The organism is Biformimicrobium ophioploci (assembly GCF_030270605.1).
Classification (GTDB): domain Bacteria; phylum Pseudomonadota; class Gammaproteobacteria; order Pseudomonadales; family Cellvibrionaceae; genus Biformimicrobium; species Biformimicrobium ophioploci.
Genome location: NZ_BSYJ01000001.1, coordinates 517,451 through 632,793 on the forward strand (window position 1 = coordinate 517,451; position 115,343 = coordinate 632,793).

Consider the following 115,343-nt stretch of genomic DNA (forward strand, 5'->3'; position numbering starts at 1 on the left):
AATGGCCGAGTCTAACAAGTCCGTGAACAATACCCAACCGGGCGCAGTTTAAAGTGGGCGCCTGAAAAAGATCCACAAACAACAGAGACCAGGTGATCCATGGCAGCACAAGTACTCAGCGAACGCGACCTGGCATTTATGCTATACGAACTGTTCGACGCAGAGTCCCTGACGGCCCGCCAGCGCTATGCGGACCACAGCCGCGAAACCTTCGACGCCGCCATCGCAACCGGCAAGGCCGTTGCGTTAAAGCACTTCCTGCCAATCCGCCAGAAGGTCGACACCAATGAGCCGACCTTTGACGGCGAAAAAGTGCACCTGCTGCCGGAGATCAAGCCGGCCCTGGAGGCCGTGGTGGAGGCAGGCCTGGCGGCGCCGTCTACTGATTATGAAACCGGCGGCATGCAGCTGCCGTTGATCGTCACCAATGCCGCACAGGCCCACCTGTCGGCAGTCGCCAGCACCACGCTGGGCTACATCTCCCTGACCCATGCCAATGCCAACCTGATCGAGGCGCACGGCTCTGACGAGCAGATCGATACCTGGGTGCGCCCCATGCGAGAGGGGCGCTTTATGGGCACCATGGCGATGACCGAGCCCGGTGCCGGCTCGGGACTCGCCGACCTCACCACCACTGCAGCGCGAGAAAGCGATGGCAGCTACCGACTGAGCGGCAACAAGATTTTCATTTCCGGTGGTGACCACGAACTCAGCGAAAATATTGTGCATCTGGTACTCGCCCGCGTGAAAGGTGCGCCCAAGGGCGTAAAGGGTATCTCCCTGTTTATCGTGCCCAAGTTTCTGCTCAATGAAGACGGCACTATAGGCGAGCGCAACGATGTGGCGCTGGCGGGCCTGTTCCACAAGATGGGCGGCCGCGGCCACACCTCCACCGCACTCAGTTTTGGCGAAAAGGGGGGTGCCACGGCCTACCTGGTGGGCGAGGAGAACAAGGGCCTGATGTATATGTTCCACATGATGAACGAGGCGCGCATCATGGTTGGCACTGGAGCAGCGCTCACTGCTCTGACCGGTTACCAGTACGCCCTCGACTACGCTCGCGAGCGTCCCCAGGGCCGGCTGCTCGCCAACAAGGATCCCGAGTCTCCACCCATCCCGATCATCGAGCACGCAGACGTGCGGCGCATGCTCCTCGCGCAGAAAGCCTATGCTGAAGGCGCTTACGCCTTGTGCCTGTACGGCAGTCAGCTTGCCGATGACGAGAAAACGGCGGAGACCAAAGAGGCGCGCACAAAAGCGCACACGCTACTGGACTTCCTCACGCCCATTATCAAGACCTGGCCCTCGGAATACGGCCCGCAGGCCAACAACCTGGCCATCCAGGTCATGGGTGGGCACGGCTATATCAACGAACATCCGGTGGAAATGTTCTACCGCGACAATCGTCTGAATCCGATCCACGAAGGCACCACAGGGATCCAGTCGCTCGACCTACTCGGGCGCAAGGTGCCGATGAACAACTTCGCGGGTTACCGTGCAATGCTTGCCGAGATGCACGGCACTGTCGAACAGGCAAAAGGCAGCGAGCTGAGCCTGTTCGCGGAACAGCTGCAAGCCGCACTCAGTGAGTTGCAGGAAACCACCAATATTGTTCTGGCGGCCACGGCAGAGAAAGACCTGGATCTGGTGTTCTCTAACTCGGTCAGTTACCTGGAGATGTTCGGGCACATCGTGATCGCCTGGATCTGGTTGCGCCAGGGCATGGCAGCTGATGCGGGACTACAGGCTAATCCACACAAACAGGATGAACAGTTTTATCGCGGCAAGCTGCAGGCAATGCAGTACTTCTTCCACTCCGAGCTGCCGAAAATTTATCACTGGTCAAAACTGGTACGCGATATCGACAGTACAAGCTTTGAGATGAAGCCGGACTGGTTCTGATAGCAGATACATAAAATAATAATCAGGAAACACAATGACTACTGCCACCAGAGAATCACTGCCGAAATTCGTCGGTACCGAGATGAAAACCACAGACTGGCTAACCATAGGCCAGCAGCAGATTGATCTTTTTGCGGAGGCGACACGGGATCACCAATTTATTCATGTCGATCCGGAGAGCGCAGCGAAAACCCCATTCGGCTCTACCATCGCGCATGGCTTTCTGTCGCTTTCGATGCTGTCCTATTTCGCGGAAACCTTCGGAATTGCTGTCGAAGGCGCTTACATGGGGATTAACTATGGTTTCGACAAGGTGCGTTTTATCGCACCAGTAAAGGTCAATAGTCGCATTCGGGCGCATGCGAGGCTTGCCAGTTGCGAAGAAAAAACCCCAGGCCAGTTCATGTTGAAATTTGATGTGACGATAGAAATCGAGGGAGAGGAAAAGCCCGCCCTAAAAGCCGAGTGGCTGACCATGCAGATGGTTGCCTGAGTAATTAACTCCGGACAAAAATTTAAAACGCAATAAGTAATAGTGAGAGTATCGATGAGTGTACGTTTTGACGGCCAGGTGGCCATCGTAACCGGCGCGGGCAACGGGCTTGGAAAATCACACGCACTGGAGCTGGCCGCACGAGGCGCAAAAGTTGTGGTCAATGACCTCGGCGGAGCGCGTGACGGTAGTGGCGCATCTTCTGAGGCTGCACAGGCAGTGGTCCGTGAGATCGAGTCAAACGGTGGCGAAGCGATTGCCCACGGGGCAAACGTCGCTAACTACGCTGAAGTCGAGGATATGGTGCAGCAGGCCATGAACAAGTGGGGCCGCGTCGATATCCTGATCAACAACGCTGGCATTCTGCGTGACAAGACCTTTGCCAAGATGGAACTGGCCGACTTCCAGCTGGTGATGGATGTGCATGTCATGGGCTCCGTGAATTGCACCAAGGCGGTGTGGGAAATCATGCGTGCCCAAAACTATGGCCGGATTGTCATGACCACATCGTCGAGCGGTATGTATGGCAACTTCGGTCAGTCCAACTATGGCGCTGCGAAAATGGCCGTGCTCGGGCTGATGAACACCCTGGTTTTGGAAGGGGCCAAGTACGACATCCGTGTGAATGCGCTTGCCCCAACCGCCGGCACTCGCATGACCGAGGACTTAATGCCGCCAGAAGTACTGGCCATGCTGACGCCGGAATCGGTAACTGCGGGCGCACTGACCTTGTGTCAGAAAGACGCACCCAACCGTTTCATTCTCTGTGCCGGCGCGGGTGGGTACGCGAGCACTCGCCTGTTCGAGACCGCGGGTACCTTCATCTCCACCGAAGAGCAGAGCCCGGAGGCTGTGATCGCGAGCTGGGACAAGATTTGCGATCAGTCTGGCCAGGCAGAACTGGCTTCAGGCGCCGGGCAAACCGAAAAGTTCCTGACTATGGCCATGACTAACGCCCAGCCAGCCTGATATCGGCAACGTAAATTCAAATCGCTGCACTCCGGGGTAGTGACCCGTGGTGCGGATATAAGAGAGCACAGAACGAATGAAAGAAGCTGTCATTGTTTCCGCCGCGCGCACCCCGATTGGTCGCGCCTATCGTGGGGCGTTCAACAATATCGAGAGTCCCTCTCTTGCAGCCCACGCCGTCAAGGCCGCGGTAGAGCGCGCTGGTATCGAGGCGAGCGAAGTGGACGACTGTATTTTTGGTACCGCTCTGCAGCAGGGTTGTCAGGGCACAAACCTGGCCCGCCAGGTTGCGCTTGCGGCAGGCCTGCCGGTGAGCGTCAGTGGCATGACCATTGATCGCCAGTGTGCGTCGGGGTTGATGTCAATCGCCACGGCTGCCAAGCAGGTTATCGTGGATGGTGCGCCGGTTGTGGTCGCAGGCGGCTGTGAGTCCATCAGTCTGGTGCAAAACGAACATATGAATCTGCATCGTGCTGCAGACCCGGCTGTCATGGCGGCAGCGCCTGCTATTTATATGCCGATGCTGGATACCGCGGAAGTCGTGGCAAAGCGCTATAACATATCCCGGGAAGTGCAGGACGAATACGCGCTTGAGTCACAGCGCCGTACCGCAGCCGCACAGGCAGCCGGTAAGTTCGACGCGGAGATCGTGCCGGTTACCGCCACCAAGCTGGTTGCCAACAAGGAGACTGGAGAAGTCAGTGAGCAACAGGTGACCCTGGAGAAGGATGAAGGCAACCGCCCGCAAACCACGCTCGAAGGCCTCGGTGGCCTGAATGCGGTACGCGAAAATGGCGTGATCACCGCTGGCAATGCCTCGCAACTTTCAGATGGCGCGGCCGCGGTGGTTATGATGGACAGCCAGCTCGCGGAACAGCGCGGCCTGGAGCCGCTGGGTATTTACCGGGGTATGGCAGTGGCAGGTTGCGAGCCGGATGAAATGGGCATCGGCCCGGTGTTTGCCATTCCAAAACTGCTCAAGCGCACTGGTCTCAAGATGGACGATATTGGCCTGTGGGAATTGAATGAGGCCTTTGCCGTGCAAGTGCTCTACTGCCGGGACCAGCTCGGTATCCCTGCAGACAGGCTCAATGTGAATGGCGGAGCTATTTCCATCGGTCACCCCTACGGTATGAGCGGCAATCGAATGGCCATGCATGCACTCATTGAAGGCAAGCGCCGCGGTGTCAAATATGTGGTCGTGACCATGTGCGTGGGCGGCGGCATGGGTGCAGCGGCCCTGTTCGAAGTCTTGTAGAAGTCATGGCGGGCACGCAATCGTTGCGTCGCCCGCCTTTGTAGCAGGTTTTATGTGAGCCTGCTCAGGCGCTGGTACGGGCCACCGCTGTGTGACCCATATCGCTGTCTGCGGACATCTGTACCGTCTCCGGGGCAGCATTATCTGTCACCGTCGTTCCGGCCTGCAGGCTGCGCACCAGCGAGATTGCCATCAACACGCAGATCACCAGGATGGGCAGCGCTACCACCAGCAATACCGTCTGCAGGCTGGTAAGCCCGCCAACAAATAGCAGGGTGATGGGCAGAACGCCCAGCATCAATGCCCAGCTAATGCGATGCCAGCGCGCCGGATTCTCGCCGATGGGCAGCTCGCGTGTGGCGCTGCCGGCCAGTGCCAGGGCGGCGGAGTCGTAGGTGGTTGCGGAGAACAGGATACTGACCAGCGAGAAAAGCGCGATCACCAGCGCGGCCAGTGGCAGCTGGTCGAGAACCGCAACAATGACGTCCTTGCCACCGCCCTGCCCCAGAATTGCAACCACATCCACATTGCCCTGCAGGAAGTGGTACAGCGACAGGTTGCCCAGCACGATATAAAACAGTGAGCATCCGAGGCTTCCGAACACCAGCATGCCGACGATGACCTGTCGCAGGGTGCGGCCGCGGGATATCCGTGTCACGAACAGGCCGACGAACGGCGCAAATGCGATCCACCAGGCCCAATAGAACATGGTCCAGTCCTCGACAAAGCCGCTGTCGGCGAAGGGCTCGGTCCAGGTACTCATGGCGACAAAATTCTGCATTACGTTGCCGAGTGCATTAATCCCGGACTTGATGAGAAATGCTGTGGGGCCGGCGATCAGGATAAACAGCAGCAGGCCGATGGCCAGGCGCACGCTCAGGCCACTGAGCTTGCGGAAGCCGCGTTCCAGCCCGAAAAATACACTGGCCACGAAGATGGCGATGCTCAGTACCACAACTGCGGCGTCCAGCCCGAACCCCTGCTCGATACCGGTAAGCCGCGATATGCCGGCCGAGATCATTGGTGTGGAGAAGCCCAGGGAAGAGCCGGCCCCGCCAAGCAGTGCCAGCATGAACATCAGGTCTATGCCACGCGCAGCTATGCCGCCGGGTTTGTGACCGAGGAACGCATGCATGCCAGTACTGAAACGCAGTAGCGGGACTTTTTTCACATAGTAGGGATAGGCAATGGCGACCGCGGGCAGGCAGTAAAAGGCCCAGGCACTGGGCCCCCAGTGGAAGATGCCGTAGGACGAAGCCCAGCGCAGGGCTGCGGCCGAGCCGGGCTCTGCGCCCATCGGCGGTTGCTCGTAGTAATAGGCCCACTCGATTGCCGCCCAGTACATCAGGCCGGCACCAATACCGGCACAGAACAGCATGCCGACCCAGGTGAAGTTGCTGTAGTCGGGCACGTCGCTGGCATCGCCGAGTTTGACCTTTCCATAGCGACCGAATGCGAGCCAGCCGAGAAAGACCAGTACCGCATTGGCAGCGAGGATGTAGAGTTGGCCCAGTTCCCGGGTAATCCACTGGTGCAGCGCCTTCAGTGCAGCGCCACCGGTTTCCGGTGATAGCACCAGTGGTATGCACACTAGAAAAATTATGCCTGCCGCGAACGCAAATGCAGGTTTATCAACACTGTGTTTTTTCATCGCTGTTACGTTTTCTGTTTATTGTTTTTTATTTAACTGTGGAGGTTATGCTGCGCCATTCGCACAGGCCGTCAGGGTCCCAGTTCCCGGTTCGCGGCACTGCGCTCAAAAGCATGGCTTTGCCACCGGAGGAAAGCTGTGGCCAGTGCGGCAGACCTTCGCCGTTGGGGTTCCCCGTTTTGGCGAAATTTGTCCAGTAGCGCAGTATCAGTTGCGTCATATCGCGATCGGCCCTGGTATTGGGTAGCCACGCATCATGGCTGTCGAACACATAGGGCAGCTCGGCACCGTGGTACACCCCAATTGGATTATTTGCCATGGTGCCACGCAACTGGTCGAAACGGTACAGATAGGCGGGCATGTCGCTGTAGCGCTGCGCAAGGTGGGCGACCTCCGCGCTGCTACAGTCCTGCCAGGTCGCATCCTGCAATTCCGCCATGCGTCGGCGGGCCGGCTGTGCCGGGGCGAACTCGCCGTCCTTTGGCTGGGGGCCGCTGAAGTACTGCTGCCACCAATTGCTGATGTCGATATCGGATACGGTTTCGTCCACATACATCAGGCTCTCGTCCCGGTTGAAACCGACCATTAGTGCCTCGCCGTTGAGGGGCTTTGTATAGGCCTTCTGGGGGATATGTGCCAGCACCTGGCCATCGCGCACCGGATAGAACTCACGCTTTTCTTCAGGGGCTTCTTTACCCAGGTAGGTCTGCTGCGCCTGCGCCAGTATCTGCGCCCCCGGTAGTGCACGCATTTCGGAAATGCTGGCCGCACCGAGGTCGCGCTGGAACTCTTCACCGTATGCTTCCTCAATAGTGAGGTCACCGTGCTGGTAAAGATCGAAGGCACCACTCTGGCGGATCGCGTAGCGGAACAGGTCGCGCGCCTGTGGCGACGTCATCAGGTAGCCGATGGCCGCGCCACCGGCGGATTCACCAAATACCGTAACCTGTTCGGGATTACCGCCAAACGCTGCAATATAGCGCTGCACCCACTGCAGCGCGGCGATCTGGTCCAGCAGGCCGTAGTTGCCTGGGCCTCCCTCCGGGTCTTCACCACGCAGTTGCGGGTGCGCGAAAAACCCGAACACACCGAGGCGGTAATTGATGGATACCACCACGACATCATGAGCGGCCAGTTCAGAGCCATGGTAGTTCGGCTCGTGGGACCATCCGCCGAGGTTGTTGCCGCCGTGGATAAACACCATGACGGGCAGGTTTTGCGCGCCCTCAGGCGCCCACACGTTCAGGAACAGACAGTCCTCACTGACAGCACCGGGTGTGGGGGCAAGGGCGGGATCGCCGCCGAAGTTGCGTATCACATCGGCATACCAGTCGGTGTTGTAACTGGTCTGCATGCAGGCTGCACCGAATCGGGACGCATCGATTTGCCCCGCTGCGGGCTCCAGCAGCTGCGGTGCGCGCCAGCGGCGCGGACCGGTTGGAGGGACTGCATAGCGGATGCCGCGGTAGCTGGCGATACGCTGCCCCTCGCGGTTGTTTTCCCAAAGACCGGTCCAGAGGGACTCGGTCAACGTCGCTTGCGGAGGGGCCTTCCCCGCAACTGGCTCACAGAGGCCCGGTAGCGTGACCAGGCCCAGAGCCAGAGCGGGAATCAGCGTATGCAGCAGTTTCTTGTTACCGCGACTCATTCCACCGCAACAACGACACAACCGCGTACGGTGCCACCCTCGATGATCTCGTGGGCTTCTGCCATTTTCTCTAACGGCAGCACATCGGCGACGCGATGCTGCAGCTTGCCCTGCTCCAGTGCCGCGGTGATATCGCGGATGGCGTCCTGCTTGGCCTGCTCCGGCATGGCGTACACGATCACCATGCGCACGGTGATGTCCATAAACATCATGCGGTAGAACGGCAATTGCGGGGACATGTCCTGGCTGGAAGAGTAGGTGGCGATGGTGCCGCCAATACGCAGGCAGTCGAGCACCTGCGGCAGGTTCTTGCCGAATTCCACTTCCACCACGCGGTCCACGGGCTTGCCGTCGTTTGCCTCGAGTATGGCAGCTGCCCAGTTTTCGTCGCGGTGATTGACAACGGCATCCGCCCCGAGGGCGAGACAGGTATCGCGGTCAGTGCTGTTGCTGGCGGTGGTGATCACCTTCGCGCCGGCTTGCTTCGCCCACTGGATTGCATAGAACCCAACGCGGCCGGCACCGCCGGTGATCAGGATGGTCGAGCCTTTGACATCGCCATCGGCAAACACGCAGCGGTGCGCAGTCATTACCGGAATACCGAGGCAGGCACCGATTTCAAAAGAGGTATTTTCCGGCAGCGGCACTGCCAGCTTTTCATCCAGCGCCACATACTCCGCCGCCGTACCCAGGCGCCGGCCGTACTGCGCCTGGTATACCCATACGCGTTCGCCGATACGGCTGGTATCCCCGCCGGGACCCACCGCCTCAATGATACCGGCACCATCGGAGTGCGGGATCACCAGGCCGTTGTCGAGCAGGTCGGGGAAAGAGCCCGCACGTTTTTTAACATCGGATGGATTCACGCCGGTGGCCTTCAGGCGCACCAGCACCTCGCCAGCCCCGGGTTCCGGTACCGGCTGATCGCCCAGCACCAGGGTGTCACGGGCGGTTCCGAATTGTTCAAACCATACAGCTTTCATTGGCTTCCTCTTTGTTTGTACGTATATCGCAGGAAAGGGATTCAGTGTGCCCATCAATGGCAATCGATTGCCCGGAAACCGCCGCGCCCGCGGGCGATGCCAGAAACAGCACCATCTGCGCGATGTCATCGGCGGAGACGAACAAACGCATGGAGCTCTGGCGTTCGTACACGTCGCGTACCGCTGCGGTTGGTACGCCGCGCTCGACGGCTTCGCGCTCGATCACGCCGTCAATACGCGGTCCCTTTACACTGCCGGGGCAGAGCGCATTGACGCGGATATTGTGCGGACCCAATTCCATGGCCCAGGTCTTGGTGAGCCCGATCAGGGCCCACTTCGACGCGGTGTAGGGCGAGCGGTATGGGAAACCGAACAGGCCGGCGTTGGACGAGATATTGATGATGGCGCCGCTGCCGGTGCGCTTCATCATGGGCACTGCATATTTTGTGCAGTAAAACTGCCCGTTCAGGTCCACCGCCACAGTGCGGTCCCAGGCGTCCGGCTCTATATCTTCCACCAGCGCAGTGGGACCGGCGATACCGGCATTGTTGACCAGCAGATCGAGGCGGCCGAATTCCCGCTCCAGCTGGCGGTACATACCTTCAACCGCCGCGGCGTCAGCTACATCGACCACGGCGCCGGAGGCTGTGGCGTTTTCACCGAGAAAATCCACAACCGCTGCCCGGTCCACGTCGCACACAAAGACCCTCGCTCCGGCAGCCAGCAGCGTCTCGGCAATACAGCGTCCGATACCGCTGGCACCTGCAGTGACCAGTGCGGCCTTGCCGTTCAATGGCCCGGCAGGCAACTTGTTGGCCAGGTTCATAACTTTCTCCCAGGTCTCACGCCCAACTCAGAAGCGACGGCGGAAAGAAACACCCAGCGTACGTGGACGCGAAGTAGTGATGCTGGAGTCATAGCCAGCCGTAAAGCGCGTTAGTTGCGGGCGCTCGTCGGTCAGGTTGTTGATGAACAAATCCAGTCCCCATTGCTCCTCATCGATACCCGCGCGCAGGTTGACGTTGGTGTAGCTGTCCTGGGTCTGGCGACGATCCACCGGGCTGTCGCCCTTGAATACGTAGAGGTCGTTGTAGGACTCACCCACGTAGGCGTAGGTCAGTTGCGCGAAGGCATCGCGATCGGCAATGCTGAAGTTGTGACGCGAACTGAGGTTGTATTTGAGCTCGGGTACATTCGGCAATGATGTGCCATTCGGCGCAGAGTTGCTGCCTACCACGAAGTCCTCGTTCACTTCCGCATTGTTGACGGCAAAGCCGCCGCTGAGGAGCCAGCTGTCGGTTACCGCGTAGGTGATGTCGGACTCCATGCCCAGGATCTCAGACTGGCCCACGTTCAGGGTCACGCCCACCGGCAGGCCATAGGACGAGTCATAACGGGTGAACTGCGTATCCTCCCAGTCCATCCGGTAGATGGCACCATTGAAACGCAGTGCCCCGTCGGCCAGCGTTGTCTTCCAGCCGAACTCGTAATTGTCGAGGAAGTCCGGGCGGTACTGCACCGGCACCAGGTCGTTGTTGGCCCGGTTGACGCCGCCAAGACGATAGCCTTGCGAGTAGGTCGCGTAGATCATGATGTCTTCGGAAACCTGGTAAGTGACATTGGCCTTGAGGGTCTTGTCACTGTCTTCCACGCGGCTGTTGACGATGGCATCCGGTGTATAGGGAGATTGCGTGCCGTAACCGGAGATGCCTGACAGTTTACTTTCGGCGCGGAAGAAACGAGCACCCACAGCGACGGTCAGGTCCTCGCTCAGGTCATAGCTCAGCTCACCGAAGACAGCGCTCTGGTCATCTTCGCGCTCCTGGTCAGTGAGGTAGAACAGGTTGGGTTCGTCCATGGTCTGGAAGCCGGCACCCTGTGCCATGCCATCCATTTCCCATTCCTGGCGATAGTCGTGCGAGGCGCTCTCGGTGAACGCACCCACGACATACTGCAGAGGGCCATCGAGCTGCGATTGCAGGCGCAGTTCGTGGGTCTGGCGCTGGTAGCGGTTGTCGTCGTTGTAGTAGATTGCCAGACTCGAGCAGGGCTGCTCTACCGCCTGGCCGCCGGTGTAGTAACAGGCGTAGGCCGGTACCCAGTAGGCGTTGGCGTAGTTGGCATAATCCGCATAGGCGGTGTAGTCGGACGCGTACTCCACATCGCGGTCCAGCATGGAGCCGGAATACACCAGGCTGGCAGCGCCGAGGTCGCCCTCCACGTTTACACCGTACTGGGTAAACTGGTCGTCGCTGCTGTCCGGGAAGTAGCGCTGCACTTCCAGGTCGCCCACTTCACCGTTGGGGTTCTCGGGATCGTGGAACCAGGTACCACTGGTCTCCTGGCGCTGGGTCAGCACGCTGGCGGTCGCGGTCCAGCGATCATTCAGGTCGATCTTCAGGGCAGCCCGCGCACCGCGATTGTCCAGCTTGTTAAAGTTTTCCTCGACCAGACCCGCATTGTCCTCGGTCACCTGCGTCACCGGCGAGTAACTGCTCTCGCTCGCGAGGCCGTAGGTGCGGGTACCCGGGATGTTATCGATGTAACCGCCCTCGCTCTTGTCCCAGGCCACCAGGCGCACTGCGGCGCGCTCGCTGATCGGTGCGTTCACATAACCCTCGAGCACATGGCTCGGGTCGCCATCGCGGGTGGTGGAGGCCTCGACGTCCACGGCGGCGGAAAATGCTTCGGTATCGGGCTTGTTGGTGATGATGCGCAGGGTGCCGGACTGGGCACTAGCGCCGTAGAGGGTGCCCTGCGGGCCGGCCAGTGCCTCCACGCGGGCGATATCGTAGATGTGCAGGTCGAGATTGCGACCGATCGCTGTTACCGGCTGCTCGTCCAGGTAGATGGCCACGCTTGGCTGCGAGCCGGAGGCATTGCCGTCACCACCGTCGGCGGCACCGCGCATATACACCTGTGACAGGCCCGGGCCGGCGCTCTGGTACGACAGGCTTGGCAGCAGTAACGCATAGTCATCAAAGCCCGAGACGCCCTGCTGCTCCAGGCGCTGCTCACCCAGTGCCTGGATGCTGACCGGCACATCCTGCAGGCTCTCATCGCGCTTGCGCGCAGTTACGGTCACTTCTTCCAGTGAGCGGCCAGCACCATCCTGGGCAACGGCGGGCAGCGCCACCATGCTGCTGAGCCCGATTACGGAGCCCAGTGCGAGTGCCGGAGCGCGGTACTGGCGGGTGTGTTGACGGATAAAGCCGGCGAGCGGCTTGCGGAGCAGGTCGGGTGTACCGGCCCGGTAATTCTTCGTTCGAGTCATCGCTGATTCCCCTATTAGTGTTTTTATACTTCCGGGATTGAGAAAAACTACTACTCAAGAGCTCAGAATCACGCCAAGACGGGGCCCTGACAAGCGAAGGTTCTTTGTCGGCTGGTGAATTTTATTCATCTCAGGTGCCGCCCTTCTTCCCCGCTTCAGGAGAAACGCTGGAGGGTTTCCCCGAGCGCAGCGCGCAGGTCGTCCAGGTAGGGGGAGTAGGGTTCCCATGCAGCGAGGCCGTCGCGATTGATTGGCCGGCGCACCTGCTCGGAGCTCGCCGTGCGTACCGAGCGCCGGGTCTTGTGAAAGTCCAGGCAAGCTGGCTCAAATGGCAGCCCGCAGAAATCCAGGATGCGGCGCACCTGCGGCTCCAGGTCCGCTACCACTTCTTCATACTGCACTGTGAGTACCTTACCGGGCAGCGCCGCGTGCCAGTGATCCATCAGGCGCAGGTAATCGCGGTAATAGCGGCCAATATTTTCGAGACCGTAAGTAAACGACTGGCCAACGGCGAACAGCTGCTTGAAGCCACTGAAACAGCAGGCCATGGGGTGGCGCCGCGCGTCGATGATTTTTGCATTGGGCAGGATCAGTTTGATCAACCCGATATGGGCAAAATTATTCGGCATCTTGTCGATAAAGTGAGGGGCGTTGCCGCGCTGTACCCGGGTGCGCGCCAGGTACTCCTCGCCCAGCGCGATGCGCTCCTCTGCATTGAGGTCGGCGAGCACTGCCGGATAGCGGGATTCGTCATCGCGCTTGCGTTGCCCCGACAGGCGCCGCACCAGCGCGAGGATATCAGGCAGTTCCTTGGTGCCGTCCACCTGCGAGTGGGACGCGAGGATCTGTTCCAGCAGGGTCGAGCCCGCGCGCGGCAGACCGACGATAAAGACCGGCGCCGGGTCTTCGCAACCGCCCTCGCCCTGCGCGGCAAAGAGCTCTGCGGTGCAGGTCTGGATCAGTCGGTCGGTGTAACGGCTGGTTTCCTCCGCACTGTAACCCTCCTGAACCGCCTTGAGCGCATTACCTTGTTCGTAGTGGGCAAAAGACTGCGCGTAATCGCCGGCGTCTTCCTCGCCCTTGGCGAGCGCAAACAGTAACTGCACGCGCTGCTCTTCCGTAAGGTCGGCCTCTTGCAGCTGTGTGCGCATCTGCGCGAGCTCGTCAGTGCCGAAGCGGTAGGTCTTGAGGTTTGCGAGGCTCCACCAGGCTTCACCGTTTTGTGGCTCGCAATCGATGGCGGCGCGGTAGGAGCCGATAGCGGCCTCCTGCTCACCGATGGTCTTCTGCGCATGACCTCGGCTGACCAGCAGGGCCGGCTGCCGCGGCTGCTCGGTCAGCATGTGATCGTATACCTCGATCGCCTCCGGGTAGCGGCCGAGCTTGGCCAGTACCGCCGCCTTCAGCACCTGTACCGCCGGAATCGGGCGCGGTGCCTGCTCGAGTTTCTCCACCTCGGCGAGAGCCGCCTCACCCTTTTCGCGGCGGTTGAGGATGCCGGCGTATTGCAGGCGGGCGAAGTCGAAGTCCGGTGCCAGCTCCAGGCAGCGCGCCAGCAGGTTTTCCACATCCGCCAGCGCGCCAGCCCTGGAGCCGATTTCCGCCAGTAGGCGAATGGCATTGACGTCGGTGGGGTGTTGATAGAGGTAGTCACGGCATGCAGCTTCGGCCTGGGCAATACGGCCTTTTTCAAACAAGGCAAAGGCGCTGGCGAGATCGCCACCGGCAACAGACTGGCGCAGGTGCTGGGTGCGGGCATTGGCCGCGCGGTCGTGTTGCTCGCGAGCCGTGTAGTATTCAGCGAGCGCCAGCCAGCTCTCGGAAAGTCCGGGCTGCAGCGCCACCGCGCGCTCTAGTGCTTTAATCGCCGCGCCGTGATCTCCAAGGCGAGCCTCACACAAGCCGAGTTCGTGCCACGCCGAGGCGAAGTCCTTTGCGTGCTCAAGGAGTTGTGTCAGCGCACTATGCGCACCGCTCACATCGCCCTGCAGGCGCTGACAGATGGCAATCACCAGCTGCGCATTCACCTCGCCGGGAACGCTGTCGAGGATTTCAGTAGCCTGCGCGCGCGCCAGGTCAGGGCGCTGCTGGTTCAGCAGCAGGTAGGCCTGCTTGATGGCCTCGACCAGGCTGCCGGTTTGGGTAGCGGACATTGACGGGATCCCTCAAAACGCTTATCGCCTGCACGGTACACGGCAGGAAGCCAGCGCATATCGGCAGCGAAATTATTTTTGTTTTCGAATGCAGTGTGTCGGAGTGTGGCAGAAGCTGTCAACGCGGGATCCGCGAATCAGTCACCACCGAGAAGGTAGCGATTCTCCGGCAGGCCGCGGCAATTGGTGTCCAGCACAAACAGGCTGCCGGCTTCGGGCTGGGCGGCGTACTGCTCCGGTGACAGGTCACAGCGGGCGGAGGTCACGAACAGGGTACGGAGGTCATTACCGCCAAAAGCGACACAGGTCAGCTGGCTCGCGGGCAGTTCGATGTGCCCCAGCTTTTCGCCGGTCGGGCTGTACCGGACAACCCGGCCACTGCCCCACTGGGCGTTCCAGACGCATCCCTCTGCGTCGACAGTGGAGCCGTCAGGATGGACGCCCGGGGGCGTCCGGGCGAACACCCGCTGGTTACTCCAGTTACCACTATGCGGGTCGACATCGAAAGCCCAGATGGTTTCTTCGGGGGAATCGGCGAAGTAGGCGGTCAGGCCATCGGGTGACCAGCACAGGCTGTTACTGATACGGATACCGTTTCGCTTTACTGAAACCTCTCCGGATTGATCGAGCCGGTACAGGCTGCCGTGGCCCTCGGGCCTGTCGCTGCGGTTTCCGGCATTCTCGATCATTGAGCCAACCCAGAAATGCCCACTGTGATCGACCCGCCCGTCATTGAGGCGCAATTCGCGGGTGTCCGGAAGGGGAAACAGGCTCTCCTGATTCCCACTGCCGGGCGCGTACAGGCTGATACCATTGTCAAAAGCCGCCACCAGTACACCCGGACGTGAGGTCAGCGCAAACGAAGCCAGACGACGATCCAGGTCATGGTGGCTTAAAGTGCCGCTGGCCGGGTCATAGCGGTACAGGCGGCGGCCAAGGATATCCGTCCATAGCGCCTGCCTGACCCGGTCGTCCCAGAGTACGCATTCACCGAGCTCATTTTCTACGGGCAGTGTTGCGCGCAGTGATGCCTGCAAGGCGCTCACACCCGGCCCCCGTCGATGATCAGCGACTGGCCGCTGATAGCGCGCGAGGCCTGTGATGCGAGGAACAGCGCTGACTCGGCCACATCCTCGCCCTGGATCGCGAACTTGAGATTCTGCTCATCGATGCACTCCTGCAGTGCTTCTTCTGTGACCCAAAGCCGCTGCTGACGCTCTGTCATGACCCAACCGGGCACCAGCGCATTGACCCGGATATTGTCTGGCCCCAGCTCGCGGGCCAGGCTGCGGGTCATGCCGATGATGGCAGACTTGGATGTGACGTAGGCCGGGTAGCCGGAAAGCGCGAGGTTGGCCGAATTGGACCCTACGTTGATAACCGCACCGCCGCCCGCCGCCGCCATGTCCGGTGCGACTGCCTGTATGGCAAAAAACTGGGGGCGCAGGTTGGTGTTGATGGCGTCATCGAAAGCCTCCGGGCTGAGGCTTTCAAGGTTGTGGCGGGTGTCCCGCGCTGCATTATTGAGAAGCACATGAATCGGCCCGGCATCTGCAACGGCCTGGTCAAGTGCGTCGCGCAGTTGGGTCAGGTTGCGGATATCGCAGCGGTAGAAGCGCGGCCGGATACCGGTGTGCTCCTCTACATCATCGCAAAGCAGCTGTGCGGGCTCCGGCCTGGTCGACAGGAACGATACCCGAGCACCTTGCAGCGCAAAGGCTGCTGTAAAGTAGGCGCCGATACCGGAGCCACCACCGGTAATAAATACGTGGCGGCCCTCAAGATCCGGGTAACGGGTAATACCGGCAAGCCGCCCCGAGGCGAATACCCGATCACAGTCGACACTCATGTTGCTTCCTTCTGGCAAAATCTGGTTGGGCAGCCCACATTATCACATTTGTATGATAAATGAATGTGGGGTGCCCGGGTCGATCAGTATTCGCTCATACGGACATCGTCGAACTCCACGGTGCCGCCCGCGGATTTCAGGGTGATATAGGTTTTCCAGGTGCCATCCGGAGCAGTAAATGTGGCCACGTACTCGCGCCAGGTACCGTCAACAGAAAAGCTTTGCGTCTGTGCATTACCACGGCCATACAGCGCCTGCTCCTCGAAGTCGGCGATGATCTGGGCTGTCGGCTCGGTGCCGGTGCCGCGAATCATGGCGCGCACCACATAGGCCTGTCCGCCACTGGTAGCGCCGGGTTGGAAATCGCCGGTAGCGTCAGTGCCCTGGTGAACGCGATCCCCCACCGGCAGGCGAATATAGTAATTGCCGTCGGCGGCGCCGGCCGGGTCGTATATGCGCTCGACACCATCGTCTACATAGCGCCAGCCAAACGCTTCGAAGCCGGTCCTGGCAGCGTATTCAAAGCTTCCGTTGGCGACGTTGAAATTGCGCCCGAAGCCATCGAAAATTTCTGCCGGTTGCACGATGGAAAAACCCAGGCCAAGGCCGGCGATATGCTCTGCCAGCAGGCGTGCCTGGCCGGCATGTTCCACCATCGAGCCATGCCATTGCTCCCATATCCACGGGTACAGGAACACGGAAAGGTTACCGCCGATTTCGTTGACCAGCTCATGGGAATAATTGGCCGGCTCGCCCAGGTCCCAGCCATAGGCGTTGTACAGCACGATATGCGGGGTATCGCCATAGACATTGCGCAGTTCGCTGACCACCAGCCTGAAGCGGTCTATCACCTTATTTTTTTGCCGTTTGCCCTTGATTGCGCTGATGTCATTTGCCCCGGCATTGACCACAATCACATGCGGGTTGAATCCGCTGCGGTAGCTGGAGTCCTGGTTATACCAGTCTGGTGAATAGATAAAATTCTTCACGGTGTTGTCGCCCGCACCGGCGAGTGTTGCACCTCCGGCAGCTTCGAGGTGCATCTCGGCCCCGAGCATACGCGTTACTGTGGCGGGGTAGGCATAGTAAGTACCCGATTCTGACGATAGCGGATCGCTGCCCTGCTGGTCTTTTTCACTGTAAAGCGAGGTGCCGTCCATGTTCGAATCGCCAAAATATTCGATGCGCAGTGCCGGCCTTGGGGGCAGGTTCTGCACAACGCCGTCGGCGATGTCGAAGCCGTAAAACACGCTGTTGGAGCCGTAGAATGTTTCTTTCATCAGAACCAGGTGGTGGGACTGGTTGGCAGGCAGGCCGGAAGCCAGTGTCACTGTGGCGCGCTCAGACTCCAGCCGGATGAGCTGCTCGGAGGGTACGCCGTTAAGTATCACGCGGAAATATTCGTGGCTATTGCCCGGGTGCAGGTCCGCGCTGATGCTGGTGCCCTTGAACTGGATTTCGATGGTTGAGCCCTGCCAGCCGATCCAGGGTTCGAGTGGGTTATCGAAGTTCCAGCGACCGGTATAGCGGATCGCGCTGTCGTCCGGAGAAACGGTAATGGCGGATGCGGGCGTGGCCACAACCATGAATAACAGGGTCGCCAGAAGGCTCCCCGTGCGGAGAAAATTTTTCATCGCTTTTTCCTGTTAGATTTATTTTTGGCCAGGAAACTTCCGACAATGATGGGCAACAGCTCAGAACCCGACTGGCACTGCTAACCCTGGCGGCTAAGAGTATCGATAGGTCACGGCTACCGTTTCAAATGAGATTTACTGGGGTTCAGTTGAAAAAAATCGGTCTCTTGCAGGTCGGAACCCGGACAGAGGTATTTACCAGAGCTCGGTGAGGCCAGTCGCGCGGACTTCGTTGCGTCGCTCGGGCGGGAGGTAGTCGAAGATAAATGTGATCCGGTCCTCATTGCCGCGGTTCATGACGCTGTGCTGTAGCTGGTTGTTCAGTTCATAGATCTTGCCCACCTCGAAACGATGGGGCTGGCCGCCAATATTGAACCGTACACGCGAATTGGAGGTGATCGGGATATGGATCCGGTGGGCATGGCGGAACGAGGGGTGTGCATCAATATGGGGTTTGATGATTCCACCGGGGGCCAGCTTCGCTGCCATTGCACGCAGTACGATACCGCCCGGGCTATAGTGCCGCTCGATCACTTCACGCATGAGCGGCAGAGCCGCTTGACTCAACCGGTCCCAGCCATCCTCGCGGTATATTTCGGCTTCCGGCCATTGATTGCAGCTGATGAAAAGCATGACCAGTGATTGGGTCTGGTAATGCACATCGAAAGTCGACTGTCGCAGTCGGTTGGCATCCCATTCAGACTGCGTGGCTGCGCTGATGCTTTCATGCAGCGCGTTAACTTCACGCTGCTCCAGAACCCTGAACGGAGCATCAAATTCCATATCTTCCTTACCTGCGAGCAGTAGCCTGCCCCTTACTATCCCAGATTCAGCGTCCATGACAGGTGAGATTTGCTCACCGCGGGTGCAATTTTTGTCATGGGTAATTCCAATGGCTGAATTATATGATAAATGAGCGAATCACGGGGGCAGCAGTCATGACCGTGGGCGCCCAAAAACAATAATGCACCCGAGGAGACAGGATATGAAACTCCGGGCAGTTCCCGCCGCACGCAGGCCTCTGGCCGCGGCCATCAGCCTTGCCATGGCGTCTTCGCTGACCTCAATGGCAGCGCTCGCGCAGGAAGAAATTGCGAGCGATGAGCAAGAGAGCAACAACGCACTTGAAGAAATTACGGTTACCGCCACCAAGCGCGAAATGGATATGCAGGACCTGCCGCAGAGCATCCAGGCATTTACCACTGATCAAATAGAAAAGATGGGCTTCGACAACATGCAGGATTACCTAAAGGCAATCCCCAGCATGTCGACGGTGGCCGAAACCCCGGGACGCAACGAAGTCGTGTTCCGCGGAATCAGTACCGGCACGGGTGAGTGGCGAACCGACTCTTCCGCCGCGGTGTATCTCGATGAGATCCCCATGACATCGCCCACCCAGCAGGTAGACCCGCGCATGGTGGACATCCAGCGCGTTGAAGCGCTGCCGGGCCCCCAGGGAACCCTGTTTGGGTCCAGCTCCCAGTCGGGTGCACTGCGTATCATTACCAACAAGCCCGACCACAGTGGTACTTACGGCTCCATCAAGGCGGACGCGAGCAGTGTCAAGCACGGAGAGACCGGGCACACGGTTGAGGGCTGGTTTAACCTGCCGCTGGTGGCGGACACCCTGAGTGTGCGAATGGTGGCCTACGACACCAAGTCGGCGGGCTATATCGACAATGTCGAAGGCTCCAACATCTTCACGGATACGCGCAATACCGATGTCGTCGAAGAGGACTTCAATGACTGGTATCAGAGCGGTGCGCGTATCAGTGCGCTCTGGAGCATCAATGAGTCCTGGGATGCAGAGCTGATGATCATGCAGCAGTCCCAGCGCTCGACCGGTGACTGGAAATCTGACCCGGCTGAGGGTGACCTGGAAATCGTGCGCTTCTTCAAGGACGAACGCACGGATGACTGGTGGGCGGCAGGTGTGACCCTGAAAGGCGACCTTGGCTTTGCCGAGCTGACCATGACCAGCTCTTTCCTGGACCGCGAGGTGTACTATGAATTCGACAACAATATTGATGCGCAGATCCGCGCCCGCCGTGTGCAGGATGGGGAATTCGGCTATTACAGCACCTGGTACGACACCGCCTTCCACGATGAGCAACGCGTAAACGACCAGACCGGCAAGCGCGTTTCCCAGGAGATTCGCCTCGCCTCCATCGGCGATGGCCGCCTGCAGTGGATGGCCGGCGCCTTCTACGAGGAAACCGATGATTTCTGGGACTGGTACTGGCGCGTGGACGATTACACCTCCACCCCCTCCTGGCAATACGTCAATTACTGGTATGACGTGCCGGAAACCAATGACTACTACGGTGAGGTCTACAACGCCAAGACGACCCAGACTGCCGTGTTCGGTGAAATGAGCTATGACCTGACGGAAAAGCTGGTCGCGGGCGTCGGTGTGCGCTGGTTCGAATATGATCGCGACCGCACCGAGCAAAAATTCTGGCCTCGGGGTTATTACCTGCCGCTGGATATTTTCCAGGGCGTCGACAGCGATACCGTCTACAAGCTGAGCCTCAACTACCATATCGACGATTCGCGCATGGTCTATGCGACCTATAGCGAAGGCTTCCGCCTGGGCGGCTCCAACTCCCAGATCCGTCGCGAGAGTGTGCTGCCGGAAAATTATGGCCCGGACAAGCTGCTGAACCATGAAATCGGCCTGAAGAGCCAGTGGCTGGATAATTCACTCCAGTTCAACCTCTCCGCCTATCTCATGAAGTGGGAGGATATGCAGCGCAATATCGGCGACCCCTACTTCTGGGATGTCAGCGGCCATGTAAATGCCGGTGATGCGGAAGCGAAGGGCCTCGAAGCCACCATGACCTACCAGGTTACCGAGCATTTCAAGCTGGAGGGCTCCTATGCCCGCAGCAGTTCCGAGATTCTCGACGATTTCATGCTGAGTGATGCGGCACCCGATCTGGACCCGTCGCAGGACTGGCTCATTGCATCAAAGGGGCAGGGCCTGGCGCTGGCACCACCGAGCAAGTGGTGGCTGGGTGCGGAATACAACAAGTCAGACCTGTTTGGTGATATTGGCGGCTGGATCCGTTACGACCACAGCTGGACGGAGGCCATGAACCACGATTGGTGGAACGCCCAGTGGGGAAGGCCATTGATCAAGGATCGCCAGGAGGCCTCCCTGAGTGCCGGTTTGTGGAAGGAAAGCAGCTGGACTGTGTCGCTTAGCGTCAGGAACCTCTGGGACGACCGCAATGCGGGCTGGATTGATAGTGGCTATGACTGGCGGTTTGGCAACAACGGCACCTGGTCCGATGTGGGCCGCTACGTGAACATGCCCAGTTACAACCGCCCGCGGGAGGTTGTGCTGTCTTTCCAGAAAGACTTCAGCTTTCAATAGATGATATAGCTCCATCATCGCGTGGAAGGTCGCCAGCCCTCGCGAAGCGGCCCTCACCACGTCATTTTTGGCCGGCACAATTGTGCCGGCCTTTTTTCACCTGATATTCACCGGAAAGATAAAAGTTACTGGAGAGCGAGAACTTCCCATGCGACGCCTGAGCCAAATCCTGCTCCCGCTGATACTTGTAGCCTGCACCGGTGAACAGCTGCCGGGGCAGGCATCGACCCAGCCACACTGGAATAACCTGGAGGTGATCCGCGAAGGCGTCATGCCACCCCGGGCCCACTTCGAGGTTTATCCGGATGCAGGGCTGGCGCTGGCGCAGGGGGAGAATCCCCGCAAGCTTTCGTTGAACGGGCAGTGGCGGTTTCGGTACAGCGCCTCGCCCATGCAGCGCCCTGCGGGTTTCGAGCAAGCACAATTTGATGACTCCGGCTGGGACAGCATCCCTGTGCCATCCAACTGGGAACGACACGGCTATGGCTATCCGATCTATGTCAATATCCCCTACCCGTTTGCCGTAGACCTGCCGTATGTGCCCACGGCGGACAACCCCGTGGGCAGTTACCGACGTAGTTTTGAGCTGCCGGAACAATGGCAAGGGCACAATATTTTCCTGCATATCGGCGCAGCGTCATCCGCCTATTATGTGTGGGTCAATGGTGAGTACGCCGCCTATAGTGAAGGCTCAAAAACACCCTCAGAAATCGATGTCACCCGCTGGCTGAAACCGGGCCGAAATACGGTCGCCATACAGGTGTTTCGCTGGAGCAGCGGCTCCTATCTGGAAGACCAGGACTTCTGGTCACTGTCGGGGATTACCCGCGACGTCCATTTGAGTGCGCGACCGGCGACCCATATCCGTGACTTTGCACTGAGTACGGATCTGTCCGGGGACAGTCGGACCGGGCTGTTGGGGCTCGAAGTTGAACTGGCCGGCGACACACAAGTCCCTGTAACGCTGGATGTGCGCCTGCTCGATGGCGAGACGGAAATACTGCGCCGGCAAGCCGCGGGCGGAGCTGGCACTCCGCGAGTGGCGCTGCCAGCCAGTGAGGTGCCCCAAATACGGCCCTGGACCGCAGAGACGCCTGAGCTCTATACCCTCCTGGTTTCCCTGAAAGACCAGGAGGGGAGCGAACTGGAGGCCTTTCGGCACAGGCTCGGGTTCCGCAATATCGAAATCCGCAATGGTGTGTTCCGTATCAATGGTCAGCCCGTGAAGCTCAAGGGCGTGAACCTGCATGAGCACCATCACGTCACCGGTCATGTCATCAGTGAGGAGACCATGCGCGAGGATATTCGCATGATGAAAGCCGCCAATATGAATGCGGTGCGAACCTCCCACTACCCGTTTCCGGAACGTTTTTATGAGTTGACTGACGAATATGGCCTCTATGTCGTGGATGAGGCCAATGTAGAAACCCACGGTTTTGGGTACGAGCCAGATAAGACCCTGGCGGGCAGGCCGGAATGGCGTCCACACCACCTCGATCGTGTGCAGCGCATGTATGAGCGTGACAAGAACTTCACCTCTGTGGTGATCTGGTCCCTCGGTAATGAAGCGGGCGATGGCGACAATATCGGTGCCGGTTATCACTGGCTGAAGCAGGCGGATTCCAGTCGTCCGGTCCAATACGAGACAGAAGGGAAGCCTGAGGACGTGGGCGAGCGCCACTCGGACTTCCACTCAAGCATGTACTGGCGCTACTGGGAGCTGGAAAAATACGCCCAGGAGCACGGCGACCGCCCTTTCCTGCTCATCGAATATGCCCACGCCATGGGTAATAGCGCGGGTAACCTGGCCGAATACTGGCAGGTGATACGGGAGCACGACAACCTGTCCGGGGGATTCATCTGGGACTGGGTCGACCAGGGGCTGCTCGAGCGTGACCCTGAGGGCCGTGATTACTGGACCTATGGCGGCGATTACGGGCCAGAGGATGTCCCCAGCGACGGTAATTTCAATATGAATGGCCTGCTGTTTTCTGACCGCAGTCCGCAGCCGGCCTACTGGGAGGTCAAGCGGGCCTACCAGCCTCTGCGCTGGGAGCCAGTGGACCTGAACCGCGGGCTGCTAATACTGCACAATGAGTTCGATTTCCTCGATACCAGCGGGCTGGACCTGCACTGGGCTTTGCTGCGCAATGGCGAGCGAGTGGCCGGGGGCACCTTGCCGGAAGGCGAAATCATCCGCGCAGGCGACAGCCGCTTGCTGGAGTTGCGGCTCCCCAGGCGGGAGCGGGGCCAGGAGTACCATCTCAACCTGTGGGCGACAGAACGCCACGGCACAGTTCTGTTGGCCGGTGGGCACGAGCTGGCGCGTAGCCAGTTTGCGCTGCCCGGAACAATTGTCGATACCGGTACGCGGCAGGATTCTATCGAGGCCAGAGTGTCAGAGTCAGCGCACGCGATCACGCTACGAGCAGGCGAGGTTGAGGCTGTCTTCAGTCGTGCCAGTGGCCTACTGGAACAGTTCGGCCAAGCGGGCAGTCCTCTGCTGCTTAGCCCGTTGAAGCCGGAGTTCTGGCGCGCGCCTACCGACAACGACCGTGGCAATGGCATGCCTGCGTGGGCTGCGGCATGGCGCAACCCGGCGACGGAGCTGGTCGCTCTGGAATACCGTGCCGGGACGCCTGCAGGCGCTGTGCAAGCCCATTACCGCTTCAGCGATAAGGACGGACGTCACCTGGGTGACTGGCGGGCGCAATACAGGCTGCATGGTGATGGTACGCTGGAGGTTGATAACCGGGTGTGGCGCAACCCGGGCACGCCGCCCTGGCCGCGCCTCGGTATGCACACCACCTTGCCTGTCGATTATTCCGGGCTGCGCTGGTTCGGGCGTGGCCCTCTGGAAAACTATGCCGATCGAAAACTTGCCGCGGATGTCGGGATATACCAGAGTACTGTTGCCAAGCAGTATGTGCCCTACGGAAGGCCACAGGAGAACGGCTACAAGACCGATACCCGCTGGATAAGCCTGCAAAATGGCATGGGGGCCGGACTGCGGGTCCTGGGTGGTCCGCTGCTGGGCTTCTCTGCGCAACACAATCTGTGGCAGGATTTTGTGCACGGCAATGCCAGCGAAGTGGTGCAGGCGCAAAGGGGCAATGTACATGTGAATGCGATTGTGCCGCGCCAGCTTGTCTCCCTTCATATAGACCATGCCCAGATGGGTGTGGGGGGGGACAATTCCTGGGGCGCACAACCATTGCGCCGCTATACCCTGTCCGGCGATGATTACCAATACCGCTTTGCGATGAAGGTGGATCAGGCGCGCCAATGAGTGACTGCTGGCAAGACGCATAAGAAGGAGACCGGCGTGACCGTATTGATTGCAACCTCTGTAGTACGTGGCAGCCAGCAGGGGGATAGCCACGGCGGCATCTACCTGGTTGACCTGCAGAAGCAGCAGGCCCGGCAGATGCTCGACTGGAACACGGCGGATATCGACTGGCAGGGCCGTGGCTGGGACCGTGGCCTCCGTGGCATCGCCTTTGCCGGCGAACGAATATTTATTGCTGCCAGTGACGAACTCTACGCATTTACACCGGACTTCCGCAAGATAGGTTCCTGGCGCAGTCCGTACCTCAAGCACTGCCACGAAATTTGCCTGTGGCAGGATCATATTTTTCTTACCTCTACCGGTTACGACAGTATCCTGGGTTTCAACCTGAACTCAGAGAAGTTCGACTGGGCGTTGGCGCTGGATACCGATGGCATGCGTTATCGTGCCGCTACTTATGATCCCGCCGGGGATGACGGCCCGATGATGCTGAACAAGCTGCACATCAACAGCATCCATTGCAACAAGGATGGCATGTACATCGCCGGACTGAAGACCGAGGGGCTGCTGCACTTCAACGGCCGTGCCGTGAACATGAGTGCGACCCTGCCCGCGGGCACTCACAATGCGCGCCCTTTCCAGGACGGCGTGCTATTCAATGATACCCGCTCGGACGTGGTGCGTTTTGCCAGTCGCGACCACAACCGGGACCGTTTCTTCCCGGTACCAAAGCACAACAGCGAGGAGTTGGTGGGGCTGGGTCTAGACCAGAGTGGTGTTGCAAGGGTGGGTTTCGGCCGCGGACTGTGCGTGCTAGACGACCATCTGATCGCCGCCGGATCATCCCCTTCGACCATCGCCGTGCACGACCTTGATAGCGGAGAAACCGCACTCAGCGTACGCCTGTCAAATGATGTGCGCAACGCAATTCATGGGCTGGAGGTCTGGCCCTTCTAGCCCGCGAGCGCCTTTACCTGTGTGGGCAGTGCGTCGAGGATGTCGGAAAGGTCTTCCTCCCACATCCCGAGGTGCGCGCGATAGTTTTTCCAGAGCCCCAGCGCGCTGCGGTAGATTGGCTGGCGCACCTGTTCAGAGCTTGCTGTCCTGACAGCGCGCTGGTTTTCGTAGAAGCGCAGGCATTGCGGCTCGTATTCCAGCCCACAGTACGCCAGTATCTTCCGCACCTGCCCTTCAAAATCATCCATATGGCCTTCGTAGTGCACGTCGAGGATTTCCCCGGGAAACAGGCGATGCCAGTGCGCCATGATACCGGTATAGCCACGGTAGTAATCCGCGAGCTCCAGCATGTCGTAAGTAAAGTTCTGGCCCTTGGCAAATAGCTGCTTGTAGGCGCCAAGACAGCTATCCAGCGGGTAGCGCCGTGTATTGATGATCTTTGCCCGGGGAAACATGAGCTTGATCCAGCCAATGTAGGCAAAGTTGTTTGGCATCTTGTCGATAAAGTAGGGTTTGCCAAGCGTGCGAAGATGTTTGACTTCCGCAAGGTATTTTCTTGCAAATGATTCGAAGTCACGGCTGTTGAAGTTCTCCACCGTTTTTGGAAAGGCGGCACCATCACGCCGGTACCTGGCCGTTGCCTGTGCCAGCGTGGCGATATTCGGTAACTCTTCCGTGCCCTCGACCTGTGAATGACTGGCAAGAATCTGTTCGATCAGCGTCGAGCCAGAGCGTGGCAGACCCACGATAAAAATGGGATCCTCCCGCGACGAGCCTTCGCCGCGATGGCGCTCGACAAAATCCGGCGAAAACTGCTCGCGAATGTCATCGAGCATCAGTTGGTGCTCAACCGGGTCGTAATCGACCAGGCCACGCTGCAACTGGTTGCCCTTGTGATAGTGTGACCAGGCCCGATCAAAATCCTGCAAGTCCTCAAAAGCCTTGCCCAGTGCAAAGTTGAAGTGCACGCGGGCAGAGTCACTGAGTGTGTCCAACTGCAGCTGGCCGAGCATCGCCCGTACCTCAGCATCGGTGAAACGGAAAACCTTAAGGTTCGCCATGCTCCAGTAGACTTCACCAAGCGCGGGATTGTAATGAATGGCCTGGCGGTAGGCCGCCAGCGATTCCTGTTGTCGCCCCAGGGTCTTCAGCAGGTGCCCGCGGGACATGTGTACCCCGGCACTTTGAGGGTTTAACGCGGCCGCCTGGTCATAGTTGGAGAGCCCCCGCTCTATATCACCGCTGCGGGTGCGGGCGTGCCCGAGTGAGGACCACGCCAGCGCGTCCCCCGAATCCTGGGCGACGATATTTTCAAAAACCTCCGCGGCGGCTTCCCACTGCTGGCGCTCTAATAATAACGCGCCGAGATTCTGCAGCGCCGGCAGAAAATCCGGCGCGCGCTGTATCGCGTTACGCAATAGCGCTTCGGCATCGAGCAGATTCTTACCCGCATCCTGCAGAACCAGTGCCAGGTAGCGCATGGCATCGATGTTTTCGGGGGACTTGCGCAGTACGGCGCGCAGTGCTGTCTCAGCATCACCGAGCTTGCCTTCCCGCCACAGGCGTACGCCTTCCGCGACCTCACCGGCTACCGGGTCCTTTTCCAGGAACTTCCTGAATGCGGTTTCTGCCTCACTGTCCCGTCCGAGCAGGTGCAATGCTTTGGCGCGCTTCTGGTGGGTACGCGGGTTATTGGAGTCAAGGGATATTGCTTGGTCGAAGGCGGCAATAGCCTGATCATATCGTGCGCTCTGCGCGTACAGGCTGCCGAGTTCGTCGTGCAGCGATGGCAAATCCGGGGCCAGCTTCAGGCCTCGGTGCAGTAAAGCCTCGGCCTCGGCCAACCGCTCCTGCAGAATCAGGCTGTGGGCTAGCAGTTGAAGGTGGGGGAGGTTTCCGGGCTGCTCCTGCAGTAGTGCGCGACAAATCCGCTCAGCTTCTTTCGGGCGCTTTTGCTTTAGAGCCTGAGCGGCGTCAGCAAAACTGGCGCGTGCCGTATCGAGAGTGTGTAACTGGTTCATATCTTTCAACCCTCACTGGCGTGCCCGGTATGGATAATACATAGTTTGCCTTGTACTGGCCTCCCGGAATCGGATCACCACAGCAGTCTCAAGGCTATGTCGAAAATATTGACATGCGTGAAGTCGCGCTGGCAAACTCAATGCGGCCTGAAATAAATGATAATAATTCAATCATGGCGATGATATGGCCAAGAAAATCCCACCCTTGAATGCGCTGCGCAGCTTCGAGGCAGCCGCGCGACACTGCTCGTTTCGCGATGCTGCTGATGAGCTGTGTGTATCCCATTCCGCGATCAGCCACCAGGTCAAGCTGCTCGAGCGCTACCTGGGGCTTGAACTGTTTCTTCGCAAGGCACGCTCTGTGGAGCTTACCCGCAGTGGAAAGCTGTATTATCCGATCCTGCGTGAGGCATTTGAGAAGATTTCCGAAGGAACCGAATCTCTGCTGGCACCGAGGCGTCCCAAGGTACTTACCCTGCAGCTATACAGCACCTTTGCCATTCGCTGGATGATCCCGCGCCTCTCCGATTTTCAGCGCGCGCACCCGGATGTGAGCGTTCGCCTGACCATGTCACAGATTGATGTGGACTTTGATCATGGGGAAGTCGATGCGTGTATTCGTGTCGGGCGCTCTGGTGGCAAGAACCTGGATCATCTGCTGCTGTTCTCAAACCAGCTGTTTCCGGTTTGCAGTCCGCGTACCCTCGAGCAGCACAGGCTGGAAAAGCCCGAGGATCTGGCGCAGGCCCCGATACTGCAGGTGTATCCGTCGGAAGAGGACTGGCCGGCATGGCTTGAAGGCAGCGGTGTGCAGGGGGTTCAGCCAACCGCAGGCCTGCAGTTTGACAGCTATGACCATGCGCTGAGCGCTGCCATGCAGGGCGTTGGGGTAGCGCTCGCGATGCAGCCCTTTGTGTCACGGGAACTGTCGTCCGGCTTGCTCGTTGAGCCCTTCCCCGCGCACCGCGTGGACAACCCGAATCGTTGGTATTTTGTGACTCGTAAGGACAAGGCGCAGCAGCCGAAAATACAGAAATTCCGTGACTGGCTGCAGTCGGCCATAGAGGCCGATCCCGATATCGCCTGCTGATTCAGCGCGGCTCAGCGGCCGCTGGCCGGCATCGCGTCTTCGATCAGCTGCAGAGCTTCATCTATTAACCCGTGCATCAGTTTACGTGCCTGCTGGACTTTGCCGCGTTTGATCGCAGAGTACACACGGGCGTGCGCCGAGGTATCGGCTGTATTGACGCCCTTGAAGCGGTTTGTGTGGCGGATACTGACCCGTAATGCGGTGGCGCTGAACGGCTGGAGCTGAATAAAAAAACGGTTGCCGCTGGCCCGGAGGATTGCGCCATGAAACGCGATATCGGACTCCAGGGGGTCATCCTGGCCCAGTTCCGCCGCCTGCATCCGCTCCAGTGCCCGGCCGATATCCGCAACATCTTCTGATTCAGATCGTGCCGCTGCGAGTGCAGCGGCTTCGGGCTCAATTGCTGCACGCATCTGTACGAAATCGCGTAATACCTCAAGCCCCGGCTTGCTGCTCAGGATCCAGTCGAGCACATCCGTATCGAACAGGTTCCAGTCGCTCTCCGGCATGATGCGGATACCCTGGCGCGGGCGCGAAGAGAGGATCCCCTTGGCGGTCAACATCTTCACTGCCTCCCGGGTCGCGCTGCGACTGACACTGAACTGCTCTGACAGCTCTGCTTCGGAGGGAAATGGGACGTTCATGAACCGGCCTTGCAGGATCGCGTTGCCCAGATCGTGTGCCAGTTGATGGGTGAGGTTACGCCCTGCGGCCTTGCTCATAGTATTGCCATATTTATCCTACTAACGTGATTTTACCTGCCTGTCGAGACTGCGCCAATCAGTTATGCCGATCAGGCGGAGGAAGCATGCCTTGCCATAAACAATATTCGTATTTATCATACAAATAAATAATGCAGGCAAGGACGTATGTCGAGTAAAGGGAAAAAGCGCCGCAGCCAGTTGAGCTACGGCAAACTGGACAAGGACGGCTTTATCCATCGGTCCTGGATGAAAGCGCAGGGCTATCCCGATCACTGCTTTGACGGGCGCCCGGTGATTGGTATCTGTAACACCTGGTCCGAAATAACGCCCTGTAACTCCGGTCTGCGCGAGCTTGCGGATTACGTCAAGCGCGGCATCTGGGAGGCCGGTGGCCTGCCCCTGGAGTTCCCTGTTACGAGCCTCGGCGAAACGCAGATGCGACCAACGGCCATGCTGTTTCGAAACCTGCTGTCCATGGATGTGGAAGAGTCCATTCGGGGCAACCCGATTGACGGTGTAGTACTCCTGGGTGGTTGCGACAAGACGACACCGGGGCAGCTAATGGGGGCGGCCAGCGTAAACCTGCCTACCCTGGTGGTCTCCTCCGGGCCGATGCTCAATGGCAAGTTTCGCGGCCGTGACATCGGCTCCGGCACAGATGTGTGGAAGTTCTCGGAGGATGTACGGGCCGGGCGTATGTCCATGGATGACTTCATAGCAGCAGAGAGCGGTATGTCGCGCTCCCGCGGCGTCTGCATGACCATGGGCACCGCTTCCACGGTTTCCAATCTGGTCGAGGCTCTGGGGCTGTGCCTGCCCTATAACGGTTCGATTCCTGCGGTCGACGCACGCCGGCAGGCGTTGGCGCACCTGAGTGGCCGGGAAATTGTGCGCATGGTGGAAAAGGACATCCGTATCCGCGACATCATCACGCGCGAGGCGCTCGTCAATGCAATCAAGGTCAACGCTGCCCTTGGCGGGTCGACCAATACGGTCATGCACCTGCTGGCACTTGCCGGCCGGCTCGAGCTGCCGCTTTCACTGGAAGACTTCGACGAGTTCAGCCGGGAGGTGCCGTTGCTGGTGGACCTGATGCCGTCCGGCCGTTTCCTGATGGAAGATTATCACTACGCCGGTGGACTTCCGGCGGTCATGAAGAAAATGGCACCACACCTGGCTCTCGAGGCAAAAACCGTGAGCGGCGAAACGCTGGGATCGCGGCTGGAGTCCGCCGAGTGTTACAACGACGAGGTGATTCGTGACCTCGATAACCCGGTGCAGGAAAATTCCGGCATCTGGGTATTGCGGGGCAACCTGTGCCCGCAGGGGGCCATCATAAAACCGAATGCGGCCTCCCCCGAGCTGCTAAAGCATCGCGGTCGCGCCGTCGTATTCGAGTCCATAGAGGATTACCACGCGCGCATCGATGATCCCGATCTCGATGTGGACGAAAGCTGTGTGCTGGTATTGAAAGGTTGTGGGCCCAAAGGCTACCCCGGTATGCCGGAAGTGGGGAACATGGCATTACCGCGCAAGCTGCTCGAACGGGGTGTACGCGACATGTTACGCATCAGTGATGCGCGAATGAGCGGCACTGCATTCGGAACGGTGATCCTGCACGTGGCACCGGAAGCTGAGGCAGGAGGCCCGCTGGCGATCGTACAGAACGGTGATGAAATCGCTTTTGATGGCGAGGCACGCAGTCTCGAACTTTTGGTTGGTGAGGAAGAGATACAGCGGCGACTGAACAGCTGGCGCCAGCAACATCCGGCCTCACCCTACCAAAGGGGCTACGCCAGGCTTTATGTGGAGACGGTATTGCAGGCGGACCGCGGTGCTGACCTCGATTTTCTCGTCGGCGGTTCCGGCGATGAAGTCAGCCGGGAGTCACATTGATGGGGAGTGCAGGTCCCGGGCAGCGGACGCATGTCGGACAGCCATCAAGGGCCGCCCTGCTGGCCGTAGATTGGGGGACCAGCAGTTTTCGAATGCTGGCTCTCTCAGCTTCCGGCGAGGTCATCGCAAGTTTTACATCAGATGCCGGCGCGTCGACCCTGGCTGCGACCGACTTTGCGGATTACCTGCAGCAGATTCTCGATCGGGAGTTTGCAGACTGCGCGAGCCTCCCAATCGTCATGTGCGGCATGATTGGTTCCAGTATCGGCTGGAGGGAGGTCCCGTACATGGAATGTCCCCTGGGTCCGGCCGAATTGGCGAGCGACATGGCGACACTGATGCACAATGGCCGCCCAATGCGGGTTGTGCCAGGGCTGCGGTGCGTCAACCCGCGCGGCGAGCCCGGCTTCCTGCGCGGTGAAGAAACACAGATCGCGGGCTGGCTGCAAAAAGCGGATGGCTACGCCGGTAACGAGGCTACGCTCTGCCTGCCGGGTACGCATACCAAGTGGGCGCGTATCCATGAGGGCCGGATCGAGGGGTTTTCTACTGCTGTTACGGGTGAAATGTTCAGTTGCCTGATTAACCAGAGCATTCTGGTGCAGGGGCCTCAGGTAGCGGATCAGGAGGCATTTACACGCGGCGTGCACAGCAGCGAACAGGGCGTGGCCATGCAGCTTTTTTCCACCCGCGCGCTGGTGCTCGCCGGAGAGCTCGCACCGGAAAACAGCCAGAGTTATCTCTCGGGCCTGTTGATTGGGGCTGAAATCCGGGAGGCCCGCAGAATAGTGGGGGAACCTGTACACGTTATTGCCAGCTCAACCCTGTGCGCGTTGTACCAATCTGCGCTGCGAACCCTGGACATTCCTTGTGAATGCCACGATGGCGCGGAGCTGGCCGCCGCAGGCTTCGCCTATCTGCACGAGCTCGCGACACAGCCAGAGGAGGCAGTACCATGAACGGCATAGTGAGCGGGGTACCGGAAGAAAACGTACCGTTGATCGCCATCCTGCGTGGCATCACGCCCGATGAGGTCATTGCGGTGGCGGCCGCGCTGGTGGATTCTGGCTGGCGCTATATCGAGGTGCCCATGAACTCGCCGGATGCCCTCGAGAGCATACGCAGGTTGGCGGCGGAATTTGGCAGCGGGTGCACTGTTGGTGCCGGTACCGTAACCGATATAAACCAGGCCCGTGCCGTGCAGGCGGCCGACGGGCGTCTACTTGTCTCCCCGAATACTGATACCGAGGTCATTCGCTACGGTATCGAGATGGGGATGGAAGTATTTCCGGGTGTGTTTTCGCCCACCGAAGCCTTTCAGGCTATCGCCGCAGGTGCGAAAACCCTGAAGCTTTTTCCTGCTGCAGATCTGGGGCCAGGCTATGTGAAAAACCTGGTTGCAGTGCTTCCCAGTGAGGTGAAAATCTTTGCCGTAGGTGGTGTCACATTGCACAACATGGCTGCATTCTGGCAAGCGGGTATCGCGGGCTTCGGAATCGGTGGTGACCTATACCGGCCGGGATACCAACCTGCCCGGGTAAGCGAAAACGCGCGAGCATTTATGGCGCAGATGCAACAAATTTCCACGATATAAAAATAATGAAGGGTGTTTGATATGGCGATGACAACAGCAGATATAGTGGTATTTGCGTGTTACTGCGTATCCCTGATCGCGGTGGCCTGGTGGGTCTCCAGGGAAAAGGCAGGGCACGAAAAAAACAGCTCGGATTATTTCCTTGCGAGTAATGCCCTGCCCTGGTGGGCAATCGGGTCATCGATCATTGCCGCCAATATCTCTGCCGAACAGATTATCGGTATGTCTGGGTCCGGTTACGCAATCGGGCTCGCCATCGCTTCCTATGAATGGATGGCAGCGATCACCCTGATTGTCGTAGGCAAATTTTTTCTGCCGATTTTCATCGAGAAAAAAATCTACACCATGCCCCAGTTTCTGGAGCAGCGCTTCGATGGCCGGGTGCAGATAGTTATGGCGTTTTTCTGGCTGGCAGTTTACACATTCGTCAACCTCACAGCGGTACTGTACCTGGGTGCGCTCGCCATCAAGACCATTACCGGAATCGAGATGCTGCACGGAATGATATTCCTTGCGGTGTTCTCCGTTGCCTATTCTCTCTACGGCGGCCTCAAAGCCGTTGCGTTGACTGATATCATTCAGGTCATACTGCTGGTCTTCGGGGGTCTGCTGGTCAGCTACCTGGCGCTGGACAGGCTGTCAGATGGCGCAGGGGTAATTGCGGGTTTCAACACGCTGCTGGAGCGGACCCCGGAAAGCTTCGACATGATCCTGTCTTCCGATCATGAGGATTACGTCAGCCTGCCCGGTATTTCGGTTTTGATCGGTGGCATGTGGGTGATGAATATCTCTTACTTCGGTTTCAACCAGTACATCACCCAGCGTACCCTCGCTGCAAAGAACCTGCGCGAGGCGCAAAAGGGTATTGTGTTTGCCGCGTTTCTAAAGTTGCTCATGCCGCTGATCGTGGTGCTGCCAGGTATCGCAGCGCTGGTGCTGGTGCCTGGCCTTGACCGCCCGGACCAGGCCTACCCGGAAATGATGAAGCTGGTTCCTGCAGGTTTGCTGGGCCTCACCTTTGCCGCGCTGGTTGCGGCCATTGCCTCTTCGCTTGCCTCGATGGCAAATAGTATTTCGACGATTTTTACCCTCGATATTTACCGCAAGCTGGTAGCGCAGTCCCCATCTGAGCAGCAGCTGGTTGTGGTGGGGCGGATCGCGGCCGCAACGGCACTTGTGGTTGCGATGATTATTGCAGAGCCTTTGCTCGGAAAGTTGGAGCAGGCATTCCAGTACATTCAGGAATTCACAGGTTTCTTCACTCCCGGTGTGGTGGCGATTTTCATTCTGGGTTTCTTTTACAAGAAGGCTAATGCGAATTCCGCACTCGTGGCCGGTATAGGATCTGTTGTGTTGTCACTACTGGCCAGGCTGTTCTGGCCGGAACTGCCCTTTATGGACAGGGTGGGCCTGGTCTTCCTCGCTTGCCTCGGACTCGGTGTTCTGGTGGCGGGCAAGGACAATGATGCCAAGGCCATTGACCTGAATGGTATCGACTTCTCCACCAGTCGCGGCGCCAATACTTCGGCGCTCAGCATCAGCCTGATTCTCGCTGCACTCTATGTGGCCTGGTGGTAGAACCGGCCACGGCCCCGGGCAGGGTACTTTCCTCGCCCGGGCACGTGCCCCTTTTCGAGGAGACCTGTTTTGAAACATATTCTGATTGGCATTTTTCTCGCGGCCAGTGCTCTGCCTGCCTGTCTTGCAGCGCAGCTACCGGACTGGGGCAACCCGGAAGTTTTCCGTGTCAATAAGCAACCGGCGCGGAGTTTCTTTCATCCGGCACTGTCACCGGGTGACGCCTTCAGCGATACCCCCCTGAGTACACAGAACCACCTTTCACTCAATGGGGACTGGAAGTTCCAGTGGGTGGAGAGTCCTGATGCGCGTCCAGAGGGGTTCGAGCTCCCCGGTTACAACGATAGTGAGTGGGGCACCATTGCGGTTCCGGCCAACTGGGAAATCAACGGTTTCGGCATTCCCTATTACCACTCGCATGCATGTTTTCAGCCCGATGCCGTGCCGCCGGAACTGCCAGCCAGTTACAACCCGGTTGGCTCTTACCGGCAGAAGTTCACCCTGCCAGAAGCGTGGGACGGCAAACGGGTATTCATTCATTTTGGTGCAGTGAAATCTGCTTTCTATTTATGGGTCAACGGGGAAAAAGTTGGTTACTCACAGGACTCCAAGACCGCGGCCGAGTTCGACCTGACGCCGTTCCTGCGCAGCGGAGAAAACCTGCTGGCGCTGCAGGTGTTCCGTTATTCGGATGGCTCCTATTTCGAGTGCCAGGACATGTGGCGCATGAGCGGGATCGAACGGGACGTGTTTCTCTATGCGACACCGCAAGTACACCTCCAGGATTTTCACGCGCGCACAGACCTGGTGAATGGATATCGCGATGGTGTAATCGACTTCAATGCACAGGTCGTAAACACGCAGGATAACCCGGCGCGAAACTACCGGCTGCGGTTGTCCTTGACTGATGCCGACGACAAGGTAGTAGCGGTGCAGACCCTCGAGGTCCCGCCCATAAAGCCGGGCCAGCAAGACCAGGTGGCTACGCGTATCGAGGTGCCCGCTGCAAACCTGTGGAGTGCGGAGCAACCGTACCTTTACAGTCTCCAGCTTGCCCTTGAGTCTGCTGACGGCGAGGCGGTGGAATATATCGGGCACAGGCTCGGCATCCGTTCTACCGAGTACCGCGACGGGCAGATACTGATCAACGGCCAACCCGTTCTGTTCAAGGGCGTCAACCGGCACGAGCATGATCCGGTAACCGGGCATGTCATCTCGCGCGCGTCGATGGAACGCGATGCGCGTCTGATGAAGGAATTCAATATCAATGCGGTGCGTCTCGCGCACTACCCCAATGATCCCTACTGGTACCGCCTGGCTGATGAATATGGGTTCTACCTGATGGATGAGGCCAATATCGAGTCTCATGGTATTGGTGCAGCAAATCAGGGCTCGTCGTATGACCCGTCAATTCATCCGGTCAATAAACCCGAGTGGCGCGCAGCGTACATCGACCGTATCTCCAGTATGTATGAGCGCTCGAAAAACAGCACTTCTGTGGTCATCCGGTCCCTGGGGAATGAGTCCGGGGATGGCCCGAATCTCGAGGCTGCCTACGACTGGTTGAAGCAACGCGATCCCGCGCCCGTCATGTCCGAGCAGGCCCAGCTACGCCGACACACGGATGCCTACGGGCAGATGTATGCGAGCCTCGACCAGGTCATACGGTATGCACGCACGGGCTTCGACGAGCGCCCGGCGATACTGATCGAATATGAACACGCGATGGGCAACTCGCTGGGCAACTTCCAGGAATACTGGGATGCGTTCGAGAAATATGACGCGCTTCAGGGGGGCTTTATCTGGGACTGGGTGGACCAGACTTTTTTACGGGAATCCCCGGGCGGGCAGTCCTATTTTGCCTATGGCGGTGACCTGGAGCCCCCGGCCGTGGCGCACTCGGACAGCTTCTGCGCGAATGGCCTCGTGCAGGCGGATCGCACACCTTACCCCTATTTATGGGAAGTAAAATCGGGTCACCAGAATATTGGCTTCCGGGCACTGGATCTTGAGGCAGGTACGCTGGAAATTACCAACAAACATTTTTTCCGCAGCCTTTCCGGTTGGACGCTGGACTGGCAGTTACTGGAAGATGGTGTGCCGGTGGAAGATGGGGATGGAATCGCCCTGAGCGCTGCTGCGCAGGCTACCCAGAAAGTATCGCTGCCAGTGGAGTACGCGCGCCAACCAGGCCGTGAATATTTTCTGAACCTCACCGTGCGCACCGATGGCGGCGAGCCCCTGCTCACGGCAGGTCATATTGTTGCTACTTCGCAACTGGCCTATCCATCACTTGAAATTGGCGAAATGCCGCGGCAACAGCGCCAGGGCAGTCTGCGTGTGCGTGAAAGTGACACACGAATTGAGCTGTCCAATCGCGACGTCTCGATTATTTTCGATAAGCAGTCCGGGTTCCTGCAGGAGCTGGCATACGGCGGCTCGCAGATACTGGCTGCAGCTGCGCGACCGGAGTTCTGGCGTGCGCCTATCGACAACGACATGGAGGCGCGCGATTACGGCAAGAGCCTCGCAACCTGGCAGTTCGTGGGGCGCAATGCACAGCTCACCGATATTCGAATATCCGAGCGCGGTGAAGGTCATGTGACCATCGCTACCGAGCACTGGCTCGGTGAGGTAAAGAGCCGTTACCGGACTCTGTACAAGGTCCACGGTGATGGCCGTATCGCCGTCGAGGTGAATTTCATTGCCGCACCGCACCAGCAGCAACCGCAACTGCCCCGGCTCGGTAACCTGTTTACCCTGAAACCGGAGTTTGCCGAGGTTTCCTGGTACGGCCGCGGCCCCCATGAAAACTATGCGGACCGCAAGACCTCGGCCCTGGTCGGCCGTTATTCCGCCAGTGTTGCCGATCTGTTCGTACCCTACGTGCGGCCGCAGGAAAATGGTTATCGGACAGATGTACGCGAGGTCAGTTTCACGAATGGTGCCGGTGCAGGGCTGCGTTTTCGCGGCGCTCCGCTGCTGGGTTTTGGTGCGAGCTATTACGATACGGACCAGTTCGATGCATCCCGGGCGGAAGTGAAAAAACGTAACCTGCATCCACACGAGCTCGTTGTCCGTGACAGCATTTTTGTCAATATCGACCTGGCACAGCGGGGTGTGGGCGGCACTGACTCCTGGGGCGCACCGCCTCTATTCGAGTACACATTGCCCTATCTGGACTACCGATATCGTTTCGAGATCCTGCCAGCGGACCTGTCCATGGAAGTTACTGCGAAATAGCGGGGGCGAGCGTATCAGTACACCAATAATCGGATTGCGTAGTGCCGGTAACGCCGGGGTTCCGGCGGCCAGCATAAAGCGGCTTTTCGCTTTTTTGCTGCTGTGGGCGCTGTCCTGCGCGGCCCACGCAGAGCTGGCGCTGAAAAGCCAGATGGTGCCCATGCGTGACGGTATCCATCTTTCTACCGATGTGTATTTCCATGGTGCGCTCAATGAGCCGCGCCCGACAATCCTGATTCGTACGGTTTATAACAAGCGCGGTACTTTCGGCTGGAATCCGGTCTGGAAAATTCTGGTCGAGCAGGGTTACGCGGTGGTGATTCAGGATATTCGCGGGCGCTACGAATCGGAGGGGGTTTATACCGTCGCGCGTGGCAGGCGGGAGGATGGGGTCGACACGCTGGACTGGATTGTTGCGCAGCCCTGGTCCAATGGCCGCGTGGGGTTGAGTGGCTGCTCCTACCTCGGCGAGGCTCAGGTTGTCCTGCAGGCCACCCATCACCCAGCGCTCGTCGTGGGTCAGCCGCAATCCCCGGCGTCCGGCTACTACAGGCCTGGACGTGCCTGGCAGTCCTTTAGTGGCGGTGCTTTTGAATTGGGCCAGACCGCCGGCTGGTTTGCGAACGATGGCACAAAATATTTTTACGGCCCGCCACTGAGCGGTGCCGCCCGGTCTGAATGGTTCCAGTCCGACCATGCAGACGGGTACCAGGCAAAACCAAAACAGGATTTCCAGCGCTACCTCGGCAACATCGCTTCGCTGCCGGTAATGACGCTATTATCGCGCAGCGGCATTTCCCCGACGGACTTTGAAGACTGGCGCGAAAGCGAACCGGATGGGGACTATTTCCGGTCCATGGATCTCGTGCAGGCGGGCGACAGCACTGCGGTCCCGAACCTGTTCTTTGACACCTGGTATGACTATGGCGCCCGGGAAACCCTGATGATGGCGAATCAGTTCAGGCGCAATGCGACCACTTCCGGGGCACGCAATCACCAGTTCGTGGTCATCGGGCCGGGCACACACTGCAACTACCCGGAGCAGGAGAGCGAGTTGAGCGCGGGTGATCGGCCACTGGCAAACACGAGTCGCGACTATGTGCAGATGCAGCTCGATTGGTATGACTACTGGCTCAGGGGAAATACAGATCGACCGGTTAAACGGCCTTTCCTGACTTATTACGTGCTGGGCGCGGACCAGTGGCGCACAGCAGACGCATGGCCGATACCGGGTACGCAGCGCACTCGCTGGTACCTGTCGTCCCCGCAGCCAGCCAATAGCCTGAGAGGTGGAGGGCGACTCCAGACGGTGAAACCACCCGAGCAGGGCAGCGACCAGTTTACCTACGACCCAGCACACCCGGTGCCATCTCTCGGGGGCCATACCTGCTGTACCGGCTCCAGTACCGAGGCTGGCGGTTACGACCAGAGTGCCATTGAGATGCGGGATGACGTGCTGGTTTACAGCAGCCCGCCGCTCGAAGAGGGTATGGAGGTGACCGGCCTTATTCACGCCCGGCTGTTCGTCAGTTCATCGGCAAGGGATACAGATTTCACCGTAAAGCTGGTGGATGTCTATCCCGATGGCAGGGCATTCAATGTGCAGGAAGGTGTTCAGAGGATGCGTTACCGGAACTCGCTGCGCAGCCAGGAATTCATGGTGCCAGGCACCGTGTATGCCATCGATGTGGACCTCAACGCGACCAGTAATTATTTTGCCAAAGGCCATCGTATCCGGGTCGAAATCAGTAGCTCCAACTTCCCGCGCATTGAGCGAAACCTCAATACCGGCCGCTCCAATGCCACCACGTCTGAGTTTGTGACGGCAGAAAATACGGTCTGGTTCGGCGCCGAGCGGGCGTCTTACGTGGAGTTGCCGGTGGTTCCGCGTGAAGGGGCGGGCAAGGAACGTAGTGCGCCCTGAGACATCATTCGATATTTTGCACCTGCTCTCTCATCTGCTCGATCAGTACTTTGAGTTCCACCGCCGCCTGGGTGGTATCGGTGACGATGGATTTGGATGACAGGGTATTGGCTTCGCGGTTGAATTCCTGCATCAGGAAGTCGAGGCGTCGGCCTATGGCGCCGCCACCGGCAAGTACACGGCGGGCTTCGGCCACATGTGCCTCGAGCCGATCCAGCTCCTCATCCACATCGGCCTTCTGCGCAAGGATGACCATCTCCTGCTCGAGGCGGTCGCTGTCCAGTTCGGCCTGCAGCTCCTCCAGCCGCGTGCGCAGCTTGTCTTTTTGTGCCTGCAGGATCTCCGGCAACAGTTCGCGTACCGCCGCAACCTGGTCGACGATGCCGTCCAGGCGCTGCTCGATGAATTTGCGCAGTTCTGCGCCCTCGCGCTGGCGGTTGGCCACCAGCTGAGTCAATGCTTCCTGCAGGGCGGCGACAATGGCATCGCCCAGCGCATCGGTATCGGTCTCCGGTTCGGCCATGACCCCGGGCCAGCGCAGTAGCTCGAGCGGGTCCAGCGGTGCGGCGGTATCCGTCAGGGCGGCGACATGCTCCGCCTTTTCGATCAGGGCGCGCACCAGGGATTCGTCGATCTCTATGCCAGTGGCTTCGAGGCCGGAGTTTCTCAGGGACAGGGTCAGTTCCAGCTTGCCGCGCGAAAGGGCCTTGCGCAGCGCCTCGCGCAGGCGTGGCTCGAACTGGCGCGCCGCTTCGGGCAGGCGGAAATGCGGTTCCAGGTAGCGATGGTTGACCGAGCGCAGCTCCCAGGTGGCGACGCCGCCCCTGTATTCCGCTTCGGCGCGGCCAAAGGCGGTCATGCTGCATACGGTTTTCTGGCCCATGGTTACTTCCTGTCGTCAGTCTCTGTGCAATGCGGCGGATCATAGCATAGGGGAGTAGCCTCGCCGCGGGTATAATGCCCGCGCAATTTACCTGATGGACAACAGATTTATGAGCAGACCCAGTGGCCGCACGCCGGAGCAGTTGCGCGACATCCGCATCACCCGAAACTTCACCCGCCATGCGGAGGGCTCCGTACTGGTGGAGTTCGGTCATACGAAGGTGCTGTGCAATGCCAGTGTGGCTACGGATGTGCCGAGATTCCTGCGCGGCAGTGGCAAGGGCTGGGTTACGGCGGAATACGGCATGCTGCCCCGTTCCACCGGTTCGCGCATGGACCGCGAGGCCGCGCGCGGCAAGCAGGGTGGCCGTACCGTGGAGATCCAGCGCCTGATCGGCCGCTCGCTGCGCGCCGCGGTGGAACTCAGGGCCCTGGGCGAGCACCAGATCACCATCGACTGCGATGTGTTGCAGGCCGATGGCGGCACCCGTACCGCGTCGATCACCGGCGCCTGCGTTGCACTGGTAGACGCCCTGCGCTTTATGCAGCGCGAGAAGCTCATCAGTACCGACCCGCTGCTGCGCATGATTGCCGCGGTATCGGTGGGCATGTACCGGGGCAAGGCGGTGCTGGATCTGGACTACCCGGAGGATTCCGCCGCCGATACCGACCTGAACCTGGTGCTGGCGGAAGACGGCGGCATTATCGAGCTGCAGGGCACTGCGGAGGGTGAGCCGTTCAGCGAGGCCGAGTTCGCGCAGATGTTTGCCCTCGGCAAGGCGGGGATTGCCGAGCTGGTGGCGCTGCAGAGATCGGCGCTGGCTGAGTAGCGGGATTAATGGGGTCAGAGCCTTCGGCTCTGACCCCTTAAATCAAACAGACCATTGGGGCCAGAGCCTATGGCTCTGACCCCTGTCATCTAAAGCTCTGACCCCTACCATCCTCTCCATTTCTCCTGTCGATAAAAATCTTTTGTTTGCGCCAGGCGCAGGCTTGCACCTAAATAGCGCCTCTTTTCCGCGGCTGGCCGTCCCTGTCAGCAATACTCGCGATAACTTTTCTCTTTTGCCGCACCTGTTGACGGGGTTTTGCCATGAAAATTGCGATTTTGTCGCGCAATAAAAATCTCTATTCCACTCGCCGTCTGGTAGAGGCCTGCGAGGATCGCGGGCATGACAGTCAGGTAGTCGATGCGCTGCGTTGTTACATGAATATCAACTCGCAGTCCCCGGAGATCCACGCCGACGGTGAGTTGGTTGGGGGCTTCGATGCGGTCATTCCCCGGATTGGCGCGTCGATCACTTTTTACGGTTGTAGCGTATTGCGCCAGTTTGAAATGATGGGGGTGTACCCGCTCAACGAATCTGTCGCGATCAGCCGCTCACGTGATAAGTTGCGCTCGCTGCAACTGCTCTCCCGCAAGGGTATCGGCCTGCCTGTCACCGGGTTTGCGAATAAGCCGAAGGATATAAAGGACCTGATCGAGATGGTTGGCGGTGCGCCGCTGGTGATCAAGCTGCTGGAAGGTACCCAGGGCATCGGTGTGGTGCTGGCGGAAACCCGCAAGGCGGCGGAGAGCGTCCTCGAGGCATTTATGGGGCTGCACACCAATATCCTGGTGCAGGAGTTCATTAAGGAGGCGGACGGCGCCGATATCCGCTGTTTTGTGATTGGCGAAAAAGTAGTGGCAGCCATGATGCGCAAGGCACCAGAGGGGGAATTCCGCTCCAACCTGCATCGCGGTGGTAGCGCCAGCCTCATCAAAATCAGCCCGGAAGAGCGCAAGACCGCCGTGGCTGCCGCACATGCGATGGGCCTCAATGTGGCAGGTGTGGACCTGCTGCGTTCCTCGCGCGGTCCGCTGGTGATGGAAGTGAATTCATCACCTGGGCTGGAAGGTATTGAAACTGCGACAGGGAAGGATATCGCTGGCATGATAATCGAGTTCATAGAAAAAAATGCGCGCCCCCACCGGACGCGCACCCGAGGCAAAGGCTAATAAGTGACAAAGAAAAATAGTGTGGCGCCGTTCAGTATCGCCGGGCACAACGTGTGGCCGGGGGAGCGGCTCGCGTTCGATCTGGAAGTCGCGCAACTGTATACACATGCGCCACTGAGTATTCCCGTTGAGGTTTTGCACGGGCGAAAGCCCGGTCCGGTGTTGCTGGTGAACGCCGCGATCCACGGTGATGAGCTCAATGGAGTAGAAGTTGTGAGGCAGCTGCTGGCGAGGCTGCAGCCGCACAAGATCAAGGGTACCCTGGTGGCGGTTCCGGTGGTTAATGTATTTGGGTTCGTGCACAAGTCCCGCTATCTGCCGGATCGGCGCGACCTGAACCGGAGCTTTCCCGGTAGCGAGGGTGGCTCCATCGCCGCGCGCATGGCATACCAGTTCTTTACCGAGATCGTGCAGCACTGCACCCATGTCATCGACTTGCATACCGGCGCGATTCACCGCGATAACCTGCCGCAGATCCGTGCCGACCTCTCGACAGAGGCAACCCGCGAAATGGCAGAGGCATTCGGTGCGCCGGTGGTTATTGACGCGGTGTTGCGCGACGGTTCCCTGCGCGCAGAGGCCGAGCAGGCGGATATCCCGGTGCTGACCTATGAGGGGGGTGAGGCTTTGCGTTTTGACAAGTTTGCCATCGCCGGTGGCGTGCACGGGGTCATCAATGTCATGCGCAACCTGGGCATGATGCCCGCCAGCCGGCGCAAGGCGCGCAGTGAGCCCGTTATCGCGCGTTCATCCAGTTGGGTGCGGGCCAACTCCAACGGCATTCTGCTTTCCAAGGTGCGCCTGGGTGACCGGGTCAAGAGGGGCCAATTACTGGCAGAAATATCCGCACCGCTGGGTGCCGATGTCACCGAGGTATTCGCGCACCGCGATGGTATTGTCATCGGCATGCACACCCTTCCGCTGGTCAATGAAGGCGATGCGCTCATGCACCTCGCCTACTTCTCCAGTGGCGCCACCCGCCATGTTGAAGAGCAGGTGGAGGTATTCCGCGACGAAGTGAGTGACCTGGAAATGCACTGAATCAGGCGGGTGTTTTGTCCGTGCTGGTGACCAGGTGCAGTTCCTGTTGTGGGAATGGGATTTCGAGGCCGGCTGCCTCAAGGGCCGGCTTGATCTTGTCCATCAGGTCGAAATAGGTATCCCAGAAATCATCCGTCTTCGTCCACGCGCGCAGGCGTAGCTGTACCGCGCTGTCCGCCAGGGCCATGACGACAAACGTCGGCTCCGGGTCCTGCAGTACACGCGGTTCCTGCGCAACCAGTTGGCGCAGCACCTCGAGTCCCTTGCGGTAGTCATCGCGATAGCGAACGCCGGTGACAATTTCCATGCGCCGGGTTTTATTGCGGCTGGTGTTGGTGATGGTCTGTCCCCAGAGTGCGGTGTTCGGGGCAGAGATAAAAAGGCCGTCCAGGCTTTTCAGTTCGGTGGCGAACAGGTTGATCTCTTTCACCGTCGCAATGGTGCCGCCAAAGTCGATGGTGTCGCCCACCTTGAACGGCCGCAGTGCCAGGATCATCAGGCCGGAGGCGATGTTCTGCAGCGTATCCTTGAGCGCGAGTGCGACCGCCAGTCCCGCAGTACCGAGCACCGCCAGCAGTCCATTGGTGTTGATGGACAGGGTATCCAACGCGGAAAAAATGGCCACAACCACCAGCAGTGAGCGCAGGGAGATTCGCAGTACCGGGAACCAGCTTTCGTCTTCCGCATTTTCCTGCAGGCGTGACAGGGCGCGTCCCAGTGCAAACCACAGAATGATTGTGATCAGGGCGATTACACCGAGCTTGGCGGCGGTGGCGACAGCCGGGTTGGATAAATCCAGTGAGAATGACATTAATTGGCTCCCTGACAGTAGCAGCCGTGCATCGTCGCGGCGGCTTGGATAACATGGCGTCCATTCAATAGCGCGGTAGTGGTTTTTATGCAAGCAGAATCAGAAAACATGGCCCCGCCGGACAACCATCCGGCCAGCATTGCGAACCAGCTTGAATCCCTGCCGCTGAAGGCCCGTCGTGCCCTGTGGGCCGAGCTTCCTAATGATTCCCGCGGTGAGGTGCTGGCCTACCTGCACGACGACGTCCTGCAGACCCTGTTGCAGGAGATGCCGGTCGAGGAAATCGCCGAGGCAGCCGAGCAGATGGAAGCGGCGGAGGTCGCTGATGTCGTCGCAATGCTGTCGGAAGAAGCGGCGCAGGAAGTCATCGATTCCCTCTCCACCGAGGATCGCGCCCAGGTGGAGATGGCGCTGCAGTTTGACGATGAGCAGGCCGGGCGCCTGCTGGACCACGAGGGCATTTCGGTGGGGCGCAAGCGCACGGCAGGCCAGGTGCTAAGGCATATCCGCGCGCGTCGTTTGCCCAACTACACCGACAAGATCTATATCGTGGGTGCGCGCAAGCAGTATCTGGGCGCTGTGGCACTGGCCGATATCCTGGAAGCGGAGGACGATGTACCGGTGGGCGAGCTGCCGATGATCGACAACCTCGATCAGGTTGGGCCGGAAATGCCGCTGGCGGACATGGCTGCGCTGTTCCGGCAGAAGCACTATGTGGAACTGCCGGTGATCGGGCCGGAGGGCATCTGGCTGGGGCGCATCACCCTCGATGATGCCATGGGTGTTATTCAGGATGAGGCAGACCACAACCTGCTGGGCATGGCTGGCCTCGATGAGGAACAGGATCTGTTCGCGCCGGTGCTGACCAGTGCGCGTAACCGCGCGGTATGGCTGGGGGTAAACCTGCTCACCGCCCTGCTGGCGTCGTGGGTGATCGGCAACTTCGAGGATGTGCTGGGCAAGATCGTGGCGCTGGCGGTGCTGATGCCGATCGTCGCGAGTATGGGCGGTATTGCCGGCAGCCAGACCCTGACCCTGGTGATTCGCGGGCTGGCGCTGGACCAGGTGCGCAGTGACAACTGGCGCGCGCTGCTGCGCAAGGAAATTGGCGTGGCCATGCTCAACGGCGTGGTGTGGGCGCTGGCGGTGGGGCTGATCGCCTGGCTCTGGTTCAGTAATCCGATTATCGCCATGGTGATCGGCACGGCGATCATGATCAACCAGATGGTGGCGGTGCTGGCGGGGCTGGCGATACCGATGGTGCTGGAGCGGTTTGGAATGGATCCGGCCCTGGCGGGCTCGGTGATCCTCACCACGGTGACGGATGTGGTGGGCTTTCTCAGCTTTCTTGGCCTGGGCAGCCTGTTGCTGCTTTAAAGATATGTGGGGTCAGAGCCAACGGCTGTGACCCCGAAAGTCGAAGATTCCTGGGGTCAGGTTCAAGAACCTGACCCCTTCAAGTCAAGGGGGTCAGAGCCATTGGCTCTGACCCCGTATGTCCAAGATTAATGGGGTCAGAGTTAACACTCTGACCCCATCTGTTAGATCTCTATGTCGTAATCCATGGTCAACGGCAGGTGGCTGGAGAACAGCGCATTCTTGTTGATCGCACCGTACTCCACCCGGCCCTTGAGGCTCTCGGAGATGACCTGCATATCGGTGCGCCATCCGTCGCCCTCACCCACGGTGCCGCTCGGCCACCAGCTGAATTCGTCGGAATCCTTGACCACCTTGCGGAACGCATCGACGTAGCCGATCTCGGTGAACAGCTGTTCCATCCAGCGCTGCTCGTGGCGCATGAACCCGGGGGAATCCTCGTGGTCCTGCCAGTTTTGCACATCGGCGCGGCGGTGCGCCATGCCCCAGTCACCGCAGAAGATGAAGTCGCGGCGCTTGCGGCTGATCTTGTGCAGGTGCGCCTGCATGTCCTCGAAGAACTTAACCTTGGCTTCCAGCTCTGCCTCTGTCTTGGCAGGAGGTGCCATCAACGAGCCGACACTGAGGCGCTCGAAGTCCGCCTGCAGGTAGCGCCCGTCCATATCGGCACCATTGGCAAAGCCCATACCGAAGATAAGGGCCTTGGGTTGCTGGCGGGTATAGATGGCTACGCCGTTGTGGTGGGCCACGCCGGAATCAAAGATATAGGTGAAGTAACCATCCGGGTGGAAAATCGGGTGGTCCAGCTCGTACTCGAGGGCGCGCAGGTCCTGCAGACAGATGATGTCCGCGTCCTGGGTGTCCAGCCACTCGTACAAACCGCGCTGTGCTGCCTGGTGAATTCCATCCACAGACAGGCTTACAATTCTCATTATTAGCCCCTTACCAGCGGACTGTGTAAAATTAATAGACTTATTTCGACAGTCGACACTCATTCGTCCTGAATGAGAAACGCCTTTCTATTCACCTTAGCTAACCGTGGACGATTTGCCATGCAGCCGTACCAGCACGACTTTATTGACCTCGCACTGCAGCAGCAGGTGCTCTGTTTTGGCGATTTTACCCTGAAGTCGGGACGCCGTAGTCCTTATTTTTTCAATGCTGGTCGATTTCGCAGCGGCGCGGCCCTGGCCGCCCTGGGTCGCTTCTATGCGGAGGCGATCGTGGCTTCCGGCATTGAGTTCGATGTGATTTTCGGGCCCGCCTACAAGGGCATCCCGCTGGGCGCGGTCACCGCAGCGGCGCTGGCGGATTTTCACGATCCGGCCCAGCGCCGGGATGTGGGCTTCTGCTACAACCGCAAGGAAGCCAAGACCCACGGCGAGGGCGGCACCCTGGTCGGGGCGCCGCTGGAGGGCAAGGTGCTGATTATTGACGACGTGATTACCGCCGGCACCGCGATCCGTGAAGTGATGGATATCATTGCCGCGCACGAGGGTGCAGAGCCTGCCGGGGTACTAATTGGACTTAACCGTCAGGAAAAGGCCGGGGATGGCAGCGACACCTCCGCTATACAAAAAGTGGAACAGGAGTACAATATTCCGGTGGTCAGTATTGTTGCACTCAATGACATCATCGATTATTTAAAGGGTGATGGTTCCGAAAGTGATGTGCTGGCGCGGGTAATTGCCTATCGCGAGGAGTATGGTGTATAGCGCAGCCCGGGCATTCAAGCGGTTCTGCCATGGAAGGTAAGGCGGGGTAATCGCAAATATTGGCGTAAAAGTATACAAATAACCCCCGCAGGGTACGCAAGGGAATAACAACAATTATGAATAGGGCGTTGAAACAGGCGTTATCAGCGATTATTGCCCTGGGGCTTGCCGGGGCAGCAAGTGGTCTGCCGTCTGACGATCGCGGCAACCTGCGCTATCGATATGTGAATGAACACGGTATCAAGGTGATCGCCGCACAGGTGCCACCGCGCTTCGTGGGCAAGGGTTACGAGGTCCTGAGTCCGAGCGGGCAGGTGCTGGAAGTGGTGCCGCCGGAGCTGACCGGCGAAGAGCTGGCAGCCCAGCGGCACCGTATCGAGCAGGAAAAGGCGGACAGGGAACTGCGCCGTCGCTACAGCAGTGAGAAGGACATCGACGATGCCCGCCGGCGCAAGCTCGCGACCGTACAGCAGGACATGGCGATCATGCGCTCCAATATCATGAATTTGCGCAGTGAAGTGCGGAAGGAAGAAGCCACGGCGGCCCGCCTGCAGCGCAACAACCGCCCCGTATCTGCAGAGGTGTCACAGCGCATCCAGGTGCTGGAAGGGGAGATTGCCCTGATCCAGACCCGCCTGAACAAGCGCACCCGCGAGGCGGAAGCCATCAACGAGCGCTATCAGGGCTACATGAAGCGTTTCCGCGAGATCAGCGCGCGGCGCTGACCTGACCGGTTCAGCCCACTGTTGCGGTTTCGCGGAAGAAGCCCTGCACCAGCACTGGCCACTGCTCGGCCCAGTACTCTGTGGGGCGCCGCTTAAAGCCACTGCGCACATACTGCATGATGCGCCCCTCCGCCGCGGCGAGTAACAGGCTCGCGGCCGATCCCACCGGAATGCTCGGGCGCTGTTGCTCGCGCAGCTCAGCCTCTCTCAATACCTGCTTCAGCTGCGTTTCCAGCCGATCGAACAGTTGCAGGATGCGTGCGCGCAGGCGCTCGGTTTCGCCGGTCAGTGCATCGCCGGTGAGGATCCGGGTGATGCCCGGGTTGCGCTCACAGAAAGCCAGCAGCAGGTGCAGGATCTTGTGGCAGCGTGCCAGCGCCTGTGGTTCGTCTTCCATGATCAGCGCGATGCGAGAGAAGATGGTCTCTTCGATGAACTCGATCAGGCCCTCGAACATCTTGGACTTGCTGGGGAAGTGACGGTAGAGCGCAGCCTCGGAAACACCCACCTCGCGCGCAAGCGCCGCGGTGGTGATGCGGGAGCCCGGACTGGCCTCCAGCATATGCGCCAGCGCCTCGAGGATCTGCTGACGACGATTGATCTTTTCGTTGGACATAACCCCCTGCCCCCTTGAGTAAAGCGCTGGCCACCGCCTGCTGGCGGAGCGAGCATCCTAGCTTTTCACCTGTCGCGCTTCAATTGTTTACCGGCCGGTGCGCCCAGTTTTATGTGTGCGCGAACCGGATCGGCAACTTAATGCACGATCTGCCTTATTTTTGTGCTCTGGCAATCAACCCTGCTCGCCGTTGCGGTTGGTGATCAGTGTACCGACCCCCGCATCTGTGAAAATTTCCAGCAGCACAGCGTGCGGCACGCGGCCGTCGATGATATGCGCCGAGGCCACGCCGTTTTTCACCGCATCCAGCGCACAGCGGATCTTTGGCAGCATGCCGCCGTAGACGGTGCCATCCTCGATCAGGCCGTCGACCTGTTTGGTGCTGAGGCCGCTCAGTACGGTGCCAGACTTGTCCTGCAGGCCCGCCACATTGGTGAGCAGCAGCAGTTTCTCCGCACCGAGTACCTCGGCGATCCTGCCAGCCACCAGGTCGGCATTGATGTTGTAGGAGGCCCCCTTGTCATCGACCCCGATGGGCGCGATGACCGGGATAAAGTCGCCACCCACCAGCATGTCGATCACGCCGGTGTTCACGTCCTGGACCTCGCCCACATGGCCGATGTCGATGATTTCCGATGCCTGGAAATCCGGGGAGGTACGTTTTACCTCGAGTTTGCGAGCGCGGATCAGGAGGCCGTCCTTGCCGGTAATACCCACCGCGCGGCCGCCATTGTTGTTGATCAGGTTGACGATCTGCTTGTTGACAGTGCCGCCGAGTACCATCTCCACCACGTCCATGGTTTCGCTGTCGGTCACGCGCATACCGTCGACAAAGCGCGACTCGATATTGAGCTTGCCCAGCAGTTCGCCAATCTGCGGGCCACCGCCATGCACCACCACCGGGTTCATGCCGACCAGTTTCATCAATACGATGTCCCGCGCAAAGCTGTCCTGCAGCTGGCGGTCTACCATGGCGTTGCCGCCGAACTTGACCACGATGGTCTTGCCTGAAAAGCGCTGGATATAGGGCAGCGCTTCGGACAGCACTTCGGCTGTCTGCAGCGCACTACTGCGGTCGAGTGACATCGGTAAAAACTTCCGTTGTTGCGTTACTGGTTATGGGTGTACTGATCAGTACTTTTTCGTGTATTGGCCCGGGTTCGTGTATCAGCCCGGGATGCGCAGGTCCGGGGCAACGCGCTGCAGCTGCAGTGCGATGTCCTGGCGGATGCGTGCCAGTGCGGCCTCATCCACCGCTTCGAAGCGCAGCGTCAGTGCGGCGGTGGTGTTGGAGGCGCGCACCAGTCCCCAGCCATCGGCGTAGTCGACACGGATACCATCCACGGTGGTTACGTCGCCATCGCCGAAGTCGCCCTGTTGCAGCAGGGTTTCCACCAGTGCGAACTTCTCAGCTTCCGAGACCGGCAACAGGATTTCCGGCGTGCTGACGTACTGCGGCAGTGAATCCAGCAGTTCGTCCAGCGACTGTTCGCGCAGGGCCATGATTTCCAGCAGGCGCGCCGCTGCGTACATGCCGTCATCGAAGCCGAACCAGCGCTCCTTGATAAAGATGTGCCCGGAAAGCTCGCCGCCGATCAGGGCGCCGGTTTCCTGCATCTTGGCCTTCATCGGCGAGTGGCCGGTTTTCCACATTACCGGGCGGCCGCCGTACTGGTTGACCAGCTCGGTGACGGCGCGACTGCACTTCACATCAAAGATGACATCGGCACCCGGGTGGCGCGACAGCACATCGCGGGCAAACAGCATCAGCAGCTGATCCGGCCAGCAGATGCGGCCGCTGCTGCTGACCAGGGTGACGCGGTCGCCGTCGCCGTCCAGTGCGATACCCAGGTCCACACCGGCTTCCTGCACTTTCTGCACCAGCGGCTCGAGGTTTTCCGGGCGCGACGGGTCCGGCGCGTGGTTGGGGAAGCGGCCGTCGATCTCGCAGAACAACTTGGTCACCTGGCAGCCCAGCTGTTCGAACAGGCGTGGCGCCAGCTCGCCGGTTGCGCCGTTACCGGCGTCGATCACCAGTTTCGGCGTACCTGCCAGGGCCACGTCGTTATAGATATGGTCGATGTAGTTGGCACTGACATCCTGCTGGCGGTTCTTGCCGGCACCGCTGCGGAAGTCGTCACCGCGCATGCGCTGCAGCAGTTCCTGCAGCCGGTCGTCCGCCAGTTGGCGGCCACCAATCACGATCTTGAAGCCGTTGTATTCCGCCGGGTTGTGGCTCGCGGTCACCATCACGCCGCTGTGGGTAGCCTTGCCAAGCGCAGTGACGAAATACATCACAGGGGTGGGCACCAGGCCCAGATCAACGGTATGGCAGCCGGTGCTGAGGATGCCCTCGATCAGGCAGCTGCTGAGGGTGGCACTGGTGGTGCGGCCATCGCGGGCGACCACCATCATGCGCTCGCCCTCTTCCAGCGCCAGGGTGCCGAGGGCGCGGCCCAGCTGGTAGGCGAACGGCTCGGTGATCTCGTCGCCGGCAATGCCGCGGATGTCGTAGGCGCGGAAGATATGGTCCGGGTAGTCTGCTTCCTCGCTGGCCGTGGGCGCGGCAGCGGGCATCTCCGAAAGCGATTCCACGGCTTTCTGCTTGTGGCGTGCGCGGGCCTCGCGCGCGGACATATATTTCTCGTCGACTTCGAGTTCTGCTGGCGTGAGCGGGCGCGGCACCACAGGCTTGCGCTTGACCACTTTCGGTTTGGGTTCCGGGTACAGGCGGATCAGCAGCAGGGCGCTGAGCAGCGCCACCGCCACGAATGCGCTCACCAGCAGGGTGCCGGACTCGGAATAGCGCTTGGCAAACGCCGGCGAGGCCACGAATTCCATATACAGGTGGCTGTCGGCAACGTGGATGCTGGCCACCTCGCTGGCACCGCCGGTACCGGCACGCCACAGGACCTGTGGCAGGGCGTCGGGGAATTTCTGGGTGACCGTGATCTGGCCTTCGCTCTGGTCGAACGCGGCGAACTCCTGCGAAATATCCTCAAAGGCGATGGTCACCAGGATGGTGCCGAGCAGCTTTTCGCGGCCGGCCGGCTGGAAATTGACACTTTCCGGGCGCGCACTGCCAAAGCTGGACTGTTCGCTGGCACGACCGCCATCGGTGACGCGGATCGCGGTGTGGATCTGCCACTTGTCCTTCAACTTGAGGATTTCCGGCAACTGCGGACGGCCCGCCTCGGAGCGGTTGATCAGGTCGGCGAGGGCGTAGTTGAGTTCCACCTGGGTGCCGCTGCCGGCACGCCCCTCACGGAAGGGGAAGTACTGTACGGCAACCGTCTTGGGCCTCGCCTGGAATACCGCGCGGCGCGCCTTTTCCACGGTCTGCGGGGAGTCATCATAGATCACCCCGGCGCGCTCGAGGTCGCGTCGCAGCCCGGCGAAATACAGTTGCAGCCGGCGCGCGTATTTCTTGGCGGTCTGCTCGGCGGCGTTCTTGACCTGTTCGCGGCTGACGTCGGCAATCAGTTTCTGGTAACTGTAATAGCCAAACCCGCCCCAGGCGGCGAGCACGAGGCAGAGCCCGGCGATCAGGCCCTTGTCGAATTTTGCCAGCAGGTTGCCAGTGCCCTGAGTGGCGCCGGGCTTTTGGGTCTTGGATAGCAATTGCGAAAACACGGATGTTCCCCAGGGTTTTATCGTTTTTTTACTTCTGTTTTTTGTTCTGCAAAATCAGGTCGAGCAATTGCCCGGCAAGTTCCGATTTCAGTGCCAGCGGCAGTTCGCGGGTCTGCTGGCGGTCGATCACCAGCACCTGGTTGCTGTCGCTGTCGAACCCGATATCCGCGCGGCCCACATCGTTGGCCACGATCATGTCCAGGTTCTTGCGCTGCAGCTTGTCCTGCGCGTACCGGGCCACATCACGGGTCTCGGCCGCAAAGCCGACCGTGTAGGGGCGCCGGTCCTTGCGCGCGGAGATGCCGGCAATGATGTCCGGGTTCTTCACCAGCGCGATGCTGGCGTTGTCGACGCCGGCCTCTTTCTTGATCTTGTGCTCGGCGGCCTGGTCCGGGCGGAAATCCGCCACCGCGGCGGCACCGATAAATATGTCCGCGCTGTCGGCGGCCCGCTCGGCAGCCTGCGCCATCTCCTGCGCGGAACCCACGTCGACCCGCTCTACCCCGGCCGGGGTTGGCAGGTTGACCGGGCCGGCAATCAGGGTGACTCGTGCACCGCGACGCTCTGCCGCCTGCGCCAGGGCAAAGCCCATCTTGCCGGAGCTGTGGTTACTGATGTAGCGCACCGGGTCCAGCGGCTCGCGGGTGGGCCCCGCGGTTATGGCGATATGCAGCCCGGCGGCATCACCGCGGGCAAAGAAGCGCGCGGCGCGCTCCGCCAGCTCGACGGGCTCCAGCATGCGCCCGGGGCCAACATCGCCACAGGCCTGACTGCCGTCGTCCGGACCCCACAGCTCGACCCCGCGTGCTGCGAGGGCGGACGCGTTTTCCAGCGCGGCGGGGTGGCGCCACATGGCCTGGTTCATGGCCGGTGCCAGCGCCAGCGGCGCCTCGGTGGCCAGGCACACGGTGCCGAGCAGGTCGTCGGCCATGCCGGTGCGCAGGCGCGCCAGGGTATTTGCGCTGGCGGGCGCCACCAGTATCAGGTCCGCCCACTTGGCCAGCTCGATATGGCCCATGGCGGCCTCTGCGTCCGGATCCAGCAGGTCCGTATGCACCGGGTTGCCCGACAGGGCCTGGAACGTCAGTGGCTGCACGAACGCGGTGGCGCCGCGGGTCATGACCACGCGCACCTCGGCCCCGAGCGTGCGGAGCTTGCGTACCAGGTCGGCGCTTTTGTAGGCGGCGATGCCGCCGGTTACGCCAAGAAGCAGCCGTTTTCCAGCCAAGCCTGCCATAGACCGTCCAAATTCCAGACAAATAGCGGTTAAGGTTAGCATTTTCGCGCCGCCAGCACAGCTGTGGCGCCGCCATATCAGGGACGGAATGATGGCAATCAGTGACTGGCCGGCGCTGGAGCGGCCCAGGGAGAAACTGCTCGCGCGGGGACCGGGCGCACTCTCGGATGCCGAGCTGCTGGCGATATTCCTGCGCACCGGGGTAACCGGCATGTCCGCGGTAGACCTGGCACGCAGCCTGCTCGCGGACTTTGGTGGCCTGCGCGCACTGCTTGAGGCAGGCCGCAGCGAGTTCTGCCGTGGTCGTGGCCTCGGTGACGCCAAGTACGCACAGCTGCAGGCGGTGCTGGAAATGGGCCGCCGGCATTTGTCGGAGACCCTCAGCCGCGGCAGCGTGATGGACAGTCCGCAGGCGGTGCGGGATTTCCTTGCCAGTCGGCTGCGTCACCGTCGGCGGGAGGTCTTTGCCTGCCTGTTCCTGGACAAGCAGCATGCAGTGATCGAATACGAGGAACTGTTCGAGGGCACCCTGGATGCGGCCAGCGTGTATCCGCGCGAGGTGGTGGCGGCTGCCCTGCGCCACCACGCTGCGGCGGTGATCCTGGCCCACAACCACCCGTCCGGGGTGGCCGAGCCCAGCGGTGCCGATATCGCCATCACCGGGCGCCTGCGCGAGGCGCTGGCGCTGGTGGATGTGGCGCTGCTGGATCACCTGGTGGTCGGCGATGGCCATGCGGTGTCGCTGGCGGAACGGGGCCTGCTATAGCACCTGGGCGCTGCCAGCGGACAGGCTGGACTGGAGCTGCTGGGCGAGTCGCTGTACGGCCTCTGTCTGGGCCCCGCCGCCCAGCCAGCTGGCATATATCTCGCGCTGGATTACCGGCGCACCGGCAACCGGCGCCAGCCGGCCGCCCTCCTGTGCCTTTTCCGTCACCACCGCCGGCAGGTAGGCAAAACCCTCGTTGGCCAGCAGGTAGTTGAGTGCCACCCGCGCACTGTTGCTGTACAGGCGCGGTGTCGGCAGTTCCGGCAGCGCCTTGTGCAGTTCCAGTCCGAAGCGCAGGCCCCAGTCAATCTCGACCCAGTCCAGTCTGGCGAGGTCGTCGATGGTCGTCCCCTCGCTGGTACCCACCAGCACCATGTCCACGCTGCTGACCACCCGATGCTTGAGCTCGTCGACCTTGGGCGGGTCGAACATCAGTGCGATGTCCAGGGTCCGTTCGAGCAGTTGCCGTATCAGGGTGTCGGGGCCGAGGGCCTCGGCGCGCACGGCGATACCCGGGGCGTCCGCGAACAGGTCGCTGATGCGCTCTGCCAGCAACACCTCCCATATATTGGGGCTCGCGCCGATGGCCAGCTGCACCGTTTCCGATGACCCCAGCGCGATATCCTGCGCGGCCCGTTGCCAGCCTGCCAGCAGGGCCTCGGCATGAGGCATCAGGCGGCTGCCGGCCGGAGTCAGCTGGATGTTGTTGCGGTGGCGGTAGAACAGCTCGGTATCGAGTTTGGCCTCCAGTTGCTTGACCCGGGCGCTTACCGCCGACTGGGTCAGGTAGAGGTTTTCCGCGGCGCGGCCAAAGTGGCGGCAGCGCGCCACTTCCAGAAAGGTGCGGAGCAGTTCCGTATCCAAAAAAATCACTCCTCACGATAGAAATTTTTTGCTGTACCGCAGTATGCCCCTGCGGCTTAAATTCGCCAAAACATCCCGTGCAAAACGTGACCGAAAGGGGGAGGACTGGCAATGCAGATCGATTTCTCCGGCTACGAGTTCAGTGCGCAGCCGTGGTACGACGACAATTTCACTATGGGGTTCCACCGCTGTGGTGAGTTTTCCATCCGTGAGGCGGATTTCCTGACCCACTACGGGCGCCTGTTGAAGCGCCTGTGCTCCGGTGAGATGCCGCCGGCTACAGCTGAGCAGGCGCGCCTGTTGCAGGTCGCGACCGGCGAGCTGCCGGCGGAAACCTTCCCGGAAAGGGTGTGGTGCAAATACCTGAAGGTGGTGAGCCGCAATGGATATGCGCCTTCTTCAATATCGAGAGTGGCGGACGCCGCAGACAACGACGAAGACTCGTAAACCCGCGCGTAGCAAAGGGCGCCAGCCCATTTCTGGACGTTCGGTCAGTGAATTTTGCTGACTGATTGTCCTGACTAAAAAACCGCCGAAAACTTGTTTCGCCCCACGGCTTCTGGTATAAAACGCCGCTCTTTGCGACCGGGCCCTTATTTTACTAGCCCTGTACGCGCTGAATACCGAATTTGAAGTCCCCGTAGCCTCTAACTGGTGCTGCGGGCAGCAAGTGTTTTGAGAGGCTATAACGATGTCTAAGGTATGTCAGGTAACTGGTAAGCGCCCAGTGACTGGTAACAATGTTTCCCACGCGAAAAACCGCACCAAGCGTCGCTTCGTGCCAAACCTGCACACGCACCGTTTCTGGGTTGAGTCCGAGAAGCGTTTCGTGAAGCTGCGTCTGTCCGCCAAGGGCATGCGTATCGTGGACAAGAAGGGCATTGAAAACGTCCTGTCCGAGCTGCGCGCGCGCGGCGAAAAGGTTTAATCGCAGGGCTGAGGAGAAAGAACAATGCGTGAGAAGATTCGTCTGAACTCAAGTGCCGGTACTGGTCACTTCTACACCACCGACAAAAACAAGCGCAACATGCCTGAGAAGATGGAGATCAAAAAGTTTGATCCCGTCGTTCGCAAGCACGTCATGTACAAGGAAGGCAAAATCAAGTAAGCCTGACTTGCACTGCGCACAAAGAGCCCGGCATTGCCCGGGCTTTTTTGTGCCTGCGGATATAGCGAGACCTGATCATGCCTGAGCTACCCGAAGTCGAGACCACCTGTCGCGGTATAGCACCGCACATCACCGGTAAGACCGTACAGCAGGTGATTGTGCGCGAGCCGCGCCTGCGCTGGCCGGTGCCTGCAGACCTGGCACAGGTGATCGAGGGGCAAACTTTGCTATCCGTTTCCCGCCGCGCCAAGTACCTGCTGCTCGAGTTCGAGTACGGTCACGCCATCTGGCATCTGGGCATGTCCGGCAGCCTGCGGATCGTTGCGGCCGACAACCCGCCCATGGCCCACGATCATGTCGACTGGCTATTCGATGATGGCACGGTGTTGCGCTATCGCGACCCACGCCGCTTCGGTGCGTTGCTGTGGTGTGCCGGCGCCCCGGACCAACACGAGCTGCTGCGCCACCTGGGCCCGGAACCGCTGTCGGATGCCTTCAGCGGTGATTACCTGTTCCAGCGCTCGCGCGGGCGCAAGCAGGCGGTGAAAACCTTCCTGATGGATGGCCGTATTGTGGTGGGGGTGGGGAACATCTACGCCAATGAGGCGCTGTTCAAGGCGGGTATTCGCCCCGACCGCGCCGCCGGCCGCATCAGTAGCGCGCGTTATGAACACCTGGCCGGGCAGGTCAAGGCGGTGCTGGCGCGGGCGATCGAGCAGGGTGGCACCACGCTGCAGGATTTTGTCGGCGGCGACGGCGAGCCCGGTTATTTTGCGCAAGAGCTGCTGGTGTACGGCCGCGGTGGTCAGAAATGCGTGCAGTGCGGCAGCGTGCTGAAGGAAACGGTGCTGGGGCAGCGCGCCACTGTGTTCTGCGGGCGCTGCCAGCGTTGATCGAAAGCGGCCTGTTAGCCTTCCGTCAGCAATTTAGCCATGCTTTCGTCAAACAGTGTTTGCAGCTGCAGGGCCGCAGCCTGACCTTCTTTCTCCCCGGGCTCGCCGGGTACGTTTGCACGCGCGGCCACGGTGAATTCACGTCCGCCCTGGTACCCCGGCAGGCACACATGCGCCAGTGACACGGCCTCGTCCGCGGTGCGGGTGCCACTGTAACCCCAGCCGATTTTCTGGAAAACGCGCCACTGCCCATCGGTGGCCTCGTCGAGGATTTTCTTCGCCCACGCATTGCGTTCGGCCGGCGCCGGCGGTTGCTCACCGGAAATCGCTGCGGCCAGTGCGGTGTGCAGCATGGTACCGATGCCCTGCATCATGCCGCCGACCGGGCGGCTACTGTCACTGTGGCCACTGCCGTAAAAAAGTGTGTGGATGTCCGATGACAGCAGACCGGGATGGCGGGTACCGGTGTCGCGCTCGTGCGCGGCGAGGCGTTTGAGCCACTCGGCCTGCGCCAGCAGTGTGGCCGGCTTGTTGCCAGTGAGGCCGCACTCGTCACAGCGATAGGGCTGGTACAGCGGGTCGGTATCACTCGGGCGGAACGAGGATAGTGCGGTGCGCTTGCCGCCGCCCTGCCATATGGCCGGTTCTGGTGCGAGTGGGTCAGCGCCGTAGGCACCGCGTATACGCACGTCGGGATTGGAAAGTTTCAGCCAGTGCTGATGGAACAGGCCGGTGAGGTATTCGCGCCCGGCAGTGTTCACGAAGTAAGTGGCAATGCTGTTGGAGTCACCGTTGGCGGTACCGAAAGGTTCATAGCTGTGGATACTGGTGAGCAAGTCCGCCATGGGCAGCCCGCCAACCGAACTGTTGCCCGGTAATCCCTGTGCGCGCAGTCTGGCCATGGTGCCGGTGATTGCCATGACCTTGGAGCTGCTCCAGGGCTCGTAGAGTTCATCGTAGCTGTTGGCGTTGCCGAGGTAGCGATACGCAGGTTCCGCGCGATTCGGTATACGGGCGAAATCAATCACCAGCAGCTTGCCGTGCCTGGCTTCCTCGCCAAAATAATTCCAGTCCGCGGCGATACGGGATTCCCAGCCGGACTTGTCATAACCCGCCTGGGTGGCATCGCGAAATTTTTCCGGATTCGCAGCAGCCCCGATAATGCAGCTGAGCGGTTGCTGTGAAATATCCGCTGGCAGTGGCGGCGCGCTGCCCATGACTTTTTCGTAAAAGTCGTTGGCATCTGTGCTGGCGGTTACTGTGGCCGCTGCGGTTGTGGCGAGCCCCAACAACAGCATTTTCAGTGCAGTTTTTGCAACGTTTTTTTGCACTGCGAATCCCTCCGTCAATTTCATTTCGCACCGGGATTCGCAGGCTATCACAGGTTTTGTTTTCCTGCCGGAACAAGGCTTTTACTTTCCGCCGGGCACGCCCTCGCGGCGGGTGTCGGCACCGCCAACAAGCATGCCATCCTGCAGTGCAATGCCGTGCAGGCCACTGTTGAGATTGCGCAGGGCAACCTTGTGTCCTTTCTTTTCCAGTGCGGTAACGGTCTCGCCATCGAAATGGCCCTGCTCCAGTGTCACGCCGCGACCTTTTGCAATGATGTTGCCGGCTGCGATGGCTTCAGCCAGCGGCATGCCGTGCACCAGGTGATAGAGAATGGTACGCGAGGTGTAGCCAATGATGGCGGAACCACCGGGTGAACCGATCAGCAGGCGCGGGCTGCCGTCCTTGTTAAACACGATGCTCGGCGACATGGAAGAGCGTGGCCGCTTGCCGCCCTCAATGCGGTTGGCAATGCGTTGGCCGTCTTCCGTGCGCGGCACAAAGGAAAAGTCGGTGAGCTGGTTGTTGAGCAGGAAGCCGCCGACCATCAAGCGGGAGCCGAAGCCGCTCTCGATGGTGGAGGTCATGCTGACGGCATTGCCGTTGTTGTCCACCACTACCAGGTGTGTGGTGGAGGGCAGTTCCGGTGAAGTGGACTGCAGTTTGCTAGTGTCAATTTTTCCGGGTGGCGATGGCTGTGCTTTCTCCGGCGAAATAAGTCGCGCGCGCTTGCGCAGGTATTCTGGGTCCAGCAGCTGCTCGGTCGGTACGGAAACAAAATCCGGATCGCCTACATAGGTGTTGCGGTCGGCGAAGGCCAGCTCGGAGGCCTCGATAAACAGGTGCGTCAGCTCGACGGAACCGGGCTGCATTTTCTCCAGCGGGAAGTCCTGCAGCATACCGAGGATGGCGCCGACAGTCGTCGCGCCGGAAGACGGTGCCGGCGCGCCGCACACGCGATATTCCCGGAATGCGGAACAGGCCGGCTTGCGCATCTTCGGCTCGTAGCCGCGTATGTCGTCCATGGTCATCTTGCCGGGGTTGTGCGGGTCATTGCGCACTGCTTCGACGATCTGCTGCGCCAGCTTGCCGGTATAGAAATCCTCGGGGTCTTTGATCAGGGTGCGCAGTGTCTGTGCATAGGCCGGGTTCTTCAGCAGGTGGCCAATGGGGTGCGGCTTGCCATCGGCATCGAAGAAAAATGCCTTGATCGGCTCGCGCACGGCAACCTTAGGCATCTTCACCAGCAGCTGGTGCAGGCGCGGGGATACGGCAAAACCGTCGTCCGCCAGTTTGAGCGCGGGTTCGAACAGTTTTTCCCAGGGCAGCTTGCCCTGTTCACGGTGCGCCAGCGCCAGTGTGCGGACGAGGCCCGGTACACCAACCGAGTAGCCGCCGATCAGCGCATCAAAAAAGCGTCGCGGCTGGCCGGCTTCGAGGAAGTAATCCTCGTCCACACTGGCCGGCGCGGTCTCGCGGCCGTCGTAGAAACGCAGCGCTTTTTTCTCGCTGGTATCTCCGTCACCGCCATAGGTCAGGATAAAGGCGCCGCCGCCAAGGCCGGAAGATTGCGGTTCCACCAGACCGAGCACCAGTTGTGCGGCGATAGCGGCATCCACTGCGGAGCCACCCTGCTCCAGTATGGCCAGCGCGGCGCTGGTTGCATGCGGGTTGGCGGTGACCGCCATATATTCACTGGCAGTGGCCTGCTTGATCTCGCTGATGCCAGTTGCCGCTTCCGGGTGGACGCTGTCTGACTGCGCGAGCAGAAAAGAGGGCAGTATGGAGAGTGCGGCACCGAGGCCGAGGGAAACTAAACGCACGTTATTGATCCGGTAAACACTGTTTTCACGAGTGTACCGGAATCCAACGTGCGTATCGGAGACTTATTTGCTGAATTTTTCCTGCAGTGCATCGCGTACCACGGGCGGTACAAACTTGCTGACGTCGCCACCGAGCGAGGCAATCTCGCGCACCAGCGAGGACGAAATATAGGAAAGGTGCTCTGCCGGGGTCAGGAACAGGCTCTCCATTTCCGGGGCCAGCTGACGGTTCATATTGGCGAGCTGGAACTCGTACTCGAAGTCGGAGACCGCGCGCAGGCCGCGCACGACACCATAGGCATTCAGTTGCTTGACCAGGTCTGCCAGCAGGATGTCGAAACCGACAATCTCGATATTCGGTTTGTGCCCGAGTACCTGCTGGGCCAGATCGACGCGCTCATCGAGGGTAAACAGCGGTTTTTTCTTGGTGCTTGCCGCCACAGCGACCACCACGTGGTCAAACAGGCGACAGGCCCTTTCTACCAGGTCAATGTGACCGACGGTGATGGGGTCGAAGGTTCCCGGGTAAACCACCTTTTTCATAGATGCGCGCAACCGATTAGCGGAAAGGGGGCGGAATCTTAAACAATTTGCGCGGATTCCACAAAATTAGCGGAATTTTAGCCGTCAGGGGTGCGCAGCAGGCGCATGCAGACCTGGCCGCTGCGCTTTTCCCTGAGCAGCTCCCAGTCCGGCGGCAACGCCATGTCGGTGTGCTTTGGTGACTCGATATAGACCAGCGCATCCGGTGCCAGCCACCCCTGCTGCAGCGCCACCAATGCCTGCTGCCACAGGTCGCCGGCAAACGGCGGGTCCACGAAAACGATATCGAAGGGCTCGGGCGGCTGCTGCAGGAAGGCGCCGGCACTGCCGTTGAATACCTTGCCGTCCTTGCTGCCGAGCAGTTCAAGGTGGCCGTTGATGGCCCGCGCCGCTGCGCGGTCGAGTTCCACGAATTGCACCTGTGCGGCACCACGGGACAGCGCCTCGAGGCCCAGCGCACCGGATCCGGCAAACAGATCCAGGCAGCGCGCGCGTGGCAGCTGCCACTGCAGCCAGTTGAACAGGGTTTCACGCAGGCGATCGCCGGTGGGTCGCAATCCGTCGATGGCGGGGAAAGTCAGTTTGCGGCCGCGCCATTCCCCGCCAATGATACGCAGGACCTGGCTGCCGGCGGCTTTGCCGGGCGGCACTTTGGGGGACTGGCGGGTTTTACGCGGCAAGGTACTCAATCCTGGTAGTGAATCGACCGGTCGCCCGGTGGTAAACTGGCGGCCTGATGACCGGCGCCCTGGCAGCCGGCCCCGCCCATTATCGTTGAACGCCGTATGATTTTTAATTTCTTTCGCAAGAAAAGCGACGAGCCCAAGCCCGCCGACGCAACTGAAGACGAGCAGCAGGTCACGACGCCGGAACAGAAACCGGAACAGGAGCAGCATGCCGGGACGGCAGGTGCGCCCGGCAAGGCAAGTGACGAGCGCCCGGATGAGCCGCCAGCCGACACCCCGGAGCCCGAATCCGCCGAATCAGGGGCTGCTCCCCAGCCAGCAGAGCCAGCACCCCAGCCAGAAGCGGCCGCTGCGTCTGCCGGGGGGCCGGAACAAGAACCGGAGCAAGCTGCCGGCAAGGCCCCGGAACAGGGGGGTGGCTTCTTTGCGCGTATCAAGCGTGGCCTGGCACGCTCGAGCAACCAGTTTGCCGAGGGTCTCGGCAACCTCTTCCTTGGTGCCAAGGAGATCGATGAGGACCTGCTGGAAGAGCTTGAAACCCAGCTGATCCTCGCCGACGTGGGTATCGAGGCAACCTCCGAGATCATCGACAACCTCACCGACCGGGTTTCCCGCCGCGAGCTGGCCGACAGCGATGCGCTCTACGCCGCGCTGCAACAGGAGCTGCGTGACCTGCTGGTGGATGTGGAAGCGCCGCTTGAGATCGACCGCAGCAGGCAGCCGTTCGTGATCCTGGTGGTGGGCGTCAACGGTGTGGGCAAGACCACCACCATCGGCAAGCTGGCCCGCCGCCTGATGGGCGAAGGCAAGTCCGTGATGCTGGCGGCGGGGGATACCTTCCGTGCGGCGGCGGTCGAGCAGCTGCAGGTGTGGGGTGAGCGCAACCAGGTACCGGTGGTGGCGCAGCACACCGGTGCAGACAGCGCTTCCGTGATCTACGACGCGGTGCAATCTGCACAGGCTCGTAATATCGATGTGGTGATTGCGGACACCGCGGGGCGCCTGCACAACAAGGCGCACCTGATGGAGGAGCTGGCCAAGGTTCGCCGGGTGATGGGCAAGCTCGACAATACCGCGCCGCACGAAGTGCTGCTGGTGCTGGATGCCGGCACCGGCCAGAATGCTCTGAGCCAGGCCAGCCAGTTCCGTGATTCCGCCGGCGTGACCGGCATTGCGCTGACCAAGCTGGACGGCACCGCCAAGGGCGGGGTGGTCTTTGCACTGGCACAGAAATTCGGCATACCGGTGCGCTTTATCGGTGTGGGCGAGCAGGCGGAAGACCTGCAGCCGTTCGAGGCCGATGCTTTCGTCAAGGCACTGTTTCAGCGGAACTAAGTGCAGGCCCGCGCCGCCCGATGATAATTTTCAAAACTGCCTGACGGCTTCCTTCTAGGCCCGGCATATGAAGCCTTTCGGCAAATGTTTTGAAAATTATCCTCGCTCGCCGCTTGGCAATTGTGCGTGGCAGCCAGTCGAATTAGCTTCGCGTAGCGATCAAGGGGACTGGGGGAAATAGTTTCAAAACATTTGCCGAAAGGCTTCTTTTGTTTGACATGGAGAGAAGCCGTCAGGCAGTTTTGAAACTATTTACCGCAGGCGCCGAAAGGGGTCTCGGGGGAACATAAAAAGAACAATGATCAAATTCGACAACGTCACCAAACGCTATGAGACCGGCCAGGACGCCCTTGCGCGCGTCAGCCTGGAGATCGGCCGCGGCGAGCTGGTATTCCTGACCGGCCACTCCGGCGCCGGCAAGAGCACCCTGCTCAAGCTGCTGACCGCCATAGAAAAGCCCACCCGCGGCCAGATCATCGTCGGCGGCCAGAACCTGGGTCGCCTGTCACGGGGCCAGGTGCCCTACTTCCGCCGCAATATCGGCATTGTGTTCCAGAACCACCAGTTACTGTTCGATCGCAGCGTATTCGACAATGTCGCCCTGCCCCTGCAGGTTGCCGGCTATGCCCCGCGCGATGTGGCGCGCCGCGTACGCGCAGCGCTGGACAAGGTGGGCCTGCTCAGCAAAGAGCGCCAGAACCCGATTGCGCTGTCCGGTGGTGAGCAACAGCGTGTCGGTATCGCGCGTGCCGTGGTGAACAAGCCCAGCCTGCTGGTGGCCGACGAGCCAACCGGTAACCTGGATCCGGAACTCTCCGCCGAGGTGATGGGCCTGTTCCGCCAGTTCAATGCCGTGGGCGTGACGGTGCTGGTGGCGAGCCACGACCTGGAATTGATCCGGCGCATGCAGCAGCGCGTACTGGCGCTGCAGGCCGGCCAGCTGATTTACGACGGGGTGCCAGCGCATGAACCACAACCGGCCTGAAACCAGCCGCCGCGAGACGGCGGAGCCAAAGCTGCGCAGCGGCGCTTCTACCGCCGGGATCACGGCGAATGACCGTCTGCGTGGCTGGTTGCTGCATCACCGTGAGATGGCAGCGGAAGCCTGGCGCCGGTTTATGGCCGCGCCGCTGTCCAGTGCCATGACCTCACTCGTGATTGCCATTGCACTTGCACTGCCCGCCGCGCTCTACGTGGGCCTTGCCAACTTCCAGCAGGCGGTGGCCGGTTGGGACGGCCAGCCGCAAATCTCCGTTTTTATGGACAAGCGCGCACGGCCGCAGGCCTTGCAGCAGTTTGCCGGGAAACTGGAGGCAGACCCTCTGGTAGCAGAAGTGCAGGAAGTTACCCCGGAGCAGGCGCTGGCCGAGTTTGAGGCCCAGTCCGGCTTCGGCGACGTACTCGACGGCCTGCAGGAAAACCCGCTTCCCACTGTGTTCCTGTTGCGCCCGGCCAGCGCCAACCAGGCAGAGCTGGAAACGCTGGCCCAACGCCTGCGCGACAGCGCGTTGACTGACTCAGTGGTTCTGGACGTGGCCTGGGTTCAGCGCCTCGCGCAGCTGACAGCCCTGGCGCAGCGGTTACTGCTGGGGTTTGCCGCCCTGCTGGCCGTGGGTGTGGTGCTGGTGGTGGTCAACACCATTCGCCTGCACATCGAGAGCCGGCGCGACGAGATACTGGTGGTCAAGCTGGTCGGCGCCACCAATGCGTTCGTACGCCGGCCGTTCCTTTATTCCGGTTTCTGGTACGGCCTGACTGGCGGCCTGGTGGCCTGGGGTCTGGTGATGCTGGGGCTGGCGCTGCTGTCCGGCCCCGCGCAGGACCTGGCACAGAGCTACCAGAGCAGCTTCGAATTGCGCGGTATGGGAGTCACCACCATGTTGCTGCTGGTGGGCGGCGCCGCCATCCTCGGCCTGCTCGGGGCCTGGGTTGCGGTCATGCGGCATATTTCCGGCATAGAGCCGCGCTAAATGCGCATGAACAGGCGGTCAATCCCGCAGGGAACCCTTCCTGCGCCACAGGGTCAAACCCTGTGATGGCGGGACTTGTGCGCCAGAATCGGGTCTTGGCCGCGCCGGGTGGCACTGCTAGACTAGAGCCCAGTTTGAATAGGAGTAATGCCTTTATGGGAACCAGCTTACAGCCAGTTGATGTGCTTTCACCGGGTGCAAACCTCGGGGCGTACATCCAGACGGTGAGCAGCTTCCATGTGCTTTCCGCAGAGCAGGAAAAGCAGCTGGCAGAAGATCTGTATTATCGCGAAGACCTGGATGCGGCACGCCAGCTGGTGATGTCACACCTGCGCTTTGTGGTGCATATCGCCAAGTCCTACTCCGGTTACGGCCTCAATCAGGGCGACCTGATCCAGGAAGGCAACGTCGGCCTGATGAAGGCGGTCAAGCGCTTCAACCCGGAGAAGGGTGTGCGCCTGGTGTCCTTTGCCGTGCACTGGATCAAGGCTGAAATTCATGAATTCATCCTGCGCAACTGGCGCATCGTCAAGGTGGCTACCACCAAGGCGCAGCGCAAGCTGTTCTTCAACCTGCGCGGCCAGAAGAAGAAACTGGCATGGCTGACCCACGACGAGGCCAAGGCGGTTGCCGAGGACCTGAACGTCGACCTCAAGCATGTGCAGGAGATGGAAGGTCGTCTGTCGGCTTACGATGCATCTTTCGATGCCGGTGCGGATGACGATGACGACACCGCCTACCAGGCGCCAGCCCACTACCTGGAAGACCGCCGTTATGATCCGGCCGCCCAGCTGGAGCAGGACAACTGGCAGGAAACCAGTCTCGCCAGCCTCGCTGAGGCCATGGAGCAGTTGGACGATCGCAGTCGCGACATCATTCAGTCCCGCTGGCTGACCGAAGACAAGGCCACGCTGCACGAGCTCGCCGGCAAGTACGGCGTTTCCGCGGAGCGTATCCGCCAGCTGGAAAAGAACGCCATGAAGAAAGTCCGGGTGGCGATGGAGGCCTGATAGCCGCCCCGCCCGTTCTGAAAAGCCGTGTTTCGACACGGCTTTTTTGTTTTTGTGAAATGGACAGCGTACGAGCCGGGGGCAGGCTTTCGTTTTCAAAACCGTCGCGACAGGGATGTCGCGATCGGAGCTACACGGACGTATTCATGCGTTTTTGAAAACGGAAACCTGCGCGCGGTGCTGATGGACCAGATGGAGCCTCCAGTGGCAAAACTCACCCTTTTACTCGCAGCACTGTTCGGCGCCACCGGCGTCGCACTCGGCGCCTTAGCCGCCCATGGCCTCAAGGCAAAGCTGGCGCAAAACCTGCTGGAGGCGTTCAAGACCGGCGTACACTACCAACAGGTGCACGCGCTGGCGCTGCTGGGCATAGGCCTGCTGGCGCTCCATGTCGGCCAGAGCCGTGCATTGTCGGTATCAGCCAGCATGATGGTGGTTGGCATTGTCTTTTTCAGCGGCAGCCTTTATTGGCTGGCGCTGGGCGGGCCGCGGTGGCTGGGGCCGGTAACGCCACTGGGCGGCACCCTGCTGATCGGTGCATGGATTGCGCTGGCGGTTGCCGTGCTGAAAATTCCCTAAACTACGAGGCGGCGCCGGCGGTATTCCCTTGCGAGACACGCCGTGAATACATCCCTGTAGGCTCTTCGTCAGTCGGGGTGCCGCATCAGTCCATGCGGCCGAAGGTCTCGCAAGTGAGCTTCCGCCACGCCGCATCAGCTCTTAAGAAAAATTCTGAAGTACCATGAACGAAAATCCGAAACAGCCCCAAACAGACGACCAGGACGAGAGTCCCTATAAAATCGAATACAAGCGCAAGGATATCCGCAGTTTTGTGATCCGCGGCGGTCGCATCACTGGCGCGCAGCGAAATGCGTTCGATCGTTACTGGGCCGAATACGGTCTGTCCCTGTTTGACGGCCCGCTCGACATTGAGGCCACATTCGGGCGCAAGGCGCCGCTGGTGCTGGAGATCGGTTTTGGCATGGGCGACTCGCTGCTGCAGATGGCGCAGAATGAGCCGGACAAGGATTTTATCGGTATCGAGGTGCACCCACCGGGTGTCGGCCGGCTGCTCAACAGTGCCGGCAAGGAAGGCATCAAAAACCTGCGCATCTATATGGCGGACGCCACCGATGTGCTGGAGGACTGCATTGCCGATGCGTCTCTCGATCGCTTCCAGCTGTACTTCCCGGATCCGTGGCACAAGAAAAAGCACCACAAGCGCCGCATTGTGCAGCCGCCGTTTATGCAGCGCATCATCGCCAAGCTCAAGCCGGGCGGCATGGTGCATATGGCCACAGACTGGGAAAATTACGCCGAGCATATGCAGGAAGTACTGGAGCCCATAGCGGAACTGGAAAACACGCAGGGTACAGGCAATTTTGCCGAGCGCCCTGACTTCCGGCCGGAAACCAAGTTCGAGCGCCGCGGTGCGCGCCTCGGCCATGGTGTCTGGGACCTGCTGTATAAAAAAAATCTAGCGTCACATCCAGGGTAACCATGGATGCCGGACCCCGGTGCCAAACACAGCTGCTAGACTTAAATGCCCCAGAAAATAACCGGATGCATAACGCAGGGAGCCGGGCAGTATGAAACGCATGGTTGCCGCGCTGGCGCTGTATTTACTCGCCACGCCGGCATTGTCGGAAGACAAGGATACCGTCAGCCTCTATTTGAACACCGGCACTTATTTCTTTGACTCTTCACGCCCCGAAGAATTTGTCGGCGATGACTTCCCCAACGACAGCTACGCAGACTCGACCGGGATCGGCATCGGTATCGGTTACAACATCACGGAGCACTGGAGCTTCGAGGGATATTACAGCCGCTTCGATACCGACCTGAAGGATTCCGGTATCGATGTGCGTGTCGATGTCTACCACCTGGATTTCATGTACAACTTCCATCGATGGCTCGATTGCTGGACACCCTATGTGGCATTCGGCCTCGGTGAAACCTGGCTCGATGGCGAGTTGAATGAAGAGGATCGCTCGCTGCAGGGCAATCTGGGTATGGGGCTCAAATTCCACAGCGGCAACCGGATCCAGTATCGTTTCGAAGTGCGCGGTTATCGCGATGACGATTTTACCGATGCCAGGGTCACGTTTGGCATCGGCTACCTGTTTGGCGGCGACGACTGGCGTTACCACAACTAGGGCATGGCTTCATTGGTGCGCACCATCTGGTGCGCAAGTGCCAGTTGCGGGCAGTTTCTTCGCCGGATCGCCTCCTCCTGTCTCATCTGCTTGCCAGCGGCTGAACTAATTCAATACCCTCTACTCAAAGCATCAGTTTCATAACGACAGTCTTAAAACAATAGTCTTACAAAAACAATCTGAACTGAATCTCGAGGGTGCTCTATGTTTCAACGGACTGCTATTGCTGTACTCCTGCTCATCGCTTGCCAGTCGACCCTGGCGAATGACGCCAACGCGGTAACAGATTCCGGCGAGACTGTGGCCATCCCTGCCGATGCCAATGTCTATTCCCATCTGTTCCGCGATGCCCTCAAGGGTGCCGATGTAGTCGCCTATTACAGTCTCAAGCCTGGTGAGAAATCCGTGAAAGGTTCATCGAAAATTACTTACGACTGGGCCGATGTCACCTGGCGATTTGCATCTGAAGAAAACCGGGACCTGTTCGCAGCCGACCCTGAAAAATTTGTGCCGGCTTATGGCGGTCACTGCGCCTACGCCATGTCGCGGGGCTTCGAAGCGCCCCCGCGCCCGGATAGCTGGAAAATTGTCGATGACCGCCTTTACCTGAACAACAATGACAAGTCGCTTGAGATCTGGGAGAGAGATATGGTGGGCAATATCGAGGAGGCCGACCAGAACTGGGTGGAAATGAATTCTGCAGATTAATACCGGGAAGCGGCGCTGCACTGCAGCGCCCTGATACTGTTCGGCTATTGACTGTTTTCTACTTCCAGTTCGATTTCCTCCTCGATTTCCTGCTCAATTTCGACATCCCTCATGCCTTTCCCGGATAGGCCTCCGAGTATCCGCACCTTGCGGCCATCGAGATCGATATCGGACAACGCCTCCTGAATTGCACGCTGCTGGCCCTCGTTGAGGCCGCGGGCTATCACCAGGATGTCATCAGCCTCGCCGCGCTGTTTCAAAATGATTTTGCGCTTTTTGCTCTGCTTCTTATGCATGGCATGGCGATCGGGAATGCGGATAGTCTCGCCCGCAACGACAATTGCGGTTACGCCGCCCGACTTGCTGATCTCTACCGGATCGCCATCAACATCAAGGGTCTTGCTTTCCCCTTCGGCAAGTTCTGGCAGCTCAAAAATTTTCTGGCTGCCGTCTACATTGACAGTAACTTTGGTTGCCTGATCGGATTGTTTCTCCACCCGGACATCGACGTTTTTTTCCATGTCGGTTTTGGGGGTGTCAGCGCGGACAGTGTTATAGGCCAGGGCGACCAGCACGAATGCAGCCAGCAGAGCACGTACGGATGTAGCAGTTTTCACAGAGCGACTCCTGTTATTGGAATTATTGGGGCCGCAAGCAGGTTGCGGACCGGACACTTTGCTTCGCTCATCCAACGATACGATGCTTTGTGCAGGACGGCAATGCCAGTTACGAACCGCAGGGTTTTCGACGTACGTGCAGATCGAGCCGGACTGATAGTCTTTTCCTTATTGTCCGCATAAAATAAAAAACAATTCTCCACAGTCCACAAGGAAATGGAACAAGATGAGAAAGCTAAAAGGATTTAGCGCCCTGCTGCTGTCTGCTTCGGTTGCAGTCGCGGTACAGGCCCAGGAAACCCACCAGGCAGAAATTACCGGCATGGTTGGATGGGACTTTATCGACAGTGATCGGGATCTGGAAAACGGTGAAACCGCCAGCCTGGGATTTGGTTATGTCCTGAACGAAGACTGGACGGTGGAAGCCTTTGCGCAGTGGCTCGATTCCGAGCACGATGACACCGGCTTCGATGTGGACGGACGCCAGTACCGTCTCGATGCGCTTTATCACTTCGCCCCGAGCGGCGACCAGGGCCAGTGGCGCACGTTCGTGTTGTTCGGCGCCGGCGACCAGAAGTTTGAATTCGGCTCGGCAAGCCGTGACCACGATGAGACGTTTGCCAATGTCGGCCTCGGCTTCAAGTATCGCCTGTCCAGCTGCTGGCAGCTGCGCGCTGATGCCCGCACCCTGTACAGCCTCGACGAAGAGGATATGGATTTTGGCCTCAACTTCGGTATCAGTTATCTCCTTGGCGCGCGTGCACCGGCCCCGGTTCCTGTCATGCCTGCACCTGTGCCGGCACCAGCACCCGAACCGGTGGTGGAGCAGGATTCTGACGGAGATGGCGTGCCCGACCGGGACGACAAGTGCCTGAATACCCCTTATGGATCGAAGGTGAATGCCGAGGGTTGTGTGCTGGTGCGGGCGCGGGACATCCGTTTCGACCTGTCACTGCGCTTTGCCCACGACAGTGATGTGATCGAATCCCACGACCCGGCAGATGTGCAGCAGCTGGTCGAGTATATGGAGCGCTATGGGGAAGCCCGCATTGTGGTGGAGGGGCACACCGACAGCTCGGGCTCGGCCGCCTACAATAAACGCCTGTCCGAGCGCCGCGCGGCGGCAATGGTACGCCTCCTCACCGGCCAGTATGGTATCGACCCGGCGCGCCTGTCATCGGTCGGCTATGGGGAAGAGCGCCCCATTGCGGACAATAGTACCGAACAGGGCCGTGCTGCCAACCGCCGCGTTGTGGGTAAGGTTGCTGTGACGGTCGAGGAGCCGGTCACCGAATAAAACGGGTGCAATAAAAAACCGCGGCGGGAAATCCGGCCGCGGTTTTTTTATGCCTGCAGGAAAGCCTGCGGGTTATTGGTCGTACACGATCTGGCTGTTCACCTTGACCGACAACGGGTGGTAGCCGCCCTTGGCTTTTTCGAAGATCTCCTGTGCGAGCTGTTGCTGGCCACTCTCAACCAGGGCGCGGTACAGCGGCCGCAGGAATTTATTGCGGCCGATACTGGTGAGGAAGTCCTCGAGGCGCTGGTAGGCGGGCTGATACTGGTTGCGCACGGCAATCTTCAGCCAACTGGCTGCCACCTCATTATTTTTCACTGCGGTCAGGTCGAGCGCCTTGTCCAGGGCGGCGAGCTGCTCGCTGCTGAGTTTCTCCGGCATGCCGTCCAGGAAAACTTTCCAGTGGTGGAAGGTCCATCCACTGGTGTCGATCGCATCGGCCGCCAGTTTTCCATCGAGCCATTGCGCGCGCTGCTCCTCCACCGGTACGAAGGCATCCGAGCGTGGCTCCGGTGCACCGGCGGGCAGGCCCGGTTTGAAAATCCACTCCTCGATACGTGCGCGGTCCAGCTTGTCGGCGTGGTCGGCGAGCAGGGTCTTGTCGAGGTATTCGAGAAAGTCCTCGGTGGTAATGCTCTTGAAGGCAAAGTGATCGAAGTAACCGAGCAGGAACTGGTCAAATGCCTCGCGACCAATTTTGTTTTCGATCTCGTACAGGAACAGTGAGCCTTTCTCGTAAGGGATGTTGGAGAACACTTCGTCGGGGTCGCGGCCGCGCAGGTCAATCGCCATGATTTCATCGCGGTCTTCCCTGTCCTTGATGTCTGCCAGCAGGTCGTCGTACCCCATGGCCATTTCCATGCGGTAGCGATCGTTACCAAAGACGAATTCCATAATCCGGTTGGTCAGGTAGGTAGTGAAGCCCTCGTTCAGCCACAGATCGCGCCAGCTGGCATTGGTGACCAGGTTGCCGGACCAGGAGTGGGCCAGCTCGTGGGCGATGAGTGCCACCAGGCTTTTGTCACCGGCGATGACAGTGGGGGTAATAAAGCTCAGGCGCGGGTTTTCCATGCCGCCAAACGGGAAGCTCGGTGGCAGGATCAGCAGGTCGTAACGATCCCAGCGGTATTTGCCGTAAACCTTCTCTGTGGCTTCCAGCATGTCCTCGGTATCCTCGAATTCCCTGACTGCGGCTTCCAGCATGGAGGGCTCGGCCCAGACGCCGGTCCGTGCGCCCATGGGTTTGAATTCGAGGTCGCCAACCGCCAGTGCCAGCAGGTAGGAGGGGATTGCCTGTGGCATGGCGAAGTGGTATTCGCCCGCACTGCTCTTCTCTTCGTTCAGCTCCGCACTCATGACGGCGCGCAGTGGCTCCGGTGTGCGGATTACCGCCTCATAGCTGAAGCGTACCTGCGGGGTGTCCTGGATGGGAACGAAGCTGCGTGCGTGGATCGCCTGGGCCTGAGTGAACAGGAAGGGGTGCTGCCTGCCCGCAGTCTGCGCCGGCGTCAGCCACTGTACGCCGGAGGCGCCCGGTGCGGTGGCGTATTCGATACGCACGCTGCGCGCGCCGTCCGGGACTTGTACCACGAGAGCGGCGCCCAGGTGCGGGTCGGCGGTTTTCAGTTCAAAGCTGGTGTCCTGCCAGTTGTCGCCCTGCAGTGCCTGTGCCAAACGGATATCCAGGTCGCGCGTATCCAGGCGCAGTTCCGTCGCACCGGCAGCCTTTTTCTCCAGCTCGAGTGTGGCGGTACCGGATAATTCTTTTTGCGCAAAGTCGACCGCCAGGTCCAGCGCCAGGTGCTGGACCCGGAACTGGTCCGGATTGGCAAAGGAATGGTAGTCGACACCGGACTCGGGCAGGTCTCCGGAGGCTTTCGGGCTCTCAACCTTTTGGGCGGGCGTCGCTTGCGGGGCGGTTTTGCCGGTTTGCGGATCTTCTGGCTGGGAGCATCCAGCGACCAACAGGGCCGCGGTGATCAGCAGGGGGCGTAACATAAATGACTCTCCGATCATGTTTTTGCCACAGCATAACCGATGCCCCCCGCACAGCAAGTGAACCCCCCGACAGTTATGCGAAATGGGGCGGCGCTAGCCAGCGCGCAGCGACTCGACCTGCTCGGAAACCTCCAGCCACTCCATCTCTGCAGTTTCCAGTCGCTCGCGCCAGGTGTCCTGTTCCCGCGTCAGGGTCACCAGCTTTTCCCGCTGACTACCACTGTAAAGCGCCTCGTCCGCCAGTGCCGTCTCGACCCGGGCCAGTTCCTTTTCTGCTGTGGCCATCTCCGCTTCCAGTTTTTTCAGGCGGTTGGTCAGCGGCTTGAGCTTCTCCCGTTGTGCCGCTGCCTGCTGCCGCTGTGCGCGGCGGTCGATGCGGGGCGCCTCTGTGTCACCAGTGGCCTCAAGGGTGCTTTCCTGGGCGCGGCTGCGGCGCCGGTGATCGATCAGCCAGTCGCGATAGTCATCGAGGTCACCACTGAAAGGGGCGACCCGGCCCTCAGCCACCAGCAGGAATTCGTCCACGGTGTTGCGCAGCAGGTGGCGATCGTGGGAGACCAGCACCACCGCGCCTTCGAATTCCGCCAGCGCCACGGTGAGTGCGTGGCGCACCTCCAGGTCGAGGTGGTTGGTGGGTTCGTCCAGCAGTAACAGGTTGGGTTTCTGCCAGGCAATCAGCGCCAGTGCCAGCCTGGCTTTCTCGCCGCCGGAAAAACTGCCCACGGCCTCGAACACACGATCGCCGATAAAGCCGAAGCTGCCGAGAAAATCCCGCACCTGCTGCTCGCTGGCATCGGGGGACAGGCGCTGCACATGTAATACGCAATCGGCACTGCTATCGAGGGCCTCGAGCTGGTGCTGGGCAAAATAGCCGATACGCAGGTGCTCGCCGCCCTGCAGGCTGCCGCGCAGCGGTGACTGTTCACTGGCCAGGGTCTTGATCAGGGTCGACTTGCCGGCGCCGTTGGGGCCGAGCAGGCCGATACGCTGGCCGGGCCGCAACGCCAGGGAAATATTGCCGAGCACGACATTGTCCGCATAGCCGAGGTCGGCCTCGCGCAGGTCGAGCAGGGGGTTGGAAGTCTTGTCGCTCGTCGGCAGGGTGAAGTGAAACGGCGAATCCACATGTGCAGGGGCAATGTCTGCCATCCTGTCCAGTGCCTTGAGGCGGCTCTGGGCCTGCTTCGCCTTGGTGGCCTTGGCGCGGAAACGGCGCACGAAGTCCTCCATATGTGCGCGCTGAGCCTGCTGCTTCTCGTACTGCGCCTGCTGCTGCGCGAGGCGCTCGGCCCGCTGGCGCTCATAGCTGCTGTAATTGCCCGCATAGGCCACCAGGGTGCGGTTGTCGAAACTGACGATGCGCCCTACTACCGCATCGAGGAAATCGCGGTCGTGGGAGATGATCAGCAGCGTACCCGGATAGCGCTGCAGCCAGCTTTCCAGCCACAGGGTGGCATCCAGGTCCAGGTGGTTGGTGGGTTCGTCCAGCAGCAACAGGTCCGAGGGGCACATTAGCGCGCGCGCCAGATTGAGGCGGATACGCCAGCCACCGGAAAAGCCCGACACCGGCCGCGACTGGTCGGCCGGGGCAAAGCCGAGCCCGTCCAGCAGCTGTGCGGCCCGGGCCTCTGCGCTGTAGCCGTCGATCTGTGCCATGCGCTCGTGCAGCAGCGCTTCTTCGCTGCCATCGAGAGCGTCTTTCTCCAGCGCTGCCTGCACGCGCCGCAGTTCCGTGTCACCATCGATGACATAGTCCAGCGCACTGCGGTTGCTCGCCTCAACCTCCTGGGCCATGTGTGCCAGGCGCCAGCCGGCCGGTACCTGCAGTTCGCCGCCGTCCTGCTCCAGTTCACCCAACAGCAGTTTGAACAGGCTGGACTTGCCGGCGCCGTTGGCGCCGATCAGCCCGATCTTGTCGCCGGGGTTGATGCGCAGGTCCGCACTACTGAGTAACTGGCGGCCACCGCGTAGCAGGGACAGGTTCTGGATTACAATCAAGGGCATACCTCTGTCGGGTCTGCGGGCGCTCCCGCGAATCGGGCGGATTTTATCGTGCTGGAGCCCGCTTTGACACAAACCGAGGACCATCTTCACAACCCGTTGTGGCGATTTGCGCTGGAGTTCTACGGCTACCCGGGGGTGCAGGAATGGATGCTGCGCAGCCAGGACGAATTCGGGGCGGACGTGTGCCTGTTGTTGTGGGCCAGCTACCTGCAGTGTGAGGGAGTGCCGCTGGGGCAGGAGCTCTGGGAAGTGGCGGACCGGCGCCTGGCACCGCGGCGGCGTATGCTGAAAAGCGTCCGCCGGTTGCGCCGTCGGCTGAAGGGCTGGCCCCGGGCGCAGCGCCTGTATGAAAGGCTCAAGGCCATGGAAATCCGTATGGAGCAGCGCCAGCTGCAGGCGCTGTGGGGCCTCAGGGCCGATGACCGCTGGCCGAGTGACGGCGCGGCGCTGGAGGTGGCTGCCCGGGCCAGTAACCTGCCGGCAAAAGAAAAGGCCCGCTGGGCGGGCCTTCTCGAGCACTTCAACGTCGACCGGGTGATCGGCCGCTAAATGCGTTTCTGGCGCCGGCTGACCTAGTCGTCGGAGCCGAACAGGCTGCCGCTGCCGGCCGCCGGCGTGATGGCCGGTGCTGCCGGCTTGGGCGCTTCGCTCGGTGCTGGCGCAGCAACCGGTGCCTCGGTCTTCACCGGCTCCGGCGCCTTCTCCACTGGGGCTTTGTCCACTGGCGCTTTTTCCACTGACTCTTTGGCTGCAGGTTTGGCCTCTACGGCCGGGCTCTGCACCGGCTTTTTCTCAACTGGCTTCTGCTCTGCCGGTTTGGCGGCTGCTTCTGGTTTCTTTTCTGCCGGCTTTTTCTCTGCCTTCTTCACGCCTGGCTTGGATGCCGGCTTTGCCGCCGCGGCTTTTTTGGGTGCCGCCTTGGCAGCCGCTTTTTTCACGGTTTTGGCGGCCGGTTTTTTGGTAGTGGGTTTTTTGGCCGCAGCTTTCTTTTCAGCTGGCTTGGCTGCAGCTACTTTCTTGCCCGCAGGCTTCTTGGCGGCTTTTTTCTTCTTCGGCTTCAGCGCTTCGGCTTCCGCTTTTGCAGATGCCTTGGCGATATCGGTGGCGAGCCTGGCCGCAGCCCTGGCAGATGCGAGGGCTTCCTTACAGCGAGCCGCTTCCTCTTTTGCCTCTTTTACCAGTTTGGTCTGGGTTGCCACTGCAGCCTTGGCGGCATCGACGCGCTTGGTGGTAGCTGCAGTTTTCTTTGCTTTCGCGGCAGTGCGAGCTGCGGCCAGTTTGGCTGAGGCGGCGGCCAGCTTTTTAGATGCGGACTCTGCGGCCTTGGTGGCCTTGGCAGCGGCCTTTTCAGCATCACCGAGTTTTTTGGTACGGGCTTTATCGAGCTGGCTCTGCAGCTTCTTGATTTGTGCTTCCAGTTCTGCGACCGGGTTGGCAACTTTTTTTCTGGCGGCCATGAATTTTTCCTGCGGGTAAGTCTGGTTGGCGTTTGAAATCCAGCGCTGATAATAGCGTCTGTCATCCCAAAAAAATATGTCAAAGGGCAGCAAATAGTGGCAATAAAAATAATTTTTGCCAAGCGCCGGATGTCACACTTTTTGTCCAGCCTTGCCGGTACGGTATCGTTTGGGATGCCCAAGTCGCCAGAGTAGCAACCATGGGGTAGACTTGCAGCCATTCCAGCGATAAAAGTGCTGGCTTGAGACAGGCGCTACACGGCATATTGCGCAAGCACCTGGCCCGAAAGAAAACTCCGGAATCCGGACAAAAATACTAAGGCAGAGTATTCACGATGAAGAAAGCACCACTGGCCCTCGCCGTTGCAATGGGTATTGTGATCACAGGATGCGTCAAGAAAGAGCAGGCAGCACCGGAAGCGGCAGAAGTAAAACTCGAGACCCAGGAGCAGAAGGTCAGCTATATCATCGCGGAAGATATGGCGCGTCGCCTGAAGATGCAGGACATCACCCTGGACCCGAAGATCGCCCTGCTGGCACTTGAGGATGTTGCCGCTGACCGCGACTCACGCCTGAGTGACGAGGAAAAGCAGGAAACCCTGATGTCCTTCCAGAAGGACATGCAGGCCAAGCAACAGGAGCTGATGGCAGAGCGCGAGGCCGAGTTCAAGGCATCCGGCGAGAAGAACCTGGCCGAGGGCAAGGCGTTCCTCGAGGAAAATGCCAAGAAGGAAGGCGTGGTTTCGCTGGATTCCGGCGTGCAGTACAAGGTGGTACGCGAAGGTGAAGGCCCCAAGCCGACTGCCGAGAGCGTTGTGGAAGTCGATTACCGCGGCACCCTGATTGACGGTACCGAGTTCGACAGTTCCTACAGCCGCGGCCAGCGCGCCCAATTCCCGGTTGGCAGCGTGATTCCCGGCTGGACCGAGATCCTGCAGCTGATGCCGGAAGGTTCCAAGTGGGAAGTCTTTATCCCGTCAGAGCATGCCTACGGCCCGGGCGGCGCGGGCGGCCAGATCGGCCCGAACGCAACCCTGCAGTTCGAAATCGAGCTGCACAAGTCCAATGTTGAGCAGAAGGCCGAAGAGGGCGATGCAGAACAGGGTGCGCAGGAAAACCACGAGGGGCACAACCACTGAGTGGTCTGCACCCGGGATTGAAAAAGGGGCCGCTGGCCCCTTTTTTGTGCCCGCGATCCGGTATTTCAGGCGATGTTTTAGGTGATGTTTCAGGCGACCTGGTTCTTGTGCGCCGTGTGCAGTACCGAGATCATCTCGTCTTCCGCCGCAAAGCGGGTTTCCAGTGCCTCGCCCAGCTGTGACAGGTCGCGGCCGATCGCGTCGAGGTCATCGGTTTCCAGGTATTTGTCGTTGAAGTCCAGGGCGAGATCGGTGGTGGGGTCGATTTTCTTGTACAGGGTCTGTGCGGTGCGCAGTGCGGGCTTGTCGTTGAACTCCTTGCCCTCCCGAATCAGCTGGTCGTAGACCTCGAAGTGCCCGGCGGAAACATAATCCACCAGGATCTGGCAGAAGGTACGCAGGCTGTCGCCGTAACTCGTCTGTTCCTGGTTGTCCTTGCTCGACAGGTCACAGAAACGCACCAGCAGGTCCTGGCGCTCCTGCAGCCAGCGATCGATGATCGCGCTGACGCCGCCCCAGCGCTCCTTTGCCGTTTTGCAATTCTCCAACATCTGCTGACCCCTGTATTCGATTTCGTCACTGCGGTGTCGTTGCGTCCCGCATTTTTGTTTGCGAGGTCGAGATTGAACCCTTGCCGCGCTGATGCCAAGGGCAAGGCGCGCCAAAAGTGGCTTGCAATTTTCCCTAACTGAGCATGGTCAGCGCCCAGGGCAGCAGCAATGCGGTCAGGGTGCCGCACAGCCCCATGGCGAGACCGGAAAAGGCACCGCACAGCGCGCTGAGCTCGAGTGCGCGCGCGGTACCGGCGGCGTGGGCATTAAGGCCGAGGGCGAAGCCCACTACCCGCGGGTCCGTGATACCGAGGCGGGTGAGGATCGGCGGCCCGAACACCGCGCCGATGACGCCGGAAAACACCACGATGCCTGCGGTGAGGCTCTGCAGGGCGCCGATCTCGTCCGCCAGCGCCAGCGCGATGGGCGTGGTGGCAGATTTGGCGGACAGGGCCAGCAGTGCCTGCTCATTGGCGCCTAGGGCGAGTGCAATCAGTACGGCGATCAGTGGTGACAGCAGGGTGGTCACCAGCAGCGTGACCATCAGCGGCACGGCGGCGCGGCGCACCAGCTTGAAATGGTGCTTGAGTGGTACCGCCAGCGCCACCACTGCCGGGCCCAGCATCAGGTACAGCAGCTGGCTGTGTTTGCGGTAAGTATCGTAACCGGTGCCGGTCGCATACAGGGTTGCGGCAACCAGCACACAGGAAACGATGATCGGGTGCAGCAGTGGCGTTGGCAGGCGCCGGTAGATGGCCAGCGCAACCAGGAAGGCGGTGAGATTAAGAAACAGAGCCAGCAGTTGCGCAGTGGTGTCAGTCATCGCGCTCGCTCCGGCGCAGCATCCAATGCAGCAGAACCGCGGAGATCACCAGGCTGATAAGGGTGCCGAACACCATCGCCGCGGCAATCGGCAACCACTGCCGCACGATCTCTTCCGGCAGGAAAAAGACCCCTGCCGCAGCGGGCAGGAACAGCAGCGCGAGTACACTGAGCAGGGCGTCGCTGGTGCGGTTGAGGCTGTCCGGCACCGGACGGCCGGCCAGTGCCATCCCGCCAAGCAGTAGCAGCAGGAGCAGCATGCCGATAACCGAGCCGGGCAGGCCGATATCGATGCGCGCCGCGAGCCACTCTCCGGCGAGCAAACAGCCGATCAGGGTCGCGAGTCCCGGCAGTATCCGTTGCACGGTTTGGCTGGTCCCCTTTGGACGTTGTGTTTGTCGCTGGCGTCAGCGGGTTTTACGGAACGCTTGCCACAGGCCCAGCGCAAACAGGCCCACAAAGCCGACCGCAGCCCAACCCGGGATGCTCAGGCCGAGGAAGGTCCACTTGACCTCGGCGCAGTTGCCGTCGCCGGTGAGGATCACCTTGAGAAAATCGAGGAACGGGAACGCCTCGAACATGTAACTCACGCCCGGCCCGCAGGCGGGCACCTGGTCCGCGGGCAGGCTCTGCAGCCACAGCTGGCGCCCGGCAAAATACAGGCCGCCGGCGGCGAACAGCGACACCAGCAGGCCGTACGCCCTGCGCCCACTTGCGCCGGGATTGTGCAGCGCGGCAACCAGTGCAACCACGCCCACCAGGATCACCATGATGCGCTGTGTCAGGCACAGCGGACACGGCTCCAGGCCCTCGACATATTCCAGGTACATGGCCGCGCTGATGAGAAAGGCACAGCCGGCAAACAGGAGCGCGAAGATGGCGCGCGGACCGGGCAGGGACATGGGGAAAACTCCTTGGTTGATGGCGCTACCCTAGGCAAATTAGGGCGGGGGCTCAAGGGCCGTGTGGCGGATAGGGGGCTGGGCCCCGGATAAGTTGCTGCTGCGCCGCCTCCTGCAGCAACCGTTGCATCAGAGCCTCGAAATGCCGTTCAAGTTCCGCGCGCACCGGCTCGAGCTGCGGCAGCGCCTCATCCAGCGGCACCGGGCGGCTGAGGCGCTGGCCGACCCGGTTCAGGGTCTGCGCCAGTATCTGCGCTTCGCCGTAGCGGTGCAGCAGGCCGATCTGCTCCGCCCGTTCACAGAACAGCTGGCAGCGCGGCGGCAGCCACTGCCAGTGATCGCGCAGCACCAGGAGACAGTCCTCGCTGAATTGCGGCAGCGGTTGTGTACTCCAGTCCGCCCAGCTGCGGCTCAGCTGGTGGTCAAACCAGATATCCAGCAGGATCCCCGCGTAGCGTCGCCACGGTGGTCGCACCAGGCTGCGTGCCTGCAGGTAGGCCGGGTCCTGGTCGGTAAAGGCATCGAGGTGGCGGTGTAGCTGGATGCCGGCTTCGATGCGGGCGGGCCGCTCGCCGTGCAGCGGACCCTTGACGAAATCCCCCAGCAGGCCACCCACACGCAGCGCCGGCTCGGGGCCGGACAGCAGCAGGTGGGCGAGGTAGTTCATGCGGGGCGCCGGGTCAGCGCTGGCAGAAAATGTACTGTGCGTAGTACTGGCTGAGGAAATCCTCGAAGCTGCCCTGGTCGTCGGCCTCGATGCGTGCCTGCTGTTGCAGGGACGCCTCTGCCAGCTGCTCGAACTCGGCTTGCTGGGCCGCGTCCAGCGGGCGCGCGTGGAAGTAATCACGGTGTTCGCCGGCCTTGGACAGTGCCCACTGGAAGTAGGTGGTGCCGGTCTGCCTGAGTTCCTGCAGGATGCGCGCCGCCGGTGTCGGCACTTCGCCGCGCACCTTGGCCAGCTGCTGTGAAACCGCCTCCCGGTGCAGGCCGCTGTCGTGTGCGGTGTCGAGCATGTCGGCAATCGGCAGCAGCTTGGCCAGCAGCGCCTCGCCCCAGTCGCGCAGCTTTTCCGGCTTGCCGTTATGACTCAGCACCAGCTCGGGATCCAGGCCCTGTTCCACCACCTTGCGCTGGTTGGCCTGCACCTCGCGGAAGTCCGCCTCGTCGGTCTGCGGGCTGGGCGACAGCAGGCAGTACAGCAGGAAGCAATCCACCAGGCGCATGGTGACGGCATCGATGCCGAGCGGCGCAAACGGGTCCAGGTCGAGGCAGCGCACTTCGATATATTCCACCCCGCGGCTGTCCAGCGCAGACAGGGCGGTCTCGCCGCTGCGGGCCGGGTTCTTGGGGCGGATGGCGGAGTAGAACTCGTTCTCGATCTGCAGCAGGCCGGTGGACAGCTGCTGGTAGTTGCCGTCGGCATCGCGGGTACCGAGCTTGTGGTACTCGGGCCACGGCCGGCTGATGGCGGCGCACAGGGTAGAGAGGTAGCTGGGCAGGTCGTTGTAACACACCACCAGCGATTCCTGTGCGTTGCTGGAATAGCCCAGGTCGCCCATGCGCAGGGAGGTGGCATGCGGCAGGTGCAGGCTGTGCTGGTCTTCCCCGACCGGCTCCAGCTTGTGGGCCCGGCCTTTGACGAAGCTGCGGCACACCGCAGGCGCAGCCCCGAACAGGAAGATCAGCAGCCAGTAATTGCGGCGGAAGTTGCGGATCAGGTCGAAATAGCGACGGGTCTTGAACGCCTGCAGGTCTTCCTCGCTGCCTTCCTGCGCCAGCAGCCACTGCCACAGGCTGTCCGGCACGGAAAAGTTGTAGTGCAGCCCGGCGATGGTCTGCATGGTGCGGCCGTAACGCAGGCTCAGCCCCAGCCGGTAGACAGTCTTGAGGGTGGCGCTGTGGGAGCTGCCGTAGCGGGCGACCGGGATGTCCGAATCATTGCCCAGCGCGCAGGGCATGCTGTTGACCCACAGCTGCTCGCCATCGATGTTGGCGTAGGTGTAACGGTGCACTTCATCGAGGGACTTGAGCGCTTCTTCCGGGGTCGCCATGGGTGGAGTGATGAACTCCAGCAGGGCCTCGGAAAAATCCGTGGTGATGCGTTCGTGGGTGAGGGCCGACCCCAGCGTACGCGGGTGTGGCGCGAGGGACAGTTGGCCGTCCTCGCTTACGCGCAGGCTCTCTTTCTCGAGGCCGCGGCGAATATCGCGCAGCAATGCGAGCTTGCCGTCGCCGGCCAGGCGGGCAAGGGTTTCTCGGGGTTGCGTCACGCAAGTCTCCTTTCTCTGCGACGTGGCTGCGGGCTGTGCGACATGGCCGCCGGCGTTTGGTCAGGCCTGGTCGGTGGCCAGGGCAGCGGCTTCCATGGCCGGTACGGTCTCGACGGCCTCAACTGTCTCGACGGTTTCGAGCAGGTCCGCGGCGGGCACTTCCCCGGCGGCTTTTTGTTCCGCTACTTCTTCCGCTGCCGCTACTTCCTCCGCTACCTCTGCCGCTATCTGGCGAGGCCCCAGGGCATCCTCGGGGATGCGTGGCAGGCCCTTCTGGTCCAGCTCGCACTGGAGCAGCTGGATGCGCTGGTCCACGTCGCGGGTGTTGGCCTCGAACATCTGGTTGATGGCGATGTCCTTGTGCTCGGTGCGGAACAGTTTGGCGCGCTCGTAGCCGTCGATCCACTCGTCCTGCTTGCTCAGGAAAAGCTTGTTTTGGTTGGTCAACACGTAGGTGTGGGGCATGGCTAGACAGGTATACAACTCACTTGATTGCGAGTTTAACCCGCTGGCGCGGGAGGGCCAACCCGGCCGTGGTGCGGCCGGGTTCACGCGGGGCAATCAGAGCGGATAATGCGACGGATAGGGCAAACGCGCGACACCGCTGTCCACTGCGGCCCTGGCCACCGCCGCGGCAACAGTGCCGAGCAGGCGCGGGTCTGTGGGTTTGGGCAGGATGTAGTCGGCCCCGAATTTCAGCTCGCTGGCGCCATAGGCTTCGCACACTTCTGCCGGCACCGGCAGGTGCGCGATGGCGCGGATGGCCTCTACCGCCGCCAGCTTCATTTCCTCGTTGATGCAGGCCGCGCGCACGTCCAGCGCACCGCGGAAGATGAACGGGAAGCACAGTACGTTGTTGACCTGGTTGGGGAAGTCGGAGCGCCCGGTGGCCATGATCAGGTCGTCGCGGGTGGCGTGGGCCAGTGCCGGCGCGATTTCCGGATCCGGGTTGGAGCAGGCAAACACCACCGGGTTCGGTGCCATGGTGGCCAGCTGCTCGGCGCTCAGCAGGTTGGGGCCGGATACGCCGAGGAACACGTCGGCGCCCTCGATGGCCTGGTCCAGGGTGCGCATTTCGGTGTCGCGCGCCCACTCGCCCTTGTACACGTTAATGTCGCTGCGGTGCGAATGGATCACGCCGCGGCTGTCGAGCATGGTGATGTGTTCCTTCTGCGCGCCGGCCGCCAGCATCAGCCGGCAGCAGGCGGTCGCCGCAGCGCCGGCGCCCAGGCACACCATGCGGATGTCCTCGATCTTCTTGCCCTGGATTTCCAGCGCGTTGAGCATCGCCGCCACGGTGACAATGGCAGTGCCGTGCTGGTCGTCATGGAACACCGGCACGCTGCAGCGCTCGATCAGTGCCTGCTCGATATGGAAGCACTCGGGCGCCTTGATGTCCTCGAGGTTGATGCCGCCGTAGGTATTGGCGATGGCGGCGACGGTCTCGATAAAGCGCTCGGAGCTGCATACATCGACCTCGACATCGACGGAGTCGATGCCGGCAAAGCGCTTGAACAGCAGGGACTTGCCTTCCATCACCGGTTTTGATGCCAGCGGCCCCAGGTTGCCAAGGCCGAGAATGGCGCTGCCGTTGGAGATCACCGCCACCAGGTTGCCCTTGCCGGTATAGCGGTAGGCGGCTTCCGGATCGCGTGCAATTTCGCGCACCGGCTCGGCCACGCCCGGGCTGTAGGCGAGGGACAGGTGTTCCTGGGTCTCGGCGGGCTTGCTCAGCTCGATGGACAATTTTCCTGGGGTCGGCAGCTCGTGGTAGTCGAGTGCTGCCTGGCGAAACTTCTCGGTCATGGCTATCTCAAAAACATCTGGCCGGGTAAACGCGGGGTTCGGGTCCGGCGGCGCTGGGAAGGAGTGTGCAATTCATACCTTGGTATGAGTGCGGCGCGCAGGATAACCGATGCGCGGGCGGGTACTCAATAGTCCGGCATCAATTTCGGGAATTGGCTGTACTAATATCGAGGGTATATTGGGTATCTGCCGAAATGAGCCAACGCTTATTTTGCGGAAATCGAGATAGATATTTCAGTCCGCGGTCGATTAGCCAGCCGCGCACCTCGATTTGCCGGTCTTGCCAGTTCCCCCCGGAAAGCTGGCCAAAGTCGCCGTCGAGGGGCAGGCGTACGGCCACGGGCCCGTCCAGCTCCAGCCACAGGTAGCGGTTGCGGTCCACTTTGCGGACGGTGCCGCGCAGGCGCACGAAGCCGCCCTGCCCCGGGCGGATATCGCTGGCGTTGAGAATCGGCCAGGTCTTCTCGTCCCATACCCCGCGGCCTGCCGCGCGCGCGGCTTCTTCACGGCTGGACAGGCATTCCGCGAGTGCAATGTTGGGGGCGATCGCCACCTGGAAGCCGAGGCCGGCACTCAACAGGGCCGTCTCCAGGCTGTCGCCGTCACGGTTGTAGACGTGAGCAAGGATTCGGCCGTAGCGATCGCGGCGGTCCTTGTCGTAGATCATCTCGATTTCGCCGTCGCCGAGGAACTGGCGGGTAAAGCGCAGCGCTTCCTCCGCCAGGGGCTGTGCGGGACGACCGCTGCGGGCCAGCTCCGGGGTGTTGACGCCGATCAGGCGCACGCGCCGGCCATCGCTCAGGACCAGGCTATCGCCGTCGCTGACATGGCGCACCTGCGCCTCGATGGATTGGCCGCCGAGCACGCAGTCCGCGTCGGCCTGGGGGCTGCAGCCACCCAGACAGGCAAACAAAAAGGCACCGAGGGCGGTGGCCCAGGGTGCCTTTTGCAGAATCCGCCACCACTTGGGCTGCGGGTTCACAGTAATACCGGTGCGGCTTACTTGCTGATGCGGCTGCCGAAACGCTTCTTGAAGCGGTCGACGCGGCCACCAGTGGTCGCTTGCTTCTGCTTGCCGGTGTAGAACGGGTGGCAGGCGGAGCAGATATCGATCTGGAAGTCTTTGCCCAGGGTAGACTGGGTTTTGAACACGTTGCCGCAGGAACAGGTAGCAGTTACTTCGGCGTAATTCGGGTGAATGTCTGGTCGCATAATGGCCTCGCTTCGAAACCGCCACCCGATCTGCTAAATCGCCGGGCACGGAGACGTCATTGGTTGTGGGCTGTGTAAAAAGTCGGCGCATACTACCAGATTAGCTTCCACGATCAAGTCCGGTTTATGCTAGTTCGCTGCCTTTCTCATGGGCGAACTCGAAATAATCAAAATCCACCCAAGCCAGCAGTATTAAATGAACGTAGCTTCAACCCGTGACCGCCTGCTCAGGGTCGCGGTTCCCGTGCCCCTGCGGCGCCTGTTCGACTACCTGCCGCCCGAGAATGCGGGCCCGGTTCAGCCCGGCGTGCGGGTGCGGGTGCCGTTTGCGCGGCGCGAGGTGATCGGGGTGGTGGTGGACCTGGTCGACAGTAGCGAGACCCCGGCGCACCAGCTGAAGGCCGCCAGTGAGGTCATTGACCAGTCGCCGCTGTTGCCGGCGGACAGCCTGGAGCTGTTGCAGTGGGTAAGCGCCTACTATCAGGCCCCGCCCGGCGAGGCGCTGGCCGGTGCCCTGCCGGTGGCACTGCGCGGGGGCAAGGCGGCAGACAGTTGGGCCAGCCGGGCCTGGCGCCTGACCACCGAGGGCAAGGGCCTGCCGCGCGATGGGCTTGCACGCGCCCCCAGGCAGCAGGCGCTGCTGCAGCTGTTGCTGGATGCGGGCCAGATCGGTAAATCCGGCCTGGATAGCGCCGGTATCACCACCGCCACGGTCAAGGCCCTGAAGGACAAGGGGCTGGTGGAGGAGGTCCGCGGCGGGGTGGAACCGCCGCCCCTGCCCGCGGCGCAGCCGGCACCGCCACCGGAACTCAATGACGAGCAGCGCACGGCACTGGAGGCGGTTGCCTTCGGCCGCTTTTCTGTGGCCCTGCTGGAAGGCACCACCGGTAGCGGCAAGACCGAAGTCTACCTGCGCCTGATCGAGCAGGCCCTGGCCCGCGGCGAGCAGGCCCTGTTGCTGGTCCCGGAAATCGGCCTCACCCCGCAGACCCTGCGCCGGATCGCGGCGCGCTTCGAGGGGGTGGGCATAGCCGCACTGCATTCCGGACTCAGCGACGGTGAGCGCGCGCAGGGCTGGCTGGCTGCCGCCAGCGGCAGCGCGCGTATTTTGGTGGGCACCCGCTCGGCGGTGTTTACGCCGCTGCCGGAGCTGGGGCTGGTGATCGTGGACGAGGAGCACGACCAGTCTTTCAAGCAGCAGGACGGGGTGCGCTATCACGGCCGCGATGTGGCGATCAAGCTCGCCCACCGGCGTCAGGTGCCGGTGCTGCTCGGCTCCGCCACGCCGGCACTGGAGAGCCTGCACAATGCCCTCAGCGGTCGCTACCAGTTATTGCAGCTGACCCAACGCGCCGGGGCGGCGCGGCCACCGCAGATCAGCCTGGTGCCGACCCGGGGTATCGCCATGGTGGAAGGCTTCGCGCCGGATACCCTGCGCCACATCGATGAAACGCTTACGCGCGGCGAACAGGTGCTGGTGTTTATCAACCGGCGCGGCTTCGCGCCCACACTGGCGTGCGAGGACTGTGGCTGGATGGCGGACTGCCCGCACTGCAGCAGCCACCTGACCCTGCACCGCGGTCGTCGTCACCTGCGCTGCCACCATTGCGATTTCGTGCAGCCGCAGCCGCACCAGTGCCCGCAGTGTTTCAGTGCGGCCATCACCGCGCTCGGCGCCGGTACCGAGCGCAGCGAACTGATGTTGCAGCAGCGCTTTGGTCAGGTGCCGGTAATCCGGATCGATCGCGATACCACGTCCAGCAAGCAGGCCATGGAGGAATTACTCCGGCCCGCCAACGCAGGAAAGCCCTGCCTGCTGGTGGGTACGCAGATGCTGGCCAAGGGCCATCACCTGCCGCGCGTGACCCTGGTGGTGATACAGGATGCCGACGGTGGCCTGTTCAGTGCCGACTTCCGCGGGGCCGAACGCACCGGCCAGTTGCTGGAGCAGGTCGCCGGTCGCGCCGGGCGCGGCGAATTGGCGGGCAAGGTGCTGGTACAGACCCGTTACCCCGAGCACCCGCTGTTGCAGCTGCTGCTCAGCCGCGGTTATGGCGCCTATGCGCGGCACCTGTTGAGTGAGCGCCAGCTTACCGGCCTGCCGCCGCACACCGCCATGGCGCTGATCAGGGCCGACTCGGAGGAGCCGCAGCGCGGGGAGCAGTTCCTGCAATCGTGCCGGCAGCAACTGGAATACTGGCAGCCGCCAGCCACGGAGTTGCAATACCTGGGACCGGTGCCGGCCCTGCTCGAGCGCAAGTCGGGCCGATTCCGCTTTTACCTGCAGCTCACCGCGGCAGACCGGGTACGCCTGCAGAAGCTGCTCGCACCCTTTTGCCAGTGGGCCGAGGGCAACCGTTTTCCCGGTGTGCGCTGGTCCATCGATATGGATGCACAGGACCTGTGAACGGGGCATTGCTGAAATAAAAAACAGCATTCAAAAATGGTCCTGCGCAACCCGGGTTAAACCGGTAAACTGCGCGTAAAGGAATGGGGAAAAAAGATGGCGCGTCGCAATGCCAGGCGTTCAGCGAAAAAAGGAAAACCGGCCTGGGTCTGGTTCCTGCTGGGTAATTTCGTTGGAGGCTTTGCCGTGTTTATCCTGTTCCTGTCCGATCTGAAACAGGCGCAACCGGTCGCATCAAACAAGACCGCGAAAGCGGAAAGCCGGCAACCGGTGGCGCAGCCGAAGTTCGATTTCTATACCCTGCTCAAGGAAACCGAAGTGCCGGTGCCGGAAAGCTCAGCACCGGCCAGGCCGCGCCCGAGTACGCCAAAGCCGGCGCGGGTAGAGTCGGAGCCGGAGCGCACCCGCCTGGCCCCGTCCACCACCTCGCTCGCCAACAGCCGTAATGCCGCAGCAACGCCAGCCCCGACCCGGCCATCTGCAGAGGCACTGGTGTACGTACTGCAGGCGGCTTCGTTCAAGAGTGCCCAGGACGCGCAACGTCTGCGGGCCGAGCTGTCCCTGTCCAACCTGGATGTGAGCATCGAGGCGGCCAATGTCGCCGGCGGAACTCGCCACCGTGTACTGGTCGGGCCCTACGCCAGCAGCGACGAAGTGGCCCGCGCGCGCACCGTACTCGCCCGTCACCAGCTGAAGCCGCTGGTGCTCAAGCGCCCGGCGGGCTGACACCGGCTGCGTTCCACTACTGGTCAGTCACTCGCCAGCGGTTGAATTCCCGCACCGCAGCCACAATTAATGCCGGAACACGTTTTTAACGAGGGCACGTTGTGGAACAGTACCGCGGCACCACCATTCTCTCCGTCCGCCGGGGCGGCAAAGTCGTTATCGGTGGCGACGGCCAGGTTTCCCTGGGCAATACCATCATGAAGGGCAATGCGCGCAAGGTCCGGCGCCTGTACAAGGACCGGGTGATCGCGGGCTTTGCCGGCGGCACCGCCGACGCCTTTACCCTGTTCGAGCGCTTCGAGGCCAAGCTCGAGGCACACAATGGCCAGCTGGTCCGCGCCGCCGTGGAGCTGGCCAAGGACTGGCGCACCGATCGCGCCCTGCGCCGCCTGGAGGCGCTGCTGGCAGTGGCCGACGCCGAGGCTAGCCTGATTGTCACCGGTAACGGCGATGTGATTCAGCCGGAAGACGACCTGATTGCCATCGGCTCCGGTGGGCCCTTTGCCCAGTCCGCGGCGCGCGCACTGCTCGACAATACCGAGCTGGATGCGCGCACCATCGTCGAGCAGGGATTGAAAATCGCCGGCGATATTTGTGTGTACACAAACCACAACCACACGATCGAAGAACTCTGAAAGCTAATTTGCTCGCCCTGGTGGCGTTGAAAGCCTGCTCCGAAGTATTGAGAACAAATTATGTCGATGACCCCAAGAGAAATTGTCCACGAGCTTGACCGTTTTATCGTCGGCCAGGACGACGCCAAGCGTGCCGTTGCCATTGCGTTGCGCAACCGCTGGCGCCGCATGCAGGTGGATGACAACCTGCGCGCGGAAATTACCCCGAAAAATATCCTGATGATTGGTCCCACCGGTGTGGGCAAGACTGAAATCGCGCGGCGCCTGGCGCGACTGGCCAATGCACCGTTCATCAAGGTGGAGGCCACCAAGTTTACCGAGGTGGGTTACGTGGGTCGCGATGTCGAGTCGATCGTGCGCGACCTGGTGGATATGTCCATGAAGCAGGAGCGCGAGCGCGCCATGGCCGGTGTCGGGCACCGCGCCGCGGATGCCGCCGAGGAGCGCGTACTGGATGCCTTACTGCCGCCGGCGCGGGGGGCTGAATCCAGCAGCGAAAGCAGCACCCGCCAGCTGTTCCGCAAGAAGCTGCGTGAGGGTGAGCTGGACGACAAGGAAATCGAGATCGACCTGGCCGCTGCCTCCATGGGGGTGGAGATCATGGCGCCGCCCGGCATGGAAGAGATGACCAACCAGCTGCAGGGCATGTTCCAGAACATGTCGCAGGGCAAGACCAGGAAGCGTAAGGTCACGGTCAAGCAGGCGCTGAAGCAGCTGACCGACGAGGAAGCGTCCAAGCTGGTCAATGAGGAAGATATCAAGACCCGCGCCATCGAGGCGGCGGAGCAGAACGGTATCGTGTTTATCGACGAGATCGACAAGGTCGCCAAGCGCCAGGAAGGCGCCGGTGCCGACGTCTCCCGCGAGGGTGTGCAGCGCGACCTGCTGCCGCTGATCGAGGGCAGCACCATCAGCACCAAGCACGGCATGATCAAGACCGACCATATCCTGTTCATCGCGTCCGGTGCCTTCCACCTGGCCAAGCCGTCCGACCTGATCCCGGAACTGCAGGGCCGCCTGCCGATCCGCGTGGAGCTGAACGCGCTGACCCCGGGCGACTTCGAGCGTATCCTCACCGAGCCGTCCGCGTCACTGACCGAGCAGCACAAGGCACTGCTGTCTACCGAGGGTGTGGAGCTGAAGTTCACCGACGACGGTATCCGCCGTATTGCCGAGGTGGCCTACGAGGTCAATGAGCGCACCGAGAACATCGGCGCGCGTCGCCTGCACACGGTACTGGAGCGGTTGCTGGAGGAGGTTTCCTTCGATGCCGGCCGCGATGTGAACACTATCGTGGTGGACGAGGGCTATGTGGATCGCCACCTGGGCGAACTCAGCACCAACGAGGATCTGTCGCGCTTTATTCTCTGAGGAGTATTGCGCTGGCCCGATTGGAAACTTTTATGCCAAGACCCAGCAAAATCCAGCTCAACCGTGAGGGCAGGACACTCACTCTGCAGTTCCCCGATGCAACCTTCGTGTTGCCGGCGGAACTGCTGCGGGTACTGTCCCCCAGCGCCGAGGTCCGTGGCCACGGCGCGGAAGAGCCGAAGCTGGTCAGTGGCAAGATCAATGTGGGTATAGAAACGGTGGAGGCCGCCGGACGCTATGCCCTCAAGATCGTGTTCGACGACGGCCACGATACCGGCCTCTACACCTGGGATTACCTTTACCAGATGGGCCGCGACCAGGACCAGCTGTGGGCCGAATACCAGCGCCGGCTGGAGGCCGCGGGAGCCGGTCGCGATCCGGACGTGGGTGTTGTGCGGTTTGTCTGAGCTTGTCCTGAATTAACCAGAGCTCGACCCTTCCCGTCCGTGGCCGCCGCGGCCACCGCAGTAAAATCCTCTCTTTTGCCCAGCAGGTACCAGACGTGGCCGATTACCAGATCCTCAACCCCTACAATGGCGAGCTGCTAGAGTCCTTCGACTTTGATACCGAGGCGCAGGTCGCGGAGAAAATCGCCCTGCTCAAGCACGGCCGCGCGACCCAGAAGGCGCTGACAGCCTGCCGCCGCTCGGAAATCCTGCTGCGCCTGGCAGAGCTGCTGCGCGAAAACAGCGAGCAGGTGGCCCGTGCGATCTGCGCGGAAACCGGCAAGACCATCAGTGACAGCCGCATCGAGATCGACCGGGCCTGCAATACCCTGCTCGCGAGCGGTATGGAAGCGCGCATGATCAGTGGGGAGGCGCTGGACTCCGATGCCTACAGTCCCGCGCGCGGCAAAATCGGTGTGGTGCTGTGGAAACCCATCGGCACCGTGCTGTGTATCACGCCGTTCAATTTCCCGATCAATATTGCCGCGCACAAGCTCGGCCCTGCATTTGCCGCGGGCAATACCATCCTGTTCAAGCCGGGCCCGCAGAACCTGTCGTCGGCGCGATTGCTGGTGGACCTGTGCTACCAGGCCGGCATTCCGGAAGATTGCCTGCAACTGGCGGTGCCGGATATCCCGGCCACCAGCTTTGCCGTGGCGCACCGTGAAATCCATTGCATCAACTTCACCGGCGGCACCGCCGCGGCCAACGCCATCGCCGCGCAGGCCGGCTACAAGAAAATGCTGTTTGAACTCGGTGGTAACGACCCGCTGATCGTGATGCCGGACGCAGACCTGGACGCCGCGGTAAACGCGACCATCAATCAGCGCTTCGCCACCGCCGGGCAGCGCTGTACTGCGGCCAAGCGCCTGTTTGTGCATGCGCAGGTGTTCGAGCAGTTCCGCGACAAGCTCAAGGCGGCCACGGAAAAACTCACGGTCGGCAACCCGGCCGAAGATGCCACGTTTGTCGGCCCGCTGATCCACAAGGCTGCCGCCGATGAAGTGGAGTCGCGCATCGCCGGCGCCATCGCCCTGGGTGCGGTGCTGGTGAGTGGCGGCAAGCGCGAAGGCAACATCATCTGGCCGACCCTGCTGGAAAATGTATCGCCGCAAGCCGAGCTGGTGGCCGAGGAAACCTTCGGGCCGGTGGTGCCGTTGCAGCGGTTCGACGATCTCGACAGCGTCATCGAACAGGTCAACAGCTCCGATTACGGCTTGCAGGCTGGCGTCTTCACCCAGAACCTTGCCGTCGCGCGCGAGTTGTTCGAATCCCTCGAAGTCGGCACCCTCGCGGTCAACGACGGCCCGGGTTTTCGCGCCGAACACTTCCCGTTTGGCGGTGTGAAGGAAAGCGGCATCGGCCGTGAAGGTGTGCGCTACGCGATTCGGGAGATGAGCGTGACCAAGACACTGGTGATCTAACCTGCACCGAGGCGAGCCGGGGCTCGCCTTTCGGTCAGGCCGAATAAATATCTTATCTATTGTTTGCCGATACTGACGGTCCGCACCTGCGCAAACTGGTGATCGCCCTCGGCGCCTCCGTGGTAACCGTAGCCGCTCTGCTTGGCGCCCACCCAGGGTGAGCCATTGGCGCCGTGGCAGCTCTTGTTGATGCCGATCATGCCGGCGTCCAGCTGGCGCGCGACCTGCATGGCATGGCCCTTCTCGCCGAACACCACCGCACCGAGCCCGTAGATGGAGTCATTCGCGAGTGTGATCGCCTCTTCATCTGTACCAAAGCGGCGCACGCAGGCCACCGGACCGAAGGTTTCCTCGCGCATGATGCGCATGGTGTCTTTGACCCGCAGCACGGTCGGCAGGATATAGCCGTCGGGCATGGTGTCGGGCATATGCATGACTTCGGCGCCCTCGGCCACAGCCTCCTCGATCTGGCCGAGCACATGGCGGCGCTGGAAATCCGCGACCATCGGTCCCATTTCGCTAGCGTTGTCGCCGGGTCGCACTTCGATTTTGCGGGTGTTCTGCAGCAGCAACTGTTCAAATTTCTCGGCCACGCTTTCGTGTACATAGATGCGCTCGATGCTGACGCAGACCTGGCCGCAATTGCTGAAACTGTTGGTGGCGGCGAGCCGCGCTGCGGCCTCGATGTCGGCATCGTCCAGCACGATCAGGGGGTCCTTGCCGCCCAGTTCCAGGATGACCCGTTTGAATTGCGGTGCGGCATCGGCAAGGATCTGCTGGCCTGCGCGGCGTGAACCGGTAAAGGCGATCAGCTGCACGTTCGCATTGACCAGCGCGCGGCCGTGGTCCTTGCCGCCCTCCACCAGCTGCAGCACGTTTTCGGGCAGTACCGCCTGCAATGCCTGGGCGTAGGCCCGTCCTGCCAGTGGGGTGCATTCGGAGGCCTTGAGCACTACGGTGTTGCCGGCCATCAATGCCGGTATCACCATCCACTGGATCATGGATACCGGGAAATTCCAGGGTGTGATGGCAGCACAGACTCCGAGGGGATCGTAATAAAGCGTGGTCTCTGTGTGCGCGTCCTCGATCTTGCGCGGTGCCAGGCTTTGCACCAGCCCGTCAAGCGTGGCGGCCAGGGTGCTGTGGCAGTAGTTGGCTTCACTCATGGCGTTACTGATGGGCTTGCCCATTTCCGCCGAAATCAGCCCGGCGATATCCGCAGCACGTGCTTTCAGTTCAGGAATCGCCTGTTTCAGGCAGTCTGCACGTTCCTGCAGGCTCAATGCGCGCCAGCCAGGCAGGGCGCGCCGTGCATCAGCCACCATGGCGTCGACCTGATCGAGCGGGGTGCAGCGTATTTCTTCCAGGATGTCGCCTGTATAGGCGCTTCGTGAAACCAGCGTCTGGGTCATCTCTCAAGCTCCGGTGCAGAGTGCGTTGCGCGCATGATAGCGCAGTCACCGGGTCTAGACTGAATCCGTAAAATGAAAGGGAGGCACTAATGGCAATGCGAAAGGCGGTGCGGGAGACGATGCGAAAAGAGCGGGACAGCCTGGGTACGGTACAGGTGCCGGCGGACTGTCTGTGGGGCGCCCAGACCGAGCGCAGCCGGCGTAATTTTCGTATCGGGCTGGATACCGGTATTGGCAGGATGCCGCTGGCGCTGATTCACGCCTATGCCATCGAAAAGAGTGCGGCCGCGCGGGCCAACTGCGCGCTGGGGGTGCTGGCGCCGGAGAAGTGTGCCCTGATCGAGCGCGTGTGCGATGAAATCCTGGCGGGCGAGCACGATGACCAGTTTCCGCTGGCGGTGTGGCAGACCGGCTCCGGTACCCAGACCAATATGAACCTCAACGAGGTGATCGCCAACCGCGCCTGCCAGCTTGAGGGCGGCAGCCTTGTCGATGGCGGCGAGCGCCCGCTGCACCCCAACGATGACGTGAACCGCTCGCAATCGAGTAACGACAGCTTCCCCACCGCCATGCATATCGCCGCCTACCGGATGCTGTCGGGCCGGCTCGTACCGGCGCTGGAAAACCTGAGCCATGCGCTGGCGGCGCGCGCGGAAGTGTTTGCGGATACCGTCAAGATCGGCCGCACCCACATGATGGATGCCACGCCGCTGACGCTCGGGCAGGAGTTTTCCGGTTATGCGCGCCAGGTGCAGATGGGCCTGGAGGCGCTGCGCAACAGCTTCACGCACCTGGCGGAGCTGCCCATCGGCGGCACGGCGGTGGGCACCGGCATTAACGCGCCGGCGGGCTTTGCCGCGCGGGCGGTGGAATATATCGCCGCGGATACTGGGTTGCCGTTTGTCGAGGCGCAGAACCGCTTTGCGGGCCTGGCCGCGCACGATGCGCTGGTGGAAGCCCACGCGGCACTCAAGCAGCTGGCGGTGGCGCTGATGAAGGTCGCCGGCGATATCCGCCTGCTGGCTTCCGGTCCGCGCTGCAGCATTGGTGAGATCCGCCTGCCCGCCAACGAGCCCGGCTCCTCCATCATGCCGGGCAAGGTCAACCCGACCCAGTGCGAGGCCATGACCATGGTGTGCGCCCGGGTGATTGGCAACGATGCGGGCATGGCGGTGGCGGGCATGAGTGGCCAGCTGGAGCTGAACGTGTTCAAGCCGATGATGATCGCCACGCTGCTGGAGTCGGCGGAACTGCTGGCGGATGCGGCAGGTTCGTTCGAGCAGCATTGTGTCAGCGGTATCGAGGCGGACAGCGAGCGCATCCGCGCACACCTGGACAATTCCCTGATGCTGGTGACGGCGCTCAACCCGCATATCGGCTACGACCGCGCCGCGCATATCGCCAAACTGGCGCATGAGCAGGGCATTACCCTGCGCGAGGCCGCCGTCGCTTCGGGCGAGGTGTCTGCGGAGGACTTCGACCGCTGGGTGCAGCCGCAGGATATGCTCGGTCGCTGACGGGTGCGGGTACCCGGTTTGTATGCCTGATTAGTGCGCCAATAACTCCGCCAATAACTCCACAGCGGTGTACAATGGGCGGCTGTGGCGCCAGTGTGCCAGCAATCAGAGATACCCGCGCGTCAGCGCGCAGCGATACAGAGCCCAGTCGATGACAGATCCCAGGAAAACCCATTTCGGATTCGAGCAGGTACCGGTCGGGGAGAAAGCCTCCCGCGTGGCAGGCGTATTCCACTCGGTCGCCGCCAAGTACGACCTGATGAACGACCTGATGTCGGGCGGCATCCACCGGCTGTGGAAGCGCTTCACCATCGAGATGTCGGCGGCGCGCCCGGGGCAGCGCATACTGGATATCGCCGGCGGCACCGGTGACCTCACCGCAAAGTTTTCCCGCATCGTTGGCGCCGAGGGCCAGGTCATCCTCGCCGACATCAATGATTCCATGCTCAGGGTCGGGCGCGACAAGCTGCTCGATCACGGCATCGCCGGCAATGTGCACACGGTGCAGGCGGACGCCCAGTACCTGCCGTTCCCGGATAACCACTTCGATTGCATCACCATCGCATTCGGCCTGCGCAACGTCACCGACAAGGACTTGGCACTGCGCTCCATGTACCGCGTGCTCAAGCCCGGCGGCCGCCTGCTGGTGCTGGAATTCTCCAAGCCGGAGTCCAGCCTGCTGGGCAAGGTATACGACGAATATTCCTTCCGTATTTTGCCGCACATGGGCCAGCTGATTGCCGGCGACGCCGACAGCTACCGCTACCTGGCGGAGAGTATCCGCATGCACCCGGACCAGGAAACCCTCAAAGGCATGATGGAGGATGCCGGTTTCTCCGGCTGCGAGTACCACAACATGACCGGGGGCATCGTCGCCCTGCACAAGGGCATCAAGCCCTGACGCCTATTCGGCATCGCCAACAGGCCAACTGGACAAAGGATATGGACCCTTCAATTGGCGCAGCCGCCAGCGCGGCGATCGAGAGCGCCATCAACCGCGCGCTTCGCTACGACCCGGCAAGCCGCGCGCGCCTGCAGAAACTCGCCGGCAAGGTGCTGGGGGTGGAACTGACTGCCCCGCGGGGCACCTGGTACTGCGTTTTCTCTGACGGCGAGCAGGTCGTCACGGTACACAACCACTGGGAAGGCGCGGTGACCACCCGCCTGACCGGCTCTGCCACCGCGTTGCTGCGGCTGTTACGCGAGGATGGCGCCACCGCGCCCAAGCTGGGTATTTCCGTAATGGGCTCCACTGCCCTGCTGGCAGAACTGCAGGCAGCGCTCGGCGACCTCGACATCGACTGGGAAGAGGCGCTGGCAGAATCCCTGGGCGATGTCCCCGCCCATACCATTGGCCAGGCGCTGCGCAGTGCCGGCGCCTGGTTGGGCGGCATTGCCAGTCGCGGGCCACGGCATATGGCGGAGGCCGCGACCGAAGAGTGGCGTGTCAGCCCGCCGCGGGCCCAGTTCGAGGCGTTTGTCGACGACCTTGCCGATACCTCGCTGGCGCTGGATCGGCTCGCGGCGCGGGTCGAACTGCTGCGTAGCAAGATGGCAGCGAGGCGCGACGGCTGATGCCCCTCGGACGTTCCCTCAAGATCGCGCAGGTTTTTGCGCGCTACCGCCTCGACACCTTTATACCTGCCGGCGCACGGCCGCTGTGGCTGCGCGCGTTACTGGCGCCGGTCAAACTGATGCCGCAGCCGGAACTGAGCCGCGGCGCGCGCCTGCGCCACGCGCTGGAGGAACTGGGCCCGGTCTTCGTCAAGTTTGGCCAGTTGCTCTCCACCCGTCCGGACCTGTTGCCGCCGGATATGGTGTCCGAGCTGGACCAGCTGCAGGACAACGTGGCGCCCTTCGACCCGGATGTGTGTATCGCGCTGATCGAGGAGGCCCTGGAGCAGCCACTGGACGAGGCGTTTGCAAGTTTCGAGCGTGAGCCGCTGGCATCGGCATCCGTCGCCCAGGTGCACGCCGCAACCCTGCCCGGTGGCGAGGATGTGGTGGTCAAGGTGGTGCGCCCGGGCATCGAGGCGGTGATCGACCAGGACCTGCGCCTGCTGCGTTTTATTGCCGGTCTGGCGCATCGCTACCTGCCGGACGGGCGTCGCCTGCGCCCGGTGGAAGTAGTGGATGACTACGAGCACACCATCAAGGACGAGCTGGACCTGGTGAAGGAAGCGGCCAATGCCGCACAACTGAAACGTAACTTTGCCAACTCGCCGCTGCTGTATGTGCCGGAAGTGCACTGGGACCACACCCGCACCAATGTGCTGGTGCTGGAGCGCATCGACGGCATCCCGGTCACGGACCTGGCGCAGCTGTCGGCGCAGGACACCAATATGCCGCTGCTGGCGGAGCGCGGTGTGGAAATCTTCTTCAAGCAGGTGTTCGAACACAACTTCTTCCACGCCGACATGCACCCGGGCAACATCTTCGTGTCGCGCCGCCATCCTGAGCGCCCGCAATATATCGCCATCGACACAGCCATTGTCGGCAGCCTCACCCGCGAGGATCAGTACTACCTGGCGCGCAACCTGCTGGCCATGTTCCGGCGCGACTACAAGCTGGTGGCGGAGCTGCACGTGCAGAGTGGCTGGGTTGCGGCGGATACGCCGATCAATGCGTTCGAATCCGCGATCCGTTCGGTATGCGAACCCATCTTTGAAAAACCGCTGGGCGAAATTTCCTTCGCGCGGGTGATGATCAGCCTGTTCCAGACCGCGCGCAAATTCGAAATGGAAGTGCAGCCGCAGCTGGTCCTGCTGCAGAAGACCCTGCTCAATATCGAGGGCCTGGGCCGCCAGCTTTACCCGCAGCTCGACCTGTGGAAGACTGCGCATCCATTTCTCGAGCGCTGGCTGCGTAACCGCGTGCACCCGCGCACCCTGTGGGGCGAGGTGCAGCGCTACGGGCCGGAATGGCTGGAAAAATTCCCGCAGATACCGCAGCTGATTTTTTCCTCGCTCGAGCAGGCACGTGAACTGGCACCCAGGGTTCAGTCATTGAGCGACGACCTGGCCGGGCGCCGCGAGAAGGCGCGGGGACAGCGCCGACGCTGGCTGCTGGCGGGCCTGCTGGCACTCGCTGCCGCGCTGCCAATGTGGCCGGAACTGGTTGACTGGTTCGCCGAACTGCCGCCGCTCAGCTTGGGATTGGGTGCCGCGGCGGCGATACTGTTGTTGTGGCGCTGAATACATGAACGTCGCAGCAAGGAACAAGAATGGATTTTCTCGAACAGGTTAAATGGAACAGCGACGGTCTCGCGCCCGCGATCGCGCAGGATGCAGAGACTGGCCGCATCCTGATGCTGGCGTGGATGAATCGTGAAGCCCTCGCCCTCAGCGCGAAGGAACAGCGCGCCGTTTACTGGTCGCGCTCGCGCCAGGCACTGTGGCGCAAGGGTGAGTCGTCCGGGCATGTGCAGCACATCCGGGAAATTCGCTTAGACTGCGATGCGGATGCCATCGTCCTGCAGGTTGAGCAGGTGGGCGGTATTGCCTGCCATACAGGTCGCGAAAGCTGCTTCTACCAGCGCCTGGAAGGGGATCGCTGGGTAACCGTGGAAGCGCCGCGGAAGGATGCTCGGGAGATTTACGGATGAGTGACGTACTGGCGCAACTGCAGCAGGTACTGGAGGCACGCAAGGCCGCGGCCGATCCGGATTCGTCCTATGTGGCCAGCCTGCACGCAAAGGGCCTCAACAAGATACTGGAGAAAGTGGGCGAGGAATCTGTAGAGACCTTGCTCGCAGCCAAGGACGCGCACACCAGTGGCGACAACAGCGACCTGGTGTATGAAACCGCCGACCTGTGGTTTCACACACTGGTGATGCTGTCGCACCTGGGTGCCACGGCAGAGGATGTACTGGCCGAACTGGCGCGACGTTTCGACCTGTCCGGGTTACAGGAAAAAGCGCAGCGCGAAAAAAACTAGAAGGAGAAGGTTATGGGTATCAGCTGGCAACAACTGCTGATTGTACTGGTCATCGTATTGCTGCTGTTCGGCACCAAGAAGCTGCGCAATCTCGGCGGCGATCTGGGTGGCGCGGTCAAGGGCTTCAAGAAAGCCATGAAGGACGAGGAAGAAGGCAAGGACGAGAGCAAGGACGAACCAAAGAACCTCGAGCAGCAGGACGCCGACAAGGCTGGCACGCAGCAGAAAACCGAGGTCAAGGATAAGGACAAGTCCTGAGCCCCGTCGGGTGCGGGCGAACCTAGTGTCATATCATGTTTGATATCGGTTTCTTCGAACTGCTGCTGATCGCCGGGGTGGGCCTGGTGGTTATCGGGCCGGAGCGCCTGCCGGGTGCCGTGCGTTCTGTCGCCCTGCAATGGGCCAAGCTCAAGCGCATGTTTGCCCATGCCCGCGCCGAAGTGGAGCGGGAAGTCGGTGCGGATGACATTCGCCGCGAAATCCACAACCAGAACATCATGCAGGAACTCGAGGCCAACAAGCGCGCCATGGGCGAGTCGCTCGAGAACCTGCAGGGCTCCATCGAGCAGGTGGGCAGTGAAGTCGCGCGCAGCGTGGAGCAGGACCCCACCGGCCCCACCTCGATGGAAGAAATTGCCGGAGACGGTACGGAAACAGCGGCGAGCGATGCCGAGGAAGCGGAAGACCTGCAGGACCCGGAGTATCCCGAACACCTGCACGACTTTGGTGAAGCCGGTTCCCCCGAGTGGGATGCGGACTTCGAGGATGGCGTGCCCGACGAAAGCCCCGAAAAAAGTCCCGAAAAAAGCGCAGACCCGGCAGCAGAAGAAACCGCCAACAACGCGGCCAAAAAGCCCGCGCCGGATGCAGGGAAAGACTGACCCATGAGCGGTAGCGAACAACCGTTTATCGATCACCTGGTGGAGTTGCGTGACCGGCTGCTGCGTATCTTTATCGCGGTGCTGGTCATTTTTGTGTGCATGGCGCCTTTTGCCAGCGAAATCTACGACTTCGTTGCCGACCCGTTGCAGCGCATGCTGCCGGAAGGCACCAGCATGATCGCCACCGAGATCACTTCCACCTTCCTGACCCCGTTCAAGCTGGTATTCGTGCTGGCGTTCTTTGCCGCTATCCCGTTCGTGCTTTACCAGATCTGGTCCTTTATCGCGCCGGGCCTGTACAAGCACGAGAAGCGTATAGCGGTGCCGCTGCTGGTCTCCAGCGTGTTCTTGTTCTACGCGGGCATGGCGTTTGCCTACTTTGTGGTGTTCCCGCTGATCTTCGGTTTCTTCACCAACCAGGCGCATGCGGATATCACGGTCCTGCCGGATATCAAAAGCTACCTGGAGCTGGTGCTGAAGCTATTCTTTGCATTCGGCTTTGCGTTCGAGATTCCGGTGGCAACGGTGCTGCTGGTCTGGTCCGGCGCGGTCAATCCGGACCAGCTGGCGCGCAAGCGGCCCTATGTAATCGTGGGTTGCTTCGTCATCGGCATGCTGATGACGCCGCCCGACATGATTTCGCAGACGTTGCTGGCAGTACCCATGTGGCTGCTGTTTGAGCTGGGTATCATATTCGGGCGCATGGTGAAGCCGAAGGAAGCCGCCACCGGGGCGGAATAGGCTCTGCAATCGACAGGCAAAGGAATTGCCATTGAGTGAACTGCGTCCATCGAGGCTGGCCGCAAGGCTGGTCGCACTCCTGCTCGCCGTGTTCCTGGCGGGCTGTGAAACCCTCTCCTTCTATCACCAGGCTGCCGTGGGCCAGTGGCGCGTGATTCGTGCGCGTGAGCCGATCGACACCCTGTTGCGCGACGATGCCCTGGACAGCCAGCTGCGCGAGCAGCTGCTGCTGGTGCAGGCAGTGCGGCGTTATGCGGAAGTGGACCTGGGCCTGCCGGTTGGCGACGCCTACTCTGACTTTGCCCAGCTCGAAACGGAATACCCCATCTGGAATGTGTTTGCGGCACCGGAGCTGGGGCTGGAGCCCCATCTCTGGTGTTATCCCATTGTCGGCTGCCTCAGTTACCGCGGCTATTTTGCCCGTGCTGATGCCGAGCAGACAGCAGGCAAGCTGCGCGCCGACGCCATGGATGTCTATGTCGCGCCGGTCGCCGCCTACAGTACCCTTGGCTGGTTCGATGACCCGGTGATGTCGAGCTTTGTAAAGTGGCCACCGGAGCAGCTGGCGCAGCTGTTGTTCCACGAGCTGGCCCACCGGCAGCTGTACCTGAGCGGCGATACCGCGTTCAATGAAAGTTATGCCACAGCGGTTTCTTTCCTAGCGGTGGAGGACTGGATAGCGGCGGAAGGCAAACACTACCTGCCAAAGGCCAATGACGCCTATCGCTGGCGTGAAAACCTGTTGCGCGGCCGCGCCATCAGCCAGCTGTTGATGGCGACCCGGGCGGAACTTGAGGAATGGTACCGTGCCCCGCTTGCAAAAGAAGCGATGCGTGCGGGCAAGCGCGAGGTGCTGGCGCAGCTTCAGACCTGTTACGACGAGATGGCGGCTGGCTGGCCCAACCCGCGCCAGTACAGTGACTATATCGCGCGGGTGAACAACGCGGCGCTGGCCGGTGCGGCGGATTACAGCCAGTGGGTGGAAGCGTTTGTCGCCATACGCCAGCAAAGTGCAAGCTGGCAGGCGTTCTATGCGGAAGTGGAACGCATCGGCGAGCAACCCAAGAAGGCCCGCGATGCCTACCTGCGCTCGATAGCCAAGGCCAACCCGGCGGAAGATAGCACCACTCAGGTTTCCAGCATGAAGGTCACCGGGCCATCGTTTAGCAGTGAAACCTGCATGTCCGCGGCAAAGCGCCCGCTGGCCACCTTATCCCACTGAACACGGGCCCGCTCCAGGAAATAATCATACAGCGCCTCGGCATGCTCGGGGCTGCCGGCACTGGTGAAGCTCGGGCGCAGCCCGCGACCGGTATCCGCCTCCAGGGTGAACTGGCTCACTACCAGCAGCCCGCCGCCGGCCTGCATCAGGTTCAGGTTCATACGCCCGCGCTCATCGGGGAACACACGGTAGTTCAGGACCTTGTGCAGCAGGCGCTCGGCGCTGGTGCGATCGTCGTCGCCGCTGACACCGAGCAGCAGCAGTAACCCGCGGTCGATCGCGCCGACTTCCTCGCCGCCAACTTCCACCCTGGCATGGCGTACGCGCTGTATCAGTCCTTTCATGTTTCCCTCGCGCTCCCGCTACGGCACCCTATTCAATCCGGACTATTTGATTCGGGCTAAGGTACCATAGAAAGCCGCACCGATTTACCTGTCGCTGATTGCGACAACAGCAAAGTGAAGCCATGAAAAAGTTTTTGCTGGTGGCCATTGCCGCCACCGCCCTCGGCGCCTGTGATCGCGCGCCGCAAAGCAACAACACCGCCGTGTATCCGCAGTCCACGCAGGACGAGCAGGTGGATGAGTATCATGGCACCCGCGTCGCGGACCCGTTCCGCTGGCTGGAGGCAATGAACAGCCAGGCAGTGAAGGACTGGGTCAGCGCACAAAACGCACTGTCACTGCCGAAGCTGAAGGCCCTGCCGCAATGGCAGCAGATCAATGAGCGCCTGACCGAGCTGTGGAAATACGAGCGCTACGACGCGCCCTACAAGAAAGCCGACAAATACTTTTACCAGTACAACAGTGGCGACTGGGACCACGCCATCTTCTACGGTTCCTCCGACCTGTCCCGTGACTCGGAGATGCTGCTCGACCCACACAAACTCAGTGATGACAGCACCATTGCCGCGCGGGACCTGGCCGTGTCGCCCAGGGCGCGCTATCTCGCCTTTGGCACCAGCGATGGTGGCACCGACTGGACCGACTTCCACGTGCGTAACCTGCAGACCGGTGCAGACCTGGAAGACAGGCTGACCGGCCTCAAATTCAATGGCGTATCCTGGGCAGCCGATGAAAGCGGTTTTTATTACAGCCGCTACCCGCAGGCAGAAGACGGCACTTACGATGACACCCGGCAGGCGAAAATCTATTTCCACAAGCTGGGTGACAAGCAGGCACAGGATCCCCTGGTTTACGAAGTGACGGACCACCCGAGCCGGGTGCCCTACGGACAGGTGAGCGACGATGGCCGCTACCTGCTGATCAGCCTGTTCGACGGTTACCAGAAAAACGGCATCTACTACAAACCGCTGGATGGCAATGCCACCGGTGGTGATGTCGTGCGATTGTTGGATGACTGGGATGGCCTGTATGAATTCCTGGGCAATACCGGCGAAACTTTCTATTTCAAAACCACCGCCGGCGCGCCCAATGGCCGTGTGGTGGCCATCGATATCCGCAAGCCTGAAAAAGCCGGCTGGCGCGAAGTAGTGCCGGAGCGCAAGGATGTGCTGGCGGATGCCAGCATGGTCGGCGGCAAGCTGGTACTGCACTATCTGGAAAATGCCACCAGCCGCATCGTAATTGCGAGCCTGGACGGACTGGAGCAGAAAAATGTAACCATGCCCGGTATCGGTGCCATCACGGGCCTCAAGGGAGATCCCGGCGATCCCGAAACGTTTTTCGTATTCCAGAATTTCACCACCCCGGGCGATGTTTACCGGCTCGATGTCAACAGCGGTGCAGTATCGCCGTTCCGCAAAGTCGAGTTCCCTGCAGATTTTTCCAATATCGAAGTGTCCCAGCATTTCTACAAGAGCAAGGACGGCACCCGGGTGCCGCTGTTCCTCGTGCACCGCAAGGGCCTCGCCCGTGATGGCAGCAACCCGACCCAGCTGTATGGCTACGGCGGTTTCAATATTTCCGAGACGCCGGAATTTCGCACCAGATTTGCGGCCTGGATCGATATGGGCGGCGTGCTCGCCGTGCCGAACCTGCGCGGTGGTGGCGAGTATGGCGATGCCTGGCACAGCGCCGGCACCAAACTGCAGAAACAGAATGTGTTTGACGATTTCATCGCTGCGGCAGAATGGTTGATTGAAGAGAAGGTGACTTCGCCCGAGCACCTGGTAATCACCGGCCGCAGTAACGGCGGCCTGCTCGTGGGTGCGACCATGACGCAGCGGCCAGAGCTGTTTACCGCAGCGGTGCCGGCGGTCGGCGTGCTGGACATGCTGCGCTACCATACCGCTTCGGCAAACGCGCGCCAGTGGTCCAGCGATTACGGGCTCAGTGAAAACGCCGACGAGTTCCGCGCGTTGCTGGCTTATTCCCCGGTACACAATACAGAGGCTGGTACCTGTTACCCGGCCACGCTGGTGGCAACGGCGGACCGCGACGATCGCGTGGTGCCCTGGCACAGTTACAAATTCACCGCGGCGCTGCAGCGCGACCAGGGCTGCGACAATCCTGTCTGGCTGGCGGTGGAAACGCGTGCGGGTCATGGTGCCGGCAAGCCGGTATGGATGCAGGTGGAGGACTACACCAACCAGATCGCGTTTATGGCGTATCATACCGGCCTGACGAAAGCCGAAACAGAGCAGCAAGAAGCCGAACCCAAAACAGACCAATAAGCGGGCAAGATGAATCGCGGAAATATTATTTTTATCCTGGTGGCCCTGATCCTCGTACTGCAGTTGATCCAGCACTACATGCAGAATTGAGTTGCGAGCCATGACGGATAAACGCTGTGACTGGTGCCGCGGTAGCGAAATTTATGAGCGCTACCACGACGAAGAATGGGGTCGTCCGATGCTGGACGATGCGCGCCTGTTTGAATTCCTTATTCTCGAGGGCGCACAGGCCGGGCTCAGCTGGATCACAGTGCTGAAAAAGCGTGAGAACTATCGTGTAGCCTTCGACGGTTTCGATCCGGAAAAAATCGCGCGCTATACGCCGCGCAAGGTCGAAAAGTTACTGCAGGACCCGGGCATTATTCGCAATCGCCTCAAGGTCGAGTCCGCGGTCAAGAACGCCAGGGCCTACCTCGCTTTACGCGACGACGGCCAGACGCTGTCGGAATACCTGTGGGGCTTTATCGATGGCCGTGCGGTGATCAACCAGTGCCGGACTATGCAGGATATTCCGGCGAGCACACCGCAGTCTGATCAGATCTCCAGGGCGCTGAAGAAAAGAGGCTTCAGCTTTGTCGGCAGTACCATCATGTATGCCCATATGCAGGCCACCGGTATGGTGAATGACCACCTGGTGACCTGCCCCGCCTATCAGGCCTGTATCGACGAGGCAAAGGCACAGGGCCTCGCCTGAATATCCTCAGGCCTCTGACCCGCTACTCGCCTGTCCTGTGTCAGCGGTGGTTGCCATCAGCTTTTCCAGCCGCTGCAGGTTGCGGCCGGCGATCGCGTCGCCAGGTTCGAGTGCCATTGCATGGCTGTAGCCATCGTGGGCCAGGTCCAGTTCACCTGCGCGCTTGTAAATAGTGGCCAGGTTATTCCACAGGTAGCTGGCCTCGCGATCGAGCTCCAGTGCCTTGCGTACATTCAGGAATGCCTGCTTACGATCGCCGTTGCGCAGCGCTTCCATGCCGCGGTTGTTGAAGTAACGCGCAAAGGCCTTTTCATCTGACAGCGGCGTCAATGCATTAGCGGCTGGCGCCTTCTGGAAATTGAAATCGATGGTCTTCTTGCCCAGAGGATACTCGGCGCTCATGGCGATATGACTAACCCGGGTGCGGGTATTGCCACCGCCGCGGCGGCGTAACATGCGGTCTTCCAGTGGTGCTGACACCTGCTGGAAGCTGGCGTCCAGGCCAAGATAACGTGCGGCCGCGACCATCATTGCAGAAAAGGAAACACAATTTCCGCTTCTGGAGGCAAATGCCTGCGCGGTATTTGTGGTTTCATCCAGAGTGAATGCCATGCGGAAATTACTCCTGCGCATGTGCCGCACCAGTGACCGGTAACGGAATTTCGGCGAGCTTCCCACGGCGTGCTCGTCGATATATGCCTTGAATGCCGGGCTGACCTGCAGCAGGTCATTTTGCGGCAGCTCTGCCAGTGTGACTTCCCGGCTCAGGATTTCCTCGCCGGACAGCAGCCTCTGCCTTTCCGCCTCCGCAAGTTGAACGATATCTGCTGTGGGGCCTGTCGTACACGCGCAGAGTAGTACTGAAACTAAAGTAAGCATTATTTTTTTCATGATCCACCTTCCCTGTAGGTACAAGTAGGATGGCCATGGAAATGATTTTCGATGCGCACTTGCGGTGAGCGTGCGGCGGAGAACGTTAAGTCGAGAAATCGTTAAAGATGAAACTTTTTTGCGCTGGCAGCAAAAATGGCAAGAAGGTTTTTAGCGGGGTTCTGTCCGCGTAAAGGCTCGCCCTGACGCACGCCGCTTGACGGAATTCACCTGGGACCCGCGTCAGGAAAACGGTTCAGGCCTCGACCCGGTTGCGTCCGGCCTGCTTGGCGACATACATTTTCCGGTCGGCCTCGGCCAGCGACTGGTCTGCGCTGGCGCCGGCCATACCGCCGGAGACGCCAAAGCTGATGGTGATGGGCAGCGGCGGTACATAGTCGTCGCCAATGGCCATGATCTTGCCGCGCAGTTTTTCTGCCAACAGGCGCGCACCCTCGCGGCCGGTATCCGGCAGCAGCACCAGGAATTCTTCGCCGCCCCAACGCGCCACCAGGTCGCCGCCGCGGGTATGCTGACGCAACATGTCTGCGACCTCTCGCAGTATCTTGTCGCCCAGCGCGTGGCCGTGCTCGTCATTGAGCTGTTTGAAGTTGTCCAGGTCGCCAATCAATACCGTGTACTGCGTCGCATCCGCTTCACCCTGTTCCATAAGGCGCATAATGGCGCGTTCTGCTTCGCGCCGGTTGGCAAGGCCGGTGAGTGCATCGGTGCCGGCCTGGCTCTCCAGTTCGCGGGTCAGCGCGCGCAGGGCCTGCTGGGTCTGGTGGCGGCCGGTATCGAGGATCGCAGTGAGGACGGTCAGCGCTACGAATACGGCGAGGAACCGGGCACGGTAGGAAACATCGTACTTCGCTTCAAGGCCGGGAAATTCCGGGTAGAAAAGCACAATGCAGGTGAGCGCCCCCAGCACTGCCAGTGCCAGCGCGCCATTGCGATAACCGAACAGGTTGATAAAGCCGGGGACCAGCATCACTGCCCACAGCAGGCCGGTATTGTTCACGCCACCGGACAGCAAAAGGTAGAAGTACAGCAGCATCAGCAGGCCGCCAACCGCCAGCGGGATATGCGGATTTGGTTTGACCAGGTTAATGCCGAGGTAGGCGCCGAGAACCGTGAGGGCAATGCCGAACATGGTGGAGGCGAGACCGATATGGCCATCCATCAGCGCCATCACACCCATGGAGCCGGTAATGGCCAGGGAAAAAATCAGCATAAAGCCGGCAGCGAGGATACGGCGGCGCAGTTCCAGCTCGCCGACATAGGCAACGGGATCCTGCTGGAGGCGTTCGTGATCTAGTTGCGCGCGGGGCATGGCGGTTACCTGGGTCGCCGGCACAGAGTGCCATGGCAGCCGCCCGATACCGCTGGGTGGCGTTGTTTTCTTTATCAGGGGTGGATTATAAGCCGAAATCAGACTTTAGGGGTCAGAGCTTTCGCTCTGACCCCTCCAATCCAATTTCTGGGGTCAGAGTGAACACTCTGACCCCTTCATCACGATCGCCTGTTCAAGGTGCCCACTGTTTCCGCGCACTGCGACATTCCCTGCAAGATCTACGATCCTGTTTCCGCGCAGCTTGCCGCACTGAGCGTGATCCGCTTTATGGACCTGATCGCAGAGCTCGATGGCAAGGACAAGCTGAGCGCGGCAGAGCACGCCCAGTTCTCCCGCCTGGTGGCCGAGAAGGAAAACCACGCCGAGAAAGCCAAGCATGAAGTGCGGGTGATCTGGGGCGATTATTTCAAGCAGCCGCAATTCGCAAAATTCCCCGACACCCACGACCTAGTGCACCGCATCATGCTGGCAGGTTCCGCCTGCAAGCAGGGCATCGCGCGCGAGAAAGGTGAGGAGCTGCTGAACCTGATCAATGAGTTCGCGGAGGCATTCTGGGCCACCAAGGGTGTGAATACCTATACCGCTACCTGTCCCTATCCGCCGGAGCAGCAGGTGGTCTATCCGAAACTGGATTAGCGTGTTGTTGAAGCTGCAAATTTTCCGCGTATCTGGGCGGAGCATGCATCCGCGCTACCGGGACGATGACTATGTCCTGGCGCTGCGCCATCGCTGGCAATCATTTGGTCCCGGGGATGTGGTGGTGCTGGAACACCCGCAGCTCGGCAGGCTGCTCAAGCGCATTGTGCGTTGTACTGGCGCGGGGGAGTTTGAGGTGGCGGGGGACAATGTTGCGGAGAGTACCGCGGCCGGGGTGATTGGGCCGGTTTCTTTAAGCGCGATTATTGGGCGTGTTGGATGCTGGGGTCAGAGCCGAAGCTCTGACCCCGAGGGTCGGATTGGGGCGTAGATTACCGGGGTCAGAGCCAAAGCTCTGACCCCTCATGTGGCAAATCTATGGGGTCAGAGTGAATACTCTGACCCCACTCATCCGGCTCGGCGGTTAAAGTTATCTTCTACACTCGTCTGCAAGGGTAGGGGCTGGTCTTATACCCCCTGAAAATTTCGGAAAGGATGCTTTAAGTTTTGGATAGCGCACAGGGAGGTGCCCATGAAGATATTGGGAGAATATCGAGTTTACTTTGCGAGAGCGCTGGCTCTGGTTGCGGTATCCATTCTTTTGTTCGGATGTACCGAGAAAAAGGCCGCGCCTGAACAGGGAAATGGGCTGCGCCCCCGAACCCCTATCTCATGTCTGGCAGTTTTTATCCCATCGTTCATTTCGATGCTGCGCAATCTGATGCAACGCCCGTCAGGATGTGGGAGGGAAACCATACCGTAACTGCTGACCAGGTTGAGTGGGTTCCTTCCACAATTGCAATTCCCGGGAATATCCATCGTCGCTACCCGGACGGCTCGGAGGTAATTCTTGAGTTCACCAATGCAGGCGTTATCAAAGTTCGCATTGACGACGGGCGCTGGGAGCAGATTGATGAACTGGTGATCCCGGAGCAGCGCAACCATCGGGCGGCGCCAGAGCGGATACGCAAGCTGCGTGAGGCCATGGATGGTAACTGGATGGAAGAAGACAAAATCCTCGGGGCATTTCGGGAATATCTTGGCGAAGTCGATTTCTCAAAGGAAATTGCGCTGAATGGCCTGTATACCGTGCTGGACAATGAGGGTTTTGCCTATGCAGGGTACGATACAACGCTTTACAAAGTAGGCGACGATGGCGAAGCATCGGCCGATGCGAAAATCAAAATCGAGCGCAAGCTGGATTTACGCAAAGCCGTACCGCCGGAACTAGCCGATTCCGTCACCCGTTTCCTGGGCGTCAACCTCACGTACGACGGCTATATTGTCGTAGCCCTGCCGGGGCTCATAGCGGTACTCAGTCGCGATTTCGAGCAGGTCTATACCGCACCGATTACCGGTGAGGCGGTGGACAATGGCATCGCTATCGATCCGGAAGGTGGCATTTATGTCGTAACCGATAAGTACATGCGCAAAATGGTCTGGACGGGTAGCAGTCTCTCGATGGACCCGGCCGATGGCGCATGGAAAGAGCCTTACGCTTACAAGAAAGACAAGCCGGGCCTGTGGCTGTCACGAGGCAGTGGTGCAACACCGACGCTAATGGGCTATGGCGAGGATGCCGATCGGCTGGTATTGATCCCCGATGCGGGTGACCCGGTCAAGTTGTTGGCGTATTGGCGGGACAAAATTCCGGACGATGCAAAGCAATTGCCCGGTCGTGACAGCAAGCGGTTGGCCGGCGAAATCGCCGTGGGTTTCCCGGTTGATACCACGATTGAGTGGTCTTTCCAGGTCTATGGCAGTGGGGTTATGGCGTTAGCCTCGGATTTCCCGGATCCGATCACGACTGACGGTGATCGCTCTCTGCTGACAACACTTGTGACGATGGGGTACACCCGTAAAGCACCGCGCGGTGCGGAGAACTTTTCCTGGGATGCGCAATCAAACACCTTGAAGCGGGATTGGCTTTACGATGATCGGACAGTTACCTGGACAATGACGCCCGTCAGTACGGCGAACAATGCAACCTACCTGAATACGTTACAGGGAGGCGAGTGGATAATTGTTGGGGTGGACTGGGATACCGGCGAGAAGGTGGCCGAGATAAAGCTTCCGCCGAGTTATATCTTCAATGCCCTGGGCGGCTTTCATATGCCCATGCCAGACGGCGATATATTTGTAAGCGGGATGTTCGGTCCGGTGCGGATTAAAGCCAAAAAGTGAGGGCTTGCGATAAAAGGGGGCAGAGATTGTTGGGGTCAGAGCGGAGGCTCTGACCCCAAAAGGATCGGGCAATAAAAAAGGGTCAGAGCGAAGGCTCTGACCCTTAGGGTCGCAAAATACATGGGGTAGAGTGAACACTCTGACCCCACTAATCCGGCTCTGACCCCATTAATTAACCCTTGGACTTGGCCTCACGACGACGCATATTCTCCTGCAGGATCTTCTTGCGCAGGCGGATGTGGTTCGGGGTCACTTCCACCAGCTCGTCGTCCTCGATGAACTCCAGCGCCTGCTCCAGCGTGTGGCGGATCGGCGGGGTCAGGGTCAGCGCCTCATCGGTACCGGATGCGCGTACGTTGGTCAGCTGCTTGCCCTTGGTCGGGTTCACCGCGAGGTCGTTGGAGCGCGAGTGAATACCCACGATCTGGCCCTCGTAGATGTCTTCACCGTGGCCCAGGAACAGGCGGCCGCGGTCCTGCAGCGTGAACAGCGCGTAAGACAGGGTCTTGCCCTTCACCATGGAAACCAGCACGCCGTTGTTGCGGCTGGCCATTTCACCCATCTTCACCGGACCGTAGTGGTCGAAGATGCTGGTCATGATGCCGGAGCCACTGGTCAGGGTCAGGAAGTGCGAGCGGAAGCCGATCAGGCCACGCGACGGCACGATGAACGACAGGCGCACACGGCCCTTGCCGTCCGGCTCCATGTTGGTCAGCTCCGCCTTGCGCAGGCCAAGCTCTTCCATCACCGGGCCCTGGTGCTGGTCTTCAACGTCGATCACCACCTGCTCGTAGGGCTCCTGGATCTCGCCGTCGACCTCGCGCTGTACCACTTCCGGGCGCGAAACCGCCAGCTCGAAGCCTTCGCGGCGCATGGATTCGATCAGTACCGACAGGTGCAATTCGCCGCGGCCGGAAACCTTGAACTTGTCCGGGCTGTCGCCCTGCTCCACGCGCAGCGCCACGTTGTGGATCAGCTCCTGGTTCAGGCGCTCCATGATGTTGCGCGAGGTTACGTACTTGCCGTCCTGGCCGGCGAACGGGGAATCGTTCACCTGGAAGGTCATGCTCACGGTGGGCTCGTCCACGCTCAGCGCCGGCAGCACTTCCGGGTTTTCCGGGTCACACAGGGTATCGGAGATGCCCAGCTCGCCCACACCGGTGATACACACGATGTCGCCGGCAGAAGCCTGTTCCACTTCCACCCGCTCCAGGCCCAGGTAACCCATTACCTGCAGTACCTTGGCCTTGCGCGATTTGCCCTCGCGGTCCAGTACCACCACCTGCTGGTTCGGCTTCAGGGTGCCGCGGGTAATGCGGCCGACGCCGATCACGCCCACGTAACTGGAGTAGTCCAGTGCGGAGATCTGCATCTGGAACGGGCCTTCCGGGTCCACTTCCGGCGCCTTGACCTGCTTGACGATCATCTCGAACAGCGGGGTCATGTCGTCGGCCATATCGGTGTAATCCAGGCCGGCGATGCCGTTCAGGGCGGAGGCGTAGATCACCGGGAAGTCCAGCTGCTCCTCGGTGGCGCCGAGGCTGTCGAACAGGTCGAATACCTGGTCCATCACCCAGTCAGGGCGCGCGCCCGGACGGTCAACCTTGTTGATCACCACGATCGGGTTGAGGCCCTGCTCGAAGGCCTTCTGGGTCACGAAGCGGGTCTGTGGCATGGGGCCGTCTACCGCGTCCACCAGCAGGCACACGCAGTCGACCATGGACAGTACGCGCTCTACCTCACCGCCGAAGTCGGCGTGTCCGGGGGTGTCGACGATGTTGATGCGGTAGTCGTTCCAGCGGATCGCGGTGTTCTTGGCGAGGATGGTGATGCCGCGCTCACGCTCCTGGTCGTTGGAGTCCATGATGCGCTCGGCGCCCTGGTCCTTGCGATCCAGGGTACCGGATTGCTGCAGCAGCTTGTCCACCAGGGTGGTCTTGCCATGGTCAACGTGGGCAATAATCGCGATATTGCGCAGGTTCTGGATTACGTTCGGGTTCACAAAGGTGCCTCGGGTAATACTGGGCGCCCCGGAAAAGCTGGGGGCCGGAAAAATAAGGCGCGCATTATAGGGGTACTGGGGACCAGAAGCGAGGCGCATTAGTCGGTTTTTTGATCAAATTCGGGTGGAGTGCCACGCCAGGCGCGCGGTCGCAGGCCATCCCGCCCCTAAACTCAAACTAACGGGTCATACGAATTCGTCGTATCTGGCCGTATTGAGCACCTCGGAGCGGAAAATGAAGCATACCCTTATATCTGCCTGTGCAGTCACGGCGTTGTTCTCGGCCGCAGGCCTTTACGCGGAGGATTACCCCACCGAAGCCTGGTTTGGCGACACCCACGTGCACACCGGCTGGTCCATGGATGCCGGTATGGATGGTGCGGTCAGGACCCCGGACGATGCCTACCGCCTCGCCATCGGTGAGGAGGTGGAGTCCAACACGGGCCTGAAAACCAAACTGGCGCGGCCCTACGACTGGTTCATGATCACCGACCACTCCGACGGCATGGGCGTGATCAATGAGATCATCGATGCCAACGAGGAGATGATGGCGGATGAGACTGTCAAGAAGTGGAGCAAGATGCTCAACTCCGGCGAGGAGGAGCAGGCGGCCGCGGCCAAGAGCGAGCTTATTGTGATGCAGTCCGAGGAGCGCCTGCCCAAGGTGGTGATGGATCCCAAGTGGATGAAGACCGCCTGGGAAAAAACCGTGGAAGCGGCAGAGAAGTATTACAAGCCAGGCAAGTTCACCACCTTTATCGCCTACGAGTGGACGGTGAATGCCGGCGGTGGTGACAACCTGCACCGCAATGTGATCTTCCGTGATGCGGCGGACAAGACAAAGGGCCTGCTGCCATTGACCACTTTCGAAACCCAGGACCCGATGAAGCTGTGGCAATGGATGGCGGCTTACGAGAAAAAGACCGGCGGCCAGGTGCTGGCGATCCCGCACAACGGCAATATGTCCAATGGGCGTATGTTCGAGGAGCAGGCATTCGATGGCTCGCCCATGACCAGAGAGTGGGCCGAGATGCGCGCGAAGTACGAACCGCTCTACGAAGTCACCCAGATCAAGGGCCAGAGCGAGAGCCATCCCACCCTGTCACCGAACGACGACTTCGCCAGCTGGGACCTGTGGGACAGGGGCAACCTGATCCTGCGCCCGAAGAAAGACGGTCAGCTGAAATACGAATACTGGCGCGAGGCACTGAAGGCCGGCCTGCGTATCGAGAAAGACCTGGGGGTAAACCCGTTCCCGCTGGGCGTCAATGCCGCTACCGATACCCATACCGGCCTGTCCACTGCCGATGAAGACAATTTCTTCGGCAAGTTCAAGACGCTGGAGCCCGGCAACAAGACCCGCTGGAAGTTCCCGCTGTTGACCGGGCCATCGGATACCTTTGCGGGTTGGGAGCAGGCCGCGTCCGGCATTATGGGTGTGTGGGCGAAAGAAAACACGCGCGAGGCACTCTGGGATGCGATGCAGCGCAAGGAGACTTTCGCTACCACCGGGCCGCGCATGAAGGTGCGTTTCTTTGGCAGCTATGAATTCTCCGAGGATGATGCCAGCGGCGATGTGGCCAAGGCCGGCTACGGCAAGGGCGTGCCCATGGGCGGCATGCTCGGCAAGGCAGTCGATGGCAAGACACCGACGTTCCTGGTGGCGGCGATGAAAGACCCCGAGGGCGCGAACCTGGATCGCATCCAGATTGTCAAAGGCTGGCTGGATGAGGATGGCAAGACCCACGAAAAAATCTTCAATGTGGCCTGGTCGGATGACCGCAAGCCTGGCAAGGATGGCAAGCTGCCGGAAGTGGGTAACACCGTCGACCTGAAAACCGCGAAATATGAAAACAGCATTGGTGCTGCGCAGTTGAGTGGTATCTTCAAGGATCCGGAGTTTGATGCCGCCCAGAGTGCGGTCTACTACGTGCGCGTACTGGAAATCCCGACGCCGCGCTGGACCCTGTACGACAAGGTGAAACACAACATCACTGACATGGACAAGGATGTGCCGCTGATGCACCAGGAGCGCGCGTTCAGTTCGCCGATCTGGTATTCACCTGAATAGTTTGCGGGCCTCAACAGCACAAATAAAAAACCCCGGCAGCGCCGGGGTTTTTTATTGCTCCGAGAAACTTAGAAGCGCTTGTTGACGGAGAGGCCGTATGTCCGCGGCTCACCCGGGTAGGCCATCAGCTTGCCCGCCTGGATCGGCACATCAAACGTAATGTAGCGATGCCCCTCGTCGGTCAGGTTACGCGCCCACAGCGTCATGTCCATATCGAGGCTGTTGAAGGTCACACCGGCGCGGGCGTTGAACAGGCCGAGGCTGTCCAGCGTCTTGAGCGGGTCGGCGTTGCCATCGCCCACCATTTCCGAGCGGTAGTTGTACTCACCCATCACATAGCCGTCCACATCCGAAGACAGGCTGAAGTCCTGGCGCATGCCCAGGGTCAGGGTGTGGTCCGGGCTCATGGAAACTTCATCGCCGGAGCGGTCGCAGAACGGCAGGCCGGGAGAGGCGCCCGGGTCGGGCTGGCCGGTTTGTGCCGGCGTGGCTACCCAGCAGGTGCCGCGCTCGAACGACTTGTAGGTGGCGTCCGTATAGGCGTAGGTGGCGGTGACCGTAGTCTCGGCCGCCGGCTGCCAGAAGATTTCGGCTTCGCCCCCATAGGACTCCATGGAGCCCGCGTTCTGCAGGTTGAAACCGTCACCGGTGAAGGCGTTGGCCTGGAAGTCGTCGATCTCGGTCACGTGCAGCGCGATATTCATACGCAGCGCCTGCTCCGGGAACTCGGCCTTGAGGCCCACTTCCGCGGTCTGGCTGGTTTCCGCATCGAACAGCGGGTCGAAACCGTTGGCAATGCGGTCGGTATTGGTGCCGCCAGACTTGTATCCGGTGCCGTAGGAGCCGTACACCATGGTGTTCTCATCCAGCGCATAGCTGAGCTTGATGGTACCGGTGATCTGCTCGTCTTCGAGCGTGGTATCGATGTCCGGGCGCGGCGCCAGGCCGGCGAACAGGTAGTGGGCCCAGCCGGGGTTGCTGAACGGCTCGAACTGGGCCATGAACACCGGGTCCAGCAGTTGCGCGGGATTACCCGCGGCCAGGTTTGCGGCCAGGTCACCCAGCGCCGCACCGGCTGCAGCCGGGCTACCCGGGGGCGTTACCGGAATCCACGGGGTACCGTCCGGGTTGATCTCGGTGAAGCGGGACACCAGGTCCTTCTGCTCGTCGGTGTAGCGCAGGCCCATGGTCAGGGTCAGCGCGTCGGTCAGGTCATAGTCGAACTGGCCAAATACAGCCCAGCTCTGGTGGGCCTGTTCGGCGATATGCGGGGCGGAGAAATTGCTGATAAAGCCCGGGGCCGAAGACGGGAAGGCCGGGTCCGGGAAGGCCGCCAGGCCCGGCGCCGGTGTCAGGCCGAGGGCGAACAGGTCGAGGCCGCTGAGGGA

At 60.7% G+C, this 115,343-nt stretch carries 102 protein-coding genes (1 of these 102 cut by a window edge); 58 read left to right on the forward strand and 44 right to left on the reverse strand.

Annotation, left to right across the window (positions count from 1 at the left end; translation table 11 throughout):
* The first annotated feature begins 99 nt into the window (after positions 1–99).
* The 4 genes from QSJ80_RS02250 to QSJ80_RS02265 all read left to right on the forward strand — a co-directional run bounded on the left by QSJ80_RS02250 (position 100) and on the right by QSJ80_RS02265 (position 4,622).
* Positions 100–1,902, forward strand: a complete 1,803-nt coding sequence (locus QSJ80_RS02250; RefSeq protein WP_285762637.1) for an acyl-CoA dehydrogenase — start codon at positions 100–102, stop codon at positions 1,900–1,902.
* Between the two features lie 34 nt (positions 1,903–1,936).
* Positions 1,937–2,395: a MaoC family dehydratase gene (locus QSJ80_RS02255; RefSeq protein WP_285762638.1), complete on the forward strand. Its 459-nt coding sequence runs from the start codon at positions 1,937–1,939 to the stop codon at positions 2,393–2,395.
* 54 nt (positions 2,396–2,449) lie between these two features.
* Positions 2,450–3,364, forward strand: coding sequence for an SDR family NAD(P)-dependent oxidoreductase (locus tag QSJ80_RS02260; RefSeq protein WP_285762639.1), 915 nt, complete (start codon positions 2,450–2,452; stop codon positions 3,362–3,364).
* Positions 3,365–3,440: 76 nt separating this feature from the next.
* The gene (locus QSJ80_RS02265; RefSeq protein WP_285762640.1) at positions 3,441–4,622 is read left to right on the forward strand and encodes an acetyl-CoA C-acyltransferase; all 1,182 of its coding nucleotides are present in this window, start codon (positions 3,441–3,443) and stop codon (positions 4,620–4,622) included.
* Between the two features lie 64 nt (positions 4,623–4,686).
* On the opposite strand, the gene QSJ80_RS02270 is transcribed toward QSJ80_RS02265, so the two are convergent.
* The 10 genes from QSJ80_RS02270 to QSJ80_RS02315 all read right to left on the reverse strand — a co-directional run bounded on the left by QSJ80_RS02270 (position 4,687) and on the right by QSJ80_RS02315 (position 18,597).
* On the reverse strand, positions 4,687–6,273 hold the full coding sequence (locus QSJ80_RS02270) for a BCCT family transporter (RefSeq protein WP_285762641.1): 1,587 nt from the start codon (positions 6,271–6,273) through the stop codon (positions 4,687–4,689).
* A 28-nt stretch (positions 6,274–6,301) separates the two neighbouring features.
* Complete coding sequence (locus QSJ80_RS02275; RefSeq protein WP_285762642.1) at positions 6,302–7,921, reverse strand: carboxylesterase/lipase family protein; 1,620 nt, start codon at positions 7,919–7,921, stop codon at positions 6,302–6,304.
* Positions 7,918–8,904: an NADPH:quinone reductase gene (locus tag QSJ80_RS02280; protein ID WP_285762643.1), complete on the reverse strand. Its 987-nt coding sequence runs from the start codon at positions 8,902–8,904 to the stop codon at positions 7,918–7,920. Before QSJ80_RS02280 ends, QSJ80_RS02275 begins: the two co-directional genes overlap by 4 nt.
* The gene (locus QSJ80_RS02285) at positions 8,885–9,730 is read right to left on the reverse strand and encodes an SDR family oxidoreductase (RefSeq protein ID WP_285762644.1); all 846 of its coding nucleotides are present in this window, start codon (positions 9,728–9,730) and stop codon (positions 8,885–8,887) included. Before QSJ80_RS02285 ends, QSJ80_RS02280 begins: the two co-directional genes overlap by 20 nt.
* 27 nt (positions 9,731–9,757) lie before the next feature.
* Positions 9,758–12,178: a TonB-dependent receptor gene (locus QSJ80_RS02290; RefSeq protein ID WP_285762645.1), complete on the reverse strand. Its 2,421-nt coding sequence runs from the start codon at positions 12,176–12,178 to the stop codon at positions 9,758–9,760.
* A gap of 155 nt (positions 12,179–12,333) precedes the next feature.
* Positions 12,334–14,331 carry a tetratricopeptide repeat-containing sulfotransferase family protein gene (locus QSJ80_RS02295; RefSeq protein ID WP_285762646.1) on the reverse strand — a complete coding sequence of 666 codons (1,998 nt, stop codon included), beginning with the start codon at positions 14,329–14,331 and terminating at the stop codon, positions 12,334–12,336.
* A gap of 137 nt (positions 14,332–14,468) precedes the next feature.
* Positions 14,469–15,377, reverse strand: coding sequence for an SMP-30/gluconolactonase/LRE family protein (locus QSJ80_RS02300; RefSeq protein WP_285762647.1), 909 nt, complete (start codon positions 15,375–15,377; stop codon positions 14,469–14,471).
* Positions 15,374–16,180 carry an SDR family NAD(P)-dependent oxidoreductase gene (locus QSJ80_RS02305; RefSeq protein WP_285762648.1) on the reverse strand — a complete coding sequence of 269 codons (807 nt, stop codon included), beginning with the start codon at positions 16,178–16,180 and terminating at the stop codon, positions 15,374–15,376. Before QSJ80_RS02305 ends, QSJ80_RS02300 begins: the two co-directional genes overlap by 4 nt.
* A gap of 83 nt (positions 16,181–16,263) precedes the next feature.
* Positions 16,264–17,814, reverse strand: a complete 1,551-nt coding sequence (locus tag QSJ80_RS02310) for an SGNH/GDSL hydrolase family protein (protein WP_285762649.1) — start codon at positions 17,812–17,814, stop codon at positions 16,264–16,266.
* 195 nt (positions 17,815–18,009) lie between these two features.
* Positions 18,010–18,597 carry an aspartyl/asparaginyl beta-hydroxylase domain-containing protein gene (locus QSJ80_RS02315; protein WP_285762650.1) on the reverse strand — a complete coding sequence of 196 codons (588 nt, stop codon included), beginning with the start codon at positions 18,595–18,597 and terminating at the stop codon, positions 18,010–18,012.
* A 202-nt stretch (positions 18,598–18,799) separates the two neighbouring features.
* Here QSJ80_RS02315 and QSJ80_RS02320 point away from each other — a divergent pair, with 202 nt between their 5' ends.
* The 3 genes from QSJ80_RS02320 to QSJ80_RS02330 all read left to right on the forward strand — a co-directional run bounded on the left by QSJ80_RS02320 (position 18,800) and on the right by QSJ80_RS02330 (position 25,439).
* A complete protein-coding gene (locus QSJ80_RS02320) occupies positions 18,800–21,193 on the forward strand; it encodes a TonB-dependent receptor (protein WP_285762651.1) in 2,394 nt (797 codons plus the stop codon).
* 148 nt (positions 21,194–21,341) lie between these two features.
* Positions 21,342–24,482, forward strand: coding sequence for a glycoside hydrolase family 2 TIM barrel-domain containing protein (locus QSJ80_RS02325; protein WP_285762652.1), 3,141 nt, complete (start codon positions 21,342–21,344; stop codon positions 24,480–24,482).
* A gap of 36 nt (positions 24,483–24,518) precedes the next feature.
* Positions 24,519–25,439, forward strand: a complete 921-nt coding sequence (locus QSJ80_RS02330; protein WP_285762653.1) for a hypothetical protein — start codon at positions 24,519–24,521, stop codon at positions 25,437–25,439.
* Here the strand turns inward: QSJ80_RS02330 and QSJ80_RS02335 are convergent.
* Positions 25,436–27,460 carry a tetratricopeptide repeat-containing sulfotransferase family protein gene (locus QSJ80_RS02335; RefSeq protein WP_285762654.1) on the reverse strand — a complete coding sequence of 675 codons (2,025 nt, stop codon included), beginning with the start codon at positions 27,458–27,460 and terminating at the stop codon, positions 25,436–25,438. The genes QSJ80_RS02330 and QSJ80_RS02335 overlap by 4 nt on opposite strands.
* A 184-nt stretch (positions 27,461–27,644) precedes the next feature.
* Between QSJ80_RS02335 and gcvA the strand changes: the two genes are divergently transcribed.
* The gene (gene gcvA, locus QSJ80_RS02340; RefSeq protein WP_285762655.1) at positions 27,645–28,550 is read left to right on the forward strand and encodes a transcriptional regulator GcvA; all 906 of its coding nucleotides are present in this window, start codon (positions 27,645–27,647) and stop codon (positions 28,548–28,550) included.
* A gap of 11 nt (positions 28,551–28,561) precedes the next feature.
* On the opposite strand, the gene QSJ80_RS02345 is transcribed toward gcvA, so the two are convergent.
* Complete coding sequence (locus QSJ80_RS02345; RefSeq protein ID WP_285762656.1) at positions 28,562–29,272, reverse strand: FadR/GntR family transcriptional regulator; 711 nt, start codon at positions 29,270–29,272, stop codon at positions 28,562–28,564.
* Positions 29,273–29,419: 147 nt separating this feature from the next.
* Here QSJ80_RS02345 and QSJ80_RS02350 point away from each other — a divergent pair, with 147 nt between their 5' ends.
* From QSJ80_RS02350 to QSJ80_RS02375, 6 genes are all read left to right on the forward strand, one after another.
* Entirely contained in the window at positions 29,420–31,150 is a 1,731-nt protein-coding gene (locus tag QSJ80_RS02350; RefSeq protein WP_285762657.1) for an IlvD/Edd family dehydratase, read from the forward strand.
* Positions 31,150–32,109, forward strand: a complete 960-nt coding sequence (locus QSJ80_RS02355) for a 2-dehydro-3-deoxygalactonokinase (protein WP_285762658.1) — start codon at positions 31,150–31,152, stop codon at positions 32,107–32,109. Before QSJ80_RS02350 ends, QSJ80_RS02355 begins: the two co-directional genes overlap by 1 nt.
* Positions 32,106–32,744, forward strand: a complete 639-nt coding sequence (locus tag QSJ80_RS02360) for a 2-dehydro-3-deoxy-6-phosphogalactonate aldolase (protein ID WP_285762659.1) — start codon at positions 32,106–32,108, stop codon at positions 32,742–32,744. Before QSJ80_RS02355 ends, QSJ80_RS02360 begins: the two co-directional genes overlap by 4 nt.
* A 21-nt stretch (positions 32,745–32,765) precedes the next feature.
* Positions 32,766–34,322, forward strand: coding sequence for a sodium/sugar symporter (locus tag QSJ80_RS02365; protein ID WP_285762660.1), 1,557 nt, complete (start codon positions 32,766–32,768; stop codon positions 34,320–34,322).
* 69 nt (positions 34,323–34,391) lie between these two features.
* Complete coding sequence (locus QSJ80_RS02370) at positions 34,392–37,565, forward strand: glycoside hydrolase family 2 TIM barrel-domain containing protein (RefSeq protein WP_285762661.1); 3,174 nt, start codon at positions 34,392–34,394, stop codon at positions 37,563–37,565.
* Positions 37,566–37,659: 94 nt separating this feature from the next.
* Positions 37,660–39,489 (forward strand): CocE/NonD family hydrolase, encoded by a 1,830-nt coding sequence (locus QSJ80_RS02375; protein ID WP_285762662.1) that lies wholly within the window; start codon positions 37,660–37,662, stop codon positions 39,487–39,489.
* A 4-nt stretch (positions 39,490–39,493) separates the two neighbouring features.
* Here the strand turns inward: QSJ80_RS02375 and QSJ80_RS02380 are convergent, their stop codons facing one another.
* Complete coding sequence (locus QSJ80_RS02380; protein ID WP_285762663.1) at positions 39,494–40,372, reverse strand: YicC/YloC family endoribonuclease; 879 nt, start codon at positions 40,370–40,372, stop codon at positions 39,494–39,496.
* A gap of 109 nt (positions 40,373–40,481) precedes the next feature.
* Here QSJ80_RS02380 and rph point away from each other — a divergent pair, with 109 nt between their 5' ends.
* The 3 genes from rph to QSJ80_RS02395 all read left to right on the forward strand — a co-directional run bounded on the left by rph (position 40,482) and on the right by QSJ80_RS02395 (position 43,411).
* Positions 40,482–41,201 carry a ribonuclease PH gene (gene rph / locus QSJ80_RS02385; protein ID WP_285762664.1) on the forward strand — a complete coding sequence of 240 codons (720 nt, stop codon included), beginning with the start codon at positions 40,482–40,484 and terminating at the stop codon, positions 41,199–41,201.
* A gap of 263 nt (positions 41,202–41,464) precedes the next feature.
* On the forward strand, positions 41,465–42,370 hold the full coding sequence (rimK, locus tag QSJ80_RS02390) for a 30S ribosomal protein S6--L-glutamate ligase (RefSeq protein WP_285762665.1): 906 nt from the start codon (positions 41,465–41,467) through the stop codon (positions 42,368–42,370).
* A 3-nt stretch (positions 42,371–42,373) separates the two neighbouring features.
* Positions 42,374–43,411, forward strand: a complete 1,038-nt coding sequence (locus QSJ80_RS02395) for a succinylglutamate desuccinylase/aspartoacylase family protein (protein WP_285762666.1) — start codon at positions 42,374–42,376, stop codon at positions 43,409–43,411.
* Position 43,412: 1 nt separating this feature from the next.
* On the opposite strand, the gene QSJ80_RS02400 is transcribed toward QSJ80_RS02395, so the two are convergent.
* Entirely contained in the window at positions 43,413–44,222 is an 810-nt protein-coding gene (locus QSJ80_RS02400; RefSeq protein ID WP_285762667.1) for a mechanosensitive ion channel family protein, read from the reverse strand.
* An 87-nt stretch (positions 44,223–44,309) separates the two neighbouring features.
* On the opposite strand from QSJ80_RS02400, the gene mgtE reads away from it, so the two are divergent.
* Complete coding sequence (gene mgtE, locus QSJ80_RS02405; RefSeq protein ID WP_285762668.1) at positions 44,310–45,599, forward strand: magnesium transporter; 1,290 nt, start codon at positions 44,310–44,312, stop codon at positions 45,597–45,599.
* Between the two features lie 164 nt (positions 45,600–45,763).
* On the opposite strand, the gene QSJ80_RS02410 is transcribed toward mgtE, so the two are convergent.
* Positions 45,764–46,531 carry an exodeoxyribonuclease III gene (locus QSJ80_RS02410; protein WP_285762669.1) on the reverse strand — a complete coding sequence of 256 codons (768 nt, stop codon included), beginning with the start codon at positions 46,529–46,531 and terminating at the stop codon, positions 45,764–45,766.
* A 120-nt stretch (positions 46,532–46,651) separates the two neighbouring features.
* Between QSJ80_RS02410 and pyrE the strand changes: the two genes are divergently transcribed.
* Both pyrE and QSJ80_RS02420 read left to right on the forward strand, forming a co-directional pair.
* Positions 46,652–47,314 (forward strand): orotate phosphoribosyltransferase, encoded by a 663-nt coding sequence (pyrE, locus tag QSJ80_RS02415; protein ID WP_285762670.1) that lies wholly within the window; start codon positions 46,652–46,654, stop codon positions 47,312–47,314.
* Positions 47,315–47,430: 116 nt separating this feature from the next.
* Positions 47,431–48,039: a hypothetical protein gene (locus tag QSJ80_RS02420; protein ID WP_285762671.1), complete on the forward strand. Its 609-nt coding sequence runs from the start codon at positions 47,431–47,433 to the stop codon at positions 48,037–48,039.
* Between the two features lie 10 nt (positions 48,040–48,049).
* Here the strand turns inward: QSJ80_RS02420 and slmA are convergent, their stop codons facing one another.
* The 4 genes from slmA to coaBC all read right to left on the reverse strand — a co-directional run bounded on the left by slmA (position 48,050) and on the right by coaBC (position 53,525).
* The gene (slmA, locus tag QSJ80_RS02425) at positions 48,050–48,655 is read right to left on the reverse strand and encodes a nucleoid occlusion factor SlmA (RefSeq protein WP_285762672.1); all 606 of its coding nucleotides are present in this window, start codon (positions 48,653–48,655) and stop codon (positions 48,050–48,052) included.
* Between the two features lie 174 nt (positions 48,656–48,829).
* Positions 48,830–49,741, reverse strand: coding sequence for an acetylglutamate kinase (gene argB / locus QSJ80_RS02430; protein ID WP_285762673.1), 912 nt, complete (start codon positions 49,739–49,741; stop codon positions 48,830–48,832).
* Between the two features lie 81 nt (positions 49,742–49,822).
* Positions 49,823–52,288: a phosphomannomutase/phosphoglucomutase gene (locus QSJ80_RS02435; protein ID WP_285762674.1), complete on the reverse strand. Its 2,466-nt coding sequence runs from the start codon at positions 52,286–52,288 to the stop codon at positions 49,823–49,825.
* Between the two features lie 28 nt (positions 52,289–52,316).
* Positions 52,317–53,525: a bifunctional phosphopantothenoylcysteine decarboxylase/phosphopantothenate--cysteine ligase CoaBC gene (gene coaBC, locus QSJ80_RS02440; RefSeq protein WP_285762675.1), complete on the reverse strand. Its 1,209-nt coding sequence runs from the start codon at positions 53,523–53,525 to the stop codon at positions 52,317–52,319.
* A 91-nt stretch (positions 53,526–53,616) separates the two neighbouring features.
* Between coaBC and radC the strand changes: the two genes are divergently transcribed.
* Positions 53,617–54,291 (forward strand): RadC family protein, encoded by a 675-nt coding sequence (gene radC / locus QSJ80_RS02445; RefSeq protein WP_285762676.1) that lies wholly within the window; start codon positions 53,617–53,619, stop codon positions 54,289–54,291.
* Here the strand turns inward: radC and QSJ80_RS02450 are convergent.
* Entirely contained in the window at positions 54,286–55,155 is an 870-nt protein-coding gene (locus tag QSJ80_RS02450) for a LysR substrate-binding domain-containing protein (RefSeq protein WP_285762677.1), read from the reverse strand. The two genes, radC and QSJ80_RS02450, sit on opposite strands and share 6 nt — an antisense overlap.
* A gap of 111 nt (positions 55,156–55,266) precedes the next feature.
* On the opposite strand from QSJ80_RS02450, the gene QSJ80_RS02455 reads away from it, so the two are divergent.
* The 4 genes from QSJ80_RS02455 (at position 55,267) to mutM (ending at position 57,156) form a co-directional block, all read left to right on the forward strand.
* A complete protein-coding gene (locus QSJ80_RS02455) occupies positions 55,267–55,602 on the forward strand; it encodes a MaoP family protein (protein WP_285762678.1) in 336 nt (111 codons plus the stop codon).
* 244 nt (positions 55,603–55,846) lie between these two features.
* A complete protein-coding gene (gene rpmB / locus QSJ80_RS02460; RefSeq protein WP_285762679.1) occupies positions 55,847–56,083 on the forward strand; it encodes a 50S ribosomal protein L28 in 237 nt (78 codons plus the stop codon).
* A gap of 24 nt (positions 56,084–56,107) precedes the next feature.
* On the forward strand, positions 56,108–56,263 hold the full coding sequence (gene rpmG / locus QSJ80_RS02465; protein WP_285762680.1) for a 50S ribosomal protein L33: 156 nt from the start codon (positions 56,108–56,110) through the stop codon (positions 56,261–56,263).
* Positions 56,264–56,340: 77 nt separating this feature from the next.
* A complete protein-coding gene (gene mutM / locus QSJ80_RS02470) occupies positions 56,341–57,156 on the forward strand; it encodes a bifunctional DNA-formamidopyrimidine glycosylase/DNA-(apurinic or apyrimidinic site) lyase (protein ID WP_285762681.1) in 816 nt (271 codons plus the stop codon).
* Positions 57,157–57,170: 14 nt separating this feature from the next.
* On the opposite strand, the gene QSJ80_RS02475 is transcribed toward mutM, so the two are convergent.
* The 4 genes from QSJ80_RS02475 to rsmD all read right to left on the reverse strand — a co-directional run bounded on the left by QSJ80_RS02475 (position 57,171) and on the right by rsmD (position 61,501).
* The gene (locus QSJ80_RS02475) at positions 57,171–58,487 is read right to left on the reverse strand and encodes a hypothetical protein (RefSeq protein ID WP_285762682.1); all 1,317 of its coding nucleotides are present in this window, start codon (positions 58,485–58,487) and stop codon (positions 57,171–57,173) included.
* 81 nt (positions 58,488–58,568) lie between these two features.
* Positions 58,569–60,308, reverse strand: coding sequence for a gamma-glutamyltransferase (gene ggt, locus QSJ80_RS02480; protein ID WP_285762683.1), 1,740 nt, complete (start codon positions 60,306–60,308; stop codon positions 58,569–58,571).
* A gap of 63 nt (positions 60,309–60,371) precedes the next feature.
* Positions 60,372–60,851 (reverse strand): pantetheine-phosphate adenylyltransferase, encoded by a 480-nt coding sequence (coaD, locus tag QSJ80_RS02485; RefSeq protein WP_285762684.1) that lies wholly within the window; start codon positions 60,849–60,851, stop codon positions 60,372–60,374.
* A gap of 77 nt (positions 60,852–60,928) precedes the next feature.
* The gene (gene rsmD / locus QSJ80_RS02490; RefSeq protein ID WP_285762892.1) at positions 60,929–61,501 is read right to left on the reverse strand and encodes a 16S rRNA (guanine(966)-N(2))-methyltransferase RsmD; all 573 of its coding nucleotides are present in this window, start codon (positions 61,499–61,501) and stop codon (positions 60,929–60,931) included.
* A 135-nt stretch (positions 61,502–61,636) separates the two neighbouring features.
* On the opposite strand from rsmD, the gene ftsY reads away from it, so the two are divergent.
* From ftsY to QSJ80_RS02530, 8 genes are all read left to right on the forward strand, one after another.
* Positions 61,637–62,872 carry a signal recognition particle-docking protein FtsY gene (gene ftsY, locus QSJ80_RS02495; protein WP_285762685.1) on the forward strand — a complete coding sequence of 412 codons (1,236 nt, stop codon included), beginning with the start codon at positions 61,637–61,639 and terminating at the stop codon, positions 62,870–62,872.
* A gap of 298 nt (positions 62,873–63,170) precedes the next feature.
* Positions 63,171–63,857, forward strand: a complete 687-nt coding sequence (gene ftsE / locus QSJ80_RS02500) for a cell division ATP-binding protein FtsE (protein ID WP_285762686.1) — start codon at positions 63,171–63,173, stop codon at positions 63,855–63,857.
* Positions 63,838–64,842, forward strand: coding sequence for a permease-like cell division protein FtsX (gene ftsX, locus QSJ80_RS02505; protein WP_285762687.1), 1,005 nt, complete (start codon positions 63,838–63,840; stop codon positions 64,840–64,842). Before ftsE ends, ftsX begins: the two co-directional genes overlap by 20 nt.
* Positions 64,843–64,997: 155 nt before the next feature.
* Entirely contained in the window at positions 64,998–65,852 is an 855-nt protein-coding gene (gene rpoH / locus QSJ80_RS02510; RefSeq protein ID WP_285762688.1) for an RNA polymerase sigma factor RpoH, read from the forward strand.
* 204 nt (positions 65,853–66,056) lie between these two features.
* The gene (locus tag QSJ80_RS02515) at positions 66,057–66,431 is read left to right on the forward strand and encodes a DUF423 domain-containing protein (RefSeq protein WP_285762689.1); all 375 of its coding nucleotides are present in this window, start codon (positions 66,057–66,059) and stop codon (positions 66,429–66,431) included.
* Between the two features lie 163 nt (positions 66,432–66,594).
* Positions 66,595–67,350, forward strand: coding sequence for a tRNA (guanosine(46)-N7)-methyltransferase TrmB (trmB, locus tag QSJ80_RS02520; protein ID WP_285762690.1), 756 nt, complete (start codon positions 66,595–66,597; stop codon positions 67,348–67,350).
* Positions 67,351–67,441: 91 nt separating this feature from the next.
* A complete protein-coding gene (locus QSJ80_RS02525; protein WP_285762691.1) occupies positions 67,442–68,008 on the forward strand; it encodes an outer membrane beta-barrel protein in 567 nt (188 codons plus the stop codon).
* Between the two features lie 204 nt (positions 68,009–68,212).
* A complete protein-coding gene (locus tag QSJ80_RS02530) occupies positions 68,213–68,716 on the forward strand; it encodes a YHS domain-containing (seleno)protein (RefSeq protein WP_285762692.1) in 504 nt (167 codons plus the stop codon).
* 44 nt (positions 68,717–68,760) lie between these two features.
* On the opposite strand, the gene QSJ80_RS02535 is transcribed toward QSJ80_RS02530, so the two are convergent.
* On the reverse strand, positions 68,761–69,333 hold the full coding sequence (locus QSJ80_RS02535; protein ID WP_285762693.1) for a hypothetical protein: 573 nt from the start codon (positions 69,331–69,333) through the stop codon (positions 68,761–68,763).
* A 226-nt stretch (positions 69,334–69,559) separates the two neighbouring features.
* Here QSJ80_RS02535 and QSJ80_RS02540 point away from each other — a divergent pair, with 226 nt between their 5' ends.
* On the forward strand, positions 69,560–70,630 hold the full coding sequence (locus tag QSJ80_RS02540) for an OmpA family protein (protein WP_285762694.1): 1,071 nt from the start codon (positions 69,560–69,562) through the stop codon (positions 70,628–70,630).
* 72 nt (positions 70,631–70,702) lie between these two features.
* On the opposite strand, the gene QSJ80_RS02545 is transcribed toward QSJ80_RS02540, so the two are convergent.
* Positions 70,703–72,628: a M1 family metallopeptidase gene (locus QSJ80_RS02545; protein ID WP_285762695.1), complete on the reverse strand. Its 1,926-nt coding sequence runs from the start codon at positions 72,626–72,628 to the stop codon at positions 70,703–70,705.
* A 93-nt stretch (positions 72,629–72,721) separates the two neighbouring features.
* Positions 72,722–74,626, reverse strand: coding sequence for an ABC-F family ATP-binding cassette domain-containing protein (locus QSJ80_RS02550; protein WP_285762893.1), 1,905 nt, complete (start codon positions 74,624–74,626; stop codon positions 72,722–72,724).
* Between the two features lie 69 nt (positions 74,627–74,695).
* On the opposite strand from QSJ80_RS02550, the gene QSJ80_RS02555 reads away from it, so the two are divergent.
* Positions 74,696–75,181, forward strand: a complete 486-nt coding sequence (locus QSJ80_RS02555; RefSeq protein ID WP_285762696.1) for a TIGR02444 family protein — start codon at positions 74,696–74,698, stop codon at positions 75,179–75,181.
* A 23-nt stretch (positions 75,182–75,204) separates the two neighbouring features.
* On the opposite strand, the gene QSJ80_RS02560 is transcribed toward QSJ80_RS02555, so the two are convergent.
* A complete protein-coding gene (locus QSJ80_RS02560; protein WP_285762697.1) occupies positions 75,205–76,089 on the reverse strand; it encodes a hypothetical protein in 885 nt (294 codons plus the stop codon).
* A 335-nt stretch (positions 76,090–76,424) separates the two neighbouring features.
* Here QSJ80_RS02560 and bamJ point away from each other — a divergent pair, with 335 nt between their 5' ends.
* Positions 76,425–77,228, forward strand: coding sequence for a BamJ family beta-barrel-assembly machinery protein (bamJ, locus tag QSJ80_RS02565; protein ID WP_285762698.1), 804 nt, complete (start codon positions 76,425–76,427; stop codon positions 77,226–77,228).
* Positions 77,229–77,317: 89 nt separating this feature from the next.
* Here the strand turns inward: bamJ and rsd are convergent, their stop codons facing one another.
* The 10 genes from rsd to rpmE all read right to left on the reverse strand — a co-directional run bounded on the left by rsd (position 77,318) and on the right by rpmE (position 84,791).
* Positions 77,318–77,779, reverse strand: coding sequence for a sigma D regulator (gene rsd / locus QSJ80_RS02570; protein WP_285762699.1), 462 nt, complete (start codon positions 77,777–77,779; stop codon positions 77,318–77,320).
* Between the two features lie 133 nt (positions 77,780–77,912).
* A complete protein-coding gene (locus QSJ80_RS02575) occupies positions 77,913–78,602 on the reverse strand; it encodes an LrgB family protein (protein ID WP_285762700.1) in 690 nt (229 codons plus the stop codon).
* On the reverse strand, positions 78,595–78,966 hold the full coding sequence (locus tag QSJ80_RS02580; protein WP_285762701.1) for a CidA/LrgA family protein: 372 nt from the start codon (positions 78,964–78,966) through the stop codon (positions 78,595–78,597). Before QSJ80_RS02580 ends, QSJ80_RS02575 begins: the two co-directional genes overlap by 8 nt.
* Before the next feature lie 42 nt (positions 78,967–79,008).
* On the reverse strand, positions 79,009–79,503 hold the full coding sequence (locus QSJ80_RS02585) for a disulfide bond formation protein B (protein WP_285762702.1): 495 nt from the start codon (positions 79,501–79,503) through the stop codon (positions 79,009–79,011).
* A 52-nt stretch (positions 79,504–79,555) separates the two neighbouring features.
* Positions 79,556–80,170: an acyl carrier protein phosphodiesterase gene (locus tag QSJ80_RS02590; RefSeq protein WP_285762703.1), complete on the reverse strand. Its 615-nt coding sequence runs from the start codon at positions 80,168–80,170 to the stop codon at positions 79,556–79,558.
* A 13-nt stretch (positions 80,171–80,183) separates the two neighbouring features.
* Positions 80,184–81,773 (reverse strand): glutamate--cysteine ligase, encoded by a 1,590-nt coding sequence (gene gshA, locus QSJ80_RS02595; protein ID WP_285762704.1) that lies wholly within the window; start codon positions 81,771–81,773, stop codon positions 80,184–80,186.
* 60 nt (positions 81,774–81,833) lie between these two features.
* On the reverse strand, positions 81,834–82,223 hold the full coding sequence (locus tag QSJ80_RS02600; RefSeq protein WP_285762705.1) for a hypothetical protein: 390 nt from the start codon (positions 82,221–82,223) through the stop codon (positions 81,834–81,836).
* 111 nt (positions 82,224–82,334) lie between these two features.
* On the reverse strand, positions 82,335–83,579 hold the full coding sequence (locus QSJ80_RS02605) for a malic enzyme-like NAD(P)-binding protein (RefSeq protein WP_285762706.1): 1,245 nt from the start codon (positions 83,577–83,579) through the stop codon (positions 82,335–82,337).
* Between the two features lie 139 nt (positions 83,580–83,718).
* Positions 83,719–84,561: a thermonuclease family protein gene (locus QSJ80_RS02610; RefSeq protein ID WP_285762707.1), complete on the reverse strand. Its 843-nt coding sequence runs from the start codon at positions 84,559–84,561 to the stop codon at positions 83,719–83,721.
* A gap of 17 nt (positions 84,562–84,578) precedes the next feature.
* Positions 84,579–84,791 (reverse strand): 50S ribosomal protein L31, encoded by a 213-nt coding sequence (gene rpmE / locus QSJ80_RS02615; protein WP_285762708.1) that lies wholly within the window; start codon positions 84,789–84,791, stop codon positions 84,579–84,581.
* Positions 84,792–84,987: 196 nt separating this feature from the next.
* Between rpmE and QSJ80_RS02620 the strand changes: the two genes are divergently transcribed.
* The 6 genes from QSJ80_RS02620 (at position 84,988) to safD (ending at position 91,800) form a co-directional block, all read left to right on the forward strand.
* Positions 84,988–87,198 carry a primosomal protein N' gene (locus QSJ80_RS02620; RefSeq protein WP_285762709.1) on the forward strand — a complete coding sequence of 737 codons (2,211 nt, stop codon included), beginning with the start codon at positions 84,988–84,990 and terminating at the stop codon, positions 87,196–87,198.
* 96 nt (positions 87,199–87,294) lie between these two features.
* Complete coding sequence (locus QSJ80_RS02625) at positions 87,295–87,924, forward strand: SPOR domain-containing protein (protein ID WP_285762710.1); 630 nt, start codon at positions 87,295–87,297, stop codon at positions 87,922–87,924.
* Positions 87,925–88,025: 101 nt separating this feature from the next.
* Positions 88,026–88,559, forward strand: coding sequence for an ATP-dependent protease subunit HslV (gene hslV / locus QSJ80_RS02630; RefSeq protein ID WP_285762711.1), 534 nt, complete (start codon positions 88,026–88,028; stop codon positions 88,557–88,559).
* Positions 88,560–88,616: 57 nt separating this feature from the next.
* Positions 88,617–89,930: an ATP-dependent protease ATPase subunit HslU gene (hslU, locus tag QSJ80_RS02635; RefSeq protein ID WP_285762894.1), complete on the forward strand. Its 1,314-nt coding sequence runs from the start codon at positions 88,617–88,619 to the stop codon at positions 89,928–89,930.
* Positions 89,931–89,962: 32 nt separating this feature from the next.
* Complete coding sequence (locus QSJ80_RS02640) at positions 89,963–90,337, forward strand: gamma-butyrobetaine hydroxylase family protein (protein WP_285762712.1); 375 nt, start codon at positions 89,963–89,965, stop codon at positions 90,335–90,337.
* A 95-nt stretch (positions 90,338–90,432) separates the two neighbouring features.
* Positions 90,433–91,800, forward strand: a complete 1,368-nt coding sequence (safD, locus tag QSJ80_RS02645) for a sulfoacetaldehyde dehydrogenase SafD (protein WP_285762713.1) — start codon at positions 90,433–90,435, stop codon at positions 91,798–91,800.
* A gap of 56 nt (positions 91,801–91,856) precedes the next feature.
* Here the strand turns inward: safD and QSJ80_RS02650 are convergent, their stop codons facing one another.
* Positions 91,857–93,212 carry an aldehyde dehydrogenase family protein gene (locus QSJ80_RS02650; protein ID WP_285762714.1) on the reverse strand — a complete coding sequence of 452 codons (1,356 nt, stop codon included), beginning with the start codon at positions 93,210–93,212 and terminating at the stop codon, positions 91,857–91,859.
* A gap of 89 nt (positions 93,213–93,301) precedes the next feature.
* Here QSJ80_RS02650 and fumC point away from each other — a divergent pair, with 89 nt between their 5' ends.
* The 10 genes from fumC to QSJ80_RS02700 all read left to right on the forward strand — a co-directional run bounded on the left by fumC (position 93,302) and on the right by QSJ80_RS02700 (position 101,509).
* A complete protein-coding gene (fumC, locus tag QSJ80_RS02655; RefSeq protein WP_285762715.1) occupies positions 93,302–94,729 on the forward strand; it encodes a class II fumarate hydratase in 1,428 nt (475 codons plus the stop codon).
* 151 nt (positions 94,730–94,880) lie between these two features.
* Positions 94,881–95,630 carry a bifunctional demethylmenaquinone methyltransferase/2-methoxy-6-polyprenyl-1,4-benzoquinol methylase UbiE gene (ubiE, locus tag QSJ80_RS02660; RefSeq protein WP_285762716.1) on the forward strand — a complete coding sequence of 250 codons (750 nt, stop codon included), beginning with the start codon at positions 94,881–94,883 and terminating at the stop codon, positions 95,628–95,630.
* A gap of 41 nt (positions 95,631–95,671) precedes the next feature.
* A complete protein-coding gene (locus QSJ80_RS02665; RefSeq protein WP_285762717.1) occupies positions 95,672–96,304 on the forward strand; it encodes a ubiquinone biosynthesis accessory factor UbiJ in 633 nt (210 codons plus the stop codon).
* On the forward strand, positions 96,301–97,923 hold the full coding sequence (gene ubiB, locus QSJ80_RS02670; protein ID WP_434219160.1) for a ubiquinone biosynthesis regulatory protein kinase UbiB: 1,623 nt from the start codon (positions 96,301–96,303) through the stop codon (positions 97,921–97,923). The genes QSJ80_RS02665 and ubiB overlap by 4 nt, the downstream gene beginning before the upstream one ends.
* A 29-nt stretch (positions 97,924–97,952) precedes the next feature.
* Complete coding sequence (hisI, locus tag QSJ80_RS02675; RefSeq protein ID WP_285762719.1) at positions 97,953–98,333, forward strand: phosphoribosyl-AMP cyclohydrolase; 381 nt, start codon at positions 97,953–97,955, stop codon at positions 98,331–98,333.
* The gene (locus QSJ80_RS02680) at positions 98,330–98,665 is read left to right on the forward strand and encodes a phosphoribosyl-ATP diphosphatase (RefSeq protein WP_285762720.1); all 336 of its coding nucleotides are present in this window, start codon (positions 98,330–98,332) and stop codon (positions 98,663–98,665) included. The genes hisI and QSJ80_RS02680 overlap by 4 nt, the downstream gene beginning before the upstream one ends.
* Positions 98,666–98,677: 12 nt before the next feature.
* A complete protein-coding gene (tatA, locus tag QSJ80_RS02685; RefSeq protein WP_285762721.1) occupies positions 98,678–98,923 on the forward strand; it encodes a Sec-independent protein translocase subunit TatA in 246 nt (81 codons plus the stop codon).
* 35 nt (positions 98,924–98,958) lie between these two features.
* Positions 98,959–99,546 (forward strand): Sec-independent protein translocase protein TatB, encoded by a 588-nt coding sequence (gene tatB, locus QSJ80_RS02690; protein WP_285762722.1) that lies wholly within the window; start codon positions 98,959–98,961, stop codon positions 99,544–99,546.
* A gap of 3 nt (positions 99,547–99,549) precedes the next feature.
* Complete coding sequence (gene tatC, locus QSJ80_RS02695) at positions 99,550–100,287, forward strand: twin-arginine translocase subunit TatC (RefSeq protein ID WP_285762723.1); 738 nt, start codon at positions 99,550–99,552, stop codon at positions 100,285–100,287.
* A gap of 31 nt (positions 100,288–100,318) precedes the next feature.
* Complete coding sequence (locus tag QSJ80_RS02700) at positions 100,319–101,509, forward strand: aminopeptidase (RefSeq protein WP_285762724.1); 1,191 nt, start codon at positions 100,319–100,321, stop codon at positions 101,507–101,509.
* Here QSJ80_RS02700 and dtd read toward each other — a convergent pair.
* Positions 101,416–101,853: a D-aminoacyl-tRNA deacylase gene (dtd, locus tag QSJ80_RS02705; protein ID WP_285762725.1), complete on the reverse strand. Its 438-nt coding sequence runs from the start codon at positions 101,851–101,853 to the stop codon at positions 101,416–101,418. The two genes, QSJ80_RS02700 and dtd, sit on opposite strands and share 94 nt — an antisense overlap.
* A 122-nt stretch (positions 101,854–101,975) precedes the next feature.
* Here dtd and QSJ80_RS02710 point away from each other — a divergent pair, with 122 nt between their 5' ends.
* The gene (locus QSJ80_RS02710; protein WP_285762726.1) at positions 101,976–104,144 is read left to right on the forward strand and encodes a prolyl oligopeptidase family serine peptidase; all 2,169 of its coding nucleotides are present in this window, start codon (positions 101,976–101,978) and stop codon (positions 104,142–104,144) included.
* Positions 104,145–104,244: 100 nt separating this feature from the next.
* A complete protein-coding gene (locus tag QSJ80_RS02715) occupies positions 104,245–104,838 on the forward strand; it encodes a DNA-3-methyladenine glycosylase I (protein ID WP_285762727.1) in 594 nt (197 codons plus the stop codon).
* A 6-nt stretch (positions 104,839–104,844) separates the two neighbouring features.
* On the opposite strand, the gene QSJ80_RS02720 is transcribed toward QSJ80_RS02715, so the two are convergent.
* Complete coding sequence (locus QSJ80_RS02720) at positions 104,845–105,717, reverse strand: transglutaminase-like domain-containing protein (protein ID WP_285762728.1); 873 nt, start codon at positions 105,715–105,717, stop codon at positions 104,845–104,847.
* A gap of 247 nt (positions 105,718–105,964) precedes the next feature.
* The gene (locus QSJ80_RS02725) at positions 105,965–107,041 is read right to left on the reverse strand and encodes a GGDEF domain-containing protein (RefSeq protein ID WP_285762729.1); all 1,077 of its coding nucleotides are present in this window, start codon (positions 107,039–107,041) and stop codon (positions 105,965–105,967) included.
* 198 nt (positions 107,042–107,239) lie between these two features.
* On the opposite strand from QSJ80_RS02725, the gene sodN reads away from it, so the two are divergent.
* The 3 genes from sodN to QSJ80_RS02740 all read left to right on the forward strand — a co-directional run bounded on the left by sodN (position 107,240) and on the right by QSJ80_RS02740 (position 109,882).
* Positions 107,240–107,698 (forward strand): superoxide dismutase, Ni, encoded by a 459-nt coding sequence (gene sodN, locus QSJ80_RS02730; RefSeq protein ID WP_285762730.1) that lies wholly within the window; start codon positions 107,240–107,242, stop codon positions 107,696–107,698.
* Positions 107,699–107,702: 4 nt separating this feature from the next.
* The gene (locus QSJ80_RS02735; protein ID WP_285762731.1) at positions 107,703–108,029 is read left to right on the forward strand and encodes a S24/S26 family peptidase; all 327 of its coding nucleotides are present in this window, start codon (positions 107,703–107,705) and stop codon (positions 108,027–108,029) included.
* 341 nt (positions 108,030–108,370) lie between these two features.
* Entirely contained in the window at positions 108,371–109,882 is a 1,512-nt protein-coding gene (locus QSJ80_RS02740) for a hypothetical protein (protein ID WP_285762732.1), read from the forward strand.
* A gap of 172 nt (positions 109,883–110,054) precedes the next feature.
* Here the strand turns inward: QSJ80_RS02740 and typA are convergent, their stop codons facing one another.
* The gene (gene typA, locus QSJ80_RS02745; RefSeq protein WP_285762733.1) at positions 110,055–111,884 is read right to left on the reverse strand and encodes a translational GTPase TypA; all 1,830 of its coding nucleotides are present in this window, start codon (positions 111,882–111,884) and stop codon (positions 110,055–110,057) included.
* 235 nt (positions 111,885–112,119) lie between these two features.
* Between typA and QSJ80_RS02750 the strand changes: the two genes are divergently transcribed.
* Positions 112,120–113,955 (forward strand): DUF3604 domain-containing protein, encoded by a 1,836-nt coding sequence (locus tag QSJ80_RS02750; RefSeq protein ID WP_285762734.1) that lies wholly within the window; start codon positions 112,120–112,122, stop codon positions 113,953–113,955.
* A gap of 68 nt (positions 113,956–114,023) precedes the next feature.
* Here QSJ80_RS02750 and QSJ80_RS02755 read toward each other — a convergent pair whose 3' ends face one another.
* Positions 114,024–115,343, reverse strand: partial view of a TonB-dependent receptor gene (locus QSJ80_RS02755; RefSeq protein WP_285762735.1) — the 3' portion only. 1,290 nt of this gene lie beyond the right edge of the window; the window shows 1,320 of its 2,610 coding nt (coding positions 1,291–2,610); its start codon lies beyond the right edge, outside the window — the gene reads right to left on this strand; it ends in the stop codon at positions 114,024–114,026.

Bases quoted from the DNA above. Each gene is read 5' to 3' on its own strand.
- trmB (WP_285762690.1), top strand. From the start codon at position 66,595: ATGAACGAAAATCCGAAACAGCCCCAAACAGACGACCAGGACGAGAGT.
- QSJ80_RS02255 (WP_285762638.1), top strand. From the start codon at position 1,937: ATGACTACTGCCACCAGAGAATCACTGCCGAAATTCGTCGGTACCGAG.
- radC (WP_285762676.1), top strand. From the start codon at position 53,617: ATGGCAATCAGTGACTGGCCGGCGCTGGAGCGGCCCAGGGAGAAACTG.
- QSJ80_RS02665 (WP_285762717.1), top strand. From the start codon at position 95,672: ATGGACCCTTCAATTGGCGCAGCCGCCAGCGCGGCGATCGAGAGCGCC.
- coaD (WP_285762684.1), bottom strand. From the start codon at position 60,851: ATGAAAAAGGTGGTTTACCCGGGAACCTTCGACCCCATCACCGTCGGT.
- rpoH (WP_285762688.1), top strand. From the start codon at position 64,998: ATGGGAACCAGCTTACAGCCAGTTGATGTGCTTTCACCGGGTGCAAAC.
- rimK (WP_285762665.1), top strand. From the start codon at position 41,465: ATGAAAATTGCGATTTTGTCGCGCAATAAAAATCTCTATTCCACTCGC.
- QSJ80_RS02455 (WP_285762678.1), top strand. From the start codon at position 55,267: ATGCAGATCGATTTCTCCGGCTACGAGTTCAGTGCGCAGCCGTGGTAC.
- QSJ80_RS02335 (WP_285762654.1), bottom strand. From the start codon at position 27,460: ATGAACCAGTTACACACTCTCGATACGGCACGCGCCAGTTTTGCTGAC.
- QSJ80_RS02680 (WP_285762720.1), top strand. From the start codon at position 98,330: ATGAGTGACGTACTGGCGCAACTGCAGCAGGTACTGGAGGCACGCAAG.
- dtd (WP_285762725.1), bottom strand. From the start codon at position 101,853: ATGAAAGGACTGATACAGCGCGTACGCCATGCCAGGGTGGAAGTTGGC.
- QSJ80_RS02625 (WP_285762710.1), top strand. From the start codon at position 87,295: ATGGCGCGTCGCAATGCCAGGCGTTCAGCGAAAAAAGGAAAACCGGCC.
- fumC (WP_285762715.1), top strand. From the start codon at position 93,302: ATGGCAATGCGAAAGGCGGTGCGGGAGACGATGCGAAAAGAGCGGGAC.
- rpmE (WP_285762708.1), bottom strand. From the start codon at position 84,791: ATGCGACCAGACATTCACCCGAATTACGCCGAAGTAACTGCTACCTGT.
- QSJ80_RS02365 (WP_285762660.1), top strand. From the start codon at position 32,766: ATGGCGATGACAACAGCAGATATAGTGGTATTTGCGTGTTACTGCGTA.
- QSJ80_RS02260 (WP_285762639.1), top strand. From the start codon at position 2,450: ATGAGTGTACGTTTTGACGGCCAGGTGGCCATCGTAACCGGCGCGGGC.
- QSJ80_RS02420 (WP_285762671.1), top strand. From the start codon at position 47,431: ATGAATAGGGCGTTGAAACAGGCGTTATCAGCGATTATTGCCCTGGGG.
- QSJ80_RS02345 (WP_285762656.1), bottom strand. From the start codon at position 29,272: ATGAGCAAGGCCGCAGGGCGTAACCTCACCCATCAACTGGCACACGAT.
- QSJ80_RS02410 (WP_285762669.1), bottom strand. From the start codon at position 46,531: ATGAGAATTGTAAGCCTGTCTGTGGATGGAATTCACCAGGCAGCACAG.
- QSJ80_RS02350 (WP_285762657.1), top strand. From the start codon at position 29,420: ATGTCGAGTAAAGGGAAAAAGCGCCGCAGCCAGTTGAGCTACGGCAAA.
- rsd (WP_285762699.1), bottom strand. From the start codon at position 77,779: ATGTTGGAGAATTGCAAAACGGCAAAGGAGCGCTGGGGCGGCGTCAGC.
- QSJ80_RS02285 (WP_285762644.1), bottom strand. From the start codon at position 9,730: ATGAACCTGGCCAACAAGTTGCCTGCCGGGCCATTGAACGGCAAGGCC.
- QSJ80_RS02270 (WP_285762641.1), bottom strand. From the start codon at position 6,273: ATGAAAAAACACAGTGTTGATAAACCTGCATTTGCGTTCGCGGCAGGC.
- rpmG (WP_285762680.1), top strand. From the start codon at position 56,108: ATGCGTGAGAAGATTCGTCTGAACTCAAGTGCCGGTACTGGTCACTTC.
- QSJ80_RS02750 (WP_285762734.1), top strand. From the start codon at position 112,120: ATGAAGCATACCCTTATATCTGCCTGTGCAGTCACGGCGTTGTTCTCG.
- QSJ80_RS02710 (WP_285762726.1), top strand. From the start codon at position 101,976: ATGAAAAAGTTTTTGCTGGTGGCCATTGCCGCCACCGCCCTCGGCGCC.
- QSJ80_RS02525 (WP_285762691.1), top strand. From the start codon at position 67,442: ATGAAACGCATGGTTGCCGCGCTGGCGCTGTATTTACTCGCCACGCCG.
- tatB (WP_285762722.1), top strand. From the start codon at position 98,959: ATGTTTGATATCGGTTTCTTCGAACTGCTGCTGATCGCCGGGGTGGGC.
- QSJ80_RS02310 (WP_285762649.1), bottom strand. From the start codon at position 17,814: ATGAAAAATTTTCTCCGCACGGGGAGCCTTCTGGCGACCCTGTTATTC.
- QSJ80_RS02620 (WP_285762709.1), top strand. From the start codon at position 84,988: ATGAACGTAGCTTCAACCCGTGACCGCCTGCTCAGGGTCGCGGTTCCC.
- ftsY (WP_285762685.1), top strand. From the start codon at position 61,637: ATGATTTTTAATTTCTTTCGCAAGAAAAGCGACGAGCCCAAGCCCGCC.
- tatC (WP_285762723.1), top strand. From the start codon at position 99,550: ATGAGCGGTAGCGAACAACCGTTTATCGATCACCTGGTGGAGTTGCGT.
- QSJ80_RS02280 (WP_285762643.1), bottom strand. From the start codon at position 8,904: ATGAAAGCTGTATGGTTTGAACAATTCGGAACCGCCCGTGACACCCTG.
- hisI (WP_285762719.1), top strand. From the start codon at position 97,953: ATGGATTTTCTCGAACAGGTTAAATGGAACAGCGACGGTCTCGCGCCC.
- QSJ80_RS02590 (WP_285762703.1), bottom strand. From the start codon at position 80,170: ATGAACTACCTCGCCCACCTGCTGCTGTCCGGCCCCGAGCCGGCGCTG.
- QSJ80_RS02715 (WP_285762727.1), top strand. From the start codon at position 104,245: ATGACGGATAAACGCTGTGACTGGTGCCGCGGTAGCGAAATTTATGAG.
- QSJ80_RS02400 (WP_285762667.1), bottom strand. From the start codon at position 44,222: ATGTCATTCTCACTGGATTTATCCAACCCGGCTGTCGCCACCGCCGCC.
- slmA (WP_285762672.1), bottom strand. From the start codon at position 48,655: ATGTCCAACGAAAAGATCAATCGTCGTCAGCAGATCCTCGAGGCGCTG.
- mgtE (WP_285762668.1), top strand. From the start codon at position 44,310: ATGCAAGCAGAATCAGAAAACATGGCCCCGCCGGACAACCATCCGGCC.
- QSJ80_RS02530 (WP_285762692.1), top strand. From the start codon at position 68,213: ATGTTTCAACGGACTGCTATTGCTGTACTCCTGCTCATCGCTTGCCAG.
- QSJ80_RS02560 (WP_285762697.1), bottom strand. From the start codon at position 76,089: ATGGCCGCCAGAAAAAAAGTTGCCAACCCGGTCGCAGAACTGGAAGCA.
- coaBC (WP_285762675.1), bottom strand. From the start codon at position 53,525: ATGGCAGGCTTGGCTGGAAAACGGCTGCTTCTTGGCGTAACCGGCGGC.
- QSJ80_RS02725 (WP_285762729.1), bottom strand. From the start codon at position 107,041: ATGCCCCGCGCGCAACTAGATCACGAACGCCTCCAGCAGGATCCCGTT.
- QSJ80_RS02355 (WP_285762658.1), top strand. From the start codon at position 31,150: ATGGGGAGTGCAGGTCCCGGGCAGCGGACGCATGTCGGACAGCCATCA.
- QSJ80_RS02380 (WP_285762663.1), bottom strand. From the start codon at position 40,372: ATGGGCCAGAAAACCGTATGCAGCATGACCGCCTTTGGCCGCGCCGAA.
- argB (WP_285762673.1), bottom strand. From the start codon at position 49,741: ATGTCACTCGACCGCAGTAGTGCGCTGCAGACAGCCGAAGTGCTGTCC.
- mutM (WP_285762681.1), top strand. From the start codon at position 56,341: ATGCCTGAGCTACCCGAAGTCGAGACCACCTGTCGCGGTATAGCACCG.
- QSJ80_RS02320 (WP_285762651.1), top strand. From the start codon at position 18,800: ATGAAACTCCGGGCAGTTCCCGCCGCACGCAGGCCTCTGGCCGCGGCC.
- QSJ80_RS02545 (WP_285762695.1), bottom strand. From the start codon at position 72,628: ATGTTACGCCCCCTGCTGATCACCGCGGCCCTGTTGGTCGCTGGATGC.
- QSJ80_RS02650 (WP_285762714.1), bottom strand. From the start codon at position 93,212: ATGACCCAGACGCTGGTTTCACGAAGCGCCTATACAGGCGACATCCTG.
- pyrE (WP_285762670.1), top strand. From the start codon at position 46,652: ATGCAGCCGTACCAGCACGACTTTATTGACCTCGCACTGCAGCAGCAG.
- gcvA (WP_285762655.1), top strand. From the start codon at position 27,645: ATGGCCAAGAAAATCCCACCCTTGAATGCGCTGCGCAGCTTCGAGGCA.
- rpmB (WP_285762679.1), top strand. From the start codon at position 55,847: ATGTCTAAGGTATGTCAGGTAACTGGTAAGCGCCCAGTGACTGGTAAC.
- QSJ80_RS02250 (WP_285762637.1), top strand. From the start codon at position 100: ATGGCAGCACAAGTACTCAGCGAACGCGACCTGGCATTTATGCTATAC.
- QSJ80_RS02605 (WP_285762706.1), bottom strand. From the start codon at position 83,579: ATGACCGAGAAGTTTCGCCAGGCAGCACTCGACTACCACGAGCTGCCG.
- QSJ80_RS02315 (WP_285762650.1), bottom strand. From the start codon at position 18,597: ATGGAATTTGATGCTCCGTTCAGGGTTCTGGAGCAGCGTGAAGTTAAC.
- QSJ80_RS02740 (WP_285762732.1), top strand. From the start codon at position 108,371: ATGTCTGGCAGTTTTTATCCCATCGTTCATTTCGATGCTGCGCAATCT.
- QSJ80_RS02360 (WP_285762659.1), top strand. From the start codon at position 32,106: ATGAACGGCATAGTGAGCGGGGTACCGGAAGAAAACGTACCGTTGATC.
- ftsE (WP_285762686.1), top strand. From the start codon at position 63,171: ATGATCAAATTCGACAACGTCACCAAACGCTATGAGACCGGCCAGGAC.
- QSJ80_RS02720 (WP_285762728.1), bottom strand. From the start codon at position 105,717: ATGCTTACTTTAGTTTCAGTACTACTCTGCGCGTGTACGACAGGCCCC.
- QSJ80_RS02585 (WP_285762702.1), bottom strand. From the start codon at position 79,503: ATGTCCCTGCCCGGTCCGCGCGCCATCTTCGCGCTCCTGTTTGCCGGC.
- QSJ80_RS02290 (WP_285762645.1), bottom strand. From the start codon at position 12,178: ATGACTCGAACGAAGAATTACCGGGCCGGTACACCCGACCTGCTCCGC.
- bamJ (WP_285762698.1), top strand. From the start codon at position 76,425: ATGAAGAAAGCACCACTGGCCCTCGCCGTTGCAATGGGTATTGTGATC.
- QSJ80_RS02275 (WP_285762642.1), bottom strand. From the start codon at position 7,921: ATGAGTCGCGGTAACAAGAAACTGCTGCATACGCTGATTCCCGCTCTG.
- QSJ80_RS02575 (WP_285762700.1), bottom strand. From the start codon at position 78,602: ATGACTGACACCACTGCGCAACTGCTGGCTCTGTTTCTTAATCTCACC.
- QSJ80_RS02265 (WP_285762640.1), top strand. From the start codon at position 3,441: ATGAAAGAAGCTGTCATTGTTTCCGCCGCGCGCACCCCGATTGGTCGC.
- tatA (WP_285762721.1), top strand. From the start codon at position 98,678: ATGGGTATCAGCTGGCAACAACTGCTGATTGTACTGGTCATCGTATTG.
- ubiE (WP_285762716.1), top strand. From the start codon at position 94,881: ATGACAGATCCCAGGAAAACCCATTTCGGATTCGAGCAGGTACCGGTC.
- rph (WP_285762664.1), top strand. From the start codon at position 40,482: ATGAGCAGACCCAGTGGCCGCACGCCGGAGCAGTTGCGCGACATCCGC.
- QSJ80_RS02305 (WP_285762648.1), bottom strand. From the start codon at position 16,180: ATGAGTGTCGACTGTGATCGGGTATTCGCCTCGGGGCGGCTTGCCGGT.
- ftsX (WP_285762687.1), top strand. From the start codon at position 63,838: ATGAACCACAACCGGCCTGAAACCAGCCGCCGCGAGACGGCGGAGCCA.
- QSJ80_RS02540 (WP_285762694.1), top strand. From the start codon at position 69,560: ATGAGAAAGCTAAAAGGATTTAGCGCCCTGCTGCTGTCTGCTTCGGTT.
- QSJ80_RS02325 (WP_285762652.1), top strand. From the start codon at position 21,342: ATGCGACGCCTGAGCCAAATCCTGCTCCCGCTGATACTTGTAGCCTGC.
- QSJ80_RS02295 (WP_285762646.1), bottom strand. From the start codon at position 14,331: ATGTCCGCTACCCAAACCGGCAGCCTGGTCGAGGCCATCAAGCAGGCC.
- QSJ80_RS02640 (WP_285762712.1), top strand. From the start codon at position 89,963: ATGCCAAGACCCAGCAAAATCCAGCTCAACCGTGAGGGCAGGACACTC.